Below are 113,193 nucleotides of genomic sequence, written 5' to 3' on the forward strand. Positions count from 1 at the left end.
GTCACACCATGAAACTCGACGGAAAAATCGCAGTGGTTACCGGCGCCTCAAAAGGCATCGGCGCAGGGATTGCCAAGGCACTGGGCGCAGCGGGGGCTACGGTGGTAGTCAACTATTCCACCAGCAAGGCCGACGCCGATGCGGTGGTTGCGCAGATCCAGGCCAAGGGCGGCAGCGCCATGAGCGTGCGGGCCGACATGAGCCAGGCAGTCGCCGTGACGCAGCTGTTCGACACGGTCAGAAGCGAATATGGCCGCTTGGACATCCTGGTCAATAATGCCGGTGTCGCGGTGTTCCAGATGATCGAGGACTTGACCGAAGAGGCGTTCCATCGCCAGTTCAACCTCAATGTGCTGGGTTATCTCCTGGCTGCTCGGGAAGCCGTCAAGTTGTTTGGCCAAGGGGGCAGCATCATTAATATCAGTTCGATTCTCAGCACCGATCCCTACCTGGCCTCCAGCGTCTACTCGGCGACCAAAGGCGCGGTGGATACGCTGACCTTCGCCTTGGCACGTGAACTGGGGCCGAAGGGGATCCGGGTCAATTCGATCCTGCCGGGGCATACAAACACGCCTGGCACCGACGGACATTTTGCCGGTGAGTTTGGTCAGCAGCTTATTGCGGGCACGCCGCTGGGGCGTTTTGGCGAGCCGGATGATATCGCGCCGGTTGCGGTGTTCCTGGCGTCCGACGACGCCCATTGGGTCACCGGCGAATCCATTCGCGCTTCGGGTGGGGTGCGTGGCGTGGGTTACTGATCAACGCAGGGCGGATCAGGCGGCCTGCGGCTGCATCCGCCATTCACCTTCCACATCCTTGACCAACCCACTGGCCAGGAACAGCGGTGCCACGCGCTTGTGCAGCTGCGGCTCGACAAACTCTTTCACCGTGTCCAGTGCCAGCGCGCCACTCAGCGGCAGCTCGGCCTTGGTGTAGGACAGCCAGGCCTTTTTCAGCATCAGCAGCACGTCGCTGCCGGCGGTGGAGGCGAAGCGGCGGTGGGTTTTTTTGCCGTCGAAATCGAAGGTGTGCTGGAACTCGTACCCGGCCTCGTTACCTTCGCTGGCAACGCAGCGGATGCAGGTGCAGGGGCCATCGCCGAAGGCGCTGCGCAGGTAGTTGTTGAAGTCCACCACGGGCTTGAGTGACAGGCGCTTGTCCACTTCGAACAGGTCGCCGGTCATTTTTTCGTCAGAGTTCAAGGTCGATTTCCTCGCAGCGGTTTTTTCAAGGGCGGCACCATACCAGCCGAAAGCGTCGGCGGGCAGTGTTTTTCGTATATCCATAGATCCCGATATTCTTTTTCGCCCCGTACGTGGGTCGCTACGCTCGCAACCCTTCTCAACATCGCGGCAGGCGTTCTCATGATAATAAAACGACCCACCCTGACGCTCCTGGCAGCAGCCAGTGCGCTCCTCAGCCTTGGTGCACACGCCGAAGGCAAAATCAGCATCGCCCAGCAGTTCGGCATTGGCTACTTGATCCTCGACGTGGTGCGCGACCAGAACCTGATCGAGAAACACGGCAAGGAGCAGGGCCTGGACATCAAGGTGGAGTGGAACAGCATTTCCGGCGCCACCGCGATGAACGAGTCGTTGCTGGCCGGCGCGCTGGACGTGGTCTCGGCGGGTGTACCGCCGATGCTGACGCTGTGGGACCGCACCAAGGGCAAGCAGAACGTCAAAGCTATCGCCTCACTGGGGTCGATGCCCAACTACCTGCTGACCAACAACCCGGACGTGAAGACCCTCAAGGACTTCAGCGAAAAAGACCGCATCGCCGTGCCGGCAGCGGGCGTGGGCTTCCAGTCGCGCACCTTGCAGATTGAAACCGCCAAGCAATTCGGTGATGCCAACTACAAGAAGTTCGACGACATCTCCATCAGCCTGGCGCACCCGGATGCGACTGCCGCGTTGATTGCCGGCGGCTCGGAGATCAACGCGCACTTTTCCAGCCCGCCGTTCCAGTACCAGGAATTGTTGAATCCCAAGGTGCACAAGGTGCTGAGTTCCTACGACATCCTCGGCGGCCCGGCCACGTTCAACGTGCTGTACACCACCGAGAAATTCCACGACGAAAATCCCAAGACCTACAAGGCGTTCTACGACGCGTTGGCCGAGGCGGAGACGATTATCAAGGCTGACAAACCGGCAGCGGCCCAGGCCTATATCCGTGTCGAACAGTCGAAGCTGCCGCTGGCGCTGGTGGAGAAGATTGTCCAGGATCCGGAAATCGACTTCACCATCGTGCCGCAGCGTACCTATATTTATGCGGAGAAATTGCAGGCGTTGGGGGTACTGAAGAACAAAGCAGGGAGTTGGAAGGATTACTTCTTCGAAGAGGCGCATGGCGCTGACGGGAGCTGACTTTATTCTGAATTGAAACGCACACAAAAATGTGGGAGCGGGCTTGCTCGCGAATGCGGTGGGTCAGTCAATACATGTGTTGGCTGACCCACCGCATTCGCGAGCAAGCCCGCTCCCACAGGGGATCCTGTTCTCATTTTGAGGTCTTTGTTGTCTGATGATCAGCGGAAGAACTCGCCCGGTGTGGCATCGAACTGCTGGCGGAAAGCGTTGATAAAAGCCGAAGTGGACTCGTAACCACAGGCCAATGCCACATCCGTCACCCGTTCACCTTGCTCCAGCGCGGGCAGGGCACTCAACAGTCGCAGGCGCTGGCGCCATGCGCGGAAGGTCAGGCCGGTGTCGCTCAGGAACAGCCGGCTGAGGGTTTTCTCGCTGACCGCCAGTTTCTGGCTCCATTGCCCCAAGGTGGTTTGCTGCTCGGGGTGCAGGTTCAGGCTGCGGTAAATCTGGCGCAAGCGGCTGTCAGCGGGCAGCGGCAACATCAGGTCGACCTGGGGCGCGGCGGCCAACTGGTCCAGCACCACCTGGGCCAGCCGCCCATCCGGGCCGTCCTCGGCATATTCCACCGGCAATTCACTGAAGCTGCGAATCAACTCCCGCAACAGGCTGCTCACCGCCAGCACTTGGCAGCGCTCGGCCGCCCAGCCGGTGACGCTGCAATCCAGGTACAAGCTCCGCATCTCGGTATGGGGCGAACTGAACACCCGGTGCGGCATGCCGGCCGGGATCCATACGGCCCGCTGAGGCGGCGCGACGAAGCGGCCGACACTGGTCTGGATCTCCAGCACCCCGGATATCGCGTAGGACAACTGCACCCACGGGTGGCTGTGGCGGCGGGTCAGTGCGCGGTTGGGCAGGGATTCGGTGCGGCCGTACACCGGCCTTGGCAGGCTGGAAAGCCCGGGCACGCTGCGGCGCACGGTTTTGTCATGTCCTTTAGGCGGCATTTACTGGCTCATTGGCGTTAGTCGGTAACAAGCCGTTACGTTAGAGTCGCGACGATGCTCTTGGCAACCCCCGGAAGATTGGCCTATGACCCGCCCACGCTTTTTACCTGACAACTTCACCCTGACCCTGGTGGCCACGGTGATCCTCGCGTCCCTGCTGCCTGCCAGCGGCCAGACCGCCGTGGCCTTTGGCTGGGTGACCAACCTGGCCATCGCGCTGCTGTTTTTTCTGCATGGCGCCAAGCTGTCGCGTCAGGCCATCGTTGCCGGTGCCGGGCATTGGCGCCTGCACTTGCTGGTGTTCAGCCTGACCTTCGTGCTGTTTCCGCTGCTGGGCCTGGCGCTCAAGCCGGTGTTGTCACCGCTGATCGGCAAAGACCTGTACATGGGCATGCTCTATCTGTGTGCATTGCCCGCCACCGTGCAGTCGGCGATTGCCTTTACTTCCCTGGCCCGGGGCAACATCCCGGCGGCGATCTGCAGTGCGGCGGCGTCGAGCCTGTTCGGCATCTTCCTGACGCCGTTGCTGGTGACCTTGCTGCTCAACGTGCATGGCGATGGCGGTTCAACCGTCGATGCGATCCTGAAAATCAGCGTGCAACTGCTGCTACCGTTCATCGCCGGGCAAATCGCCCGTCGCTGGATCGGCGAGTGGGTGGGGCGTAACAAGTCGTGGCTGAAATTCGTCGACCAGGGTTCGATTTTGCTGGTGGTCTACGGCGCGTTCAGCGAAGCGGTCAACGAAGGCATCTGGCACCAGATTCCGTTGTGGGAACTGGGCGGCCTGGTGGTGGCCTGCTGTGTGTTGCTGGCCCTGGTGCTGGTGGCGTCCACGGTGCTGGGCAAGGCGTTTGGTTTCAGCCAGGAAGACCGGATCACCATCCTGTTCTGCGGCTCGAAGAAAAGCCTGGCCACCGGTGTGCCGATGGCCCAGGTGCTGTTTGCCGGGGCGAGTATGGGCGTGTTGATTTTGCCGCTGATGCTGTTTCACCAGATCCAGTTGATGGTCTGCGCGGCGCTGGCCCAGCGGTATGCCAAGCGTCCGGAATCGATTCCCGAGCTGATGGGGCAAGTCGATCCCTGAATCGTCGTGTTACTATTTTTTGCGCGCGGCTCAAGGCCCGGCATCGGGCCGGCTTGATCTGCGCGCAAACGAGTACGACGACCTGTCAATGAGCATTTCCGCCGCAACACCTCAAGCCAACTGGCAACCGGTCTTCGCTCTCGCGTTGGCCGCTTTTGTGTTCAATACCACCGAATTTGTGCCGGTCGGCCTGCTGAGTGCCATCGGCGCGAGCTTCGACATGCCCATCGCCAGCGTCGGCCTGATGCTGACCATCTATGCCTGGATCGTGTCCCTGACCTCGCTGCCGGTGATGCTGCTGACCCGTAACGTCGAGCGGCGCAAGCTGTTGATCGTGCTGTTCGGCATGTTTATCGCCAGCCATATCCTGTCCAGCGTGGCCACCAGCTTTGGCATCCTGATGCTCAGCCGGGTCGGCATTGCGCTGTCCCATGCGTTGTTCTGGTCGATTACCGCCTCCCTCGCGGTGCGCCTGGCGCCGGAAGGCAAGCAAGTGCAAGCCCTCGGCTTGCTGGCTACCGGTACGTCGCTGGCGATGGTGCTGGGCATTCCGCTGGGCCGCCTGCTGGGCGAAGCCATGGGTTGGCGCACCACCTTCCTGGTGATCGGCGGGTTTGCCGCCGGGCTGGTGTTCTGGCTGGCGCGCACCTTGCCGCTGCTGCCGAGCCAGAACTCCGGCTCGTTGCGCAGCCTGCCGCTGCTGTTCAAGCGCCCGGCGCTGGTGGCGCTGTACGTGCTGACGGCGATGGTGGTGACGGCGCAGTTCACGGCCTACAGCTATGTTGAGCCGTTCGTTGAGGGCGTTGCCGGCATGAGTGGCAACACCGTGACCCTGATCCTGCTGGTGTTCGGCGGCGCGGGCATCATTGGTTCGTTGTTGTTCAGCCTGGTGCACCGCTTTAACCCGCATCGGTTCCTGATCACCGCCGTGACCATCCTCGCGCTGTGTCTGGCGTTGCTGCTGCCATTGAGTGGCGAGGTGTCGTACCTGGTGACCCTGAGTGTGTTCTGGGGCATGGCCATCATGGGCTTTGGCCTGGCGCTGCAATCGAAGGTACTGGTGCTGGCGCCGGATGCTACGGACGTGGCGATGGCGATGTTTTCCGGGATCTACAACATCGGCATCGGCGGCGGGGCGTTGATGGGCAGTTGGGTGGGCAGCCACTTTGGTTTCGCCTGGATTGGTGCGGCGGGCGGGTTGTTGGCGGCAGTGGCGTTGATTGGGTATTGCCTGGCGATTTATCGGTTTGGGCAGGGTGTGGCTCGCGGCCCTCTGTAGGCGCGACATTCTTAATGCAGTGGTTTTTTCTAGGGATTTAATATGAAAGCAGGGTTGCTGATCGCTGTTTTATTGATGCTGGGTGGTTGCGTCACCAATCAGTTGCACTTCGCTTCTTATACCTCTGACGCGGAGTTGGCCAGCATTAAGAACAGTGCTGTTCAGTCGGATATTGTCGGGGTTTCAGGCTACGAGCGTTGTGGGCCCTGCACTGAGCGAAGCAAGATTGTATGGCATGCCGCGAACCACGAAATCGTCAGCCTCTACGAGGGGATGGCCAATGTTCCTGTCGATGATTGGGTTGGCTTTACCAAGCGGGCTATAGGGTCTGATTCGGCATCGTCCATTAAAACCCGGGTCGAGATTGATCGGGTTTTCGTAAAAACCTGGAGTGATCCCGAATACTATGCAACTGATGTAGAACTTTCGGTCTATATCGGCGGTGTCAAATATGCCGGGCATTCACGAATCAAGATAAAAGGCGCAGGCCAGACGCTTATTCAGCGGGATAAAGTGGCTTTCAATTCAGCTACCCTCGATGCCGTCAGTGTGGGATTGAAGGCAGCTTATCTGGATGCATTTGCAAAGTTTAAAGTCGCAACTCACTGATTGGCGCCGCTTACTGCCTACTGTAGGAGCGAGCTTGCTCGCGAAGAACTTGAGTGCGCCGCTGGGTGTCAGACTACCCGCGTCATCGTTCACCACCATCGCGAGCAAGCTTGCTCCTACAGGAGGTATTTCCATGGCAGTTCGTTTGATTAAACCGGCGGTATTCGCAGTGCTCGCCGGGTTTTCCGTGTTGTGGCTCAGCCCTGCAAGCCTGGCGGCCAGTTTTGACTGTGACCGGGCGAAGGCGCCTGACGAGAAAACCATCTGTGCCACGCGCTCCCTCAATGATCAGGACGTGACCATGGAGCTGCTTTATGACCTCAACCGGCACTTCATGGCCATGGGCGGGCGCGGTTCGTTGATGGATGATCAGGCTGTGTGGCTCAAGCAGCGGCATACCTGCGGGGCGCAAGTCGGTTGCCTGAGCAAAGCGTATACGCAGCGGATTGCGATGTTGCGTAGCTTTATTGATGAGCGGGTGATGACGAAGGGGCCGTTCTGAATAACGGGCATAAACGTACAACGCCGGCTAAAGTCAGTTTTCTCAACAGAGTCTGAAAGCACATCAACACACCGCAGCAGGTTTGCCATGGACGAAAAACCAAACGCGTTACACATAGCGGAAATTCCCTACGAGACCGGTGAGGTTCGATTCAGGTATTCGCGTTACCTGTCCGAGGACGGCACGCAATGGATTCGGCATGGGCTTTTTCGCGCCTACCACCCAAACGGCAACCTGGCTTCCGAGGGGAATTACGTGGATGGCGCCGAACACGGTGACTGGCGGGACTACCACGACAATGGACGGGTAGCGGCGCAGGGCGTTTATGAGCGTGGCCAGGAAGTTGGGGTGTGGTCGTTCTGGGATGCAGATGGATCTCTGGAGGAGTCCTCATGACCACTGAGCTTGCGTCGTTTCTGCACGAAGAGATCCAGTCGCTATGCAGTGCAGGTGATCAATTGGCCGATGAAGGCCGCTATGAAGAGGCCATCGAGCAATACAACAAGGCCTGGATTTTGATCCCCGAACCGAAAAATAACTGGGAAGCCTCCACCTGGGTATTGGCTGCCATCGCTGATGCATGCTTTTTATCCGGATTCAACGGCTCAGCCCGGGATGCCTTGGATTATGCGATGACCTGTCCGGGCGGTCTCGGAAATCCATTTTTACATCTGCGCCTGGGGCAGGTTTTGCTGGATCAAGGCCACGATGACTTGGCCGCCGATGAATTGATGCGGGCATACATGGGCGCAGGGGCCGAGATCTTTGAGAGCGAGGACGGGCGCTATCTGCGCTTTCTTGGCACGCGGGCAAATCTCTAGACGCGAGGGCGGGTGTTGATGTCCACGTTGACAATGATCCGGCAGCAATGTTTGCTTTTGAATGGCGCGCGCGCCGTTGAGCCTGGGTTTCTTGATGAGGTGCAGAGCCACCTTGGCCTGGAGCTTGCGAATGATTTTCGTGAGGCTGCCGAGTTCTTCGATGGCTCTGGAATCTACGTTTTGCCCTTGCACGCAATAGGGTGGGCGCCTGCGCCGAATGTCCTGGACGAAACCAGACGTCTTCGAGAGCGTGCCGGGCTTGCGCGGCAGTTTTTGGTATTAGCCCAACCGCCGGCCAGTTTGATCGTGATGGATTGCTCGGGCGGAGGCGGTCGGGTGATTTGGTGTGATGACGTGGATGTGTGCCGCCTGGGTAGGGAGGCCTTGTTGACTGCACCGGATTCATGGCCGACGTACACCGCGTTTCTTGAATACCTGATCAGTGAAGAGCAGCAAGATCGTGTGGATCTGCCCGACGATAAAGCTTGATGCTACAAGCCTGGCTGAAGTCCGGCGCGAGGGTGACGCGGAGCGTCACGGTATGCATTCCCACGCAGAGCGTGGGAACGATCAAATGCTCAAAATTTGTTATGGGCTGTCCCAACCATAGTGAAAAATTGTTGGCTCACGACATTCTCCCTAATATCAGAATGCTTGATCCTACAGATCTTGTAATAATTTTAGATTGTAAGAAATTCCTATTTCGCCTGTACGATTCAAGTCCTTTTTCCACAACAGGACCTACATGAACACCCTCTCGGAGCCTCCCAGTCGTCTTTCCCCAAGACATGCACTGTCGCCGTTCCCGCTGATCGCCTGCCTCCGGGCCAAGCATCCCGTCTTCCGATTGCCTACCCTTACCCGGTCCCTCGACCGTGCGTTGCCGTGCCCGGCATTCTGAAAAACTTGAAGAGATACTGAAAAATGGAATGGTTAGCGGATCCAACGGCCTGGCTCGGCCTGTTGACTTTGATTGTGCTGGAGCTGGTGCTGGGCATCGACAACCTGGTGTTTATCGCGATCCTGGCGGACAAGCTGCCACCGGAGCAGCGTGACCGTGCGCGTCTGATCGGTTTGTCCCTGGCATTGCTGATGCGTCTGGGCTTGCTGGCAAGTATTTCGTGGTTGGTGACCCTGACCCAGCCGCTGTTCGAGGTGTTCGACAAGAGTTTCTCGGGCCGTGACTTGATCATGCTGTTTGGTGGTGTGTTCCTGTTGTTCAAGGCCACCATGGAATTGCATGAGCGGCTTGAGGGGCATGTGGCTCAGCGCACTGGCAACGTGGCTTATGCGATGTTCTGGCCGATCGTTGCGCAGATTGTGGTGCTGGATGCGGTGTTCTCCCTCGATGCGGTGATTACCGCCGTGGGCATGGTGGATGAGCTGGCGGTGATGATGATCGCGGTGATCATTTCCATCGGCCTGATGATCGTTGCCAGCAAGCCGCTGACCCGTTTCGTCAACGCCCACCCGACGGTGATCATGCTGTGTCTGGGCTTCCTGATGATGATCGGTTTTGCCCTGACCGCCGAAGGCCTGGGCTTCCACATTCCTAAAGGCTATCTGTACGCGGCCATTGGTTTCTCGATCCTGATCGAGGTGTTCAACCAGATCGCCCGGGCACGCCGCAAGAAGTCGGCACAGGGCACGCTGCCGGTGCGTGAGCGCACGGCCCATGCGGTGATGCGTTTGCTCGGCGGGCGTAACCTGGCGGTGGAGGAGGTGGGTGACGAGGTCGCCGACCTGCTGGATAACCCTGATGCCACCGACGGGCCGCTGTTCGACCGGCGTGAGCGGGTGATGATCAGTGGCGTGCTGCAACTGGCTGAACGCCCGATCCGCACACTGATGACGCCTCGGGCGAAGGTGGACTCTATAGATCTGTCGGACGATGCCGACACTATCCGCCTGAAACTGATGCACTCGTCTTACTCGCGGCTGCCCTTGATCCGCGACGGTAACGTCGACGAGCCATTGGGCTTTGTGCACAAGAAGGAGTTGCTCAAGGAATACCTGGCCGGTAACGAGCCGAACCTGGAGCACCTGGCGCGCCGGGCGGTCAACCTGCTGGAGAGTTTTTCGATTCTCAATGCCCTGGAGCAGATGCGTCAGGAATCCACTCACATTGCCTTCGTGATCAACGAATTTGGCGACTTTATCGGGGTGTTGAGCATGACCGACATCCTCGAGTCCATCGCCGGTGAGTTGCCGGACGCGAGTGAAGTCGAAGGGCCGGATATCGTTGAGGAGGAGGGTGGTTTCCGGGTCAATGGTGCCTTGAACCTTAACCTGATCCGCCAGCGCACCGGCTTCAAGGCGGTGGCGACGGAGGATTACCAGACGCTGGCCGGTATGGTGATGAGCCTGTTGGATCGCCTGCCGATGGTCGGCGATAGCCTGGAGCATGAAGGCTGGCGTCTGACCGTGGCGGCGGTGGAAGAGCGGCGGGTCACACAGGTATTGCTGGCGCCTGTTTAGCTGGATAGCATCGCCCCTCACTGAACCGTTAAGTAAGGGTTACCCGAATGACTTTGGACGTGCTTAAGATTTCTGCATTTTGTGACGGTAACCAGGGCGGTAACCCGGCAGGCGTATGGATTGGTGACAACCTGCCGGAGGCCGCAGAAATGCAGCGTATCGCCCACAAAGTCGGGTTTTCGGAAACCGTATTCGCCTGCCCGCAGGATGACGGCTGGCGGGTGCGGTATTTCGCGCCGGAGTCCGAAGTCGCGTTTTGCGGGCACGCCACCATCGCCCTCGGCGCGGCCTTGAGCCTGGCGCTGGGCGACGGTGAATTCCACCTGACCTTGAACAATGGCGATATTTCCGTCAGCGGTCGCAGCGAAGGCGACCTGATCGAAGCCGCGCTGCAATCCCCGCCAACCCGCAGCGCACCGGCCAACGATGCGCTGGTGGAGGCGGGCCTGACCTTGTTCGGTTACACCCGCAATGACCTGGACCCGAGCATTCCGCCGGCGATCATCCATGCCGGCATTTCTCACCTGGTGCTGGCCCTCGACAGCCGTGCCAAACTCAGCCAGATGCACTATGAACTGGAAGCCGGTCGCCGCTACATGACCGACGCCGGTTTGGGCACCGTGGTGCTGGCGTTTGCCGAAAGCCCGACACTGTTCCACACCCGCAACCCGTTTGCGGTAGGCGGCGTGTACGAAGACCCGGCTACAGGCTCCGCGACGGCCGCGTTTGCCGGCTATCTGCGGGACCTGGGCTGGCCGCACAACGGGTGCATCAACATCATTCAAGGCGAGGACATGGGCAGCCGTTCGCGATTGCAGGCGCAGATCACCGATGAGAAGGGTGCCTCGATTCGTGTTTCCGGCACGGCGCGGTTGATGTTGGAGGACTGATTCTGGTCTTGGCGAACGTCTCGCTCAGCGTCTTCTCGTCGAACCCCTTCAGCTTATTGATCATCTTGCCATTCTGAAAAACCAGGAGGGTGGGAGTGCCGGTTACCTCGGGGTGTCTCGGGGTTTGGGCTGTGTCGAGCACCAGGCTTTTCACGGTGCGAGCGTATTTCCTGGCAAAGCGTTCAAACAGTGGCCCGGCCTCCCCGCAGGCCGGGCAATGCTGCGAAACAAACAGCATGAACACCGTTTTGTGTGCCTTGAGCACCTGCTGGTAAGCCATGGCATCGGCAATCACCGCCGTTGCAATTCCCATGATGATCTCCTTGAGCGAAAGGCCTGGCCCACGCTAATCCCGGCGATCAAAACGGTCTACTGTCAAAACTAACAGGTACCCACCTCCATGTGGTCGAACCGGCCATTGTGGCGAGGGAGCTTGCTCCCGCTGGGCTGCGCAGCAGCCCCCAAGGCTTTCAACGCTCCGCCCGCTCCCGAGCCTTCTTCGCCAATCCCACGCACTGCTTGTAATCCCCGTTCTCCTTGGCATCCTTCGCCCGTCGATACCCATGATGGTTCTGCGTGGTGTAGTTCGTACTGAACGCCGCCTTGAGCTTGGCCAACTCGGCCTTGCATTCACGGCGGTCATCCTTGGCGAACACAGTGCTGGCAAACACCAGCGACAACAACATAAGAACAAGGCTGATCTTCATCTGAGCGCATTCCTTGGGGAGGGCCGATCATCTGCCAAGCCTAGCCCAGCCGCAGGATTCTTCCATCCAGCACCGCACCGCCTTCGTGCCCGGTAACGAACCGCACTCGCACCCAAATGTGGCCTGTCACCCCGCTGTGTAGCCAACGGTAGCAACCTGATTTCAACCGATGGCCCAACGCCTCATCGCCGATAAAAATCCATCCCTTTGATTTAAAAAGAAATTAATCCCGCAATATTTTTCTGTTACCGCGTATGGCACACTTTCTGCTGTCTATTCCGTTGTTACATACTAAGTTCCGGTATAGCGGAATACACAACCCCTGGAGTGCTTGTCATGCATCACCGACCTTCCGTGTTCAAAGCGTGTGTTTTTCTCTTCGCCGCATCGGCTTCCCTCGCAAGCGCAGTGCAAGCCGCGGACAGCAAGCTCGATACAGTGCTCAAGCGTGGGCACCTGATCGTGGGTACAGGCAGTACCAATGCGCCGTGGCACTTCCAGGGAGCGGATGGCAAGTTGCAAGGTTTTGATATCGACATCGGCCACATCGTGGCCAAGGGGTTGTTCAACGACCCGAGCAAAGTCGAATACGTGGTGCAGTCCTCCGACGCCCGGATTCCCAACCTGCTGACCGACAAGGTCGACATGAGCTGCCAGTTCATCACTGTCACCGCCAGCCGCGCGCAGCAAGTGGCTTTCACCCTGCCGTACTACCGCGAAGGCGTGGGCCTGCTGCTGCCGGCCAACAGCAAATACAAAGAGATCGAAGACCTGCAAGCCGCTGGCGACAGCGTTACCGTGGCCGTGCTGCAAAACGTCTACGCCGAAGAACTGGTGCACCAGGCCTTGCCTAAAGCCAAGGTCGACCAGTACGACAGCGTCGACCTGATGTACCAGGCCGTGAACTCCGGGCGTGCCGACACCGCCGCCACTGACCAGTCCTCGGTCAAGTACCTGATGGTGCAAAACCCGGGCCGCTACCGCAGCCCGAGCTACGCCTGGAGCCCGCAGACCTACGCGTGCGCCGTCAAGCGTGGCGACCAGGACTGGCTGAACTTCGTCAACACCGCGCTGCACGAAGCCATGACCGGGGTGGAGTTCCCGATGTACAAGGCCTCGTTCAAGCAATGGTTCGGTGTGGATCTGCCAGAGCCTGCGATCGGTTTCCCGGTTGAGTTCAAGTAATTCGTAAACACTGGGGGCGTCGCTGACGGCGCCCCAATCAGGTACTGCTGACCATGAACTATCAGTTGAACTTTGCCGCTGTGTGGCGCGACTTCCCCAGCTTGCTGGCGGGGCTCGGCCTCGGCCTTGAACTGGCACTGCTGTCCATCGCCATCGGTTGCGTGATCGGCCTGTTGATGGCGTTTGCCATGCTGTCCAAACACCGCGCGCTGCGCATCGTGGCCTCGGTGTATGTGACGGTGATCCGCAACACCCCGATCCTGGTGCTGATCCTGTTGATCTACTTCGCCTTGCCCAGCCTGGGGATCCGGCTGGACAAGATCCCCTCGTTCATCATCACCCTGTCGCTGTACGCCGGTGCCTACCTGACCGAAGTGTTCCGCGCAGGCTTGCTGAACATTCCCAAGGGGTTGCGTGAGGCGGGCCTGGCCATCGGACTGGGCGAATGGCGTATCCGCGCGTACATCACCGTGCCGGTGATGCTGCGCAACGTGCTGCCGGCGCTGTCGAACAACTTTATCTCGCTGTTCAAGGACACCTCCCTCGCGGCCGCAATCGCGGTGCCGGAGCTGACCTATTACGCCCGCAAGATCAACGTCGAAAGCTACCGGGTGATTGAAACCTGGATGGTCACGACCGCGCTCTACGTGGCTGCCTGTTACCTCATTGCCATGCTGCTCCGTTACCTGGAACAGCGTTTGGCGATTCGCCGCTAAGGAGCGCCCATGTACGAATCCCCCAGCTGGCTGCATGAGTTGTGGATCGCCCGGGAAACCCTCTGGGCGGGGTTCCAGACCAGCGTCTACTGCTCGGCCCTGGCCATTATCTTCGGCACCCTGATCGGCATCGTCGCCGGCTTGGTGCTGACCTACGGCAAATTCTGGATGCGTGCACCGTTTCGCCTGTACGTCGACCTGATCCGCGGTACGCCGGTGTTTGTGCTGGTGTTGGCATGCTTCTACATGCTGCCGGCGCTTGGCTGGCAGATCTCCGCGTTCCAGGCCGGTGCCGTGGGCTTGACGCTGTTCTGCGGCTCTCACGTGTCGGAAATCGTGCGCGGTGCATTGCAGGCCATTCCCAAAGGGCAACTGGAAGCGGGCAAGGCCATCGGCCTGACCTTCTACCAGTCTCTTGGCTATGTGCTGTTGCCCCAGGCGCTGCGGCAGATCCTGCCGACCTGGGTCAACTCGTCTACGGAAATCGTCAAGGCGTCCACCTTGCTGTCGGTGATCGGCGTGGCCGAATTGCTGCTCAGCACCCAACAGGTCATCGCCCGGACGTTCATGACCCTGGAGTTCTACCTGTTCGCAGGCTTTATGTTTTTTGTCATCAACTACGCCATCGAATTGTTGGGGCGTTACATTGAAAAGCGGGTGGCGTTGCCATGAACCAACTCTCAAAAGAAAGCCAGCCACTCCTGAACATTCGCGGCCTGCGTAAACAGTACGGCCCGGTGGAAGTACTCAAGGGCGTCGACCTGAGCATGCAGCGCGGCAACGTCGTGACGTTGATCGGCTCCAGCGGCTCGGGCAAGACCACGCTGCTGCGCTGCGTCAACCTGCTGGAAGAATTCCAGGGCGGCCAGATCACCCTCGACGGTGAATCCATCGGCTACAGCGAGGTCGGCGGCAAGCGCGTGCGCCACCCGGAGCGGGTGATCTCCCAGCACCGCGCGATGACCGGCATGGCGTTCCAGCAGTTCAACCTGTTCCCGCACCTGACCGCCTTGCAGAACGTCACCCTGGGCCTGCTCAAGGTCAAGAAGATGGGCAAGGACGAGGCGGTTGCACTGGCGGAAAAATGGCTGGATCGTGTTGGCCTGCTGGAGCGCCGCAATCACTTCCCGGGCCAACTCTCGGGCGGCCAGCAACAGCGCGTGGCGATTGCCCGGGCGATTGCGATGAACCCGAGCCTGATGCTGTTCGACGAAGTCACCTCGGCCCTCGACCCGGAGCTGGTGGGCGAAGTGCTCAGCGTGATCAAAGGTTTGGCGGAAGAGGGCATGACCATGTTGCTGGTCACCCACGAAATGCGCTTTGCCTATGAAGTCTCGGACAAAATCGTCTTCATGAACCAGGGCCGCATTGAAGAACAAGGGCCGCCGAAAGACATTTTCGAACGCCCGCAATCGCCGCGACTCGCGGAATTTCTCAAGAACATTCGTTTTTAAATCATCACTTCAGGAGATCCATTATGAGCATTACTCGTTACGGCACCGGCGCCACTGCAGGCGGCGGCCAGCCTCGTCCTTTCGCCCGCGCGGTGGAAGCGGATGGCTGGTTGTACGTGTCGGGCCAGGTGCCGGCGGTGGACGGTGAAATCATCACCGGCGGCATCGTCGAGCAGACGCACCAGACCATGCGCAACGTGGTGGCGATTCTCGAAGAAGCCGGCTACGCCCTGGAAGACGTGGTGCGCGTGGGTGTATGGCTGGAAGACCCACGGGACTTCTGGAGCTTCAACAAAGTGTTCGGCGAATACTTCAACCCGGAACATGCCCCGGCACGGGCCTGTGTGCAGGCGAATATGATGGTCGATTGCAAGGTTGAGATTGATTGCGTGGCCTACAAGAAAAAAGGCTAAATGCCCGTCTCTTGAGACCACAGGAGACCCAATGTGGGAGCGGGCTTGCTCGCGAAAGCGGTGGATCAGTTGTAGATGTATTCACTGACACACCGCTTTCGCGAGCAAGCCCGCTCCCACAGGGGATCTGTGTTGATAGCTACATCTTCAAACGGGACCGACGACTGCCATGACCGAAGACACCATCAAACGCCGCGCCAAAGGCCTCGACCGGGCGTTCGATATCCTCGACTTCCTCAAGGAAGTCGGCCAGCCCCTGCGCCCGAATGATATCGCCAGCGGCATCGGCAGCCCCAAATCCACGGTCTACGAACTGGTGGCCTCGCTGCTGGAACGGCGCATCCTTGAAACCGTTGGCAAGGACGGTCACGTCTACCTCGGCCGTCAGCTGTACTTCCTCGGCCAGGCCCACCTGCGCCATTTCGACCTGACCCGCGAAGCCGACCACGCCCTGCAGGAAATCGTCAGCCAGACCCACGAAACGGCACAGATGTGCCTGCTCAATGGGCGCAAATACACCGTGGCCCTGATGCGTGAAGGCGAGCGGCATTTCCGCATTTCCTCAGACATCGGCGAAAACGCGCCCATCCCCTGGACCGCCTCCGGCCGCCTGCTGCTGGGCCATCTGAGCGACCAGCAAATCATCGACCTGATCGACTATGACGACTTCATCCTCCCGGACGGTCAGCGCCTGCCTCTGGAAACCTTCCTCGGGCAAATCCGCCAGGCCACCCTCGACGGATTCTTCTCCTTCGACAGCGTCGCCGACACCTTTACCCACTGCTTTGCCGCCCCGGTTCGGGACGCTCAAGGCATCAGCATTGCGACCCTGTGCATCGTCGCCCCACGGGCCGATGCCCTCAAAAACTACAACGACTATCGCCGGGTACTGATCGAAAGCGCGAACAACCTGGCCCGTCGCATCAACGAATAGGAAATTGCTATGTCTGCCTTCAATGCCGTTGAAAAAGGCGCCGCCCCGGTCGGTGCGCATCTGGTGCGTGACGTCAGCCTGCCAGCCCTGGTGCTGCACCGCGATGCCCTGGAACACAACATCCGCTGGATGCAGGATTTCGTCAGCAACAGCGGCGCGCAGTTGGCGCCCCACGGCAAGACCAGCATGATGCCGGCGCTGTTCCAGCGGCAGATCGAGCAGGGCGCCTGGGGCATCACCCTGGCCAATGCCGTGCAGACCCGCGCCGCGTATGCCGGTGGGGTTCGCCGGGTATTGATGGCCAACCAACTGGTGGGCGCGCCGAACATGGCGCTGATTGCCGACCTGCTGGCCGACCCTGAATTCGACTTTCACTGCATGGTCGACCACCCGGACAACGTCGCCGACCTGGGCCTGTTCTTCGCCGCCCGTGGCCTGCGCCTGAACGTGATGATCGAATACGGCGTGGTCGGCGGCCGCTGCGGTTGCCGCACTGAACAGCAGGTGCTCGACCTGGCCAAGGCGATCAAGGCCCAGCCTGCGCTGGCCCTCACCGGCATCGAAGGCTACGAAGGGGTCATCCATGGCGAGCACGCCATCAGTGGCATCCGCGAATTCGCCGCCTCCCTGGTGCGCCTCGCCGTCGACCTGCAAAACAGCGGCGCCTTCGACCTGGCCAAGCCCATCATCACCGCCTCGGGGTCGGCCTGGTACGACCTGATCGCCGAATCCTTCGAAGCCCAGAACGCCGCCGGCCGCTTCCTCAGCGTATTGCGCCCGGGCAGCTACGTGGCCCACGACCATGGCATCTACAAAGAAGCGCAGTGCTGCGTACTCGACCGTCGCAGCGACCTCAACGAAGGCCTGCGCCCGGCGCTGGAAGTCTGGGCCCATGTGCAATCGCTGCCGGAGCCAGGCTTCGCGGTGATCGCCCTGGGCAAGCGCGACGTGGCCTACGACGCCGGCCTGCCCGTGCCGCTCAAACGCTATAAGGCAGGCGTGTTGCCGGCCGAGGGTGATGACGTGACCGCGTGCAAGGTCACTGCCGTGATGGACCAGCATGCGTTCATGGTGGTTGCGCCGGGGGTTGAGTTGCGCATTGGCGACATCATCTCCTTCGGCACATCCCACCCGTGCCTGACCTTCGACAAGTGGCAAGTGGGTAATTTGGTGGATGAGCAGTTGCAGGTGATCGAAAGCCTGAATACCTGCTTCTAACTGTAGGAGCGAGCTTGCTCGCGATGGTCGTGAACGATGACGCGGGGAACCTGATACCCAACGGCGCTTTCGGATTTTTCGCGAGCAAGTTCGCTCCTACAGGATGACGCCCTCCAGTACATCGAGAGACCCCAGGCATGAACACACAACCGCGCATCGCCCTCATCGGTGAATGCATGATCGAACTGCAACACCGCGCCGACGGCAGCCTGCAACAAAGCTTCGGCGGCGACACCCTGAACGCCGCCGTCTACCTGCGCCGCGAACTGGGTGAACCCAGCACCGTCGACTACGTCACCGCCCTGGGCGATGACAGCTTCAGCGACGCCATGTGCAAGCACTGGGCTGAAGAGGGGCTGGGCCTGGGTATGGTCCAGCGCCTGCCTGGTCGCCTGCCGGGGTTGTACTGCATCCAGACCGATGCCAACGGCGAGCGCAAATTCCTCTACTGGCGCAACGAAGCCGCCGTGCGCGACTGCTTCACCACACCGGCAGCCGAGCCGATTTTGGCGGCGCTGCCGGCGTACGATGTGGTGTATTTCAGCGGCATCACCCTGGCAGTACTGGGCGAAGTAGGCCGTGGGCGCTTGCTGGAAACCCTGATCGAAACCCGCCAGCGCGGCGGCAAGGTGGTGTTCGACAACAACTACCGGCCACGCCTGTGGGCCAGTGTGGACGTGGCGCGTGCGGCGTATCACCGGGTATTGGCCGAGGTGGACATTGCCTTGCTGACCGAAGATGACGAGCGCGCGTTGTTTGGCTATGAGGATAGCGAGCAAGTGTTTGCCGCCTACCCGGCGATTGCCGAGGTGGTGCTCAAGCGGGGCGCGGATGCGTGTTTGATTCGCTGTGACGGTGAGCGGTTCGAGGTGCCGGCGTTGGTGGTGGAGAAGGTGGTAGACACCACAGCGGCGGGGGATTCGTTCAGTGCGGCGTACCTGGCCAGTCGGCTCAAGGGCGGTTCGCCGCAGGAAGCAGCCTTGGCCGGGCATCGGCTGGCGAGCCGGGTGATTCAGGTGCCGGGTGCACTTATTCCCCGAGACTAACGCTGATCGTTCCCACGCTCCGCGTGGGAATGCCTCACCGGACGCTCTGCGTCCGCTCTTGGGACGCAGAGCGTCCCTGGCTGCATTCCCACGCGGAGCGTGGGAACGATCAGCCATCAGTCCCGGTAAAACACCTGCACCAGGTGATACCCAAACTTGCTCTTGATCGGCCCATGAACCACCTTCACCGGCTTCTTGAAGATCACCGCATCAATCACCCCCACCATCTGCCCCGGCCTTACTTCACCCAAATCACCGCCGCGCTTGGCAGACGGGCAGGTGGAGTACTTCTTGGCCAACACGTCAAACGCTTCGCCCTTGGCAATACGCTGCTTGAGCTGTTCGGCTTCTTCACTGGTTTTCACCAGAATGTGACGGGCTTGGGCTTTCATTGATCGGTCCTGATGTGAAACGGCGCGCGATTATGCCTGAAGTCAGGCCTCTGAGCTGATCATGCTGCGGATTTTGTTAGCCAGCAGGTCAATCGAAAACGGCTTGGCCACCATGTCCATGCCGGCCTCCAGGAACCCCTGGCGCTCGGCGGCTTTCTCGGCATAACCGGTCATGAACAGCACCTTGAGCGCCGGTCGATGTTGCCGGGCAATTTCTGCCAATTGCCTGCCGTTCATCCCCGGCAAGCCCACATCGGTCACCAGCAAATCCACGCGCAAGTCAGACTCCAGCAGCGGCAAGGCCGCCCGTGCATCCGCCGCCTGGTGTGCGGTATAGCCCAGTTCATCCAGCACATTCACCACCAGCATCCGCACCGCCGGGTCGTCCTCGACCACTACCACGGCTTCGCCTTCCAGTGCCACCGGGGCTTCGCCTTGGCTGGCGGGCGTGGTGCGCTCCAGGGCCGTGCCATGCAGACGCGGCAAATACAGGCGCACGCAAGTGCCCTGGCCCGGTTCGCTGTGAATGGTCACGTGGCCGCCGGATTGCTGGGCAAATCCATAAATCATCGACAAGCCCAGGCCGGTGCCCTGGCCAATGGGCTTGGTGGTGAAGAACGGGTCGAAGGCCTTGGCGAGGATCTTCGCGGTCATGCCGGCGCCGTTGTCGCTCACGCCAAGCATCACATAGTCGCCGGCCTTGACCGGCTCCAGGGTGGTGATGTCGGTGCCGTCGAGGTAGCTGTTGGCGGTCTCGATGCACAATTGCCCGCCGTCGGGCATCGCATCGCGGGCGTTGATCACCAGGTTGAGCAGGGCGTTTTCCAACTGGCTGGCGTCGGTGTTCACCGGCCACACGTCGGTGCCCAGTTGCACCTTGAGTTCGATGTGCGCGCCCTTGGTACGGCGGAACAGGTCCTCCAGGGACGCCACCAACTGATTCGGATCCACCGGCTTGGGGTCCAGGGATTGGCGGCGGGAGAACGCCAGCAGGCGGTGGGTCAGCGCAGCGGCACGATGGGCCGAGGACACGGCGGCGTCGGTGAAGCGGCCGATCTCGTCGCTGCGTCCGGCAGCGATGTAGCGTTGCATCAGGTCCAGGCTGCCGATGATCCCGGTGAGCATGTTGTTGAAGTCATGGGCGATGCCGCCGGTGAGCTGGCCGACCGCTTCCATCTTCTGGGCATGGCGCAGGGCGTCTTCGGCACGCTCGCGCTCGAACATCTCGTTTTGCAGGCGCTGGTTGGCTTCGGCCAGGGCCTGGGTGCGTTGATTGACGCGCTCTTCGAGGTTTTCGTTGAGGTGGCGCAGGGCTTCTTCGGTCAGTTTGCGCTCGGTCTCGTCGATCACAAAAATGTAGAAACCGTTGACTGAACCGTCAGCGCTGAAACGCGGCAGGTACTTCATCAGCGCGTGGCGGGGGCGGCCGTCATGGTGCGGCGTGACGGTGACAAAACTGCAGGCCTTGCCCTTGAGCGCCGCCTCGATCTTGTCGACGCGCCCGGCATAGATTTCGTCGCCCACCACTTCGCGGATGGTCTTGCCGTACAGCTCCTGCGGGGTCATGCCGTACCAATCCAGGTAGGCACTGTTGTTCAGGCGAAAACGCTGCTCGTGGTCGACATAGCCGATCAGCACCGGCATGGCGTTGATGATCAGTTGCAGCTCGGTCTGGCTTTGGCGCAGGGCCTGCTCAGTGTGCTTGCGTTCGGTCAGGTCGAGGGCGGCGCCGAGAAAACGTGCCGGTCGGCCATGGTGATCCTTGTAGCAACGGCCCCGGGCAAACACCCAGCGCACTTCGCCGTCGGCCTGCAGCAGGCGATATTCCTCGGCGTATTCGGTGCCGTGGGTGATGCAATGCTTGATGCTGCGGGCCACCATGCCACGGTCTTCGGGGTGCACACCTTGCAGGTAGTCGCTGATGGGCAGCAGGCCGGCATCGCAGGGGTCAACCCCATGCAGTTGGGCGAAATGTGCGTCGGCGATAAACCGGTCTTCGCCAATGTCCCAGTCCCAGGTGCCCACGGCGTCGGTGGCGGCCAGGGCCAGTTGCAGGCGCTGCTCGGTGTCGCGCTGAGCCCTGAGGCTGTTTTCGGTGCGCTGCTGGAGTTCCAGGGCGATGCGCCGGCGCTCGTTGGTTTCGATGGCGGTGATCAGGATCCCGGCGACCTCACCACGCTCGTCGCGGATCGGGCTGTAGGTCAGGTCGAGCCAGATCTCGGTGTCGCGGTGATTGCGTTGCAGCACGAAACGCTGCTCGGTGAACGTGCGCACCTGGCCCGCGAAGACGGCGCTGTAGATCGGATCGGTGAACGGCTTCAGCTCCGGCCAGATCAGGTCGGCAGGCTGGCCAAAGGCGCCAGGATGCTTGTTGCCGGCCAGCATCGCGAAGCCGTCATTGTAGATCTGGGTGAGTTCGGCGCCCCACAGCAACAGCATCGGCATGGGTGAATGGATCACGATGTCGACGGCTGTACGGAGGCTTTGCGGCCAATCAATGGCGTCACCGAGGGGGCTTCGTGCCCAGTCCAGCCGCGCAATCAGTGCTGCGGCCTCGCTGCCGGTGGGTGATACGTTCATGAAAATGCCCTGCGCGTAACGCTTGAAGAATGACAAAAGCCGATTATCCCGTGAGGAGTGATCGGCTTTCCACCCTCGAAAAATAGCATGCTTGAGGGTTTTGTCTTCAAATGAGTGCTTGAGGGCTAAAACGTTTCATCTTTCTGCCAGCTCCGGGCGATCACGAAATTGCTCCAGTGCCTCGGGGTTGGCCAGGGCGTCGGTGTTCTTCACCGCCTCGCCATGCACCACGTTGCGCACCGCCAGTTCGACGATCTTGCCGCTGATGGTGCGCGGGATGTCCGTCACCGCCAGAATCTTCGCCGGCACATGGCGCGGCGTGGTGTTGGCGCGGATCACCTGGCGGATCTGCTGCTCCAGGGCGTCATCCAGCTCCACGCCGTCGCTGAGCCGCACAAACAGCACCACCCGCACGTCATCCTGCCAGCGTTGGCCGATGGCCAGGCTTTCCAGCACCTGCGGCACCTTTTCCACTTGGCGATAAATCTCTGCGGTGCCGATGCGCACGCCGCCGGGGTTGAGCACGGCGTCCGAGCGGCCATGGATCAGCAAGCTGCCATTGGGCCGTTGTTCGGCGTAGTCGCCCTGGGCCCACACGCCGGGAAACTGGCCGAAATACGAGGCCCGCAGTTTTTCCTGGTGCGGGTCATTCCACAAGCCGATAGGCATCGCCGGGAAGTGCCGGGTGCACACCAGTTCGCCTTTTTCGCCTATCAGCGGGCGACCTTTGTCGTCCCAGACTTCGATGGCCATTGCCAGGCTCTTGCACTGCATCTCGCCACGGCGCACCGGCAGCACCGGGTTGCCGATCACAAAGCAGGAGACGATGTCGGTGCCGCCGGACATCGACGACAGGCACAGCTCCGGCTTGATCTCGCGGTACACGTAGTCGTAGCTCTGGGGCGACAGCGGCGAGCCGGTGGAGATCAAGCCCTTGAGGCTGCCCAGGTCGTGACTCAGGCGCGGTTGCAGCCCGGCCTTTTCCAGGGTGGCGAGGAACTTCGGGCTGGTGCCGAACACGCTGATTTTTTCCTGGTCGATCAGGTCCATCAGGCGCTCCGGCCCCGGGTGAAACGGTGAGCCGTCATACAGCACCGCCGTGGCGCCGATGGCCAGCACCGACACCAGCCAGTTCCACATCATCCAGCCGCAGGTGGTGTAGTAGAACAGGCAGTCATCCCGCGACAGGTCGGCGTGCAGGCCGTGTTCCTTGAGGTGGGTGAGCAATACGCCGCCGGTGCCGTGGATGATGCACTTGGGCACGCCGGTGGTGCCGCTGGAATAGAGGATGTACAGCGGATGATCGAAGGGCACGGCGACGAAATCGGGCTCACCGCCGGGGCTGTAGAAGTCGTTCCAGAGCGCGACGTTGGCCCGGGTCTGATACTCCTCGGGACGCGCCTGCGGGCGGGCATACGGCACGATGATCAGCTGTTGCAGGGACGGCAGCCGCTCGAGGATTTCATTGAGCTTGCTGCTTTGGTCGATGACCTTGCCGGCATACCGGTAACCGGCGCAGGTGATCAGTACCTTGGGTTCGATCTGGCCGAAGCGGTCGATCACGCCTTGGGTGCCGAAGTCGGGCGAGGAGCACGACCAGATCGCGCCGAGGCTGGTGGTGGCGAGCATGCCCACCAGGGTTTGCCAGGTATTGGGCATGCACGCGGCGACCCGGTCGCCCACGCCGACACCGGCGGCCCGCAGGCTGCGTTGAAGGCCGGCGACGTGGCGGGCCAGTTCGGTATAGGTCAGTTGTTCGCGCTGGCCGTCTTCGCTGATGGCGACCACCGCAGGATGATCGTCGCGGCGGCGCAGCAGGTGTTCGGCAAAGTTCAGGGTAGCGCCGGGAAACCACTGGGCGCTGGGCATCTCGGCGCCTTCGATCAGTACCGCGTTGGGTGGCGTGCGGAACTGCACCTCGAAGAACTCGACAATGGACTGCCAGAAGTCCGGGCGCTGGTCGATGCTCCACTGGTGCAGGGCCGGGTAGTCGCTGATCTGCAAGGCATGGCGATCATTGATGAAGCGCCGGAACTGGTCCATGCGGGTGGTGTGGATGCGTTCGGGGGAGGGTTGCCAGAGTATTTCGGACATAGGTGAGTCTCTCTCGTTCCCACGCTCTGCGTGGGAATGCCTCATTGGACGCTCTGCGTCCGCTCTTGGGACGCGGAGCGTCCCGGGCTGCATTCCCACGCGGAGCGTGGGAACGATCATCGTCGTTTACTGGGCCAGCCAGCCGCCGTCGATATTCCACGCCGCGCCCCGCACCTGGCTGCCGGCTTCGCTGCACAGGAACAGCACCAGTTCCCCCAATTGCGGCGGCGTCACGAACTCCAGGGACGGCTGCTTCTCCGCCAGCAAATCCTGCTGCGCCTGCTGTGGGTCAACCCCGCTGGCGATGCGATCATCAATCTGCTTCTGCACCAGCGGCGTCAACACCCAGCCCGGGCAGATGGCATTGCAGGTGACATTACTCTGGGCGGTTTCCAGCCCCACCACTTTGGTCAGCCCGATCACGCCATGCTTGGCCGCGACGTAAGCCGCCTTGCCCACCGAACCCACCAGCCCATGCACCGAGGCGATATTGACGATCCGCCCCCAGCCCTTGGCCTTCATGCCCGGCAGGCTCAACCGCGTGCTGTGGAACACCGACGACAGGTTGATCGCAATGATCGAATCCCAGCGCTCTACCGGAAACTCGTCCACCGACGCCACATGCTGAATCCCGGCGTTGTTCACCAGGATGTCGATGCCGCCAAACTCGCGCTCGGCGTAGGCAATCATCTCGGCGATCTGCGCCGGGTCGCTGACGTCCGCCGGGTGATGCCCGACCTTGCCGCCGAAGGCCTGCACCTGGGCGATCACCGCGCTGGCGTCGCCGAAGCCGTTGAGGATCAGGTTGGCGCCGGCCTTGGCCAGGCTCAGGGCGATGCCCAGGCCGATGCCGCTGGTGGAGCCGGTGACCAGGGCGGTCTTGCCGTTCAATGTCGTCATATCAACCTCACACAATGCCGGTAGCGTAGAAAGTACCAATCACCACGAACACCGCGAGGGTCTTGATGATCGTGATGCCGAAAATATCTTTATAGGCTTCGCGGTGGGTCAGCCCGGTGACCGCCAGCAACGTGATCACGGCGCCGTTGTGGGGCAGGGTGTCCATGCCGCCGCTGGCCATGGCCGCGACCCGGTGCAGTACTTCAAGAGGGATATTGGCCGCATGGGCTGCTGAAATAAAGCTCTCCGACATGGCCGCCAGCGCAATGCTCATGCCGCCCGAGGCGGAACCGGTGATACCGGCCAGCAGGGTCACGGTAATCGCCTCGTTGACCAGTGGGTTGGGAATGCCCTTGAGCCAGTCCGCCAGCACCAGGAAGCCCGGCAGCGAGGCGATCACCGCACCAAAACCGTATTCCGAAGCGGTGTTCATCGCCGCCAGCAATGCACCGCTGACCGCGCTCTTGCTGCCCTCGGCGAGCTTGCTGCGAATCGCCGAGAAGCCGAATACCAGCACCACGATAATCCCCACCAGCAACGCCGCCTGCACTGCCCAGATCGCCGTGAGCTTGGCGACTTCGGTCTGCACCGGCACGCTCATGCCCGGCAGGCTGAGGGTGTGGGTCTTGCCGTACCACAGCGGAATCCAGTGGGTGAACAGCAGGTTCATGATGCCCACCAGCAGCAGCGGCGACAGGGCGATCCACGGGTTGGGCAGCTTGATGTCTTCGGCGGTCTCCGGCTCGTTGCGCAGGTTGGTGCCATAGCCTTCACCGGCCCGCTGGGCCTTGTTGCGCTGGCGGGCCAGGTACAGCATGCCGACGCAGAACACGAAGATCGTGCCGATCAGCCCCAGCCACGGCGCAGCCCAGGCGGTGGTGTTGAAGAAGGTACTGGGGATGATGTTCTGGATCTGCGGCGTGCCGGGCAGGGCGTCCATGGTGAACGAGAACGCACCGAGGGCGATGGTCGCCGGCAGCAGGCGCTTGGGGATATTGCTCTGGCGGAACATCTCGGCGGCAAACGGGTACACCGCGAACACCACCACAAACAGCGACACGCCGCCGTAAGTCAGCAGGGCGCACACCAGCACGATCACCAGCATCGCCTGGCGGGTGCCGAGCAAGCGGATCGCGGCAGCGACGATGGAGCGCGAGAAACCGGAGATTTCAATCAGCTTGCCGAATACCGCGCCGAGCAGGAACACCGGGAAATACAGCTTGAGGAAGCCGACCATTTTCTCCATGAACACCCCGGTGAAGGCGGGGGCGACGGCGGAAGGGTCGGTGAGCAGCACAGCGCCGAGGGCGGCGATGGGGGCAAACAGGATGACGCTGTAGCCACGGTAGGCGGCCAGCATCAGCAGCGCCAGGGCTGCGAGGGCAATGATCACACTCATGGTGTGTCTCCATCTGATTGTTATTTTTGTGGGGTGAGGCGGTGGGGAAGGGCTATAGCGAGATGTGTGCCAAGTGTTTAACTTGTTGAAATATATGGAAAAGTTATTGATCTGTGAGTGCGTTCTCAAATTCTGTCCCGAATTTGAGACTGGTGGAGATCAAATGTGGGAGCGGGCTTGCTCGCGAATGCGGTATGTCAGTTCCGAATTTACTGGCTGGCACACCGCATTCGCGAGCAAGCCCGCTCCCACAATGGATTTTCTCTGTATTTGGAATTGTGTCTCTGTTTTGAGATTATGCGATGCCCAGCGCAACCATCTTCTTGTACAAGGTCGACCGGCCAAGCCCCAGCCGCTTCGCCGCCTCCACCACATTCCCTTCACACGCCTTCAACGCCGCCCCAATCACCTGCCGGTCAAACCGTTCCCTGGCCGCACTGAAACTCTCGCCCTCAACGGTCTCTACCGAGCGGTGCTCAACCGGACTGAACGTACCAATTGCCGCGCGAATTTCACGGGCATCCAGCACCAGGTCATCACTCAACAGCGCCGCCCGCTCCAGCACATTGCGCAGCTCGCGGATATTCCCTGGCCACGCATGCTGCGCCAATAGCGCCAGCGCTTCCCGGTCCAGTTCATGCTGGCTGCGCAACTCCTCCAGAATCGCTTCACTCAACGCCGGCAAATCATCCAGCCGCGCGCGCAACGGCGGTACCTGGATCGGCAGCACATTCAGGCGGTAATACAGATCCGCGCGGAACTCCCCGCGCTTGATCGCCGCTTCCAGGTCCATCGACGTGGCGGCAATCACCCGCACATCACTGTGGATCATCTCGTTGGAGCCCACCGGCTCGAACTCTTTCTCCTGCAACACCCGCAGCAGCTTGCTTTGCAGCGGCAGCGGCATGTCGCCGATCTCATCGAGAAACAGCGTGCCGCCCTGGGCAATCTGCAACTTGCCGGGGCGGCCCTTGCGGTCGGCACCGGTAAACGCGCCCGGTGCCGTGCCAAAGAATTCGGCTTCCAGCAAATCATGAGGAATCGCCGCGCTGTTGATACTCACAAAGGCTTTGTGCGCCCGAGGCGATGCACCGTGAATCGCCTGGGCCAGCAGTTCCTTGCCGGTCCCGGTTTCCCCCAGTAACAACACCGGCGAGTCCGCGCTGGCGCTGCGCCGCGCCCGGCGTTTGACTTCCAGGCTGGCCGCGCTGGTGCCGATAAAGTGCGCGAAGTTGTACTTGCTTTGCCGCGACCTCAGCAACGACCGCGTGGACGCCAGTTCCTGCTGCATGCTCAGGTAGCGCTCGATCAGCGGCGACAGGTTGCGCAATTCATCAAACAGCGCAAACCCGATTGCACCGATCACCTTGCCCGCGTCGTCATGGATCGGCAGGCGCATCACCACCAGCGGGCCTTTGGGCGTGTCCTGGATATCCAGCAGAATCGGCTGGTCGTTGCGCACCACCTGGCGTAACAGGCTGTTGGATATCACCTGCTCGCAGGGTTGACCGATGGCCTCGTCGGCGCTTTTCAGGCCGAAGCGCTTGGCGTAACGCTCGTTCATCCAGACGATGTTGGCGTCACCGTCGACAATCACCGTGCCTTCGCTGGACTGCTCGATGATCTCGAACAACGACTGGATCGCCAGGCCGCGAACGTATTGGTAATCCTTGAGGCTGCCGCTGGTGTTCATGGATGCGCCGCCGCGAGGAGTTCCTGGGTGTAGGGATGTTGAGGCGCGGCAAACACTTCGTCGCTCGGCCCGCGCTCCACCACCTTACCGTCCTTGATCACGATCATGTCGTGGGCCAGGGCCCGCACCACTGCCAGGTCGTGGCTGATAAACAGGTAAGTCAGGCCGTACTTTTCCTGCAGCTCAAGCAGCAGGGCGACCACTTGTTTCTGCACGGTACGGTCCAGCGCCGAGGTGGGTTCGTCCAGCAGAATCAACGCCGGTTTGAGCACCAGGGCACGGGCGATGGCGATGCGTTGGCGCTGGCCGCCGGAGAATTCATGGGGGTAGCGATGGCGGCTGGCCGGGTCCAGGCCGACGTCTTCCAGCACGCGGATCACTTGGGCTTCGCGGTCCTTGAGGCTGCACGGGGCATGCACTTCCAGGCCTTCGCTGATGATCTGCGCCACCGACATCCGCGGGCTGAGGCTGCCGAACGGATCCTGGAACACCACCTGCATCTGCTTGCGCCACGGCTGCATCTGCTTTTGCGTCAGGCCGTCAATGGCCTCGCCCTGGAAGCGAATCGCGCCGCTGGAATCCAGCAGCCGCAGAATCGCCTGGCCCAGGGTGGATTTGCCCGAGCCGGACTCGCCGACAATCCCGAGCGTCTTGCCGCGCTGCACCGTCAGGCTGATGCCGTCCACCGCTTGCAGGTACTGCTTGCGCCGGAACAATCCGCCGCCCAGCGGGAACTGCACGCTCAGGTTATCCACCTGCAACACCGTCTCCCGCGTCTCGTGATTCAAGACGATGCCTGCCGGTTCAGCATCCAGCAGCAGGCGGCTGTAAGGGTGCTTCGGCGCGCAGAACAGGGTTTCGCAATCCGCCTGCTCGACAATTTCCCCGGCCTTCATCACGCACACCCGCTGGGCAATGCTGCGCACCAGGTTGAGGTCGTGGCTGATCAGCAGCAGCGACATGCCCAGGCGTTGTTGCAGGGACTTGAGCAGCAGCAGGATCTTGCGCTGCACGGTCACATCCAGCGCGGTGGTGGGTTCGTCGGCGATCAACAGTTCCGGCTCGCAGGCCAGGGCCATGGCGATCATCACCCGCTGGCGCTGGCCGCCGGAGAGTTGATGGGGATAGGCCTTGAGGCGTTCCTGGGGCTTCTGGATGCCCACCAGTTCCAGCAATTCAAGGATCCGCGCCTGGGCTTGCTTGCCGCCCAGGCCCTTGTGCAACAGCAGGGTTTCGCCGATCTGTTTCTCGATGCTGTGCAGCGGATTCAGGGACGTCATCGGCTCCTGGAAGATCATCGCAATCCGGTTGCCCCGCAGTTTTTGCAGGGTGGCGGGCGAGGCGCCGAGCAGTTCCTGGCCGCGATAGCGTACCGAGCCGGTGGTTTCGGTGCCGGCTTCGGGCAGCAGTTGCAGGATCGAATGGGCGGTCACCGATTTGCCCGAACCGGACTCGCCCACCAACGCCAGGCACTCGCCGGGGCGCACGTCCAGGCACAGCTTGCGCACCACGGTCTGGCCGTTGAAGGCGACGCTCAGGTCGCGAATCTCGATCAGGTTTTCAGTCATCTCAACGGCCTTCATGAGCGTGGGTCGAAGGCGTCACGCAACGCCTCGCCGATAAACACCAGCAACGACAGAATCAGCGCCAGGGTGAAAAATGCAGTCAGCCCCAGCCATGGCGCTTGCAGGTTCTGCTTGCCCTGGGCGATCAGCTCGCCCAGTGACGCGCTGCCGGCGGGCATACCGAAGCCGAGGAAATCCAGGGCGCTCAAGGTAGAAATCGCCCCGGTCAAAATGAACGGCAAGTAGCTGAGGGTGGCGGTCATTGCGTTCGGCAGGATATGCCGGCGGATGATCTTGCCGTCACCCAAACCCAGCGCCCGCGCGGCCTTGACGTACTCCAGGTTGCGCCCTCGCAGGAACTCGGCGCGCACCACGTCCACCAGGGCCAGCCACGAAAACAGCGCCATGATCCCCAGCAACCACCAGAAATTCGGCTCGACAAACCCCGACAGGATGATCAGCAAGTACAGCACCGGCAGGCCGGACCACACTTCCAATATTCGTTGCCCGAGCAAGTCCACCCAACCACCGTAGTAACCCTGCAAGGCACCGGCGGCGATGCCGATGGCAGCGCTGATGGCGGTGAGGGCCAGGGCAAACAGGATGGATACTCGTGCGCCGAAGATCACCCGCGCCAGTACGTCGCGGGATTGGTCGTCGGTGCCCAGCCAGTTCACGCTCGATGGCGGGCTGGGGGCAGGACGGGTCAGTTCGTAGTTGGGGGTGTCGTCGCTGAACGGGATCGGCGGGAACAGCATCCAGCCGCCGTCCTTCTTGATCAGGTTCTGTACGTATTCACTGCGGTAATCCGCCTGGAAGGGCAGTTGCCCGCCGAACTCCTGCTCGGTGTAGCGCTTGAACACCGGGAAATACAGTTCGTCCTGGTAGCTGAGCACCAAGGGTTTGTCATTGGCGATCAACTCGCCGCCGAGGGTCAGGATAAACAGGCCGATAAACAGCCACAGCGACCACCAGCCGCGACGGTTTTTCTTGAAGCGTTCAAAGCGCCGACGGGCCACGGGAGAGAGCTTGAGCATCAGGCGTTCCTCGCGGCGAAGTCGATACGCGGGTCCACCAGGGTGTAGCAGAGGTCACCGATGAGTTTTATCAAGAGGCCAAACAGCGTGAAGATAAACAGCGAACCGAACACCACCGGATAGTCCCGTGAAACCGCCGCTTCGTAGCTCATGCGGCCCAGGCCATCGAGGGAGAAAATCACCTCGATCAGCAGCGAACCGGCAAAGAACACCGCGATAAACGCCTGGGGAATCCCCGAAATCACCAACAGCATGGCATTGCGGAACACATGCCCGTAAAGCACCCGGCGTTCACTCAAGCCTTTGGCTCGGGCGGTGACCACGTACTGGCGGGTGATTTCATTGAGGAACGAGTTTTTGGTGAGGATGGTCAAGGTGGCGAAACCGCCGATCACCAGGGCGCTGACCGGCAGTACCAGGTGCCAGAAGTAATCGGCGATCTTGCCGACGGTGCTCAACTGGTCGAAGTCTTCCGAGACCAGCCCGCGTACGGGGAACCAGTTCAACGAGGTGCCGCCGGCGAAGACCACGATCAGGAACATCGCAAACAGAAACGCCGGCATCGCATACCCAATCACGATCGCGGTGCTGCTCCACACATCAAAACTGCTGCCATGGCGCACCGCCTTGCGAATCCCCAGCGGGATTGACACCAGGTAGGTGATCAAGGTGGCCCACAGGCCGAGGGAAATGGTCACCGGCATCTTTTCGAGGATCAGGTCGGTCACGCTTTTGCCACGGAAGAAACTGTTGCCGAAATCCAGCTGGGCGTAGCTCTTGAGCATCAGCCACAGGCGTTCCGGCGCGGGCTTGTCGAAGCCGTATTGTTTTTCGATGTCCTTGATCAGTTCCGGGTCCAGGCCACGGCTGGCCCGTGAGCCGCTGCTGAGGCTTTCGGCAGACGAGCCGCCGACGCCACCGCCGCCGATGCCTTGCAGGTGGGCGATGGCCTGTTCCACCGGCCCGCCGGGCGCGGCCTGCACGATAACGAAGTTCACCAGCAGGATAATCACCAGGGTCGGAATGATCAGCAGCAGGCGCCGCACGATATAGGCAAACATCAGCGGGCTCCCGGGCGTTTGGTCAGTTCGGCTTTCATCTGTTCATTGGTCAGCGGCGTGGGGCTGATTTCCCACCAGGTTTCCAGGGCCTCATCGGTCTTGGCTTCCACGGCCGGGCGGCCGAAGCGGTTCCACCACGCGGCGGAGGTGCCCGGCGGGTAGTAGTTGGGAATCCACAGGTAATTCCATTGCAGCACGCGGTCCAGGGCGTGGGCGTAACTCAGCATTTGCGACTGGGTATTGGCCTTGACCAGGCCATTGATCAGGCTGTCCACGGCAGGGTCTTTCAGGACCATGTAGTTGTTGGCGCCGGTATCAAACGCGGCGGCGGAACCGAAGTAGTTGTACAGCTCCATCCCCGGCGAGGTGGTGACCGGGAAGCCGGTGACGATCATGTCGTAGTCCCGGGCCATCAAGCGGTTGACGTATTGCGAGGAGTCGATACGGCGGATATTGAGGGTGATGCCGATCTGCGCGAGGTTGCGTTTGTACGGCAACAGCAAGCGCTCAAGGCCGTTCTGGGCGTTGAGGAAGGTGAACTCCAGCGGCTCGCCTTCGGCATTTACCAGTTTGTCGCCGTCGGGTTTCCAGCCGGCCTGTTCCAGCAGGGCCAGGGCTTGCAGTTGCTTGTCGCGGATCATCCCGCTGCCGTCGGTGGTCGGCGCCTTGAAGACTTGGGTGAAGACTTCGTCGGGAATCTGCCCGCGCAAAGGTTCCAGAATCGCCAGCTCCTGGGCGTCCGGCAGTTGGGTCGCCGCCAGCGGGCTGTTGGAGAAGAAGCTTTGTTGGCGGATGTACATGTTGCGCATCATCTGCCGGTTGGCCCATTCGAAGTCCCACAACATGGCCAGGGCCTGGCGCACGCGGCGGTCCTTGAACATCGGCTTTTGCACGTTGAACACGTAGCCCTGGGCTGGTTGCGGCGCCTCTTTGGCCAGGTGCGCGCGTTGCAGGCGACCATCGTCCAGGGCCGGGCCGTTGTAGCCGATGGAGTAGCCGGTGGCAGAGAATTCGCGGTTGAAGTCATAGGCGCCGCCCCGCAGGACCTGGCGCGCCACTTCGGTGTCGCCGAAATATTCCAGGCTCAGGTGATCGAAGTTGTACAGGCCGCGGCTGATGGGCAGGTCCTTGCCCCACCAGTTCGGGTCACGCTTGAAGGTGATGGTGTTGCCGGCATCCACCTTGCTGATGGTGTAGGGGCCGCTGCCGAGGGGAATCTCGTAGCCGCCGCCGTCGGCGAAGTTGCGGGTTTTCCACCAATGTTCCGGGAATACCGGCAGGGTGGCGACATCCAGGGGCAGGGTGCGGTTTTCGTTGCTGGAGAAATCGAAGCGCACCTGGCGCGGGCCTTCGACTTCGACGTGTTTGACGTCAGCGAACAATGTGCGGTAGCGCAGGCTGCCCTGGGTCATCAGCAGGTCGAAGGTGTAGCGCACGTCTTCGGCGGTGATCGGCTGGCCATCGGCGAAACGCGCCTTGGGGTTCAGGTAAAAACGCAGGGACAGACCGTCGTCTGACCGCTCCATCTTTTCCGCCACCAGGCCGTAGACCGTGTAGGGCTCATCCAGGGAGCGCTGGGCCAGGGGCGAATACAGCCAACCGTCGACCTGGCTGACGCCGATGCCTTTGTCGCCATAAGGCAATACATGGTCGTAGCGCCCGATTTCGATCGCCGAACGCCGCAAGCTGCCGCCCTTGGGGGCATTGGGGTTGGCGTAATCGAAATGGGTGAACCCGGGCTGGTATTTGGCCGGTTCGCCGTACACGGTCAGTGCCGATTGCGGCGCGGCGATCACGGCGGTGCTGGCCAGCAATAGGGCCAGGGTGGAGCAAAACAGAGTAGAAAAAGCGACTCGCATTATCAGCCTTGGGCGCCGGGTGAAGAGGTAAATGGATTTGTACGCTATGCGCGTGCGCCTCGCCAGTCTTCACACTGTCACAGATGCACAACGGCCCACCAAAAGGCGGGCCGCTGTTTTAAACATAGGTGCGGACTGGATCAGTCCTGACGGCTGGTCACTTCCAGCAGGTGATAACCGAACTGGGTTTTCACTGGGCCTTGCACGGTGTTGACCGGGGCGCTGAAGACGACGGTGTCGAATTCTTTAACCATCTGGCCCGGGCCGAACGAACCCAAGTCGCCGCCTTGACGGCTGGACGGGCAGGACGAGTTGGCTTTGGCAACTTCGGCGAAATCAGCGCCGCCTTCGATCTGTGCTTTCAGTTCGTTGCACTTGTCTTCGGTGGCAACCAGGATGTGACGGGCGGTGGCTTTGGCCATGAGGGATAACTCCTTGGGTAAAAACGGTGAGCGTACCGGATTCAGGTGGTTATTTCCTGGCAAAGTTCCCCAAGAATGAACCGACGCTTCACGAGCGCCGCCCCCCGTAGCAGCTGTCGAGCGCCAGCGAGGCTGCGTCAGCCGCGCCACCGCTGTTGCGCCAGGCACGAGATCGGGTCGCTCCCGACGCAGCCTCGCTGGGGCTCGACAGCTGCTACGGGGTGGTGGTGGTGGTGGTGGGTCAGGTGTGGCGGGCCATTACGCCGCTGTGGGTCAGCCAATCGATAAACAGTGCAAACAGCTCCGCCTGGGAGTTGATTTCAAGCTTGGTATACAAATGCTTGCGGTGCATGCGCACGGTTTCTGGGGAGATGCCCAGCACTTGGGCGGTGGATTTCACCGAGTGCCCGCGCAATATCAGGTGGGCGATCTCCCGTTCGCGCACGGTCAATACACCGCTGCCAAAATGCATGAACGCCGCTTCTATCTGCTGATGCACCTGGGTCTGGGTGAAGGCCTCATCACTGATCACCTTGCACAGCCCGCCTGTGGTGCCGAAGCGTCGCAGCAGTTCACGCACGATGGGTTGGGCGGTTCGTTGCAGTGCCAGTTGTTCGTCGCTGAACTGGCCGGCACTCAGCCCCTGGAACATGCACAGGGAAATCTTGCTGTTGGGGCACAGGTCGACGATGTAATAGCTCTCCTGGGCGCCGCCGCTGCGCAGGTAGTAGGTCTTGTAGTACTCGCTGTTGAAGAAATCGTCCGGGGCGATTTGCGCCAGGTGGTAGAAACCTTCGGCCAGGCCCTTGTCTACCGCGAGGCAGAACGGGTCCAGCAGGTAGCCCCGGGAAAAGTAGCGGTTGATGATTTCTTCATAGTGCGGCCGGGGGATGCCTTGCTGGTAGAGCAAGTGCGGCGCCTGGCCCTGGCGCTCCAGGCTGATCATCATCGATTCGATAGGGGTCAGTGCACTGAGGGCGCAGGCCAGGTGTTCAAGGAATGACGCTTCGTCGACGCTGGCGAAGGCGTGGGCCAACGCACCATTCCAGGCGTCAAGCACCTGGAAGGACGGGGCAGGGCAGTGATCGGCATGCTGGTTCATGCCGGCCAGTCTACCCGCCGGCCAGGGCCCCGGCAAAAGCACCGAGGCGCCCAGGCTCATCGGCCCTGATACTCGCCGCTTTGGCGCAGCTCTTCGGCGGTGTCGAGGATGCACTGGCGCAGGATCTCCACCACTTGATCCACCTGGGCATGGGTGATGATCAGCGGCGGCGACATCACGTTCAGGTGGCCGATGGGCCGCACCAGTAAGCCTCTGGCCTGGGCCCGCAGGTGGATCTTCTCGCCGATGTTTACCGCGTCCGGTAGCAGCGCCTTGGTGTGTTTGTCGGCGACAAATTCGATGCAGGCCATCAAGCGCTGGCAGCGTACGTCGCCCACCAGCGGCAGGCTGGCCAGGGTTTGCAGGCGCTGTTCGAGGTACACGCCGACGTCTTCGACATGGGCCAGCAGGTTTTCCCGCTCGATGATCTCGATGTTCTTCAGTGCCGCCACGCAACTCACCGGATGACCGCTGTAGGTGAAACCATGGGTAAAGCAGCGGCCTTTGCCCGGCTCGCCGATCACTTGCCAGATGCGGTCCGAGAAAATACAGGCGCCCAACGGCAGGTAACCGGACGTCAGGCCTTTGGCGGTGGTGATGATGTCCGGCTGCATGTCGAACACCTCCTGGGAGGCGAAGAATTTTCCCAGCCGGCCGAAGGACGTCACCACTTCATCCGCCACATACAGCAGGTCGTAGCGTTGGCAGATTTCCCACATGCGCCGGTGATAACCCTTTGGAGGAATGATCACGCCGCCCGAGCCCATGATCGGTTCGGCAAAGAACGCGGCCACCTTGTCGGCGCCGATGGTCAGGATCTTGTCTTCGAACTCATCCACCAGGAAATCGAGGAACTGCGCCTCGCTCATGCCTTCTGGCGCCCGGTAGTAGTTGGGGCAGGAGATGTGGTGGAACAGGTCGCTCATGAAGTCGAATTCCGGCGCACGGTCGGCGGCCTTGTTGCCGATGGACATCGTCAGGAACGTCGAGCCGTGGTACGCACTGAAGCGCGAGATGATGTGTTTCTTCTCATGCTTGCCGCGACTGTTCTGATAGAACTGCACCAGACGATAGGCGGTATCGACGGCCGTGGAACCGCCGGTGGTCAGGAACACATGGTCGAGGTCGCCGGGGGCCAGGCTGGCGAGCTTGGCGCACAGTTCGATGGCGGTGACGTTGGCCATGTCGCAGAACGGGTTGGAGTAGGCCAACTGTCGCACCTGGTTGGCGATGGCGTCGGCCATTTCCTCGCGGCCCAGGCCGATATTCGTGCACCACATGCCGCCGACGGCATCCAGGTAACGGTTGCCGGCGGTGTCGTAGATGTAGGCGCCATCACCCGCCGCGATATTCAGTGAGCCTTGTTCACGGTGTTCGTCAAACATATGAAAACCGTGCATGTAATGGGCCTTGTCGGCGGCGTCCAGTTGCTCGTGATCGAACTGGGCGAAAAAAGCAGGATTTGGCAGGGTCATGGCATTTACCTTCAATGGCTGGGTTTCACTTGCCGGTCTTCACGGCGTTCCAGGTACGGGTGATCAGGCGCACGGCGGCTTGGGACTGGCTTTTCTGGGTGAACAAGCGCTGCATCGTCGCCGCGTCCGGGTAGATGGCCGGGTTGTCGCGTATGTCCGCATTTACAAAGGGCTTGGACGCCAGGTTGCTGTTGGCGTAGTGAATGGTGTTGCTGACGCCGGCGATAACCTCGGGTTGCAGGAGGAACTCGATGAACTTGTGGGCATTCGCCACGTGCGGGGCGTCGGCCGGGATATAGAAGTTATCGAACCAGATCAGCGAGCCTTCCTTGGGGATGAAGTAACCCAGGTTGACCTTGGCCCCGGCTTCCGCGGCCCGGGCCTGGGACGTGGCGTAGTCGCCGGACCAGGTCGCGGCCATGCACAGCTCGCCGTTGGCCAGGCCGTTGATAAAGCCGCTGGAGTCGAATTTGCGGATGTACGGCCGTACCGCCATCAGTACATCCTGGGCGGCCTTGAGGTCTTTGGGCGCCACGCTGTTGGGGTCCAGACCGAGGTAGGTCAGGGCCAGCGGGATCATGTCGGTGGGGGAGTCCATGAAGGTGATGCCACAGTCGGCGAAGCGCGAAACGATCTTGGGATCGAAGATCATCGCCAGGGAGCCGATAGGCGCATCCGGCATGCGTTCCTTGATCTTGTCGATGTTGTAGGTCACGCCGTTGCTGCCCCAGGTGTAGGGCGCCGAATAGCTCACGCCCGGATCATGGGTTTCCAGGCTTTTCAGCACCTGAGGGTCAAGGTTGTTCCAGTCGGGCAACAGCGTTTTGTTGAGGGGCTGGAAGGCCCTGGCCTTGATCAGCAGAGGCACCAGGGACGCGTTGAGCACCACCAGGTCATAACCCGAGCGCCCGGAGAGCAGCTTGCCCTGCACGGTTTCGTAGGAGTCGTAGGTGTCGTAGATCACCTTGATGCCGGTGGCTTTCTCGAAGTCGGCGAGGGTGTGTTCCCCGATGTAATCGGCCCAGTTGTAGATGCGCAAGGTGTTGCCCGGGTCGTCAGCGGCCTGGCTGACGGGCGTTGATGCAAGCAAGACAGCGCTGAACAGGGCGATAACAGCTTTATGCATGGCGGACCCACCTTGAAATTGTGCGTGTTGTCAGGCCGAGGGGCTGATTGCACTTTCAGGCAGGTGGCGGGTGGGGCGCCATACCCCGTTCGGGTAGGAGGCGGTCAGGGCAGTACGATGTAGTCGTTTCGCGTGACGACCGGGCGGTGAACGCCCTGTTCCAGGTGGATATAGCGTCCGTCTACCAGGTCGATGGGCAGGCAGTCGTCGATATCCAGCACGCCGTCGGTATGGGGTTGGGTCCAGTGGGTGAGCATCTGCCGTTTGCCTTGGGCCGCGGCTTCCCTGGCCGTGTGCGCAACCACCAGCAGGTAGTGGTGGGCTTCGCCAAAGATGTTCGATTCATAACCGCCCAGGTTGATGAAGTAAAGGCGCGGCGCACCGGCGTTAGGTGCCAGGTGGCTAAGGTGGACTTTCCAGCCGTCGACGCCGTCCACCGTCATCCAGGAATCGATATGCACACCTTTCTGGCTGCCAAACCAGCCCTCGCGCAGTTGCGGGTAGGCGGCTTCCAGGGTGTCGGCCACGGCGAATACCACATCATGCACTTCGATTTTCGCCCGGGGGTGCTTGCCCCCAAGCATGACCACAAACAGCATTGCGCGCCCTTTCTATGGCTGGGATGGAAAGGGCCACCATCCTTCGATTGAACCCTTTTGTCCAGTCGGTGCCACACTGTTAATTCGCGAATTCATCAGGAGGTTGTGATGCGCACCATTGATCTGGCCGGCGTTCCCGTCCCTGTCATCGGCCAGGGGACCTGGCGCATGGGCGAAAACCCCGGTCAACGCAGCGCCGAAGTGGCGGCGTTGCAACTGGGCATTGATGAGGGCATGACCCTGATCGATACCGCTGAAATGTATGGCGAAGGCGGCGCCGAAGAAGTCGTCGGCGAAGCGATTCGCGGCAAACGCGACCAGGTGTTCCTGGTCAGCAAGGTGTACCCGCACAATGCCAGCCGTAAAGGTGTTCCACAGGCATGTGAGGCCAGCCTCCAGCGCCTGGGCACCGACTACATCGACCTGTATCTGCTGCATTGGCGTGGGCAATACCCCCTTGAAGAAACCGTGGAAGCCTTCGAACGCTTGCGTGAGGCGGGCAAGATCGGTCGTTGGGGCGTGTCCAACTTTGATGTGGCCGACCTGCAGGAACTGGCGTCCCCGGTCTGTGCCACCAATCAGGTGCTCTACAACATTGAAGAGCGCGGTATCGAATTCGACCTGCTGCCGTGGTGGCAGCAACATAATTTGCCATTGATGGCCTACTGTCCCATCGCCCAGGGTGGCGAGCTGTTGGCCAGCCCGACCCTCAAGCAAATTGCCCGTCGACACGAAGTCACACCCGCCCAGGTTTCCCTGGCCTGGGTCTTGCGCCAGGACGGTGTGATCGCCATTCCCAAAGCCGTGACGCCCGAGCATGTGCGGCTCAATGCGGCGGCGGCAAAGCTGGTGCTGGATGAGCACGACCTGGACGCGATTGACCGGGTGTTTGGTGCGCCGAAGCGCAAGCATCCGCTGGCGATGGTCTAGCAGCCGACAGAAACGGCGCCGTCCATGGCTTTGCCGTTTCTCTTTCGGTGGGTGTTTAGCCGGCTACCGGGTTGCGCCAGTCATCATGGCCTGAGGTGCCGCATACCTTATGGGTCCAGAGGATTTTCCGGTATGCGAAATACACATCCTCCAGGTGTGTGAAGTGCGAATTGTTCGGGTCCTGGCAGTTGGGCATCCGTGACTGGATGTCCACCAGAATCGCGTCCTCCAGCTCGATGGTGAAGTAGTGCTCCTGGGTGCCGACTGAAGAGGTGCGGTACCACTCAAGGCGGCACTTGACCATTTCCCCAGAGGTCAATGCGTTGAACAGCAGTGGCGAAGACTTATCGAATACCTTGCTGATCATCAGGGGCTTGTGCACGCGCTGGCCGGTGGGCTGGCCGGATTGTGGGTCACGGGGAATGATCACCTGATGCTGGAACCCCTGCACCAGAATCTGGTTTTCGTGGCCCTCCTGATAGATGTTGCCGACCGAGTCCTGGGTGAATGTGCCTGCCGTAATCAAGCCTTGCTTGGTGCCGGTGATGGAGAGATACGCGGGTGTTGGCATAACTGGTTTCCTTGCCTGATAAATGAGGTCGCCCCAGTCGGCTGATTTGCCGGCTGGGTAATGCTCGATATCAAGAAGCGTGCCGGAAAGTTCAAGAGCTAATGAAATCGGGGAGTTAAGGTTTTATTGGTTTGTTTTTTAAGCGGTGATGCCGGTGTGGAACTGAAGTTATTTGTATTTGTTTGCGCAGAGGTGTGCAGTTAGTTGCAGGGTGCTGATAGGTAGCTTATCCGCAGGGTCTACATTAAACATAAGTGTGCGTGTTGTTCTGATTGTGCAAATTGTTGCGCATCGGCGAATTTTTTATTTTTGTAGGAAATTCCTTAACCGCCGTTTCGTGGCTTGAACAAAGCTTTTTGCATGGATAAGGTTCGTGCTCTTCCCGCCGGGGAGATGAACTTAAAACAGTGTTCTAACGTTTGCTTAAATTGCCGTTAGTTAGCTGAACATGTCCAGGAAGTAAAGTGCAGCCAATAATGGTTTATTCAGACAGGCTTTCCGATTATTACCTGAAACTTGCGCAGGCGCCCAACTCGACAGTGAGTTATGCGGGCGCCGATATGCGTTTCTCCACTGAATATGAGGCACTTGAAACCGAACTGGGCAAGGCACATTCCATGCACGGTAACAGCCAGCCTGACTGGCAATGGGTCGTGGAAAAAGGCGAGGCTCTGTTACGCCACCAGTCCAAGGACTTGCGGGTTGCTGTCTGGCTGACCTGGGCATTGCATCAGCGTGAGTCCTTTCCCGGATTGCTCGCAGGCCTCGGATTGCTGCGCTATCTCTGTGAGCATCATTGGGCGGTCGTGTACCCGGGCAAACTGCGTACCCGCAGTGCCGCATTTGGCTGGCTGGTCCCGCGCCTCGAGCAGGTGCTTGGGCAACATCTTCCGTTCAAGGAGCAGCGCTCCCTGTTCCACTGCATGCTCGAACACCTGACCCGGCTGGATGAACTATTGACCCAGTATTTCGGCGACGAGGCGCCATCGTTACTGCCGATTCGCAGGCGGCTCTCGGACGGGTTGCAGCAGGCCACCGTGAGTGACTCCCCGCCAAGCGGTATCGCAGGGGTAAGCGACCAGGCCAGGCCGGTGGCGACTCAACAGCTGGCCCCCGAGCCTGTGGTGGATAACGAAAAGGACGCCCATAAGCTGCTGCGTGCGCTGCAGGAGAATGCCCGGCCTTTGTCTGCCTGGTGGCAGCGCCAGAATGCCACTGATCTGCGCGCGCTGCGTCTGAACCGAACGTTGACCTGGCTGACGATCACCAGCCTCCCGGACTGTGACAACGAACAGGTCACGCCTTTGCGGGGCCCGGCGCCGGACAAGCTCAAGCGCTACCAGGAGCGCTTTGCCCAAGGGCAACACGCCGACCTGTTGTTGGAACTTGAGGCCAGCCTGGCCTGCGCACCTTTCTGGTTTGACGGCTTGTACAGGGTATGGGAGTGCCTGCAGACACTTCAGGCCGATTTGGCCATGACCGAGCTGGAAGTGCATTTCGCCTTGTTGCTCCAGCGTTTGCCTGGGCTCGTGCAGTTGCGCTTTCACGATGGAACGCCATTCGCTGACTCCGTTACCCGGGGCTGGATCAACACTCAGGTTGTCCGCCATTTGCAAAGTCCGGTGCCAGCCCGGTCGGTACTTGATGCCCAGGCTGCGCCTTGGGACAAAGCGTTGCACGACGTCGTGCCCGTGCTGCGCAAGGACGGATTCAAGGCGGCCGTTCAATCTCTCAAGCAAGGCATGCAGACCGCCACAGGTGAGCGTGCCCGATTTCATTGGCGGCTGGGCCTCGCCAGGTTGTCTGTGCTGGCGGGCAAGCATGACCTTGCCAAAGTCCAGCTTGACCACCTGGACCACGAGCTGCACCAGTCAGGCTTGCAGCGCTGGGAGCCTGAATTGGCGGTTGAGGTGCTGCAACTCCTGCATGGCTGTTGTGACGTGTTGCCGCAAAGCCCTTCTGTGCGTGAGCGCAAGGAAGATGTCCATCGCAGGCTGTGCCACTTCGATCTTGAAGCGGTACTTGAATAGGCTTTCGAGCCACATGAAAAAGGAGAAACACCATGGCGAAAGAAGGTTCGGTAGCCCCCAAGGAACGCATCAATATCACGTTCAAACCCGCCGTTGGCACTGCGCAGGAAGAGCTGGAGCTGCCGTTGAAACTGCTGGTACTTGGCGACTTCACCCAGCGTGAAGACCCGCGCCAACTCGAAGACCGCAAGCCCGTCGGGGTCGACAAGAACACCTTTGACGAGGTGTTGGCCAAGCAAGCCTTGAGCTTGACCTTGAGCGTCTCCAATCGGCTCCAGGACTCTGCCGAGCTTGATGAGCTGGCGATCCAGGTCAGGATCAATTCGATGAAGGACTTCAACCCTGCGCACCTGGTTGAGCAAATACCCGAGCTGAAAAAACTCATGGAGCTGCGTGATGCACTCGTGGCGCTCAAGGGCCCGCTGGGCAACACGCCAAGCTTTCGAAAGGCGATTGAAAATGCGCTGGCCGATGACGAGTCCCGCACCCGGGTATTGGCTGAATTGGGGCTGGGCAGCTCCGCCGCATGACTCCCTCAGTAAAAGGACACTGACACTATGACTACCAGCCAAAGCCCGTTGCATGCTCGCGCAATGGATGAATGCAGCATTCTCGACAACATCATTGCCCAGACCCGTCTCAGCGCCGACGACGAGGCCTATGGCATCGCAAAGCGCGGGGTCTCGGCATTTATCGAGGAACTGATCAAACCGCAGAACAGGGGCGAGCCGGTCAAGAAGCGCCTGGTTGACCGGATGATTGCGCAGATTGACGCAAGACTCAGCCAGCAAATGGATGAAATCCTCCACCATCCCGATTTCCAGTCATTGGAGTCATCATGGCGCGGCCTGCAGTTGCTGGTTGATCGAACCGATTTTCGTGAAAACATCAAGATCGAACTGCTGAGCGTCTCTCGCCAGGACCTGCTGGATGACTTCGAGGACTCGCCGGAGGTTACCCAGTCCGGGCTCTACAAGCATATTTACAGTGCCGAATACGGTCAGTTCGGCGGTCAGCCCGTCGGCGCAGTCATCGCCAATTATTTCCTTTCCCCCAGTGCGCCCGACGTCAGGTTGATGCAGTACGTTTCCAATGTGGCCTGCATGGCCCATGCACCCTTTATCGCGGCGGCTGGCCCAGGTTTCTTTGGCCTTGAGAGCTTCACCGGCCTACCTGACCTCAAGGACCTGAAAGACCACTTCGAAGGGCCGCAGTTTGCCAAATGGCAGAGCTTTCGCCAGAGCGAAGATGCCCGATACATCGGTCTCACCGTGCCGCGTTTTCTGCTGCGTACGCCTTACGATCCCATTGATTGTCCGGTCAAGACCTTCGCCTACCAGGAAAATGTAGCCAACAGCCACGAGCACTATCTGTGGGGCAACACGGCGTATGCCTTTGCCACCCGCTTGACGGACAGCTTCGCCCGGTTTCGCTGGTGCCCGAACATTATCGGCCCGCAAAGCGGTGGCGCGGTGGAGGACTTACCGCTGCATCACTTTCACAGCATGGGCGAGATCGAAACCAAGATTCCCACCGAGGTGCTGGTGTCCGACCGGCGGGAATACGAGCTGGCGCAAGAGGGCTTCATCGCCTTGACCATGCGCAAGGGCAGCGACAATGCAGCGTTCTTTTCCGCCAGCTCGGTGCAGAAACCCAAGTCCTTTGGCATCAGCGCCGAAGGCAAGGTCGCGGAGCTGAACTACCGTCTCGGCACTCAGTTGCCCTACATGATGATCGTCAATCGTCTGGCTCACTACCTCAAGGTGCTGCAGCGCGAACAGCTGGGATCGTCGAAGGAGCGCACCGACCTCGAACTGGAACTCAACAAGTGGATTCGCCAATACATTGCCGATCAGGATAACCCCAGCGCCGAAGTGCGTGGACGACGCCCGCTCCGTGCAGCACGCATCGTGGTCAGCGACGTCGACGGGGAGCCCGGCTGGTATCGCGTCAACCTGAGCGTTCGCCCGCACTTCAAGTACATGGGAGCGGACTTCACACTGTCTCTCGTCGGCAAGCTCGATAAAGAATGAGTCGCAGCCACGTGATTACACCAAACCGCAGCCTTTTCGAACGTCTGGATTCCGGCGTGGGACGCAGCCCGCAGGGCTGCATCGTGGAGTCCGTGGCGAACCATCTGGCGAAAATGCTCAGCACCCGTGTGGGCAGCGTACAGACGCTACCCGACTACGGGTTGCCTGATCTGAATGACATGCGGCTCAGTCTGCATGACGCGTTGAGCCAGGCCCGTTTCCTGATTGAGCGCTCCATCCAGGCCTATGAACCACGTCTGAAGGATGTATGTGTCAGGGCGATACCTCAGGACCGTGACCCGTTGGCCCTGGCGTTTTCCATCGAGGGTGCAATGGAGGTCGATGGCCAGACGCAAACGGTCGCCTTCTGCGCAAGCCTGGCTCCCGGGGTACAGGTTGAGGTCAAACCGGATGTCGTTTAACCGCTATTACCAGGGCGAGCTGAGTGCGTTGCGGCAGTTGGGACGGCGCTTCTGTGAGCGTAACCCGGCACTCGCACCGTTTCTTGGGGCCGCCGGCAATGACCCGGATGTGGAACGGTTGCTGGAGGGTTTTGCGTTCCTCACCGGGCGCTTGCGTCAGAAGCTCGATGACCAACTGCCGGAGTTGAGTCACTCGTTGATGCATTTGCTGTGGCCCAACTACATGCGACCGCTGCCGGCGTTCAGCATGCTGCAGTTTGACCCGCTCAAGCGATCCGGGCCTGCCATCAGGGTCGAGCGGGATACACCGGTGGAAAGCATTGCGATCAACGGTGAACGTTGCCGTTTTCGTACCTGTTACCCGACACCGGTTTTACCACTGCAACTGGTCGCCTTGGAGTACTCGGCACAGGGCGAGGATGCTTTGCTGTGCCTGCGTCTGGAAATGACGGCCGAGGGCAACTTCAGTGAGTTGGCGCTGGGCTGCCTGCGTCTGCATTTTGCGGGAGAGCAACCCGTCAGCCAGGCGCTCTACCTTGGCCTTTTGCGTCACTTGGACGGGTTCGAGTTACTGCCTTTGGGCGGGAATGGGCAGCCGGTTATCGGCGCTGACGGCTTGGCTGTCTCATTGCGTCTGTCCAGTAGCGAGATCAGTCCAGTGGGCTTTTCCGAGGAAGAGGCACTGATTCCTTATCCGTTGAATACCTTTCGCGGCTATCGCCATTTGCAGGAGTATTTCGCCTTTCCCGAAAAATACCTGTTTGTCGATGTGGGTGGTCTCGACGTGCTCAACGGGTTGCCCTTTGACCTGCTCAAGCAGGTACATGGCCTGGCGCTGCGCTTCAACATGCGTGGTCGCTGCCTTGAGCGACTGACCCCGACCCTGGACAACGTGAAGTTGTATTGCACGCCCATCGTCAATCTGTTCAAGCACGATAGCGTGCCAATACGCCTGGACGGCAGGCAGGACGAATACCTGCTGTTGCCGGGCGAATACACCCGGGGTAACTGCGGCATATTTTCCGTCGACAAAGTCACTGGATGGCGGCCGGGTGGCCTGGGTTACCAGGAATATGTTCCGTTCGAGTCGTTTGAACATGATCTTGGCAGCGGGTCGCCCAGTTATGGCGTTCGCCTGCGACCGTCACTGCAACATACCGGAATGGACACCTGGCTGAGCTTCGATCAACGCCAGGGGCATGATCAGGAAACCCTGTCGGTCGAGCTGACCTGCACCAACCACAACCTGCCACGCCTGCTGCAGGTGGGAGATATCAACCAGGCCTGCGAGCAGACGCCCGAGTTTCTTTCGTTTCGCAACCTCACAGCGGCAACACCCTGTTTTGCGCCCCCTCTGGACAGCGACTTCCTGTGGCGACTGATCAGCAATATGTCGCTCAACTATTTGTCATTGACCGATATCAACGCCTTGAGAGTGATCCTCGAAACCTACGACCTGCCGCGTTATCACGACCGCCAGGTGGAGAAGGTCAGCCGGAGAAGGCTGGGCGCACTCCAGTCGATCAGTCACCAGCCGGTGGACCGATTGCACCAAGGCCTACCATTTCGCGGCTTGCGGGTTGATCTCACCATCAATCCTGAAGGCTACCTGGGGGAGGGCGACGTGTTTGTCTTTGCTTCGGTGCTCAATGAGTTTTTCGCGCTTTACGCCAGCCTCAACTCGTACCACGAACTGCGAGTCATCAGCACACAAGGAGACGTGTATCTATGGCCACCCCGGATGGGCCAGCAGCCCCTGCTTTAACCGCGCTGTCCCGTGTGATTCGCGAGTACTCGGTGTTTCAGGCGGTCGCGCAGATCATCGAGCGTTTGCGCGAAGCGCACCCCTCCCTTGACGAGGAGGCGCTGCACGACCAGTTGGAGTACCAGGCCAATCCAGGCTTTGGGTTTCCCGGCAACGACATTGACCGGGTGGAGTTTTTTATCGAGCACGGCCAGTTGCGGGCACGTCTTCGTCTCAATGTGCTGGGGCTGTTTGGTACGGGATCACCGCTGCCGGCGTTCTATGGCGAGCAAGCCTTTGCCGAAGTGGCAGGCGGTAATTCAACGCGTGATTTCCTGGATGTTTTTCACCATCGCCTGCACCGGTTGATAGTGCCGATCTGGCGGAAATACCGTTATCAGGCGAGCTTTCAAGCGGGCGCCTGCGATCCATTTTCCGAGCAGATGTTCGCGTTGGTAGGCCTGGGTGGCAGCGCGATTCGCAGCAGCGCCCAACTGAACTGGAAGCGTCTGTTGCCCTACCTGGGACTGCTCAGTCTGCGTGCGCACTCCGCCGCACTGATCGAGACCGTGCTGCGTTATTACTTCAAGCACAGTCGGCTGGTCATCGAGCAATGGGTCAAGCGCACGGTGGTGATTGACCAGGAGCAGCGTAATGACCTGGGTCGCAGCTATAGCACGCTGGGTTCTGACCTGGTGCTGGGGGACCGAGTTTTCGACCGCAGCGGGATGTTCAGGGTCCATGTGCTGGCACTTGGCTGGGAGCGGTTTCATGATTTTTTGCCCACCGGAGCGGGTTATGAGCCGTTGTGCGCACTGGTGCGTTTCGCCGTCAGAGACCCCTTGGCGTACGACGTGCGATTGGTGTTGGAAGAGGGAGAGGTTCGGCCGTTGCACATTGGTGAGTGCAATGTCTGCCGCTTGGGCTGGACCAGTTGGCTGGGGCATGAGCGAGCCGACGGCGTGGTCACCTTGGCCAGTAAAACTCATTAGGGATTGATGAATATGATGAATGTGGACCTGCAACAACTTATCCAGGCATTGACCGCACCCACGCGGTGCGACTTGGAGCGCTGCGCCGAACGGTGTGTCACGCGCGGCGGCAGCGAGGTCTTGGTGGAGGACCTGCTGTTGACGTTCCTGGAGTATCCCGAGGGTGTACTGATGCGTGCGCTGCAGGATGCGGGTGTGGATGTCGGCGAACTGCATGCGGTGCTGCAACCCCGGACCGACCGGAGCGCCTCGCGTAATCCGGTGTTTTCACCCGCTTTGGTGCAATGGTTGCAACAGGCGTTACTGGTCGCCCATCTGGAGCTGGGGCGAAGCGAAGTGGAACACGGTGCCTTGTTGCTCGCCTTGTTGCGCAATCCGTTGCAGCACGCGGGCAGCCGTTATCAGGCGGTGTTGAGCAAGCTTGATGCACAGCGCGTGCTCGGGTTTCTCTTGAGCGAAAACCCTCGGACGCCTCCATCTGAAGGGGGCAGTTCATTACTGGAGCGCTTTACCCATGACCTGACTCGCCAGGCTCGTGACGGAAAACTCGACCCCGTACTCTGTCGCGATAACGAAATCCGGCAAATGATCGATACCCTTGCGCGGCGGCGCAAAAACAACCCGATTCTGGTGGGCGAGGCGGGAGTCGGAAAAACCGCGATAGTCGAGGGTCTGGCCCTGAAAATCGTGAGCGCGCAAGTGCCAGAGGTGCTCAGGGACGTACGTCTGCTGACCCTGGATATGGGCTTGCTGCAAGCCGGTGCCAGCATCAAGGGTGAGTTTGAACGGCGCCTGAAGGGCCTGATCGACGAGGTCAACGTCTCGCTGCAACCGATCATCCTGTTTATCGACGAGGCCCACACCCTGGTAGGCGCAGGCGGCCAGGCCGGCAGCTCCGATGCTGCGAACCTGCTCAAGCCGGCTCTTGCACGCGGTGAATTGCGTACCATCGCCGCCACGACCTGGTCGGAGTACAAGCAATACTTCGAGAAAGACTCTGCGTTGGCGCGGCGTTTCCAGCCGGTGCTGGTGCGCGAGCCGACAGTAGAGGAGGCGGTGACGATTTTACGTGGGTTGGCCCCGGTGTATGAGGCCAGTCACGGCGTCTACGTGCGCGATGATGCGGTGGTCGCCGCCGCACACCTGAGTGCTCGCTATCTGGCGGGCCGCCAGTTGCCTGACAAGGCCGTGGACGTATTGGACACCGCGTGTGCCCGGGTGCGCGTCAGTCTGGTCGCGGCTCCGGATGAACTGCAACGGTTGCGCGCCGAGCTGGCCGAGGGAATGCGTCAGCAGCTCGCTGTGCGCCGGGACGCCGACGCGGGGTTGGTCATCGATGAACCGGCATTGCAGCAACTCACACAGAGACTGGAAGAAGTAGAGGCCGCACAGTCAGAGCTTGAGCAACGCTGGACCCACCAACGCGACCTGGCGGAGAAGGTGATCTCGCTACGTCAGCAAAGGGTCGAAGCCCGTAACAGCGGCGAAAACATTGAAGCCCTTGAACGGCTGCTTGCCGAAAACCATCAAGCGTTGCAGGCGATACAACACGAACAGCGCCTGGCCAGCTTTGAAGTGTGCCCACGGTTGGTGGCGCAGGTGGTCAATGCCTGGACCGGTATTCCGCTGGAGCAACTGGCCCGTGAACACAGCGCGAAGGTCTTGACCTTTGCCGAGGATTTACGCCGCCGCATTCTCGGTCAGGAGTGCGCCGTGCAGGTTCTGGATCGCTGTCTGCGCGCCGTCGCGGCCGGTGTGAACCGGCCGAATGCTCCCTTAGGTGTATTCCTGTTGGTGGGCCCCAGCGGCGTTGGCAAGACAGAAACGGCCCACGCCCTGGCTGACTTGTTATACGGCGGTGAGCGGTTTGTCACCACGATCAATATGTCTGAGTACCAGGAGAAACATTCCCTGTCCCGATTGATCGGAGCACCGCCCGGCTACGTCGGCTATGGAGAGGGCGGCGTACTGACGGAGGCTGTGCGACAGAAGCCCTACTCGGTGGTGCTGCTCGACGAGGTCGAGAAGGCCGACCCGGATGTCTTGAACCTGTTTTACCAAGTGTTCGACAAAGGCATAGCCAATGACGGCGAAGGGCGTGAAATCGATTTTCGCAACACCCTGATCCTGATGACTTCCAATCTGGGCGGCCAACGTATCACTGAGCTGTGCGCCGACGGACAGCGACCGGATGTCGAGGTGCTGCACGCCGCTATTCGGCCGGTGCTGACTGCTCATTTCAAACCGGCATTGCTGGCCCGTATGCGCGTGGTCCCGTACTACCCGATAGCGGGCGTGGTGCTGCACCAACTGATCGAGAACAAACTTCAGCGCCTGGGGACGCGCCTGCTTCAGCGCAAGCTGGCCTTCAGTCACGCAGAGGAACTGGTCGAACACATGGCCGAGCGCTGTAGCCACGGTGAGAGTGGTGCGCGGTTTGTCGATCAATGGATCGAGGCAAATCTGCTGCCGCAGGTGGTGGATCAACTGCTGGACGCTATGGCCGTTGGCAAGTCTCTGCAGTGTGTCCATGTCAGCCTTGATTCCAACAGCACTCTCCTCTGCGAGTTCAGCTGATGGCGGACAATCTGTTTACTCAGTTGCCAAACCCGCTGGATTACGCCGATGCCTTGCTGGGATGGTTTACCCGATTAGGTATCGATAGCGACGAATCGACATTGGCCGAGGACTTTGCAGCAGGCGCCGCACAGTTGAGCGGGTGTGAACTGAGCCAGTTGTACCTGCTCGATCAAACCACCGGCCGCCTGGATCTGGTTGCCCAGTACCTGCCGGGTGTGTTGCCGCCCGGTGACGTCGCGAACCCGGGTGCGGACTTCAAGAACGAGCAACTGTTGCAATACGTTCTGGAACAGAGCCGTGTACTCAGCCTCACTGAGCTGCGTAGCAGCCTGTATGACACAGGGTTTCTGCCGGCAGTCGCATCACCCTGGCAATCACTGCTGTGCGTGCCGCTGCTTGGGCAGCATCAGCAGGTATGCGCAATGTTGTTGTGTGCCAGCCAGTACAGGACAGAACTGGCGGGCTACGGCACCTCACTGGGCCAATTGGGCCGTTTTGCCGTGAGTCAGTTGGCCATGTTGCGTCGAATGCGCCGGGCTCCAAGTGCGTTGAAAGTGGCTCGCAGCACCCCGGGTGCCAGCGCTTATGGCTTGATAGGAAACAGCACCGCGATGGACGAGACGTGCCGCCTGATCGGCAAGGTGGTGCATAGCCCCTACACCGTATTGCTCCGGGGCGAGACCGGCACGGGTAAAGAAGTGGTCGCACGGGCCATTCATGCTGCCGGGCCGCGCAGCAACAAGGCATTTGTGGTGCAAAACTGCGCTGCGTTTCCCGAAGGCTTGCTCGAAAGTGAACTGTTCGGTTACCGCAAAGGCGCGTTCACCGGGGCCGAAAGAGACTACGCCGGTCTGTTTGATACCGCCCATGGCGGCACGCTGCTGCTCGACGAAATCGGTGACATGCCGCTGTCACTGCAAGCCAAATTACTGCGGGTGCTACAGGAAGGCGAAATTCGCCCGCTGGGTGCCAATACGGCCCACAAGGTCGATGTACGGATCCTCGCGGCGACTCACCGGGACCTCACCAGCATGGTGGCCGAAGGCAGCTTCCGCGAAGATCTTTATTACCGGTTGGCGCAGTTTCCCATCGAGTTGCCGGCGCTACGCCAACGGGACGGTGATGTGTTGCAACTGGCACGGCATTTCGCCGACAAGGCCTGCGCAATGCTGGGGCGGGCGCCGGTGGGCTGGTCGAGTGCGGCGCTGGATCATCTGTCGAGCCATAGCTTCCCCGGCAATGTGCGCGAACTCAAATGCATGGTGGAGCGGGCGGTGCTGCTATGCGACGACGAAGTCATCCTGCCCCCGCACTTGTCGCTGTCGTCAAGCCTGACTGCACCGGCTGTTGACGCGACGCTACGCCAGCGCATGGAGCGGGTCGAACGGGTTGTGCTGATCGACTGCCTGCGCAAAAACCGTGGCAATCGAACACGCACGGCCCGTGAGCTGGGACTCGCGCGGCGAACGCTGCAGTACCGTCTTGCACGTCTGGACATTCCCTTTGGCGACGTCAAGGGGGAGTGCTGAATGGCGCGCCCCTCAAATTCCGGGAGATATCTGATGCCTGTTAGTCAGTGGCAAGCCCTGGTGCTTGTGTTGTTTGTGCTGAGTGGCTGTAACACCAACCATGTCTTTGACGACGGCGACTACCGCCCGCTGGGTGACCCGCGGTCCATCGGTCGTGGCCAGTGAGCGCGGGGGAGTTTCACATGCAACTCGTGTTTGAGGTATGCCCCGCAGGGCAAGGAGGGTCAGTGCCGGGCCTGTGCAAAACCTTTAAAGGTGTTGGCGGCGTCATAGGTCGTGGGGCCGGTTGTGACTGGACCCTCCCGGATGCCAGTCGCCAGGTTTCCAGTCGCCACGCCGTGGTCAGTTATCGCGACGGCCGGTATTTCCTGGCGGACATCAGCAGTAACGGAACCCGCCTGGCAGGCAGCGGCGATCGTCTGCGGGAGGGGCAGGAGTATCCGATAGAGGACGGTACGGTATTTCAGCTAGGGCCGTTGAATATTCGTGCGCGACTGGTCAGCCCGTCGACGGTGCCGGGTCCGGACGGATTACACACGCTGATTCCCGATGATGCATTTCTGGAGCTGGATCCGGTGCGCACACTGGCCAGCGAACTGCAGCTTCAGGACGCGTCGCAAGAGTTGGCCGCCCTGACCTTGGCCAACCACGAGGCATTGCAGTGGACGGACCACGCAGCGGCGGACAGGAATCATCTGACGGTTCCCGAACTTGTGGAGCCTGCCCCCAGGGTTGACCCGATTCCGCCACCGCCACTTCCAAGTCAAGGTTCAGCGCCATTTTGGTCAGCATTTGCGCAAGCTCTGGGTATCGACCTGGACACCCTCGATGAGCCGGGAAGAGAGGTTCTGGCGATCAAGGCGGCGGCGTTGCTCAGGCAAATGACGCAAGGGTTGCAACAGAGCCTGAGTACCCGCAACGAGCTCAAACACGAGTTGAAACTCCCACTGACCCAGATCTCGCTCCAGAGTCCCGATCCGCTTAAAGACAGCGCCGACGCCAGCACGGCCTTGGGATTGCTATTGGGGGCCGGGCAGCTGGGGCAGGTGTCTGCCGAGATGTTCGTCACACGCGCCTACCGCGACATGCAGGCCCACCAGGTGGCTTTGCTGGTGGCCTGCCGCGCGGCGGTACGCGGAACGTTGGCAGCCTTTGCACCGGGTCAGTTGCTCCTGTGTTTCGAACGTCAGGCGAAGCCTCCGTTGATTCCCCGGTGTGGCGGGCGCTGGCGTGCGTATCAGCGCCACTACCAGGCGCTGATCAAGGACGAGCACTTGAGCGAGGGCCTGCTGGGCAGCGACTTCAGCAAGGCCTACGAGGAGCAGATTCGTCTGATCTCAACCCTTCACCGTTATCCAGGATGATCTTCATGTCCCGAGTCACCGTTGCATTGTTGTGCGCTGTAATGGCGTTGCTTAGTGGTTGCTCTCTGTCGCCCTTTTCGAAGCTGACCAAGCTGGACCTGACACTGGCCGCCAGCGAGCGGGTCAACCCCGATCTCCATGGCCGCCCATCGCCGATCGTGGTGCACCTGATGGAGCTGCGGCACCCCGTGGCTTTCGAGAATGCGGACTTTTTCAGCCTTTACGGCCATGCAGAACACACCTTGCCCAAAGACCTGGTGAATCTCGAAGAGTTGGAGTTGCGACCGGGCGATCACTCCACGCTCAAGCTCAGCCTCGAGCCAGGCAGTCGCTATGTCGGTGTGCTGGCGGCCTACCGTGATTTACCTCACTCGCAATGGCGTTATGTGTTGCCGGTGACTGCGCAGCGATTGACGCGCGCCGAACTGGTCCTGGATCAGGCAGGGATTCGGTTGGTGAACCCGCAACCTGCCAAGGCGGGCGACTGACATGCGCAGCCAAAAAGTCATCTGGCAGGAAGGCATGTTGTTGCGCCCTCAGCATTTTCAGCAAAACGATCGTTACCACGACCAGCAACTCAAGCGCCGCACTCAGTTGTTGTGCCCCCACGGCTGGGGCTTCCTGGCACTGGAAATCGATGTGCAATACCTCAACATGGGCAAGGTGGTTGTCAGTCAGGCCAGCGGCATATTGCCGGATGGCAGCCTGTTCGAACTGGGCGGGGCCATGGAATCGCTGGTGCTGGAGGTTCCGGTGAATACCGGAAAGCAGGCGATTTACCTGGCCTTGCCGCTGGCCACAAGTCACTGCGTTGAGGCCCGTCGACCCGAGCAGGTCGATGTACTGGCGCGCTACAAGACCCTCTCGGTAGACGTCAGCGACTCCAACGCCGGGGAAGATTCCTGTCGTCAGATAAATTGCGGACAGCTGGATTTTCGCCTGCTGCTGGGAGAGCAAGTCAGCGACCAGCACTACGTGAAGCTCAAGATTGCCCAAGTGCTCAGTTGCACCGAGGAGGGTGTCAGCCTGGATGCCGATTTTAGCCCGACCTTCATTCACCTTCAGGGCTCCAGTTACCTGCTGTCATGCCTCAAGGAGGTGATCAGCCTGCTTGCTTGCCGGGGGGATGCCATTGCCGAGCGGATCCGCGCCAATGGCACCGCTGCCGGCGCGGAGGTCGGTGACTTCCTGATGCTGCAACTGATCAACCGCACCGAACTGGTCTTGCGTCACTACCTGGGCCTGAGTCAGGTCAGCCCTGAAGCGCTGTATCGAACATTGCTGTCGATCCTGGGTGAGCTCGCGACGTTTGCCAGCGACAGCAAGCGTGCGCACTTCGAGGGGCATTACCGGCACAGTGACCAGAGCGCCAGCTTTCGTGGGTTGATGGAGCCGATTCGCCGCCTGCTGTCGATGGTGCTTGAACAGCATGCCATTGAGCTGGCGCTGCAGCCTCGCCAGTACGGGGTATTGGTGTGCCCGGTAAGCGATCCCAACCTGTTGGGTTCCGCGACCTTCATTCTGGCCGCCAGCGCCCATTGTGACGCCGAGGAGCTGCGCCATCGGCTTCCAGCGCACCTCAAGATTGGGCCTGTGGAGCGGATTCGCGAGTTGGTCAACCTGCATCTGGCAGGCATCAAGGTCAAGCCGCTGCCGGTGGCTCCCCGGCAGATACCGTTTCATGCCGCAAAAACCTATTTCATGCTCGAACTCGGTGCCCGGGACATCGAGCAGTTGAAACAGTCGGGAGGTTTTGCCTTCCACGTCAGCGGCGAATTTGCCGAGCTGGAACTGAAATTCTGGGCCATCAGGAACTGAGACCATGGACAGGGAATACCCGCAGGATGAAAAAACCGTCCTGCTCGATCGACAGGGGCGTGGGCCGGCGCAGGGGCCGATAACCGACTTCGCATCGCCGCCGCGTTTCGAACAATTGGAAGACCGGATGATTTACGCCGCCCGCTTGCAGGGCGCGGAGCACTTCAACGTTGGCTTGAATACCCTGGTAGCACCTGCGTGGGCGTTGTTGTCCGAGGTGGTCCGGCTTAAGGGCAGCAGCGCTCAGGAAAGCCTGCGCGCGCTCAACGAACGGCTGTCAGCCGCGGTCACGCTGTTCGAGACGCGGGCCCGGCACGACGGAGCGCAGAGCAGTGAGGTGATGGCGGCGCGCTATGTGCTGTGCAGTGTGATCGACGAAGCCGTGGTCACCACCTCATGGGGCAGCCAGAGCGATTGGTCGAAGATGAGCCTGCTGAGCAGCTTTCACAACGAAACCTTCGGCGGCGAGAAGTTTTTCCAGCTGCTTGAGCGCATGTCGAGGGATCCCATCAAGCACCTGTCGATGCTGGAACTGATGTACCTGTGCCTGTCACTCGGGTTCGAAGGCAAGTACCGGGTGATGGAACGTGGGTTGTTGCAGCTTGAGCAGGTTCGGGACGCGCTGTATCGGCAGATCCGGCATGTGCGGGGCGATTCCCCTGCGGCGTGCACACCGCCGCCCAGGCCGGAGCAACGGCGCCAGAAACGGCTGAGGGTCGTGCCGGCCGCCTGGGTTGCGGTGTTTGTCGTCGCCAGCCTGTTGACCCTGTATGCGGGGTTTGCCTGGGTACTGGGCCAGCAGCGCGAGACCGTGCTGCAACCGTATCAATTCGTGGCGCCGGATATTACCCGGACGCCCCTCTAACGCAGGGAGCAACACATGAACGCATTCTTCAGGAGCGCGGGCACCGTGCTGGGCAGAGTTTGGGTTTGGAGCCTGTTACTGGTGCTCGCGGTCGCGATGGTCGTGTGGTTCTTCGGGCCATTATTGGCCGTCGATGACTATCGATTCTGGCAAGCAGCGGCGGCGCGCTTGCTGACGATCAGCGGCCTGTTTTTGGTGTGGGGGCTGGCGATGGTCTACGCCAATTGGCGCCGCATGGCCCGGCCAGTGTCCGTCGACGGTGCTGAGCCGCACCCACGCAAAGGGCTGGTTGAAAACGAGCAGCGGCACCTGCGCGGTCGATTCAAGGACGCTCTGCACACCCTGAAAAACTCCAGGATTTATGGCGAACGCAGCCCGCGTTGGCGCAATGCATTGCCGTGGTATCTGCTGATCGGCAAAGAGGACAGTGGCAAGTCCCGGATGTTGGCGGCCAGTGGATTGCAGTTGCTCAAGGATCAGGGCGAGCCGATGGCGAAGGCGAGCGGCAGCACACGCGACTGTGAATGGCATTTCGCCGAAGACGGGGTGTTACTCGACACGGCTGGTCGCTACGTCACCCAGCCAGACAGCCAGGTGGATGGCGCGGGCTGGTCAACACTGCTGGGCCTGCTCAAGGCACGGCGCCGAACCGGCCCACTCAATGGTGTGGTGGTGGCGCTGTCGATGGAGACGTTGCTCCATGGCAATGAGCGTGATCTGGAGAATGATGCGCGGGCCGTTCAGAGTCGGCTGCTCGAGATCCGGCAGACGTTGCATGTGGAGGTGCCGATCTATCTGGTGGTGACCCAGGCCGACCGGCTGCAGGGGTTTGCGGAGTTCTTCGACCGCCCGCTGGGAGAGGGCAGCGATGCGGTGCTTGGTGAATATGTCGCGCCCGGAAAAGACGGTATTGATGCTGGTCAGGTACGCCAGGCGTTTGAAGCGCTGCTTCAGCGCTTGAGCGGTGAACTGGTGCAGCGCCTGCATCAGGAGCGCAACAGCGACCTGCGCGGCCGGATGCTCGACTTTCCCCATCAGGCGGCCCGGATTGGCGAGCGTCTGAGCCTGTACATCGACGTTGCGTTCTGCGGCCCGCGCTATCAGCACAGCAACGGCTTTCGTGGTTTCTACTTGACGAGTGCGGACGGTGGCCCGCAGCCACTTGAACTTCGCCCGCACTTTATCCAGGGCTTGTTCAGTCGGGTGATTCTGGCACAGGCCGATCTGGCAGGCCTCGATGGCGAGGAGCAGCGTCGAATCCGCTGGCGCCAGGGTTTGCTTGCCTTGAGCGCGTTAGTGGTCGTCGGCGCGGCGGGCCTGCTTTGGACCCATAGCTACTCGTTCAATCACCAACGCCTGGAGCAACTTCAGGATCTGGCGCGACGGGCCGTGCCCGTACAGCCCGGATCGGACGCTACCCTGGCCCTTCTGCCGCTGCTCGATAGCCGCCTGGCGGCCACACGGGTTTTCCCTGTGCAAGGCGAAGCCAGACTGGTTGAACGAGCTGGTTTGTATCAAGGCACCATCAGCCGCCCGGTGCTGGAACAGGCCTATGAGCACGCCTTGGGTCAACTGCTGCTGTCCCAGGTCGGCGAGATGTTGCAAGAACAGGTTCGCAGTAGCCTGGAGGATCGCGAGCGGCTGTTGGACAACCTCCGGGCGTACCTGATGCTCAACCTGCGGGAGCGTCGAGACATCGGCTGGCTGCGCGAGCGGGTGGCGGGGCACTGGTCTGTGCGTTTTGCTGGTCAGCCCTCCGTGCAGCGTCGTTTGAATGAACACTTCGCGCGCTTGCTTGAACAGCCGTTCGTACACCCGCTCGACTCCGAATTGGTGGCCCACGCGCGCCACGTGTTGCGGGGCGAATCACTGGTCGATGTGGTGCACCGCGTGCTGCGTGAGCAGGCCCGCGGCCTTGAGCCGTTGCACCTTGCACACGGGCTGGTGTTTGACGGTGGCGACCAGCCCATTCCGGGTTTTTATACACGCAAGTACCTGCGGTATTTCGAGTCCCAGGGCGCGCGTCTGGTGAACACCATCGTCCAGGACAACTGGGTGTTGGGTGAGGGGGCCGATCTGAGTGCGATGGACTTGCGGCGGTTGATGATGGAGCTTGAGCAACGCTACTTCAGCGAGTATGCCGAGGCTTGGAGCGAGGCGATTGGACGGATTCGCCTGCGCGAGATTGACAATCCCAGGCAGGGCGCCGAGCAACTCGCCAGCCTCACGTCAGCCCAGTCTCCATTGGTGCAGCTGTTACAACAGGTTCGTGACAACACGCGCTTGCCATCGGTCAACGAGCGCCTGGATGAGTTGGCAGCCAAACTGCCAGTCCCTGGGACAGAGCTGTTGCAGGTTGCGCAGACTGCAGTCGTCGACGTCCGGGGCGGATTGGCCGACACATTGCCCGACATGGCACGGCGCGCCATGCAACGCCGCTTCGAGCCCTTGCACCAGTTGCTGGACAGCCACGAGAACCCAGGTACCGAGTTGACCCAGGCGCTGCAGGCACTCAATGACTTGCACCTGCAATTGGCGACCTTGAATCGCGAAGGTTCGCCCGAGCCGGTCGCCTTCGATATGGCAAAGCGTCGGACCCAGGGCCAGCAGGACGCACTGAGTCACCTGCGTAACGTTGCCGCCCGTTTGCCGTTGCCGCTGGCGGGTTGGTTCGAAAGCCTGGCCGACGAGCATTGGCGCCGCCTGCTCGACCAAGCCTATCGCCATGTGAACCAGCGTTATCAGAGTGAGGTATATGGTGTTTACGCCAAGGCGATCAAGCAACGTTATCCGTTCAATGCCCACGCCAGCAGCGACGTCTCCCTCGATGATTTTCAGGAGTTCTTCAAACCGGGAGGGATAATGGCGCGATTTTTTGACAGCTATCTAAAGCCTTTTGTCAGCGCCGATGCCGGTCGCTACAGGCTGCGCAGCCTGGATGGGCGCAGCTTGCCGATGTCCCGGGCGTTCCTCGACCAGCAGGCGAAGGCACAGGTGATCAGGCGCGGTTTTTTTGCGGATGAACCGGGTGGCTTGCAGGTTCGTTTCACCGTCGCGCCCTACAGTTTGGACCCTTCGGTAAGTCGCGCGGTCTTGCGTCTGGGCGGCCAGCAGATGGAGTACCGGCACGGGCCGATTGTCCCGATGGCGATGCAGTGGCCAGCCGAGGCTGAAAATGGTCGCAGCAGCCTGGTGCTGGAACGGGGCAGCGAGCGGGCGTTGGGGCTCGAAAAAAATACCGGGGCCTGGTCCCTGTTCCGCTTGTTTGACCTGATGCAGAGCGAGCCTTCCAGCGGGCAAGATGTCCTGATTCTCAAGGCTGACCTGGCAGGCTTGCGCGCCAACTACCTGCTGACCAGCCGGCGCGCGCCCAATCCGTTTCAGATCGCGCAGTGGCGTACCTTTCGCCTTCCGGAGCAACTGTGAACCGAGGTCAGGATCGCTGGCGCAGCGCCGGCCGTACGGACCGTGGCAAGCTCAGGTCGCGCAACGAGGATGCCTTTCTCGATTGTCCCCGGCGGGGTTGCTGGGCCGTGGCAGACGGGATGGGCGGGCATCAGGCAGGGGATGTCGCCAGCCAACTGGTGGTTGATAGCCTGGCGTTATTGCCAGGCCGGGGGAGCCTCGACGAACGGGTCGAGGCGACCCGCCGTTGCCTGCAATGGCTCAATCGGCGGTTGGGTGAAGAGTTGACGGTCAGCGCCCAGGGTGGTGATCGCACCATGGGGAGCACGGTCGTGGCGTTGCTGCTTCAGGGCGATCGCGCTGCCTGTGTCTGGGCGGGTGACAGTCGTTGTTATCTGTGGCGAGCGCAGACGTTGTACCAGCTGTCGCGAGATCATTCGCTGTTCGAGCAGTTGATTGACCAGCGGGTGAGCCTGGAGCGGGCCAGGGCGCACCCCGATGCGCGGGCGCTGACCCGTGCCATCGGCTCGCGGGAACCCTTGAGGCCGCAGGTATTGGAACTCGGGACGTTGTCAGGGGATGTCTTTCTGCTGTGCAGTGATGGCCTGTATCAGGCGCTCAGCCATGGCGAGTTGGGGCAGGCGCTGAGCCTGGGAAATCCTCAGCGGATTCTGGACCAACTGTTCGCAGGCGTATTGCGCGGTGCCGCCCGCGACAACCTGACCGCTGTGGTGGTGCAGTCATGAACGATAATCCTGGGCTTGAGGTTGCGCCCAGTCGCCCGTTGACCCACTTCGCTTTTGCCCGGGCGCAGGGCAATCCACAGCGCGACGGGATACCTGCATTGCTGGCCGGGCGGTACCTGATCGAACGAGTGCTGGGCGCTGGCGGCATGGGTGTGGTCTACCGCGCCCGGGATCTGCTGCACGAACAGTTTGGTGAGTCGCGCTCCAGTGTGGCCATCAAGGTGCTGGGTGAAGCCATTCGTGAGTGTGCAGACGCCCACGTGCTGCTCTACAGCGAGTTTGCCCTGACGCGCAGCCTGCGACATGCGCAGGTGGTGCGGGCGTTTTCGTTTGAAGTGGACGCTCCCTGTCAGATCGCTTTCTTCACCATGGAACTGCTTCAGGGCATGACCCTGGATCGGCTGCTGCTGGAGCGCCCCGGTGGCTTGCCGTGGCCAGAGTGGCAAGGCATCGCCGTGCAATTGCTCGATGCGTTGCGCCATAGCCATCAGCAGGGCGTGCTGCACGGTGACGTGAAGCCCGGCAATGTGATGGTAGGAGAGGGCGGGCTGCGCTTGTTTGATTTCGGTCTGGGTCAGGCTTGTGGACCGGACTCGGCGGGGCCGCCAGGCTTGAGTCGCAGTCGTTTCAACGCTTGGACGCCAGCATACGCCGCGCCGGAGTTGCTGGCCGGCGCAGCCCTGTCGGCCAGTGCCGATCTGTATGCAGTGGCCTGTGTCCTTTACGAATTGGCCCAAGGCCGGCGCCACTCCAGTGACAGACCGGTGCGCCCCAGGCAACTGCCTCGCCATTGCTGGCGAGCGTTACGCACGGCGTTGGCGGTCGACCCACAGCGCAGGGTGATCACCCCTGAAGAACTGCATGAAGCGCTCAGCGATCCCCGCCAGTGTGTTAGCCGCTGGTTCTATTGGGGCAAGTCATGCAACTGAGAATATTCCGCCCAGCTCAGGCCCGCCATCTGCGCCACTTCCTTGTGCACTTCAAGGCGCTGGGCCTCGAATTCCGCGGATGAATGCGCCGTCAGTTTCAGCGTCAGCTCCCACGCAAACAGGCCCTGTCGCTCGGCTTCTGCCTCGAAGGCTTCATGCAGGCGTTCGGCGCGGTACTGCTCCATGGTTTCCCCCTTGGCCTGGGCTGCCAGGGGGTTCAACGTATCCAGTTCTGCGGCCAGGGCCGGGTGTTCGTTCAGGAATCGGTCCAGGGCTAGCTGGTGGTTTTCGCCGGGTTGGGACAAAGGTTTACTCCACGGTAAGAGAGACGACTGGTCAGACCCGGCAGTGCGCAGGCCATGAGGGAACGTCGCTTTTTACGACAACAAGGGCGCCGAAGGATGGGCCAACCCGAGCCAATCGACAAGCATCAGGCCCCTACGCTGATTCTGAATAATTGCGCCAGTGGCAGCAAAAGTCTTTCGCTCCCGGTAGCAGGACGTGTAGCGTTAACCCGGCGATAAAGGCTACAGCCAGGTGTTATGTTGCGACCCTGGCATCAGGGACCGAGGGCGATGTACAGAGGGACAGGTGATGGGGCAAACGCTGTTCAAGCTTTTCTTCACCCAGCGGCTGGCGGCCTTGGCCAGCACCGAGTCGTTGCGGGCCATACGTGAGGGGTTGTTGTGGATCCTGCCATGCCTGCTGGTGTCGGCCGGGTTCCTGATCCTGTCTGAATGCGCTCGTGTGCTGGGTTTCGACCCTCAGGTGGTGGCCTTGCTCGCGGGGCTGCACAACCAGATCAGCTCGGTGATCCCGCTGCTGGTGGCCGCCTCCATCGGTTACATGCTTGCGATCCAGCACCGCCTGCCGCAGCTGCCGGTGGCGTTCCTGTGCCTGGCCCATGTGGTGATCGCCACGTTTGTGCTGCGGGATTTTCCCCGCGCTTCGGCGACCTTCGTTTTATTCATCGCCATCGCCTCACCGTTGATCAATGTGCCCGCCATCGCCTGGCTGCATCGGCGGCGCTGGACCCGGTTGATCAACGAAGACCTGGTGGGGCACAACCTCAAGGGCACCCTCAATATGGTGGTGCCGGGTGCGATCACCGCGCTCGGGCTGGTGCTCCTGCTGTCGTTGCTGTTGCAGATTCCGCAGGTGGCGCAGCTTCAGGGGCCGCAGGTGCTCGATGCACTGGAAACGCCCTATGGCAGCGGCCTGTTCGTGACCCTGATGAATTCGCTGCTGTGGTTTTTCGGGATCCATGGTGTTTACGCCATGCAGCCGTTATTTGATGTGCTGGATCAGGCGGTCGCGCTCAATAACGCGGCGCTGGCGGCGGGCCAACCGGTCAAATATCTACTGAACGGCGGCTTGCTGGGCAGCTTCGCGTTTATCGGCGGCTCGGGTGGTGCATTGTGCCTGTTGCTGGCGATCCTGCTGTTTTCCAAGAGCCGGTCCATGCGATTGGTGGCGATGGCCAGCCTGCCGCTGTCGTTGTTCAATGTCAGTGAGGTTTTGTTGTTTGGCTTGCCGATCATCCTTAACCCGCGCCTGTTCATTCCCTTTCTGGTGGTGCCGGCATTTAACGCGATGCTGGCGCTGATGGTGGTGCAGATTGGCTGGGTGTCGCCTGCGGTGGTGAGTGTGCCGTTTACCGCGCCGGTATTGCTAAACGCCTATTTGAGCACTCACGGCGACCTCGCGGCGGTGGTGCTGCAGGTGGTGTTGCTGGGGGTTGGCGTGCTGATTTATGCACCCTATGTGCGGGCGATCAATCGCCAGGCCACGGAAGGCGGCACGGTGTATTTGAAGTCGCTGGACATGACCTTTCGCGGCCTGGAAGAAAAGGGCCGCTTGCTGGAGCTGGACCCGGTAATGGCTTCCCACAAGGCCCAGGCGCGCCAGGTCAGCGAGTTGAGCCATATCCAGCAGATCAGCGACTATGAGTTTTACCTTGAATTCCAACCGCAGATTTCTACCCTGACCGGGCTATGCACCGGTTGCGAAGCGTTGATGCGCGCACGGGATGCCGAGGGCACGGTGCATTCGCCCTGGGAGTTCCTGCAATGGCTGGCCAATGCCAGGTTGATGCCCGATGTGGATGTGTGGGTGGCGTCCCAGGCGGTGCGCCAGTACCAGAAGTGGCTGAAGGTCGGTTTCAGGTTGCCGATGACAATCAATATCTCCAGCGCCACACTGACCACCCCGGCCTATGGTGACCGGCTGGTGGAGATCCTGGCCCAGGCCCATGGGCAGGTGTCGGTGGAGATCACCGAGGATGCGTTGGTGGGGGATATCAAGGGCACCCGGCAGATGATCGAGAAACTGCAGGCGATTGGCGCCAAGGTGTACATCGACGATTTCGGCACCGGGTTTTCGGCGCTGAGTTATCTGCATCAGTTTCCGGTGGATTTCATCAAGATCGATCGCAGTTTCGTGGTGGCCCAACATGATCCCAAGGGCGCCCAGGTGCTGACCGGTATGCTGAGGTTTTGTGAGGCGTTGAACCTCGGGGTGGTGGTCGAGGGCGTGGAGACCGCCGAGCAGCTGGCGTTTTTGCAGTCGGGCTCGGAGTTGATTATCCAGGGCTGGTATTTCAGCAAGGCGCTGCCGGGAGATGAACTGGAGCGGTTCGTGCGCGGGCGTTATGCCCAGATGCAACCTAACGCTCCAGAACCCCTCTGAAGGTTGCACTCAAGGCCCGTAATGTCTCACGGGAGCGGCCATCACTGATCCGGCTATGCAGTACGATTTCACTGACAGGCAACGCCGGTAATCCGTACTGTTCACTCACGTCCACAGCGCCCGCCGGAGCAACCCGCCGAGCCAGCGCCGCTACGCCCAAGCCGGCGCTGACGGCCGCACCGACGGCCATCACGCCGCCGCCGACGAACACTTCGGTCCAGTCAATCCGCGCCTCATTCAGCGCCCGCACCGCCAGGTGTCGCACGCCGCAGGGCGAGGCCATGGTTGCCATGCGCAACGGCGTGCCGGGCGTGTGTTGCCAGGTCGGCGCGGCGAACCAGCCAAAGCGCTCCACTACCAATACCTCACCGTCCTGGCGATCGCCTTCGTTGCGCACGATCACCGCGTCCAGTTCGTTGCGGTCAAACGCTGCGACCAGGTCCCGGGACGAGGCAATCCGCACCTCCAGAATCACCAATGGGTCATACGCTGCCAGGCGGCTGAGCCACAGTGGCAGGTCGGGCCCGGCCACATGGTCGCTGATGCCGATCACCAGCCTTCGTGGTGCCCCATTGCCCATGTCACCCAACGCCCGTTCGTGGGCATTGAGCAGCGCGCGGGCGGCGACAATGAACTGTTCACCCTGGGGCGACAGCCGCACATGCCGTGGCGTGCGCACCAGCAGACGGTAACCGAGGCGCTCTTCCAGGCGCTTGAGCTTGAGGCTGATGGCCGCCTGTGAGGTGTCCAGGGCCTGGGCTGCGCGGGTGAAACTGGCGAAGTCGGCCACCAGTACAAAGGCGTGCACGGTGTCGATATCCAGCGGCTTGAGTGCTTCGGTCATTTCAGTTCCTTATCACACCTATATCGGATGATATCTTGCTGAAATCATGGGCCCGACACAAGCTGGACACTCATCTGAACAGGAGCGCCATGATGTTTGCCAAACAGTATTCACACCGCTTGCCAGCTGATTACGACATGGGTGTCATCCGCGAGCGCGCCGCCCGGTTGGGGCCGCAGTGGGATCACACCGAGGGTTTGTTGTTCAAGGCGTTTATCGCTCAGGAACGGGGGCAGGGACCGGGGGTGGGTAACCTGTATTCGTCGGTTTATCTGTGGTCGGATCCTTTGCAGGCCGCAGACTTTCTACTCGGCGAGCGTTTTCAGAAGGTCCTCGACAGTTTTGGCCGGCCGCACATTGAGTCCTGGTTACCGCTGGATGTGCAGCGAGGTCCGGCGCAAAACGCCTTGAGCCTGTACCGGGAAGAGTGGGCGCTGGAGCCAAGTGCGGACCGTGGGCAAATCCTGGCAACCGAAAAAGCCCGCAATCAGCAGATTGCAGACACCAGCGATAACTTTGCGGTGTTTCTGGCGCTGGATGTACAGGCGTGGAAGCTGGTGCGGATTACCTTGTCGGGCAAGGCGCTGGATGTGAACCACCCGGGCAATGGCTACGAAGTGTTCTACCTGGCGCGGCCCGGAGTGTGAATGCCGGTCGCCGCCGATCTGACGGCGGCGACCGGCTTCCTGTGTGCGGATCGTTGTAAGATATTGAACTATCTTCGCCAGAGCGATTTGTCATGCAGGCCACCCGGTTGACCCTGATTTCCCACGCCAGCACCCGCGCCCAGAAACGCGCACGCTTTGCGCTGGATGAGTCGGTGGAGATGGACTGGCAGCAGACGGCGTTGTCCCAGGCGCAGCGTTTCAAGCGTGCGCCCCTTGTGTTGTGCGGCCCGGAGGCGCGAACCCGGCAGACAGCGACCCTGTTTGCCGCCGATGCTTCAGTTGAAACAGCCCTGCGCGATTGTGATTTCGGCCGCTGGAATGGGCTGGCGATCGATGAGGTTCAACAGGCCGAACCCGAAGCGCTCCAGGCCTGGTTGACCGACAGCGCCTCGGCACCCCACGGCGGCGAATCGGTGGTGCAGTTGTGTGAGCGGGTCGGGCAGTGGTTGCAGTCCCTCGAGCAAACGCCGGGGCATGTGCTGGCGGTGACTCACCCGTTCGTTATCCGCGCGGCGCTGCTGCACGTCATGCAATCCGCGCCCTCGATGTTCAACCTGATCGACGTGGAGCCGCTGTCATCCACTGAGCTGCGGTTCAACGGCCATTGGCGCCTGCGCCTGGAAACTCACGCCTGACGCCCCGAACATGGCAAAATCCGCTCCCCGCACCGAGAACACCCATGAAGACTTTCCCATGAAACGCATCCTGATCATCGGCATTGGCGCCGGTAACCCCGACTACATCACGATGCAGGCGGTCAAGGCGCTCAACCGCACCGACGTGTTTTTCCTGATGGACAAGGGCCAGAGCAAGGACAAGCTGATCGACCTGCGCCGGGAAATCTGCGAGACCTACATCACCGATCACGCTTACCGCTTTGTCGAGGCCGATTGCCCCGAGCGGGTGCGTGGCGATATCGATTACACCACCGCCGTAAAGGATCTGAACCGCGACAAGCAGCAGACCTTCGAGCGGATGATCAATGAAGAAATGGCCGACGGCGAAGTCGGTGCATTCCTGGCCTGGGGCGACCCGGCGCTGTACGACAGCACCATCCGTATCCTGCAGGCGATTCTGGCCAGCGGCAGCTGCGAGTTCGAGTTTGAAGTGATCCCCGGGATCACCAGCGTCCAGGCCTTGGCGGCCCAGCATAAAGTGCCGTTGAACCGGATTGGCCGCTCCATTGAAATCACCACCGGGCGCCGGTTGGCGGCGGGGCAGGCGAGTGATGCCGACACCCTGGTTGTCATGCTCGACGCCGAAGATTCCTATCGCACCGTGGCCGACCAGGACCTGGATATCTACTGGGGCGCCTACCTGGGCACACCGGACGAAATCCTGATCAGCGGCAAGGTGGCCGAGGTGGCCGAAGAGATTGAACGTGTGCGCAAGGCGGCGCGCCAGGCCAATGGCTGGATCATGGATACCTATTTATTGCGCAAACCCTGAAGGTTGATGCCCATGCTCAAACTGATCGCCCTGACAATGGCGCTGTTCGCCAGCGCTGCCCATGCCGAAGACGAATTGCACACGGACTTGCCCCTGCCTTACCTGGAACAGACTCAGAGCGACGCACGCAACGAGCCGCTGGTGATCTTCCTGCATGGTTATGGCAGTGACGAGGCCGACTTGTTCGGGCTCAAGGACCGCTTGCCGTCGACCTGGACCTACCTGTCTGCACGGGCACCGATGCCGGTGGAAGGCGGTGGTTATCGCTGGTTTCGCAAGAAGCCGGGCGATGGCGATTTTGATGGCGAGACCGCTGATTTGCAGAGCAGCGCCAAGCTGATCGAAGACTTCGTCGCAAAGGCCACCACCAAGTACCACACCCAAAGTGAGCGAGTGTTTCTGGTGGGGTTCAGCCAGGGCGCGATCATGTCGTACGAAGTCGGGTTAAGGCATCCCGAAACCTTGCGCGGGATCGCGGCGTTGAGCGGCAGCCTGCTGCCGGTACTCAAGGCTGAGCTCAAACCGGACGCGCAACTGGGCAAGCTGGCGATTTTCATCGGTCACGGGACGTTGGACCAGGCGTTGCCCTACTACTCGGCAACGCGGGCCAACGAGGTGTTGCAGGGGCTTGGCCTCACGCCGGAATTCCACGGTTACCCGGGGATGATTCATACCGTGGGTGAGGCGGAGTTGCTGGACTTGAAGCAGTGGCTGGAGAAGAGCCTGCGCTGAGTCCGTCGATGTGGACGAGGTCAAAATGTGGGAGCGGGCTTGCTCGCGAAAGCGGTGGGTCAGTTAATACATGTGTTGACTGAAACACCGCTTTCGCGAGCAAGCCCGCTCCCACATTGGATTTTCATTGTCAGGTAAATCGGGTTATTTACCGCCAATAATCTGTTTCACCAACAGTGCATGGCCTTTCTCGTCATCCGCCCGGGAAATGGCCTGCACCACCAATTGGTGGCTGCCGGAGCCCGTCAGGAAAGTGGAACTCAGCGTCTTGCCACCGCCCATGGTCGCGGTGCTGTCGACCTGGCGCAGGGCCAGGCCTTTGACGGTGAGTTTCTTCTCGGCGCCTTTCTTGAAGTCCGGCAGGGCCGCGCTTTGTTCCTTGACGAAGTCCGCCACGGCACCGTCGAGGAACTGCGGGTCGTTGTCCTTGATCAGGCCGGCGACACTCGGTTTCTCAACCACAAAAATCACGCTTTTGGTGGCCTGGTCGCTGTACATCGTGCCGCTGGCGCCCGCCGTGCCGTGTTCGGCATCACCGGCCGGCAGTGGGTCGGCCAGGTAGGACTTGGGCAGGTTGAAGCTGAACTTGCCGTCCAGGGTGGAAATGGTCTGGGTGGCGGTTTTCTGCGCCGCAGGCTTGCTGGCGGCGAGGACTTGGCTGGCGCCGAAGCCGGCGGCCAGCGCGAGGGCCAAGAGGGCTGCGGTCTTGCTGAGGGTGGCCATGAAGCTCTCCAGGGATGAACGAAATTGCGCCGTATTCTGTCAGAATTTTCGCAAGATCGTTCGTCTCCATCCTTACACCTTGTCGGACTCCTCCTCGAGCCGGTCCATCTCAAACAGCCGCGCCAATTCCGTCCGGGCTTCCTGGGCCGACTGCATCACCTTGGCCGCGTCGTCATACACCGCGTGCTGGGCGGCCAGCAGTTGCAGGTCGTGGTTTTTGAAACGGTTGATGCGCGCATCGGCCTGGGCTTGGGTCAAGCCAAGGCCCACCAGAGTGCGGCGGCTCATTTCCAGGCTGGAGTAAAACGTTTCGCGCACCGGTGATGCGTCGAGGTCCACCAGGCGATGCACGTGTTGGCGGTTACGGGCGCGGGCGATGATCTTCATGTGCGGGTAGAGGCTGCGCACCAGCTCGGCGGTCTTGATGTTGATTTCGGGATCGTCCATGGCGATCACGAAGAATTCAGCCTGGTCGACTTTCGCCGCGTGGAGGATTTCCGGGCGCTGCGGGTCGCCGTAGAACACCGGCATGCCGCCGAAACTGCGGGTCAGTTCGATGGTTTCCACCGAGGTGTCGAGGGCGATAAACGAGATGTTTTGCGCCCGCAGGATCCGCGCCACGATCTGCCCCATACGGCCCATCCCTGCGATCACCACTCGGGGGGCATCGCTTTCGATGGCGCGGTATTCCTCGGGCACTTCCACCGGCTTGACCTTGGGCTTGAACAGTTTCGGGCAGAGCAACAGCAGCAACGGCGTCACGGCCATCGATAAGGTGATGGTCAGCACCAGGATGTCGTAGAGGTGCGGTTCGAACAGGCCCTGGTCGCGGCCGATCTTGAACACCACGAAGGCAAATTCACCGCCGGCCGCCAGCACCACACCCAGGCGCAGCGCGCTTTCACGGTTCAGGTCACCGGCCAGTCGGCCCACGCAAAACAGCAGCGGCAATTTGATGGCGATCAGCAGCAGGGTCAGGCCCAGCACGATCACCGGCGCACTGAACAACAGGCTGATATTGGCGCCCATGCCCACGCTGATAAAAAACAGACCCAGCAGCAGGCCCTTGAACGGTTCGATCTGCGATTCCAGCTCATGCCGGTATTCGGAGTCTGCCAACAGCAACCCGGCGAGGAAGGCGCCGAGGGCCATGGACACACCCACCAGCTCCATCAGCCATGCCGTGCCGATCACTACCAGCAATGCGGTGGCCGTGGAGACTTCCCGCAGCCCGGTCTTGGCGACGATGCGAAACACCGGCCGCAGCAGATAGCGCCCACCGATGATCACCACGGCGATGCTGCCCAGTACTTCCAGGCCATGCTGCAGGCCTTGGGAGGTGGTGGCGGGGTGATCGCTGCCGGCGAGCAGCGGCACCATGGCGATCAGCGGGATGGCCGCGATGTCCTGGAACAACAGGATCGCAAAGGCCAGGCGCCCGTGGGGCTGGTTAAGCTCCTTGCGCTCGGCCAGGCTTTGCAGGCCGAACGCGGTGGAGGAGAGCGCCAGGCCAAGGCCCAGCACAATCGCGCTGTTCCATGACTGGCCAAACGCAAACAGCGCGACCACGCCGATCACCGTGCCTGTCAGCAACACCTGCGCCAGGCCGACGCCAAACACCGCCTTGCGCATCACCCACAGACGCTTCGGTGACAGCTCCAGGCCAATGATGAACAGCAGCAACACCACCCCCAGTTCGGAAAACTGGCTGACGCTTTGCGGGTTGCCCACCAGGCCCAGCACCGAGGGGCCGATGATCACGCCGGCCAGCAAATAACCCAAGACGGCGCCCAGCTGCAGGCGCTTGGCCAAGGGCACGGTCAGTACGGCGGCAAACAGGAATACAACCGCCGCTTGTAACAGGTTGCCTTCATGGGGCATTGGGGGACTCCAGGATCGTTTCGCTGAATCAACAGGTTTTACTGTAGGAGCGAGCTTGCTCGCGAAAATCGTTAACGATGACGCTGACTGGCTGAATACACGCGGAGCCTTAGCGCTTTTCGCGAGCAAGCTCGCTCCTACAGGGGTAACACAGGGCGTTATTAGAGCGCTTTTTTACATTATGAAATCTGAATTTTTGCGCGGCTCAGAGCGTTCAGCTCCGCGTTCATTGGATGTCGTCCAGGCCCTACGCGGCACTCGCTAAAGTATTAATACCATTTATTTCAATGAGTTTTACGCACGCGGCTAACGTTGTGACAAACAGGATCAGTTGTCGCCACGGTCAGGTATTTCGACGTCGATGCGTGTTTGGATCTGTATTTGGGGCTTCTACGCATTCATGGATGAAGGGCTTTGACCACAAGGAGTTTCACGTGGAAAGAAGACTTGCTGCTGCCGCTAAACCTCGTATTTCTCCTCTTAATCTTGCTATTCGCCTCGGTATTGCCGGCCTGGTTCTAGGCCTGGCGAGCCCGGTGGCGATGGCGGCTTGTACGCCGGCAAGCCCCGCAGCGGGTGCCACGGTCACCTGCAGTGGCGTGCCTTCGCTGCCGTTGTTCTTGAACACGTTCTCCAGTGCAGTGAATGACCTGACCGTCAACGTGGGCTCCGCTGCCCAACTGAACGCGACGCTGGCTGGCCAGGTGCTGAACCTGACGGGCAATAACATCACGTTGAACAACGCGGGCCTTATCGACCCGGCATTGCTCGGGCTTGTCACTGCCTTGAGCGGCGGTGTGGTGCTGGGTAACGCGGGGGCGAGTGTGGTGAACGTCACTAACGCCGCTACCGGGATCATCCGAGGTACTGCGGACGTGCTGGGTGTCAATCTCGCCAGTCTCAATGGTATGGCGCTTAACCTGCAAAACGGCGCCGGCGGCAGCACCAATATTGTGAACAATGGCACCATCGGTTCCACCGCATTGCTCAACCTGACGCTGTTTGCCGCGGATGCGCCAGTGGTCGCGATTCGCGGGGGCTCGCAAGTCAACGTGATCAACGCAGGCACAATCAACGGACGGATGGCCTTTGAAAGTTCCTCCACGGGTAATACCTTCGTCAACTCCGGTACGATTTCCGGCGGCGTCTCCATGGGGGCGGCCAGCAGCAACACATTTACCGCCGTGACCGGTTCGACCATCACCAATGGTGGCGGGGTTGGGCTCAGTCTCGGTGGCCTGATTGGCGTAAACCTGACGTTTGCGCCCACCGGGCAAGTTGATGGCGGGGCCGGGGGCAACAACTCGTTGATCCTGCAAAACACCATTGGTATGGGCGGTGGCACGAGCGGAGCTGGCACGGCGTCCAGCGCCAACTACGTGAACTTCAACAACCTGACGGTCAACAGCGGTACCTGGACCCTGCAAGGGCCACTCGTCAGCGGCGGCACCACCCTCAATGGCGGCATCGCGTCGTTCAACAACGGCCAGTCGTTCGGCACGGGTGTGCTGACCTCCAACGGCGGGACGATCCAGGCCAGCAACGCCGGGTTGACCCTCAATAACCTGATTACCCTGGGCAGTGGCGGCCTGGCCGTGCAGGGCGCCAACGGCACGACGCTGGGAGGGGTGCTCTCCGGTGCCGGCGGCTTGACCAAATCCGGCACCGGGCAGTTGAGCCTCAGTGGTGCCAATACCTTCACCGGCAATACCTCGCTCAATGGCGGTTCGGTGCAGGTCCTCAATAACCAGGCTTTCGGCACCGGAGCCGTGACGTTCGCGGGTGCGACGACGTTAAGTGCGCCGGGCACCATCAGCCTGGACAACCTCATCACCGTCAACAGTGGAATGACGACTACCGGAGCCGGGTCTTTGACCCTCACGGGCGTGGTCAGCGGGGCAGGTGGTATCAACAAGAGCGGCAGCGGCACCCTGGCCCTTAATGGCAACAACACCGCCTATACAGGCGCCACCAATCTGAACACCGGCACGCTGGTAGCCGGTAATAACAATGCGTTGGGTACCGGTGTACTGAACGTCAATGGCAGCGCCAATCTTGATACCAGCGCCAATGTGACCCTGAACAACGGCATGGTCCTCAACGCCAACCTGACCACGGTCGGCAGCAACGCGCTGACCCTTGGGGGCGTCATTTCGGGCGTGGGGGACATTACCAAAAATGGCGCCTCGACCCTCACGGTGACCGGCAACAACGTTCAGAGCGGAAATACCGCGCTCAACGCCGGCACGTTGCTGGTGGGCAACAACAATGCACTGGGCACCGGCATCCTGACCACGGCCGCAGGCACCATCCTCGATGCCACCACTGCGGTGACCCTGGCCAACGCAGTGAGCATGGCGGCTGATTTGACCATCGGCGGCACGCAGGCGCTGGGGCTGAGTGGTGTGGTCAGTGGCGCGGGCGGGCTGATCAAGAACGGTGTGGCAGCGTTGACCCTCGGTGGCGCCAATACCTACACCGGCAACACCACCCTTAACGCCGGTTCGCTGATCGTCGGCTCCAATACGGCGCTGGGGGCGGGCGGCATTTTGAACGCGGCGGACGGCACCACGCTGGACGCAAGCACCACCGTTGCCCTGACCAATGCCGCCAACATCACCGGTAACCTGAACATTGGCGGGACCGCTGGCCTGACCCTTGGTGGTGTGGTCGCCGGCAGCGGCGGGCTGACCAAAAATGGCGCGGCCAACCTGGTCCTCAACGGTGCCAACACCTTCCTCAACGGCGTAACGCTTAACGCGGGCACGCTCACCGCCGGTAATAACGCGGCCTTGGGGGCCGGTGACCTGACCGTCGCGGGCGCGGCCTCGCTGGACAGCAGCGCCAACGTGACGCTGGCCAACAACATCGCAGTGAACGCCGACCTCAGCGTGACGGGCAGCAACGCCCTGACCCTGGGTGGCGTGCTCAGCGGCAGCAACCAACTGATCAAAAACGGCGCAGCCAACCTGACCCTCAACGGCGCCAACACCTACCAGGGCGGCACGACGCTGAACGCCGGCAGCCTGACCCTTGGCAATGCCGCAGCACTGGGCACCGGCGCGTTGACCGTGGGCGGTGCCAGCACCCTCAACAGCACCGGCGCGCTGACCTTGGGCAATGCGATCAACCTCAATGCCAACCTCAGCGCCGGCGGGGCCAACCCGCTGACCCTCGGAGGCGTTATCGCCGGCGCGGGCGGCCTGATCAAGACTGGCGCCTCAAACCTGACCCTCAACGGCAGCAACACCTACACCGGCACCACCGCGCTGAATGCCGGGACCTTGATTGTCGGCGCCAATACCGCGCTGGGCACGGGCTCGCTGAACGCGTCCAACGGCACCACCCTGGACGCCAGCACCGCCGCCACTCTGGGCAATTCCGTCAACCTCGGTGGCAGTCTGACGCTCGGTGGCAGCAACGCGTTGACTCTCGGTGGCAACGTCAACGGCATCGGTGGCTTGATCAAGAACGGCGCGGCCGATCTGACCCTCAACGGCACCAATAACTACCTGGGCGGCACGACGCTCAACACCGGCAAGATTATCCTCGGTGCCAACAACGCCTTGGGCAGCGGCGCGTTGACTACCGCCGCCAACACCAGCCTGGACGCCAACACCGCCGTCAGCCTGAACAACCAGATCGGCATGACTGGCCCGCTGACGATTGGCGGTAACGCGGACCTGACCCTGGGCGGCGTGATCAGTGGCAACGGCAACCTGGTGAAAAACGGTGCGGCCAACCTGATTCTCAACGGCACCAACACGTTTATCGATGGCACTTCGCTGAATGCCGGTACCTTGACCGTCGGCAGTAATGCGGCCCTCGGCACCGGCAGCCTGGCGGTCAACGGCGCGGCGACGCTGGACAGCAATGCCCCGGTAGCACTGACCAACAGCATCGCCCTGAATGCCGACCTCACCGTCGGTGGCACTCAAGGCCTGACACTGGGGGGCCTTATCGGGGGCACCGGTCAGCTGATCAAGAACGGCGCGGCCAACCTGACCCTCAACGGCATCAACACCTACAGCGGTGGCAGCAGCATCAACGCCGGCACTCTGACGCTGGGCAATGGCGCGGCGCTGGGCAGCGGTAACCTGACCGTGGGTGGCGCCTCGACGCTGGACAACAGCGCGGCGCTGACCCTGGGCAATGGGATCACCCTCAACGCTGATTTGAACGTGGCCGGCAATAACGACCTGGCGCTTAGTGGCGTGATCAGCGGCGCTGGCGCGTTGAACAAAAATGGCCTGGCAGACCTGACGCTCAGCGGCACCAACACCTTTACCGGCGCCTTGAACATCCTGTCCGGCAGTGTCACCACCGCCAGCGCAGGTGCGCTGGGCAGCACCTCCGGCGCGAACGTCAGTGCCGGTGCGTCGCTGAACATGGGCAGCGATGCCAGCCTGGCGACCCTCGCCGGCAGCGGTGACGTGCAAGTCAGCGGGAGCAACACCCTGTCAGTGGGCGGCCTCAACGCCAGCAGCACCTTCGACGGTGGCCTGAGCGGCACCGGCATCCTGGCCAAGGTCGGCACCGGCACCCTCAACCTCACCGGCATCAATGGCCTCACCGGCGACACCAACGTCAACGGCGGCACCCTGAACCTCAGCGGCTCGCTGGGCAGTGCCAATGTCAACGTCAATACCGGCGCGACCTTCACCGGCACCGGCTCGGTACTGGGGGCGTTGAACGTCAACAACGGCGGCCACCTGGCCCTGAGCAGCGGCAATACGCTGTCGGCCGGTTCGCTGGTGATGGCCGGCAGCGGCAACCTGGACGTGGCGCTTGGCGCACCGTCTACCACCTCGTTGCTCAACGTCGGCGGCAACCTGACCCTCGATGGCAACCTGAACGTCACCGATGCCGGCGGGTTCGGCGTCGGGGTGTATCGCTTGATCAACTACACCGGCGCGCTGACCGACCTGGGCCTGGATGTCACCGGCGTGCCGGTGGGCTTCGGCCTCGGCGACCTGGTGGTGCAAACCTCGGTGGGCAATCAGGTGAACGTGCTGGTGGCGGCGCCGAACGCCAACATCCGCTTCTGGGACGGCAGCCAGACCATCGCCAACGGCGTGGTGGACGGCGGCACCGGCAACTGGACGGCTGGCGGCACCAACTGGACCTCGGTCAACGGTCTGGTCAACCAGCCATGGGCGGCTGACTTCGGCGTGTTCCAGGGTGCGGCGGGCACCGTGACGGTGGTAGGCGGGCAATCGTTCACCGGGCTGCAATTCGTCACCGATGGCTACAACCTGGTGAACGGCGCGGCGGGGCAATTGACGGCGGTGAACGGCACTGGCGGCAACACCGCGATCCGTGTCGATCCGGGGGCCACCGCGACCATCGGTGTGGGCATTGACGGCAGCGGCATCCTGGCCAAACTCGACAGTGGCACCCTCGTGCTTAATGGCGCCAACAGCTACACCGGTGGCACCGAGCTTCAGGGCGGGACATTGGTGGTGGGCAGCAACACGGCCCTTGGCAGCGGACAACTGAGCACGTCGTCCGGCACCACGCTGGACAGCAACACCGCCGTGACCCTGGGCAACGGGGTGAGCCTGCTCGGCAACCTGACGGTCGGCGGCAGCAATGCGCTGACCCTCAATGGCGTGATTGGCGGTGTCGGCGGCGTGATCAAAAACGGCGCGGCCAACCTGACCCTCGGCGGCAACAATGCCTTCCTCGGCCCGGTTGCCCTGAATGCCGGCGGGCTGATCCTGGCGTCGAATTCGGCACTGGGCAGCGCCACACTCAATGCCGCCAACGGCACCACGCTGGATGCGGCCACTGCAGTGAGCGTGAACAACGCGATCAACCTGGCCGGTAACCTCGGGATCGGCGGCACGGCCGACCTGACCCTCGGTGGCGCTCTCAACGGCGCCGGCAGCCTGACCAAAAACGGCGCGGCCAATCTGGTCCTGAATGGCGCCAATGGTTTCCTCGGTGGAGTCACCTTGAACGCCGGGACCCTGACGGCGGGGAACACTTCGGCGCTGGGCCTGGGTAACCTGACGGTGGCGGGGGCTTCGAACCTGGACAGCAACACGGCGTTGAGCCTGGCCAATAACATCGCCCTGAATGCCAACCTGGGCGTCACCGGCAGCAATGACCTGACCCTCGGCGGCGTGATCAACGGCGCAGGCGGCGTAAGTAAAAACGGCAGCGCCAACCTGACGCTCAATGGCACCAATACCTACACCGGCGGCACCACGCTGAATGCCGGCACCCTGACTCTCGGCGGTGCAGCGGCACTCGGCTCAGGCACCTTGACGGTGGCGGGGCCTTCAACACTGGACAACGGTTCGGCGCTGGTGCTGGCCAACAACGTTACGGTCAACGACAACCTGAGTCTGGCCGGCACCAACAACCTGACCCTGGGCGGCGTGCTGGATGGCGCCGGCACCCTGACCAAAAATGGCGCAGCCGACCTGACCCTCGGCGGCAGCAACACCTTCAGCGGCAACTTCAACGTACTCGGCGGTAGCCTGACCACCACCAGTGCCACGGCGCTCGGCAACAACGCCGGCTTGACCCTCGGCGCCGGTACCCAGCTCAACCTCGGCGCGTCCGCCAGCCTTGGCAGCCTGACCGGCAACGGCACAGCACTGATCGCAGGTGGCAGCATCCTTGGCCTGGGCGGCGGCAACCAGAGCGGTACCTTTGACGGGGTACTCGACGGTGCCGGGCAACTGAACAAACTTGGCACCGGCACCTTGAACCTCAGTGGCATCAACACCCTGGCCGGCGACACCAGCGTCAACGGTGGCACCCTGAACGTCAGCGGCTCCCTGGCCAGCGCCAACGTCACGGTCAACAGCGGTGCGACGCTCACGGGCACTGGCAGCCTTGGCGGCGCCGTCACCGTGGCCGATGGCGGGCACCTGGCAGGTTCGACCGGCAGTACCTTGTCGGTGGGCTCGCTGGTGTTGTCGGGCAACTCCAACCTGGATGTCGGGTTGGGTACTCCCGTCGTCGGCGGCGGTAATGCGCTGATCAATGTCGGCGGTAACCTGACCCTCGACGGTAACCTCAACGTCAGCGATATCGGCGGCTTTGGCAGTGGTGTGTATCGCATCATCAACTACACCGGCGGCTTGACCGACAACGGCCTGGTGATCGGCGCAGTACCCGGCAGCGTGACGCCGGGGGATCTGCAAGTGCAAACGGCAGTCGGCAACCAGGTCAACCTGCTGGTGACGGCACCCAACACCACGGTGCAGTTCTGGGATGGCGGCCAACTGGTGGGCGACGGCACCGTTCACGGTGGCAGCGGCACCTGGGGCACCGGTACCACCAACTGGACCAATGTCGACGGTACCTTCAATCAGGCCTGGGGCAATAGCTTCGCGGTGTTCCAGGGCACGGCGGGCGCAGTCACGGTCAACGGTACGCAAAGCGTCACCGGCCTGCAGTTCGCCACCGACGGCTACAGCCTGGTGGACGGCACGGCGGGCGCGTTGAACCTGGTCAATGGCGGCACCGGGAATGCGGCGATTCGTGTCGACCCTGACAACACTGCCACCATCGGCGTGGCCATCAACGGCGCCGGCACGTTGGGCAAATACGACACCGGCACCCTGGTGCTCAACGGCACCAACGGCTATACCGGCGGCACTGCTCTCAACGGCGGCAAGCTGGTGGTGGGCAATGACAGCGCACTCGGCACCGGCGTATTGACGACGGCCAATGGCACGGCGCTGGACAGCAACACGGCGGTCAACCTGGCTAACGCGTTGGTTGTGAACGGTGCCTTGAGTGTCGCCGGGTCCAACGCCTTGACCCTGGGCGGGGCGCTCAGCGGCAGCGGCAGCCTGGTCAAGAACGGTGCGGCCAGCCTGACCCTCAATGGCAACAACACCTACAGCGGCGGGACGCAGTTGGCGGCAGGCACGCTGATCCTCGGCAACAACAATGCCCTCGGCAGTGGTGCCTTGGGTGTTACCGGCAATTCAGTGCTCGACAGCACGGCGGCGTTGCAACTCAACAATGGGATCAACCTCGGTGCGCAACTGGGCCTCGCGGGCACCCAAGACACCACCCTCGGTGGCGTCATCAGTGGCACCGGCAGCCTGGTGAAAAACGGCAATGGTTCACTGCTGCTCACCGGTGCCAACACCTACAGCGGCGGCACCACCTTGAACGGCGGCATCACCTCGGGTGACACCAGCAGCCTGCAGGGCGCGATCACCAACAATGCGACCCTGACCTTCGAACAGACAGCCGATGGCACCTACACCGGCAACCTCACCGGCACCGGCGTGCTGAATAAAAACGGCACGGGTGACCTGCTGCTGACTGGCAACAACACTTTTACCGGCGATACCAACATCAACGCCGGCGGCCTGTTGGTCAATGGCACGTTGAACAGTGCCAATGTGCTGGTGGGCAGCGGCGCCTCCCTGGGCGGTTCGGGCCAGCTGGCGGGTACGGTCACCCTGGCGAACGGCTCGACCCTGACCGCAGGCGCCGGCGGCACCCCGTTGTCGATAGGCGGCCTCAACCTGTCCTCGGGGACCAACCTGGACTTCAGCCTCGGCGCGCCGGGCGCTTCTACCTCGGTGGTGAATGTGGCCGGCAACCTGACCCTGGACGGCACGCTGAACGTCACCGACGCCGGTGGCTTCGGCACCGGGGTGTACCAGCTGTTCCGCTACGGCGGCAGCCTGACTGACAATGGCCTGGCTTACGGCACGCTGCCTTCGGGCATCCTGCCGGGCGCACTGACCTTGCAAACCGCGCTGGCCAATCAGGTCAACCTGCTGGTGCAAACCACCCCGGGGCAAGTCCAGTTCTGGAACGGCGGCACCACCAACCCTGACGGCACGATCACCGGCGGCAGCGGGACGTGGGGCCCGGGCACCAACTGGACCGATCCGAACGGCACCCAGGGCCAGGCGTCGACCAACCAGTTCGCAGTGTTTGGTGGGCAGGGCGGGACCGTGACAGTGGAGGGTAATCAAGGCTTCACCGGCCTGCAGTTCCTCGATCCGGGCTACTCGCTGGTGGCGGGTGCAGGCGGTAGCCTGAGCCCGACCAATGCGCCGGACGGCAGCCTGGCCGCAGCACGGGTCAACGCTGGCGTAACCACGCAGATTGATGCGCCGCTGGTGGGCACGGGCGGTATCAACAAGCTGGATGCCGGCACCCTGGTGCTGACGGGTGCCAATACCTACACCGGCGGCACCACCGTCAGTGGCGGGACCTTGGCCGGTAACACCACCAGCCTGCGGGGCAATATCTTCAACAACGCACGGTTGCTGTTTACGCAACTGAACAGCGGGAAATTCAACGGAGTGCTGAGCGGTACCGGTGCGTTGGTCAAGCAGGGTGCAGGTACGCTGCTGCTGACCGGCAACCAGCCGTTCAGCGGCACCGTGGCGGTGGATCAGGGTGTGTTGCAAGTCGGCGACGCGGCCAATCCGAATGCAGTGTTCGGTGGGCAGGTCACCGTGGCCAACGGTGCCGGGCTGACGGGCAATGGCAGTGTCGGCTCGCTGGTCAACCACGGTGCGGTGACGCCCGACAGTGGCAAGCTGAGCGTCGCCGGCAACTTCACCAACGCCGCCGATGGCGCGCTGAACCTGGTCATCACCCCATCGGCCGCCGGCGCCCTGGCGGTAGGCGGCACGGCGGACCTCGCGGGTACGCTGAATGTGGTCAATCTGGCGCCGTATGCCGGGCCGACTACCTACACCTTGTTGACCGCCGACGGCGGGGTCACGGGTACGTTCGCTACCACCAACCTTGAGAACCTGGCGTTCCTCAATACCGCGCTCGACTACAGCCCGAATCAGGTCGCCCTGGCGGTCAGCCGCAATAACGTCAGCTACGCCAGCGTGGCGGCCACCGGCAATCAGCGGGCGGTAGCCGCAGCGCTGGGCAGTGGCGCAGCAGTGGGCGGTGAGGCCGTGCAAAACGCACTGCTCAACGGCAGCGTCGCCGAGGCTCGGGCCGCGTTCGACAACCTGTCGGGGGAAATCCACGCCAGTACCGCCAGCGCCTTGCTTGAAGACTCGCGTTACATCCGTGACGCGGTCAATGAGCGCCTGCGCCAACCCGGTTGCTACCGCCAGGACGATCCACGCAGCAGCCTGGCGCCGAGCGAAAATCAGTTGAGCAGCGCCGGTTGCCATGGCGAAATGGTCGGCTGGGCACGTGTGCTGGGCACTTGGGGGCATATGGGCGGCGACAGCAACACCGCCAGCCTGGACCGCAACCTCAGTGGCTTCCTGCTGGGTACCGACAAACAACTGGATGACGCCTGGCGCGCCGGTGTTGCCGCCGGCTACACCCGCAGCGACCTCGACGCCAAGCACCGCAACTCCAGCGCCGACGTCGACAGCTATCACCTGATGGCCTACACCGCGTACCAGCAGGAAGCATTCGCCGCACGGATGGGCGTGGCCTACAGCTGGCACGACATCGAGAGCAAGCGTGATGTGGCAGTGGGTGGTGTGGGTCAACGCCTGAAGGCTGACTACAAAGCCCGCAGCGCGCAAGTGTTCGGTGAAGTCGGCTACACCATTCAAACCGGCAGCGTCGCCCTGGAACCGTTCGCCGGCCTGGCCTACGTCAACTACGACAGCGACACCATCAAGGAGAAAGGCGGCTCGGCAGCCCTGCGCGGTGATGCCGATCAAGACGTCACCTTCTCCACCCTGGGCCTGCGTGCCGGCCAGACCATCACCCTGGGCAACGGCTCGAAAATCACCCCGCGGGGCAGCATCGGCTGGCGTCATACCTTTGGTGATACCAAGCCGGATGCCGACCTGAGCTTTATCAACGGCGGTGGAACTTCATTCAGCACCCAAGGTGTGCCGATTGCCAAGGACAGCGCCGTGCTGGAAGCCGGCATCGACTATCAGATCAGCCCCAACGGCAAGCTGGGCCTGGGTTACTCCGGCCAGGTCTCGCGCAACGACAAGGACCATGCGATGACCCTCAGTTTCTCCCTCGGTTTCTGATCAAGGCCGAGTCTCTTCAACCGCCCGTAAGGGCGGTTTTTTTATGGGCGGATAATCGTGCGGGAAAAACCTGCAAACATTTTTCCGGGGAAAACGGGAGGCTGTGCGCCCCTCAGGCTTCTACAGTTATGCACTTGAGTTTATATTCCATGGATGGCATATTTGCATGAGTTGGGACGTTGAATATACGGATGAGTTTGGCGGCTGGTGGGGCGAACTGGATACGAAGGAGCAGTCCTCGGTATCGGCCAGCGTGGATTTGCTGGGCTTTCTGGGGCCAGGCCTGGGGTTTCCCCACAGCAGTGATATCAAGGGGTCGCGGCATGGCAACCTGCGAGAACTGCGGATACAGCACGCGGGGCGACCTTATCGGGTGCTGTACGCATTTGATCCGCGCCGGTGTGCCTTATTGCTGATAGGCGGGGACAAAACAGGACGAGGCCGCTGGTATGACGAATTCGTCCCGCTGGCTGAGACCTTGTATGACGAACATTTGGAAACACTGCGTAAAGAGGGCCGTCACCATGGCTAAAAAATTCAGTGAGCTTCAGGCTCGCATGACACCGCAAGCTCGGGCCGATGCAGAGCGCATCCTCCAGCAGCACCTTAAAGAAATGCCTCTGCATGAACTGCGCAAGGCGCAACAGATGAGTCAGGACACGTTGGCCAAGGCGCTGAATATCAACCAGGCGGCAGTGTCCAAAATGGAGCGTCGCACCGACATGTATATCAGCACGCTGCGTAACTACATTCGCGCCATGGGAGGGGAGCTGGAGATTGTCGCCACGTTTCCTGATGGCCAGGTAAAGATCGAAAACTTTGCCAAGTGAGTCATTCTTTGCGTCAACGCCCGGCCCTGTGCCGGGGGTTTTGTTATCTGAATACCTGTCGCCATTGTGCAGCTTTATAGACAATACTTGGCATTCTCGCCCTATCGGCCATCACCATGAACCAACTCCTCGCCATGCGTGCCTTCGTCCGCGTCGTCGAAACCGGCTCCTTCAGTCGCGCCTCCGACCAGTTGGCGCTGCCGCGCTCCACCGTCAGCAAACTCATCACCGACCTGGAGAAGCACCTTGGCGTCAAGCTGATGCATCGCACCACCCGTGCGCTGGCGGCGACGCCGGAAGGGTTGGAGTACTACAACCATGCGCTGTGCCTGGTGGCAGAACTGGATGAACTGGACAATGCTCTGCGCGGGCAGAAGCTTAAGCCCAGTGGTCACCTGAAGGTGGATGCGCCGGCGTCCTTTGCCAATTGCCTGTTGATACCTGCGCTGGTGGATTTTCATCGCGAGTACCCCGACATCACCATCGCCCTGGGCATCAGCGACCGCGCCGTGAATATCGTGGGGGAGGGTGTGGATTGCGTGCTGCGGGTTGGCAAACTGGATGATATGGCCATGATCGGCCGCAAGGTTGCGGACCTGGAGTACGTCACTTGCGCCGCGCCCGGCTACCTTGAACGCATGGGCACGCCCACATCTCCTGAAGACCTCGAAAAGAATCACCTCAAGGCCGGCTATTTTTTTGCCGGATCGGGCAAGCCGGAACCGTTGATTTTCGAGCAAGGCACAACTCGATACGAGGTAGGCCAGTGCGCCTTTTCGACCAACGAAGGCAATGGCCTCAAGGAAATGCTGCTCGCTGGCCTGGGCGTCGGGCAGCATTTCAAGTCTATCGTTGACTACTACGTCGAGACTGGCCAACTCGTCCCGGTGTTGGCGGACTGGACTCGGCCCGCCACCCCGTTGCACATCATCTACCCACCCAATCGACATCAGAACGCCCGGCTGAAGGTGTTTATCGACTGGGTGATCGAGCGGTTCGGCGTCAGGCAATAATCGCCGTCACGCGGATTTCAATACGCATCGCTGGCAGTCCCAGGGCTTCCACCCCCAATTCGGTCCAGATCGGCGCGTGATTGGGCATGTAGTGGCGGTACCACTTGACCATCTGCTCGTTCACCTCGGGAGGAAAACCGCCCACGTGGTAGGAGTTGACGTGGATCACATGCTCCCAGCCGGCACCCGCTTCTGCCAGGGTGCGATCCAGGTTGTGAAAGGCCAGGGCGATCTCGTCAGTGAGGGATTCGGGAATCTGAAACTGGTCATCCCAGCCGCCCTGGCCCGAGGTTTCGACGCGGTTACCCACTTTTACCGCTTGGGCGTAATGCAGGGTTTCCCGTGCGATGTCGCCGTAACCGGGTGTGATGAAAAATTCGGGCTTGCTCATGGTGTTCCTCGTCTTCAATTGACTACCCGGTGACTGTAGTGGACTGAATCGGTGAACAAAATCCCTGGTTTATGTCATCACTGTCCATCGCTGTGCACAATCTACACCTAACAGTTAAAGACCGGTGCGTAGCGCTCTTCACGTTTTTTGAAGTGGATGGGTGCCATGGGGACTTTTTCACCGTTCACGAAGATATCGGGAAATGTCAGGGTGAAATCGTCCATATCGCCTTGCCCCAAAGCGGTACCCGGTTCCTCGCTGCTGTAACGCGACCGGGGATCAAAGCCGGTTTCAAGTGGTTTGATGCTGAGCTGATAGGTTTTGCCCGACGCCAGTTGCACGGTGACCAGTGGCGACGCGGCGCTGACCCACAACGGCGTGTCAGCTTCCCTCGCCGAGGGATAAAGCCGGCCGAACAGGCGCAATTCGGTGCTGGTTGAGCCGTCTTTCGCGGTCGGCGAGGCGACATACACTAATACGTGCACACCGTTGAGTTCGGCAGAGAGTGGAGCGAAGCTGATAGCCGCCTTTGGGCCCGGGCAGGTGCGATAGAGCACGGCGTTTTGACCAACGCTGGATTCGGGGTGCAAATAGGGGCCGGTGCTGCATCCGGCCAGAAGGGCCAGCAGAGCATAGAAAACGTAGCGTTTCAAAGGAACCACTCCATGGTGGATTGAGGGCGCTGGCTGCCCGGGCGGGCAGTTTTTCACATTTACCCCGGCAGTGCTTTGATACTATCGCTCTCCGTCGTCACCAGGAGTCACCGCCACATGCAACACCAGTGGGATGAAATGCACCGTACCCGCAAGCCCACGTTTGTGTTGTGTGGCGAGCCCCAGGGGGATGTGCTCAATCTCTATGTCCATGGCTATTCGGCATTCTTCAGCCAACAGCAACTGGGCAACTTCTCGCAGCAACTGGCAACCATCGAAGGCTCGACCAACCTGATGCTGTTCTGGCCGGCGGGGCACTTCCTGGAAAACCTGTTTGCACCGTTCAAGGATGTGATCGCTTCGATGCTCGGCGGTGGCGCCCTGGGTGCGGCGACCATCGGGGTGGGCAAGGCGATTGCCTATTTCCTCGACCACTACAAAAGCGTCGAGGCGCGGGTGGATGAGGTCGCCAAAAGTCTGCTGCCCGAGTTAGCCAATTACCTGCACGGCGAGTCGATCAAGGTGCGGCAAATCAACCTGATCGGCCATTCCCTGGGCGCGCGGCTTCTGGTCAAGAGCCTGCTGGCCAGCCCCGAAGTGGCGCGTGAATTACCGCTGAACAACCTGTTGCTGATGGGCGGCGCGATTTGTACCTCCAGCCCTTGGGACCTGGTGTCGGCGCCGCTCAAGGGACGGGTGATCAACTGCCATTCGAGCAAGGATTGGGCGCTGGCGCTCAAGCCCGACACCGAGCGTTGCATCGGCCGTTATGCCATCCCGCTGACGCCTGCGCTCAAGGCCAAGGTCGCCAATGTGCACCTGGCCACTTTCGACCATGCCGCTTACTGGCCTCAATTGAAAACGGTGGTGCAGTACACCGACCTGTTGCAGGAGCGCCGGGGCATGATCCGCGCCGATCAGCGCAGCCCTGAAGTGCGCTTTGCCGAAGAGGATGTCGACCTGTTCCCGCTGCTGGTGCAGGCGCGGCCGGAGGAGTTGAAGTTCTTCGCCGAGCTGATGGCGCAAAAGCGCAGTGCCTCGATCGACGCCACAGTGCGCGAGCCCTTGAAGCTGGCCATCGAGTTGCAGCGCATGGGCGGCGACACCTTTATGAACCTGGCCCGAGGGTATGGCGTGAGCTATCGCGAAATCGCCCAGGACGTCGCGCAGCGGGTCGGCATCAAGTTTGATGAACCGATCGAGAAAGTGGCCCTGGCGGATCTGGAACTGCAGATCGCCGAGCGGCTGATCGAGCAATACAAGGACAAACTCAGCCAGGCCGATCGCCAGGTGTTCGAGGCGGAACTGAAGGCTGCGGCGCAAAAGGAGCAGGGCTTTTTCAATCGTTTCGATGTCGGGCGTTCAGCCACCACCGCCCTGAGCGGCACTGCGTTGGCCGGGTTGACCGGGTTTATCCTGCGCCGGGGCGCGGCCACGGCCATTCCTGTGGTAGGGCAGGCGCTGGCGGCGGCGATGCTGCTGGTCTCCGGCGTGCGGGCGTTTTCCGGGCCGGCGTATTCCATCACCACCCTGGCGGTGCTGGTGATCGGGGTGATTCGCGAGCGTCTGGAGCGTGAGGCACTGAACCAGGAGATGGATCTGGTGGTCCAGGTGGTAGAGGCATTTGATCTGCCCCGGGAGACGGTGATGCGTACCGTCGCGTCTGACTGATAAGCTGCGTTCACGTCTTGTGTGAAAGCCTGGTACCCCGCGTGAAATTCAGCCTGCCAAAAATCGCTACTGCACCGTTCTGCCCGCCGGAAGTCGCCGGTTCCATCGTCGTTGATCCCCGTGCGTCGTTTTTCAAGCGCGTGCTGAAGTTCGCCGGCCCCGGCTTGCTGATCTCCATCGGCTACATGGACCCGGGCAACTGGGCCACCGCCATCGAGGCCGGTTCCCGCTACGGCTACAGCCTGTTGTTCGTGGTGCTGCTGGCCAGCCTGGCGGGGATGGCGGTGCAGTGCCTGTGCTCGCGGCTGGGCATCGCCACCGGCAAAGACCTCGCGCAGCTGAGCCGCGAGCGCTACAGCCGGCGTTCGTCGTTCGTGCAGTGGATCCTCGCGGAAATCTCGATCATCGCCACCGACCTCGCCGAAGTCCTCGGCTGCGCCCTGGCGTTTCACCTGTTGCTGGGGGTGTCGCTGACCACCGGGATTGTCATCACTGCCTTCGATACGTTGCTGATCCTGGCCCTGCAAAATCGCGGTTTCCGCCGTCTGGAAGCGATCATGCTGGCGTTGGTGGCGACCATCGGCGTGTGTTTCTTTATCGAGCTGGTGCTGATCAAGCCTTATTGGCCCGACGTGTTCCGTGGTTTCACCCCGTCGCTGTCGGCCATCAGTGATGCCGCACCCTTGTACCTGGCCATTGGCATATTGGGCGCCACGGTGATGCCCCATAACCTGTACTTGCACAGCTCCATCGTGCAAACCCGGTTATTCGGCAAGGACCTGGCCAGCCGCCAGGATGCGGTCAAGCTGGCGCGTATCGACACCATTGGCTCACTGGCGCTGGCGCTGCTGGTGAATGCCGCGATCCTGGTACTGGCTGCTGCGGCTTTCCACCAGACCGGCCACACCGACGTGGTGGAAATCCAGGACGCCTATCACCTGCTCGACCCGTTGGTGGGTGGTGCCTTCGCCAGTGTGCTGTTTGGTATTGCGCTGTTGGCTTCTGGCCAGAGCTCCACGTTCACCGGCACCATCGCCGGGCAGGTGATCATGGAAGGCTATCTCAACCTGCGCATTCCCTGCTGGCAGCGACGCCTGATTACCCGTGGCCTGGCGCTGATCCCGGCGTTCCTCGGTGTGTGGCTGATGGGCGACGATGCCATCGGCAAGCTGTTGATCCTCAGCCAGGTGGTATTGAGCCTGCAGTTGCCATTTGCGTTGTACCCGCTGATCCGCATGACGGGGGACAAGCGCCTGATGGGGCCGTTCGTGAACAGTGTGCCGACGCGGCTGTTGGCTTGGAGTTTGTTTGTGGTGATCAGCGGGGCGAATGCCTGGCTGATCGGGCAGTGGTTGTTTTGAGCGAAGTGATTTACGTCAAGACGGCCAATGATGTGTATTTCGCCACTATCGGGTCGGCGGTCACTAACTTCATCGGCTCAATGATAGCCGTCGCAATGATGAGCCGATCAAACGGGTCTCTGTGATGGTGTTCAAGGTCCTTGACCGCGATGGCGTGCTCCGAGGTTATGGGCAGTTCCACGTAGCCGCTTTCCAGGCAGTATTCGCGAATTTCGTCCAGGTTGACGTTGAGCTTCCCGAGCCCGACCTTTATCGCCAGCTCCCAGAATGTGGCGGCACTGACGTAAATTTCAGCCGCGTTCTCGATCAGCTTTCTGGCCTTCGCTGACAGTTTTGGATCATCGCTCAGGGCCCAAAGCAGGATGTGGGTATCCAGCAGTATTCTCATGGATGGTTTCCCTCAAACGCATCCAGCATGTCGTCTGGCAATGGCGCATCAAAGTCATCCGGCACCACCAGTTTGCCCTTCATTGCGCCGATTCGCCGGCCTGTCGGTTTCCCGACAGGAACAAGGCGAGCCATCGCGCGCCCATGCTTGGCTATGGTGATGATTTGGCCGGCGGCGGCATCATCGACCAGTTTTGATAAATTATTTTTTGCTTCACCCAACGGTACGGTAATCATTTGGTCTTCCCGAGGTTTTGGCCAAATATAGCCAAAATTTCGTAAGCAGGCAAAGATCAACCGACTGCTGGTGGAAGGTGATTTTTGCGGGGACGATTGTAGGTTTCCGAACGGGTAATGACTGGCATCCATGACGTCTCTCCTGAAGGAATTCGTCGAAGTCTGCCCGAATGCAAGAGGTTTTTGACCCATGTTTTGGAAAATCAGATCGGACTTACTTAAGGGGGGACTTTTCCCGACAGTGCGGGCCGAATAGTTTCCCACGGTTACTCAACGGTCCCAGTACGGCACGGCCCCAAAACACTCGACGAAGTAGTCAATCACCGTCCGCACCTTCAACGACAGCCGCCGACTGCCCGGCCACAGCGCCGCAATCTGTTGCGGTTCCAGGGTCGTCGCCACTTCATAGTCGGTCAGCACCGCCTGCAGCGTGCCGGCACGCAGCCCTTCGCCGATCAACCAGGATGGAAACACCACCAGCCCCAGGCCCTGCTCGGCGGCGTGGGTCAGGGTGTCGGCGTGGTTGCCGGTGATCGGGCCCTTGACGCTGTAGGACGTCCAGTCGTCCTGGTCGTGGCGGAAGAACCAGCGTTGTTGGCCGGTGACGCCCTTGTAGGCCAGGCACTGGTGGTTCACCAGTTCGTCCGGATGCCGGGGCGTGCCGAAACGCTCCAGGTAGCCAGGGCTGGCTGCAAGGCGGAAGCGCTGCGGGGCGAAGATTCGCGCCTGCATGCCGGAATCGCTCAGTACGCCAATGCGGAACAGCAGGTCGGTGCCGTCTTGCAGCGGGTCGACGTAGGTGTCGGTTTGCTGGATATCCAGTTGCAGCTTCGGGTAGCGCCGGCACAACTCCCCGAGCCACGGCGAGAGGTGGCGCTGGCCAAACACCATCGGCGCATTGATGCGCACCAGGCCGCTGGGTTCGCTTTCCTGTTCCTGCAATGCCTGGCCGGCGACTTCCAGTTGCTCCAGCATCAACCGCGCATGATGCCCAAGCAGGCGCCCGGCTTCGGTAGGGCTGACCGCACGGGTATGGCGGTACAGCAACTGTTGGCCAAGGGCCTGCTCCATCAACTGGATTTGCCGGGAAATGGAGGAGGGTGCCAGCCCTTCACGGCGTGCGACTTCGGAGAAACTGCCGTAGTCCAATACTGCGACAAACAGGCGAAGCGCCTTGAAACTCAGTTCGTTCAAGCCCTGCATCATGACTCCGTGCTGTGCGATTTGCGCAAAGGTGTTGTCGGCATGCTCCCATTTATCGCACAGCAGTGCCACCGGATAATGCGCGCCATTGTTCCTCTCTCTAACGCGCAGGTGATGTATGCAGGCTTCTTCAGTGGCGGGTGTGGCTCAGGCCAGGCCCAAGACGTTTCTTCGGTTGTTGCTGTTGCCGCTGGTGATTTTCGCCGGCATGGGTTTGTCGGTGGAGGCCGGCTTGCTGGGCCCGCTGGGTGTGCAGGTCGGCCACTTGTGGGCGACCTTGAGTATCTTCGGGGTCGGCTCGGCGATCCTGTTTTTGCTGTTGCTGTTCAGCGGCCCGCAAAAAGGCCCGGCGTTGACCGACCTGCCGCGCTGGCAGCTGATCGGCGGCTTTCTGGGGCCGATGTACGTGGTGGTGTTGACCCTGGCTACGCCACATATCGGCATCGCGATGACCATGATTGCAATCTTGTCGGGGCAGGTGGGCAAGAGCGTGTTGATCGACCACTTCGGCTGGTTCGGCACCGCCCGCAAGCGGGTCAACGTTGAGCGCTGGATTGCACTGGCGTTGATTGTGGTGGCACTTGTTCTGATTGCGCGAGGTTAAGTCAGATGAACCTGATTCTATTGTTGGTGTTGGTGGTGGCCGCCGGTGCGGTATTGAGTGTGCAGGCCGCCATCAACGGCCGCCTGGGGCAGGCGGTGGGCGTATTGCGCAGCAGTCTGCTGACCTTCGTGGTGGGTGCGGTCAGCACCGGGTTGCTGATTCTGTTCTTCGAGCCAGCCCATGCCGTCAGCCTGCTGGATGTGCCGAAGTGGCAGCTGACCGGGGCGTTGTTCGGGGTGGTGTACATGATGGTGATGGTTGGCGCGGTACCGATTGTCGGCACGGCGGTAGCGACGGTGGCGGTGATTGTCGGGCAGTTGGGCATGGGCATGTTGATCGACAACTTTGGCTGGCTCGGCAACCCGGCCATCGAACTGTCCGGCAGCCGGATCGTGGCGATGCTCTGCCTGGCGTTGGCCCTGGTTTTCATGTATCGCAGCAACGCTCGTCGGGCTGACTGACGGGCCTTTGAACCTTGAATCATTGCCGATAGTCACTGCTTGAGGTGCTGGCGTTCGCCACACCTGGACGACCATCAAAAGGAGTCTGACCATGCAAGAGAAAACATGCGCCTGCCCCCACTGTAAGTGCCAGTTGGGTACAACCGCGGTGATGAAGGATGGCAAGGGGTATTGCTGCCAAGGCTGCGCCGAGCATCATGCCCATGGTGAGCCTTGTGCTTCGGCGACCGGGTGCGAATGCGCCAAGTCCGCCCACGGCTAACGCGAACGACCTGTAGGAGCGAGCTTGCTCGCGAAAAACCTGAGAACGGCGCGGGGCACCAGATGCCCCGCGTTATCGTTAACGACCTTCGCGAGCAAGCTCGCTCCTACAGGTTTCAAGCGGTTTTCACGCGTTGGGGCGCGCATCCGAGCGGCGCCACTGCACGTTTTCGATGCCGAATTTCTCGGCCTGGGGCTGGCTCGTTTTCTTCACCTGCTCCCGGGCAAAGCGCCCGATGCGGCCTACACCGGCATCGCAGCTTGCCCAATGCCAGGCTTCGGCGTTGTCGAGTTTTTCCAGGCGGATGATGAACGACTTGGGCTGGCCATGCAGCGTGTAGTCGATCACGAAAAGTTTTGCGTTAGTCATGGATCCGTTAACCCTCCCTGTGTCTTTAAGTGACCCTCCTGACGCGGTAAAAATTCACTCGGATTATCCGCCGCAGGTCTTATCATGCCTCTCCAGCCCTGAATGATGTGCCCTCCATGGCCCTAGCCGCGCCGCCCGACCTCAGCAATCACGCCGTCCCCGTGCAACCCTTGGCGCGTACCTACCCACGCGGGTTGTACGTCGAGCCCCATCAGCACGATTGGGGCCAGTTGCTTTACGCCATGAGCGGCGTGATGTGGGTCGACACACCCCGGGAAGCGCTGGTGGTGCCGCCCCAGCGCGCGGTGTGGCTGCCGCCGGGTGTCGAGCACGGGATTCGTGTGGTGTCGGACTTGCAGATGCGCAACATCTACCTGCGCCCGGCGCTGGCGGTGACCCTGGACAGCCAGGTGCAAGTGATCGAGGTCGGCGGGCTGCTGCGCGAACTGATCGTGGCGCTGGTGGAGCAGGGCGATCAGGGGGACCAGGCCTACTACGAGGCCGTGGTCGGCCTGGCCCTGCTGGAACTGCAACGGGCCCGGCGCTCGCCGATCCGCATTGCCTTGCCTGTGGGCGCCGATCGGCGCCTGACGAGTGCCTGCCAGGCGGTGATGGCGTCGCCTTCCCTGGACATTCCCTTCGAACAGCACGCCGAAGCGGCCGGTGCCAGCGTACGTACCCTGGCCCGGCTGTTTCAGAACAGTCTGGGCATGGGCTTTGCCGAGTGGCGCCGCCAGGTGCAGTTGGCCACCGCCGTGGCCGAGTTGATCCAGGGCCAGCCGGTCAGCGCTATCGCCCGTTCCCTGGGGTATTCGCCGAGCAGTTTCAGCGACATGTTTCGCCGCGAACTGGGGATGGCGCCGTCGCAGTATCCCGTCTGAGGCTTGGCCGAAATTCTGAAGCAGTTGGCCGATGCTTCGGATTTGGCTTCCCTACACTGCCCGCATCAACCCTTGCTGCGGAGTGTTCCATGAATTACCTGATTTCCTTGGCCATCGGCCTGTTGGTCGGCGTGATTTACGGTGCCCTGGACTTTCGCTCGCCCGCGCCTCCCGCCATCGCCCTGGTCGGGCTGATGGGCATGTTGATGGGCGAGAAGCTCTGGCCCATGGGCCGGCAGATGGTCAGCGCCTGGCTCTCCTGAAACCCTTTTTAACCTCGATGGATATTGGCCATGAAAGCACTGCAATTTTCCGCCACTGGCGATCTCGCTGCCCTCGCTTACGTCGACGTCGCCACCCCGGTGCCGGCGGCCGGTGAAGTCCTGGTGCAGATCAAGGCCGCCGGGTTGAACCCCAGCGATGTGAAGAACGTGCTCGGGCGTTTTCCCTACACCACCTTGCCACGCATTCCCGGGCGGGACTTTGCCGGGGTGGTGGTGGAAGGTCCGCAGGAACTGGTCGGCCAGGAAGTCTGGGGCACCGGTCGCGACCTGGGTTTTTTCGCTGACGGTTCCCACGCCCAGTACCTCACCGTGTCGGCCAAGGGCGTGGCGCATAAGCCCAGCCATCTGAGCTTTGCCCAGGCCGCCAGTCTCGGCGTGCCGTACACCACGGCGTGGGATGCCCTTGAGCGCAGCGGTGTCGGCAAAGGCAGTCGCTTATTGGTGATTGGTGCCAATGGAGCGGTAGGCAGCGCGGCGTTGGCCCTGGCGAAGATTCGTGGGGCCCAGGTGCTCGGGGCCGTGCGTCGGCCGGAACAGGTCGAGGCCTTGCGCGAGCAGGGTTTCGAGGGGCTGTTACTGGGCCAGCCGGAAGCGCTGGGAGGGCAGGTTAATGCGCTGTTCGGTACGGGCGCCGATGTGATCTTTGACACCACCGGGTTCTGGTTGCCGGCAGCGGTGGCGGCACTCGCACCTTTTGGCCGTATCGCAATCATCGCCGCGCCGGTTGACGGGCACGTGCAACTGCCGGCACTGGCGTTGTACCGCAAGGGTGGTTCGGTGGTGGGGATCAATTCGTTGCTCTACAACTGCGAACAGTGCGCGGTGATGCTGGAGCAATTCGGGCGGTTCTTCGATGAGGATTTGCTGCCGCTGCCGACGGGTTTGCGGGAAGTGTCGCTGGCTGAAGGCGTGCAGTGCTTTGAGGAAGTGAACCAGGGCAGTGCAGACAAGATTATCTTCCTGCCCTGACCCGCTCATTGTGGGCGCGGGCTTGTGTGGGAGCGGGCTTGCTCGCGAATACGGTGTGTCAGCCAATACATTCGGCACTGATCCACCGCTTTCGCGAGCAAGCCCGCTCCCACATTTGATCTTTATTCAGGCTTCGGGAACGCCTTTTTCCCACGCCGACCAGTTCTTCAGAATCGCCTGTACCAGCGGATTGCCGGTGCGATACAGGTTCTCCAGCGCCGGCACGAAACCGCCCTGGTCTGCGTACTTCAACAGGTTGTCCACTTCACTGTAGCCCGGGTACGGCCGATCAAAGTCGGAACCGGCCCGCACCACCGCCAGGCGATTGATGTCCACCAACCCTTCACGACTGGCTCGCAGCAACGCCTCATAGGTGGAGTTGTCTTCCTGCTGGGTGGTGCAGTACACGCCTTTATTGTCCGTCAGCAACTTGGTCCAGACTTCGGCGCGCTCACTCAGGCGCGTCCCGGAGAACCAGGTATTGCCCGCCAGGGTGTCGCACTGGGTGACCTGCGGCGGCTGATTGGCCGGTGCGTAGGGATAGTGTTTGCGCCAGGCCGTGGACTCCTTGCTTTCACTGAGTTCGACTTTCTGCGACAGCGCAAACGCCTTGGCTTGCAACTTGGGATTGAGCTCGAACACCTCGGTCTTGTAGTCCAGTGGCGGCTTCTCGTTCGGCCCCTTGGTATTGATGCCGATGTAGCCGGTCGGCCAGTCCTTCGGCGCGTCCCGTGAATCCAGCTCCCACTGGGTACCGAATTCCACCAGGTAATGTGCCCACGCGGCGGTGCCGATGGTGCCGTGGTGCGGGTTGATCCCGGCAATCCCGGCGATCAGGAAGTAGCTCTGACGCAGGTCGAACTTGGGCGACAACGCCAGTGCCAGGGTCGAGGCGGCGGCGTTGGTCTGGCCCATGCCGGTCACCAGCAGGCACACGTCCTGGGTGTTGCAGCGGATCACCGGATACTCGGCCGACAAGCCCGGCACGCGCACTTCCTGCTTGAGTTCCAGACGGTCGATCCAGTTCTGCGCCTCGGGGGCGAACATGGTGATCAGCATCACCTTGGGCTTGATCGGGGCCGGTGCATCGGCCAGCACGACCTGCGGCAACAGCGCCCCGGCGGCCAGGCCGATGGCGATTGAAAGGCGGGTAAAGGTCTTCATCTACTGCTCCTTGTTCACACTCAGAATTGATAGCCCACGCCGGCGTAGTAACCCCAGCCGTTGGAGCGGGCGCGGAAATTACCGTCGCCAAAGTTCAGCTCGCTGCCGTCTTCCCAGTTGCCGCCGTTGTGGAAGTAGCGGCCGACCAGGGTGAAACGCAGGTGAGTGAACGAATACAACAGCACGTTTGTTGCAACCAGGGAGTTGGCGGTGCGCGCAGGGTTGTCTTTATGCAGGTCCGAGCCGAAATCGTAGTTGGTGAAGCCGATATAGGTCAGCGACGCACCATTGTCGAAGCTGCCAATGGGCACGATGTATTTCATCTGCGCCCGGTAGCCGTCCCACGAATACTCGTTGCTGGCGCCATAGTTTTCCCACTGGTAACGGCCATAGAAGTTGGCCGACAGGTTGACCCGCGAGTGGGTCTCGATGTCGGTGCCCAGGCCGCTGTACAAGGTGTTGGCGCGGTTGTCCTTGTTGCTGCCGTGGTCGTAGATCCAGTCAAACGCCACATACCACTCTTTAAACGGCCCGATAGCCAGACTGCGGCCCGCCAGGTAGTCAATGGAGATACGCGGTTCGTGCTCCATGAACACTGGGGAACCGTGGTCCCACGCGCCTTTGTCATTGCTGTTGCCGATGCCGAAGATCTTCGGGATGTCGACGTAGCCATACAGTTCGAACGGGCCCTTGCGGCCGAAGTATTCGTACTCCAGGTACACGTCATCGGCGGGTTTGGGGCCGAAGCTGATGTCTTTGCTGCCGATTACCGTCAGGTCCTGGTTGAACCAGTCCGACAGGTACACGCCTTTTTTGGAAGGGCTGGCTTCCGGGGCCAGGGTTTCGCCCTGTGCTGAGTCATCGGAGGGTTTTTCCTGCGCCAAAATGGGTGCGCTGAGTACTCCCGTAACGGCAGCCAGTAGCAGGGAAACAGCAAAAGGGGTGGCCGACGCGGGCCGTCTGGAAGTGGGTTGCATTGAAAATCCCTGTTCTTACGCGGTTGTGGCCCGATTCCTCGGGTTGAGGTGAACCTGGTGGCCAAGTTCGTTCCGCAAACGTTTGCACAGGTTGTACCAATTTGTGTCAATTGCATGAAGGAATTGAGAAAAGTGCGATTTAGTCGGCCTTTTGGTCAGAAACGTAACGGAATGGGTAAAGGCGTGTGTGGCATCCTGCAGGACCTCGCACTGGGAGTCGCCCGATGTTCGATCACTATTTGAAACGCTGGAACCTGACCCCCGAGGGTGACGCCATCATCACCCCCGGCAGCGACCTGCTGCCGGTGCGCTGGGACGGACAGCCGGCGATGCTCAAGATCGCCCGCGAGCCTGAGGAAAAGCTCGGCGGCGAGTTGATGACCTGGTGGGCCGGCGAGGGCGCTGCCCGAGTGTTTTTGCATGACGGCGTTGCCGTGGTGATGGAGCGCGCAACCGGCCCGGGTTCGCTGATGCACATGGCCCTCAATGGCCAGGATGATGAAGCCAGCCGCATTGCCTGCGCCACCGTGGCGTTGTTGCATGCGCCGCGCCCGTCGCCACCGGCGGGCTTGCACTCATTGGAGCTCTGGTTCCGCTCCCTGTGGCTCGCCGCTGAGGGTAAAGGCGGGCGGATACGCGAGTGTGCCGCCACGGCCCGCAGCCTACTGGCTTCACCTCAGGAACCGGTGGTGCTGCACGGTGATGTGCACCACGACAACATCCTCGACTTCGGCCCCCGGGGCTGGCTGGCGATTGATCCCAAGCGGGTGACCGGCGAGCGCGGCTATGACTACGCGAATTTGATCTGCAATCCGGATTTGCCCACTTGCACCGATCCGGCGCGATTTGCACGCCAGGTCGAGATCATCGCCGGGGCTGCGGGCCTGGAGCGCCAGCGCCTGTTGCAATGGGTGGTGGCGCACGCCGGTTTGTCGGCGGCGTGGTTTCTGGAGGATGACCAGCGACACCGCGCCGATAGGGAGCTGGAAGTGGCGCGTCTGGCTCAGTGCGCCTTGGTAAACGGCAGCGCCTGATCACCGTTGCGGTTGAACAGGTACATCGCGGTTTCCCTGCGATACTCGCTGGGCGTCTGGTTCATCTCGATGCGAAAGTGCCGGTTGAAGTTGGAGAGGTTGGCGTAGCCCACTTCAAAGCAGATATCGGCCACCGACATTTCGCTTTGCAGCAACAGGCGGCAGGCGCGCTGCACCCGGAACTTGCGCATCAGGTCGATAAAACCGTGGCCGGTGACGCGCTTGAAGAACCGCGAGAAGCCTGGCTCGCTCATGTCCAGCCGTTGGGCGATCACCGACAACCGCAGGTCGCCGGTCAATTCCGTCATCAGGTAGTCGAAAGCCTTGTGAATGCGCTCCGAGCTGCGGGCATCCAGGCTTGGCGTGTAGCAGGCGCTGGCCAGGCAATGGGCTTCCCCCGACGGCGCCTGCATCAAGGTGTGCAGCAATTGGATGAACAGAATCAGGCGCGCCAGCCCCTGTGCTGGGCCGATGGATTCCAGCAGTTGCGCGGCCTTCAGTGCCGTCTCGCCGGTGAACTCCAGGCCGCGCCGGGCACGGTCAAACAGGCCTTGCAGGTCGCCCAGCTCAGGCAGCGTGGTGCGCAGGGCCAGCAGCGCGGCACCGTCGAACTGCAACACCACATCGCGCCCCGTCAGGTATTCGCCCGGGGCCAGGTCGCCGATCCAGTCGTGGGGCAGGTCGGGGCCGATCAGCGCCACATGGCCGGCGCCAAATGCACCGATGTAGTCGCCCGCCACCAGCTTGCCGCTGCCGTGGCGGATCAGGTGGATTTCGAATTCGGGGTGATGGTTCCAGCGGGCGAGCTCGAACGGATAGTCATGTTCGTACCAGCGAAAGCCATGCTCGGGCTCGGCAAGAATCACTTCCAGCTCGGCGGGGCGCTGCTCGAAAAGGGCGGATCGGCTTGCAGGCATGGGCTTGGCCCTTCTGGGCTTTTTGGAATGGCACCAAAATACGCCCTTTGTCCAAGTAGCCGCTACCCCGGGTTTTGCCCGCCACTGATACTTTTTTGATCTTGGCGATGCGGTTAAAAAAGTATCAGCCGGGCATCCGCCAGTCGTTTGTCCGGCCTTGGGCAAGCTGCTGTAATCGGGCCGTCAACAACAAAAACAATAAGTGGAAACCGCCATGTTCAAGATTCCGAAAGCGCTGTTCCTGCTCTCCGGCCTCACACTCGCGATGGCCGCCCATGCTGCCGAAACCGTGACCATCGCCACGGTCAACAACAGTGACATGATCCGCATGCAACGCCTGTCCAAGGTGTTCGAACAGCAGCACCCCGAGGTGAAGCTCAACTGGGTGGTGCTCGAAGAAAATGTGCTGCGCCAACGCCTCACCACCGACATCGCGACCCAGGGCGGCCAATTCGACGTGCTGACCATCGGCACCTACGAAACCCCGCTGTGGGGCGCCAAACACTGGCTGGAGCCGATCACGCCACTGCCTGCCGATTACGACGTGGAAGACATCTTCCCCGCCGTGCGCCAGGGCCTGTCGGTGAACGACACCCTCTACGCCTTGCCGTTCTATGGCGAAAGCACCGTGACTTATTACCGCACCGACCTGTTCAAGCAGGCCGGTCTGACGATGCCGGAACATCCAACCTGGACCCAACTGGGCGAGTTCGCCGCCAAGCTACACCAGCCCGCCAAGGACCAATACGGCATGTGCCTGCGGGGCAAGGCCGGCTGGGGTGAAAACGTCGCGCTGCTGAGCACCATGGCCAACGCCTTTGGTGCGCGCTGGTTTGACGAGCAATGGAAACCCGAACTGACCAGCCCGGAATGGACTGCGGCGGCAAACTTCTACGTCAACACCCTGAAGAACTACGGCCCGCCGGGCGTCTCCAGCAACGGTTTCAACGAAACCCTGGCGCTGTTCAACAGCGGCAAATGCGCGATCTGGGTCGACGCCAGCGTCGCGGGCTCCTTCACCACCGACAAAACCCAAAGCAAGGTCGCCGACAGCGTGGGCTTTGCTGCCGCGCCGACCGAGGTCACCGACAAGGGCTCGTCGTGGCTGTACGCCTGGTCCCTGGCGATCCCGGCCACCTCCAAGCACAAGGACGCCGCCAAAGCCTTTATCACCTGGGCCACTTCCAAGGAATACATCCAGCTGGTGGCAGACAAGGAGGGCATCACCAACGTCCCGCCGGGCACGCGCCAGTCCACCTACAACGCGGCGTACCTGGCCGCGGCGCCTTTTGCCAAGGTGACCTTGCAGATGATGCAACACGCCGACCCGGCGCACCCGTCGGCCAAACCCGTGCCGTACGTGGGCATCCAATACGTGACGATTCCCGAATTCCAGGCCATCGGCACCTCGGTGGGCAAGCTGTTTTCGGCAGCGCTCACCGGCGGCATGACGGTCGACAAGGCACTGGCCGAGGCGCAGTCCACCACCGAGCGCGAAATGAAACGCGCCGGCTACCCGAAATAACCACCTCAGGGACACTGCATTCATGAAGCGACTGGAAGGTAAAAGCGCGCTGGTCACCGGCAGCGCCCGAGGCATTGGCCGGGCGTTTGCCCAGGCCTACATCAACGAAGGCGCCACCGTCGCCATCGCCGATATCAACCTGGAACGGGCCCGGGCTACCGCCACGGAGCTGGGCCCGAAGGCCTACGCGGTGGCCATGGACGTCACCGACCAGGCGTCCATCGACGCCGCGATTGCCGCCGTGGTGGCGCAGGCCGGCAAGCTCGACATCCTGATCAACAACGCCGCCTTGTTCGACCTAGCCCCCATCACCGACATCACCCGCGAAAGCTTCGACCGGCTGTTCTCGATCAACGTCGCCGGTACGCTGTTCACCTTGCAAGCGGCGGCCAAGCAGATGATCAAACAGGGCCATGGCGGCAAGATCATCAACATGGCCAGCCAGGCCGGGCGCCGGGGTGAAGCGCTGGTGGCGGTGTACTGCGCGACCAAGGCGGCGGTGATCAGCCTCACGCAGTCGGCGGGGCTGAATCTGATCAAGCAGGGGATCAATGTGAACGCCATCGCACCGGGCGTGGTGGACGGTGAGCATTGGGACGGGGTAGACGCGATGTTTGCCAAACACGAAGGGCTGCCGCTGGGCGAGAAGAAAAAGCGCGTGGGGGCCGAGGTGCCGTTTGGGCGGATGGGCACGGCGGAGGATTTGACCGGGATGGCGATTTTCCTCGCGTCCAAAGAGGCCGACTACGTGGTTGCCCAGACCTACAACGTCGACGGCGGCAACTGGATGAATTGAGCGGGACGCAGCTCCTCGAACCACCGCAGATCAAAAAAATGTGGGAGCGGGCTTGCTCGCGAATGCGGAGTGTCAGTCGCCGGATATGCTGACTGATACACCGCATTCGCGAGCAAGCCCGCTCCCACAGTTTGATCTTCATTGCTCTGGGAAGGGGGCTTGGTCTTATTCGGCAAAGCTGCGATCAAAGAAGTACACCGCCCCAGGCTTCAGGTTTTCCACTGTCGCCTGCGGCCGTCCGCCCTCGCCATGCTTCTTGCGCCCCGTCTCCCGCAAAAAGCCGGCCTCAGTCAACTTCAGCAACCGCTGGCGAATACTGGTCTTCAGCACCGGCCGCGCCAGCACCAGCGAAAAGATCGTCGTCGCCTCCGGTGCACTGAACTCATTGCCTAAAAACATCAACGGCAAGCTGCTGTACAGCGACTTGGAAAACAGCCTTTCCTGCACCGCCGCCACAATCCCGTTGTGATCGAACGGCAACTTGACCGCGCCAGCGGCCACCGCATCCAGCGAGAACCAGCGCTGATGCCCGGCCAGCGTCACATCGTCAGCCACAATCGCCAGGTAATAGGTCGACGACGACCAGCAGCGCGGATCGCGAAACGCATCACCCACCGTCCCCACTTGCTCATACCAGGCCAGCGCCAGGCCGACCTTGTCACTGGCCCGCAACCGTTCCACGGCATCCTGAAGGCTCAGATCTTGCACGCCGCCATTCACTACCACCCCCGGTAACGCCCAGTGCCCGGCGAAGGGCTCGGCTTCGCGCTGGTTGAGCAGGATCTTCAACTCCCCGGAGGCACGGCAATAGAACAGCACGCACAAGTCCACGGTGTGCAGGTAAGCGCTAAGGGTTGGGGCGTGGTCTGGCATGTCGGGTCCTGTGGGCAGCGGTGGGGCACAGTCTAACGGATCAAACGGCGATGTCGTGTACTCGATCCAGCATAGGTAAATAAATGTTTCTTGCTATGAAAGTACATGACGTGTACTTTTGTGTCCAGGCCACAGGAGAACACGACCATGACCGTCTCTAAAAACGCTATTGCCTCATTCGACGTCGACGCCCAGAAGAGCTTCACGCCACTGTGCCCCAATGAATTGCCGGTAGCGGGCGGTGACGAGATCGGCGCCGAGCTCAATTACATGGCCAGCCTCGCCGGGCGCCGTGTTGGCAGCAAGGATGCCCACACCCCACACGCACCCTGGGTCGTGCAGCAACACAGCGAGATGCTGCAACCCACCGGGCTGGTGCATGCCGACGTCACCTGGGTCGCCCACTGCGTACCGGGCACCGAGGGCTTCACCTTGCTGGACGAACTGCCCACGCCCTATGACTACGACTACTTCATCTGGAAAGGCGTCGAGCCCGACCTGCACCCCTACGGCGCCTGCTACCACGACCTCCACGACAAACTCTCCACCGGCGTCATCGAATACCTCTACTCCCAGGGCATCCGGCGCGTGATCGTCGGCGGCCTGGCGCTGGACTACTGCGTCAAGATCACCGCCTTGCAATTGCTGCAGGCGGGTTTCGAAGTGATCCTGCACCTGCCGGCGTGCCGTGGCATCAGCGAGGAGGGCGGCGTGCAGGCGGTCAACCATCTGCAACAAGTCGGTGTTGTGATTACCCGCAATCGGGAAGAACTGGCCGCGATGGCCGCGCGTTAAGGAGTACCTCATGGAAAGTGCATACGACTACGAAACCAGTGTGATCCAGGGCTTGCTGGACACCGACTACTACACCTTCACCATGATGCAGGCCGTGCTGCACCAGCACCCGAATGTCGATGTGGAATACCAGTTCATCGTCCGCTCCAAAGAGAAACTCGGGCACCTGATTCCCGAGCTGCGGGCCGAGCTGGAAAAACTCGCCGGCCTCAACATGCGCGAAGGCGAACTGCGCTTTCTGTTCAACCAGCGCCGTGAATACCTGACCCCGGATTTCGAGCGTTTCCTGGGCCTGTTCCGCTTCAACCTGCGCTATATCCACGTCAGCGAAGTCGACGGCCAACTGAACATCCGCGTGGTTGGCCCGATGCTGCACTGCATCATGTTCGAACAGCCGGTATTGGCCCTGGTCAGCGAACTGCGCAACCGCGACAAATACCCCGACGTGACCCTCGAAGACGTCACCCGCAAGCTCTACCAGAAGTTCGACTGGCTGGAGAAAAACCTCACCCGCGACGAGTTGGCGGACCTGCGCGTCTCGGACTTTTCCACCCGCCGCCGGTTGTCGTTCAAGGCTCAGCGCGAAGTGGTGGACATCATGCGCCGTGACTTTCCCGGCCAGTTCACCGGCACCAGCAACGCGCACCTGGCCTACGAATTCGACTTGCCGCTGATCGGCACCATGGCCCACCAATGGCTGATGGTGCACCAACAACTGGGCCGGCTGCGGGAAAGCCAGAATGCCGCGCTGGAAAACTGGGTGCGCGAATACCGTGGCCGGTTGGGCATCGCCCTCACTGACTGCATCAGCACCGACTTTTTCCTCAAGGATTTCGACCTGTACTTCGCCAAGCTGTACGACGGTTTGCGCCAGGACTCCGGTGATCCGATCGTGTGGGCCGACAAGGTCCTGGCCCGCTACAAGGCACTGGGCATCGACCCGATGACCAAGGACCTGATGTTCTCCGACGGCCTGAACTTCGAAAAATGCCTGCCGATCCTCCGGCACGTGCGGGGCAAGGCCAAATTCGGTTTCGGCATGGGCACCAGCCTGGCCTGCGATGTGGACGGCGTAGAACCGCTGAGCATCGTGATGAAACTGGTGCGGGTGCATGACGAGCCGGTGGTGAAATTCTCCGATGACCCGATCAAGAATGTCTGCGAAGACGCCTCGTTCCTGCAGTACGCGGCGCAGGTGTTCAACGTCAGCAACGTCAATCCACAATTGGGGGTGTGACATGGACACTCAGGCACGTATCGCACACGCACTGAATATCAACCGGCTGCTCGGCAAGGGGGGCGAGGGCGCTGAGCTGCAACGGCGCATCGACTTCATCAAGGGCACGTTGCGCCAGTCCGGCTGCCACGCGTTGGTGCTGGGCATCAGCGGCGGCGTCGACTCACTCACCGCCGGGCGCCTGTGCCAACTGGCGGCGGAGCAACTGCGCAATGAGGATTACGAGGCGCGCTTCATCGCGATGCGCCTGCCCTATAAAACCCAGGCGGACGAACGCGACGCCCAGGCCTCCCTGGACTTTATCGCGCCGGACCAGATCGAGACGCTGAACATTGCCGCCTGCGTCGACGGGCTGATGGGCAGCCTGTCTGCCGGGCAGGCCAGTGCTGAACGCATCGACTTTATCAAGGGCAACGTCAAGGCCCGGGCGCGGATGATGGCGCAGTACGCCGTAGCGAATTTGCACAATGGTCTGGTGGTGGGCACCGACCACGGCGCAGAGGCGTTGATGGGGTTTTTCACCAAGTTCGGTGACGGTGCCTGCGACCTGGCACCGCTGTCCGGGTTGACCAAGACCCAGGTGCGCCTGCTGGCCGGCGCCCTCGGCGGGCCACCGCACTTGGTGACGAAAGCGCCGACCGCCGACCTGGAAGAGCTGGCCCCGGGCAAGCTGGATGAGCTGGCCTATGGTTGCAGCTATGACGAGATCGACCGCTATCTGATGGGCGAGGCGGTGAGTGAGCGGGTGAGGACGATTGTCGAGAACGCTTACCTCAAGACGGCTCACAAGCGTGCGCTGCCGTTCGTTCCCGACTAGAGGCGGCGCAGGAAGGATTTGACGATTTTCTGGGTGGCCTGGGTGGTGTCCAGGTCATCCAGGCGACTGTAGGGATGCCACTGGCATTCCTTGATTTCACTCAGGGGCCGGGCTTCGTCGATATTCACCACCGACGCCTCGAACACATGGTGCAGCGTGTCGCTGGCCTTCAGTTCCTGCAATAACAGCAAACCGTCCACGTTCAGCCCGGTTTCCTCTTCCAGCTCCCGCGCGGCCGCGCCCACTGGCCGCTCGTCGCGCTCGACCTTGCCGCCGGGCAGTGCCCATTTCGATCGGGCTTTACGCACGAACAGGATGTGCCCGTCGTGCTCGCAAATCACCGTGGCCCTTATTTTCATCGTCTGTGCCCCCGCAGCTGGATGATTGTCATAAAAGTGTAATGCAATTGTCATGCTGAGTCTTTCTCCGGCAGGGTGGAGAGGGGGCCGGAAAACACCGATACTGCCCCATCGAAAAAACCTCACCTGAAGGAGATGCAGATGAACACCGTACGCTGGGGCATGATCGGCTGTGGCAGTGTCACTGAACTCAAGAGTGGACCCGCCTTCTACAAAGCGCCAGGTTCGGCGCTGGTGGCCGTGATGGGGCGACGCGAGGAAGCCGTGCGCGATTATGCGGCACGCCATGGCATTGCCCGGTTCTACACCGACGCCCAGGCGCTGATTGACGACCCGGAAGTGGACGCGGTCTATATCGCCACGCCGCCCGACAGCCACCTCGAATACAGCCTGATGGTGGCCGCCGCAGGCAAGCATTGTTGCGTCGAAAAGCCGATGTCGCTGAATGCCGAGCAAAGCGCGCTGATGCAACGCACCTTCGAACAGGCCGGACTGCACCTGTTTGTCTCCTATTACCGGCGTTCCCTGCCGCGCTTCCAGCAGGTGCGGGACTGGCTGCAGGACGGGCGCATCGGCGAGTTGCGCCATCTGACCTGGACCTTGTGCAAGCCGCCCTCTGAAGACGATGCCAGCAGTGCCAACTGGCGCACCGACCCGCTGATTGCCGGCGGCGGCTATTTTGCCGACCTGGCCAGCCACGGTTTTGACCTGTTCCAGTACCTGGTCGGGGATATCGTCGATGTGGCCGGGTTCACCGCGCGCCAGGCCGGGCGTTATGCCGCCGAAGATGCCGTCACCGCCTGCTGGACCTTCGCCTCGGGCGCGTTGGGCATGGGCTGCTGGAACTTTGTCGCCGACCGTCGCGAGGACTTGGTGGAGTTGATCGGCAGCAAGGGCCGCATCACGTTCTCGGTGTTCGATGAGGCGCCGTTGCGGCTTGAGGGCGAGACCAGCGAAGCGCTGGAGGTGCCCAATCATGCGCATATCCAGTGGCATCACGTGCTGGGAATGAACGCGCATATTCGCGGCGAGAGCAAACACCCGGCGCTGGCAATTGAGGCGTTGAAGACCGATCGGGTCATGGACCGGGTGCTACAACGTAACCCCAACCTGGCGGTCTAGCAGTGCTTCAATTTTCTGTTTTTAAGGAATGAACGGATGAAAATGAAAGCAGCCTGGCTTTTGCTTTGGCTGGCGTTGGCCAGTGTCGTGACGGCGGCGCCGCGAGCCCAGGGTCAGGCCGGGGAGTTTGATTTTTATGTGTTGTCGTTGTCCTGGTCGCCGACCTTCTGCCTGACGCACCCGGACGACCAGCAGTGTTCGGGCAAGGGTTACGGGTTTGTCCTGCATGGGCTGTGGCCGCAATACGCGAAGGGTGGCTGGCCGGCGTCCTGTGCGCCGCAGTCGCGGTTGTCGGATGCCGACTACGCCCGGGGCAAGACGCTGTTCCCGTCGCCCAAGCTGCTCAAGCACGAATGGGCCAAGCACGGCACCTGCAGCGGGCTTGAGGCATCAGCCTATCTGGACAAGACCGACGCAGCGCTGGGCGTGGTCAAGATCCCGCAGCAGCTGGAACCCTTCAATGTCCCCGGCGGCCTCGCTGCGCGGGACATTGAAGCGCTGTTTCGCGAGAGTAACCCGGCCATGGGCAACCACGGCCTTGCAGTGATCTGCAAGGGCGCAGTGTTGACCGAAGTGCGGGTGTGCCTGACCAAAGACCTGGCATTCGCCGGCTGCCCGCGCAGCGTCAAGAGCCAGTGCCGGGATGGCGACATTCGTATCCCGACCCAGCGTTAAGCCGACTCAGGCGGGCCCATAATTTTTATGGGTCTGCTCGATCTCTTCCACCAATTGGTCAATACCCGCCAGGCGCGCCCGGTTGTCGTGGTCCCAGGGATGAAACCCGGGCTTGAAGTATTGCAGCCAGGGCAACGCCATGCGCGGGAACACACCCTTGGGCCCGTAGAGAAACTTGAGCATCCGCCAGAAGCCCTTCAAATGCCCGCCTGAACGCCGGTCGGCAAACAGCAGGCGCAGGTGGAAATCAAGAATCGTCAGCCAGAACAGCGCCGTGGTGGCCAGCATGGTTGTGGTGCGCAGTAAATATCGCTTGGGCCCGGGCTTGATCACGCTGTTCCACACATCAAAGGCCACCGCCTTGTGCTCGGTTTCTTCCAGGGCATGCCAGTACCACATCTGCTGATAACCCTTGACCGAATCACCGAACCGCGACGGGTCGCTGAGGAGGATTTCCGCGAGCATCGCGGTGTAGTGCTCCAGGGCAATGGTCACCGCCAGGTTGAACGAGGCGGGCATGTATTTCTTTTGTGCGTCGAGGATCATCTTCAGTCGGCGATCCAGGGTATGCGCCGGCAGCCCGGCGGCTTGCAGCAGGTCGTTATAGGCCACGTGTTCGCGGCTGTGCATGGCTTCCTGGCCGATGAAACCCTGGATTTCCTTCTTCAGTTCCGGGTCTTGGATGCGCTGGCGATAGTGGCGCACGCTGTCCATGAAGAACAGTTCGCCCTGGGGAAACAGCAACGACAGCGCGTTGAAAAAGTGTGTGATGAACGGGCCTTGTTCATGCCAGTTCTTGATGCGTTCGGCCGGCAGGGCAAAACGGAGGTCGCGGCGAATCGGCAGCATGGTCGGTACTCCAGTTCAGAGACGGTGCTCTTCGTTGGTTTCAAGGACGGGCGAGGGCGCACTGCGTTGTTTCGGCGCCATGCGTTTGCTGGCGAACACCACCAGCGCTTGATAGGCGGACGGCAGGCAGCGGGCCAGCAGGTCCAGGAAGTAGGCGTCGCGGCCAATCAGCACGCGACGTTTGTTTTTGCGGACGCCGTTGAGGATCACTTTGGCAGCCTGGTCGGCGTCGGTGATGAACAGCTTTTCGAAGTCGGCCCGGGCCTGCTGTTCGCTGTGGATCAGGAAGCCGGTCATGTTGGCGTCGATCCGGCTGCTGCGGCAGATGTCGGTGCGGATCCCGCCGGGATGCACGCAGGTGGCCGAGACCCCGCTTTTCTGCAGGTCGAGTTCCTGGCGCAGGGCTTCGGTAAAGCCACGCACGGCGAACTTGGTGGCGTTGTAGCCGCTCATGCCCGGCTGGGCGAACAGGCCAAACACGCTGGAGGTGTTGATCACATGGCCGTCGCCGCTGGCCTTGAGGTAAGGCAGGAACGCCTTGGTGCCGTAGACCACGCCCCAGAAGTTGATCCCGACGATCCACTCCAGGTCGGTATAGTCCACGCCTTCCACGGTGCTGGACAGCGCGACGCCGGCGTTGTTGAAGATCATATTGATCTGGCCATGCTCCGCGGCGCAGCGGGCCGCCCAGTCCTCCACCGCCTGGCGATCGGAAACGTCCAGCACCTGCGAGGTCACCAGCACCGGCGCAAGCACCTGGGCCTTGATCAGTGCGACGGTCTGCTCCAGGCCCTGGCTGTTTTTATCCGCCAGCGCCAGGTGGCAGCCTTCACGCGCCAGCGCCAGGGCCAACGCGCGGCCCATGCCTGACGCCGCGCCAGTGATGGCCGCCACGCGGCCGTTGAATGACTTCATGACAGGCTCCCTTCTGCGGTGGTGTGAGGATTCGCGGCCGGGCGCGGGGTGGGCGGCACCGGCACCAGATTGGCAACGTAGTCCTTGAGGGCGAAATGCCGGGTGACCTGCTTGAAACGCCAGGTAGAGCCGGGCCACAGCGTGGTGTTCTTGCCGGTGCGCGGGTCCAGGTACCAGCTCTTGCAACCGCCGGTGGTCCAGATGGTGCCGTTGAGTCGGTCCTGCAGCCTGGCGTTGTAGGCGAGTTCGACCACGGGCTTGACGTCCACCGTGGCGATGCGATGGCGCTGCATTTGGCGCAAGGCATCGAGGATGTAAGTGACCTGGGCCTCGATCATCAAAATCATCGAGTTATGCCCCAGCCCGGTGTTGGGGCCGACGATCAGGAACAGGTTCGGATAGCCCGGCACTGTGGTACCCAGGTACGCGTGGGCACCGTCTTGCCAGGTGTCCATCAGGTCGATGCCGTGGCGGCCGATGATGCAGTTGCGAGGCAGGGGATCGGTGGCCTGGAAGCCGGTGCCGAAGATGATGCAATCGGCCGGGTGCTTGATGCCGTCGGCGGTGATCACCCCGTCGGCCTCGATGCGCAGCACGTTGTCGGTCACCACCTGCACATTGCTGCGCGACAGCGCCGGGTAGTAATCGTTGGAGATCAACACGCGCTTGCAGCCGATGGTGTAGTCCGGCGTCAGGGTCTTGCGCAGGGAAGGGCGGGCCACTTGTTTGTGCAGGTGGCGCACGGCGATTTTCTGCACCATTTTCATCAGGCGCGGGTGGAGGGCAAAGCCCACGACGCGGCCTTCCAGCGCCCAATAGTAAGCACCGCGCACCAGGCGCTGGGTGAAGGGCAGATGCTTGAAGGCCCAGCGTTCGACGCGTGAAATCGGCCGGTCGGGCTTGGGCATGATCCACGGCGGGGTGCGCTGGAACAGGTCCAGGTGGGCCACCTGCGGCGCAATCTGCGGCACGAACTGAATGGCACTGGCGCCGGTGCCGATCACCGCCACGCGTTTGCCCTTCAACGAATACTCGTGGTCCCACTGCTGGGAGTGGAAGCGCTTGCCCTTGAAGCTGTCCAGGCCGGGAATGTCCGGCAGCGCCGGGCGCGACAAGCCACCCATCCCGGATACCAGCACTCGCGCGCTGACCTGGCGGCCATTGCTGAAACTCAGGCTCCAACGCTGTTGCACCTCATCAAACACCGCCTGCTCCAGCCCCATGCCAAAGCGCAGGAACGGCGCCAGCTCGAAGCGTTGGGCGCACTGTTCCAGGTAGGCGCGAATCTCCGCCTGGGGCGCAAATTGCCGCGTCCAGTCTGGGTTGGGCGCAAAGGAAAATGAATAGATATGGGATTGCACGTCGCAGGCGCAGCCGGGGTAGTGGTTATCGCGCCAGGTGCCGCCAAGGGCATCGGCCTGCTCGGCGATAAAGAAGTCGTTGAACCCGGCTTCCTTGAGTTTGATCGCCATGCACAGCCCGGCAAATCCGGAACCGATGATGGCGATGTCGACGGTGTCATGGGCATTCATAGGCTGTCCCTCGTGGGCCGGTGGCGCCTTACGGGTTTCGACATCGGATGTGCTCCTTGTTTTTGTTTTGGCTTTTTAGATAGAACACCATTGCAAAGAAAAATTGAATTATTTATTTTAAAAAAGATTTTAAATAATCTACCTGAAAATTTCGTCTAGGCTACGACCCAGTTCCTCAAGTGCGACTTATCCGACGGACGAGAGCTTTTACGCACGCAGTCAGGTCCAGGGGTGGACGATGGCTGAGGTCTTGACCAATACCGGTCGGGCCGCCAGCAACACAGGGATGCAGAGGACCGAGCTATGGCTGTCGAGTGGGTTGTCGCTGCGGGTGTGTTTGTAGGGTTAAGCGTAGTGTTGTGGGGCTTCAGTGCCCGGATGACACGGCGTATAGAAGCCGCTGTTCCGATCAACGGGCGCTTTCTGGAGATCAATGGCGAGCGCTTTCATTATGTAGACGAGGGCAAGGGCCCGCCGCTGGTGATGATCCACGGGCTGATGGGCAGCAGTCGCAACCTGACGTATGCCTTGTCTGCCCGGTTGCGTGAGCACTTTCGGGTGATCACCCTGGATCGTCCGGGGTCGGGTTATTCCACCCGGCGTGCCGAAACGGCCGCCGACCTGCCGGGCCAGGCCCGGCAAGTCGCCAGCTTTATCAAGACCCTGGACCTGGATAAACCGCTGGTGCTGGGGCATTCCCTCGGCGGGGCAATTTCCCTGGCCCTGGCGCTGGACCATCCCCACGCGGTCTCCGGATTGATCCTGGTGGCGCCGCTCACCCATCCCCAGCGCCTGCTGCCGCTGGTGTTTATGTCGTTGGCGATACGCCCGGGATGGCTGCGACGCTACATGGCCCACACCCTGACCATGCCCATCGGCCTGCTGACCAAAGGCTCGGTGGTCAAGGGCGTGTTCGCCCCCGACCCCGCCCCGGAAGACTTCGCCACCCGCGGCGGGGGATTGCTGGGCATGCGGCCCGACAACTTCTATGCGGCCTCCACCGAGATCAACCTGGTCAACGATTTCCTGCCGGACATGGTCAAGCGCTACCCGCAACTGACCTTGCCCATCGGGCTGATCTATGGCGCGCAAGACAAGGTGCTGGACTTCCGCAAACACGGCCAGGCCCTGGCCAGCCTGGTGCCGGGCCTGAAACTGCAGCTAGTGGAAGGGCGCGGGCATATGTTGCCGATCACCGCTACAGAGCGTGTGGCGGCCGTCGTCGAGCAGGTGGCCAAGCGTGTCCGGCCACCGGAAAACGCCACGGTGTTGCATCCGTCGTTTGCCGTGGTGAGTAAATAATTATGCGACTGAACTCGCGGTTCGCCCCCCGTCAATGCTTGCCCTAGACACCTGACCAATCGGCTGAAAAAGAGACTGCCTGGTCACGCTCAAAAGGGTTCAAGAATTTAGTTGACGACCTAACGATTCCGCGCTATTTATTTAAAAAAATATTTCAATGTCTAATTTGAAATAATTTTTGAAATGCCTAAGAGCGAATAAAATAATGAAAAAAACGCCTTTTATCGCATGGTTGAATTCTCGGAGCAGTCATCGCTCCGTGTACCTGTCCAGTGTTGATTTTTGCTCCCTGCCCACCTGCCTCGCACGGAGGTTGCCATGAATCAGACCCTGGCTGCCCCGAACGTCTGGACCGACGCCAAGCGCCACCTGTGGTGGCTCGGCATCATGCCCCTGGCAACCCCGTTGCTCTCAGGCGCCCTCGCCATCACCACCGGTGTGCAACAACTGTGGTGGGTCGGCGTACTGGTGATCTTCGGCCTGATCCCATTGATCGACGGCCTGCTGGGTGAAGACGTCAGCAATCCGCCGGAATCCGCCGTCAGCAACCTCGAATCCCAAAGCTACTACCGCTGGATCGTCTACACCGGCGTGCTGTTTGTCATCGCCTCGGTGGTGATCACCGGTTGGCTGGCGGCAGGCGGGATCGACTGGATCATCAGCGGCGGTCTGCTGCAGGCTACCGCCAGCCTGGACCCATCGAGTTGGCTGGCCAAGACTGCCGCGTTCATCACCGCTCGCACCCAACTGCATGGTGAAATCAGTTGGTTCACCTACCTGGGCATGGCGATGTCCACCGGCGCCGCCACCGGCATCGCCATCAACACCGCCCACGAACTGGGGCACAAGCCGCGCCTGCTGGAAGTCTTCCTGGCCAAGATCACCCTGGCGCCGACCTTCTACGGGCACTTCTACACTGAACACAACCGTGGCCACCACGTACGTGTCGCCACTCCGGAAGATCCGGCCAGTTCGCGGTTGGGGGAGAGCTTCTGGGCTTTCCTGCCACGCTCGGTGTGGTTCAGCGCCCGCTCGGCATGGAACCTGGAACGTGAACGCCTGCGCAAACTCGGCCTGCCGGCCTGGCACTGGAAGAACGGTGTACTCAGCGCCTGGATGTACAGCGTGGTGTTGTGGGGCGCGATGATTGCGTGGCTGGGCGCGGCCGTGATTCCGTTCCTGATCATCCAGGGCATCTACGGTTTCTCGCTGCTGGAAGTGGTGAACTACGTCGAACACTACGGCCTGAAACGCCAGAAGTTGCCCAACGGTCGTTATGAGCGCTGCTCGCCCCGGCACTCGTGGAACAGCAATCGGATTGTGACCAATATCTTTCTGTTCCAACTACAGCGGCACTCCGACCATCACGCCAATCCAACCAGAAGTTATCAATCTCTGCGTCACTTTGATGAGTCGCCGCAACTGCCATACGGTTATGCCAGCATGATTGTCTGGGCTTATGTGCCGTACTTGTGGCGACGACGCATGGACCACCGAGTTCTTAATCATTATGCCGGGGATATTACCCTGACCAATCTTCAACCTTCACAACGTTTGAAGTACATGGAGAAGTACAGCAACACTACCAAACCCTTCTAACGTAAAGCCGTCAGTCGTAGGACGTACTCGGGATCTGTGTATCGCGCAGGTTTTCATCGCCCAGTCTTTACCGGTTTCGAGTACGGCTTAGTTGCAAGACAGTTGTTTGACCCGAACAAAAATAAAATTAAGGGAAGGACGTACACCATGCAAAACCCTGCCAAGTTCACCACGCATATTATATTGGCCGCCCTGGGCCTGATCGTTTACCACCAGGCCCAGGCCGCCCGTATCGAACCCGCCGGCAGCGCGTTTACTGCCCAGGGGCCCATCAGCTTTTCCAAGGGCGCGCTGATCAGCGCGGATTGCACCATCAAGGTCGCCGGCAAAGTGGCAGCGGATGGCTCGTCGGTGAATGTCGACAAAGTTGAATTCGACGGCGGGCTCAAGTGCAGCCGGGTGGAAGCGATCAACTTGCCGTGGGTATTGGTGGCTAAAGATACCAAGAGCGGCTCGATGTCGAAGATCGCCGTCGATGTGCACGCCTTTGGTTTGGGCGGCAAATGCGGGCCTTCTACTGCCGATGGCACGTGGGATAACGCCACGGGCAAGTTAGAGGCTGCCAACGTGCCGATCGGCGAAGACTGCACGATTAAAACGGTGTCGATCAAGATGCCGCCGACTTTCAAAGTTGTTGAGTAACGTTTAAGTGTTGCAGCGGTAATTGAATTGAAATTTGGCTGGAAAGGGAAGTTCTGCAGATTCACCGTGACCTCTCGATCATGGCCATTACCCCTGGCGAATTGACTCGCCATAACATGTGAGGAAAAACAATGAAAAGCTTGAAAACCCTCGTTTGTGTAGGTTCGTTTGCGTTGTGCTTCGGCGCAGCTTCGATGGCCAATGCGGCCTATACCATTGCTCCGGCGGGTTCGCCCTTCGCAACGACCGGCAGCATTACGGTGAAGTCGCCGGCGTCGCTGCAGCAGCCCGTAACGTGCAACATTGCTTTTTCCGGCCAAGTGGCGGCTGACGGTTCCTACGCTCAGATCAACAGTGCCACCGTCAATGGCAGCAACCCTCTGTGCGGTGTTCCAAAACTGCTGAACCTGCCATGGAAACTGCAAGTGACTGCCGGTGCCAACCCAAGCTACACCGGTACCGTGGCGGTGAACTTCTCGGTTGTCTCTAACTGTGCGTCGGCTGCCGTGCCAATCGCCGTGACCTGGAACAACGGCTCCAACCTCCTGAGTATTGCAACACAACAGGCCGTCGGTTCTTGCACCATCACCGCGCTGACTGCAACGCCGAACCCAGCATTCGTCATTTCGCCATAAGTACCGCTCCGCGCAAAACGTGATGATCACACGTTGAAATAAACAGGTGCCTCGTCAGAGGCACCTGTCGAGGTAAGCCCGATCGGGGTTAACGCCCGTGATGGAAAAAATAATAAGGAGTGGAGCATGAATAATAAGAAACAACAGGCTCAAGCGTTTCTCGGCCTGGCATTGTTGGGCGGGCTCATGGCCGCGGCAGGGTCGGTCCAGGCCGGCGGCTTCGCGACTCCGACCTATGGTGCCCAAGGCTGGGGTCGTGCCTTCGGGGGTGGCTCGCTGTTTCAGAACGATCCATCTGCGGCGTTCAACAACCCGGCGGCCATGGCCTTTATCGATCGTAACGTCGCCGAGCTCACCGTCAACTATGCGCGGATCAACATCAAATACAAAGGCACCGAAAAGGACTACGCCGGCAATGCGCCGCAGCTGGTAGACCCGGATACGCTGGCCGGCACGCCCAATGACAACAAAGGCGGGCAGGGCGGCTTCACCGCTTGGGTACCGACCGGATTTGCGGTGATGCCGATTGGCGATCGCTTCGCCTTTGGTCTGAGCCAGGTCGTTCCCATGGGGGCACGTACGACATGGGATTCCGACTGGATTGGACGAGATTTTGCCGTCGACACGCGCATTGAAACCGTTGGTCTGACGGGCGCACTGTCGTTCAAGGTGAATGATCAGTTTTCCATTGGCGGCGGTGCAATTGTTCAGCACACCAAAGGCTTCGTCAGCCAGAACATAGACCTGTATTCCGCGGCGGCCGTGTCTCCGATCGGACTTCAGTTTCCTTCCGGCGTAGGCCACTCGCTGATTCGCGTCAAGGTGGACAATACCTCCGTCGGCTGGTTTGGCGGCCTGGCCTGGAAGCCTACAGACAAAGATACCTTGGGCCTTGCCTACCACGCCAAGATCAAGAACAAGCTGGAGGGCAAATACAATATCTACGCTGACCCCTTGAGCCAGTCGCTGATCGAGGGCGGTCTCCCAGGCCTTGCCTACCCGGGTCTGGACCTGAAGCTCAACGGTGCCAACGCCAGCACACAACTTGATGTCCCGGCCAACGCCACCATCGACTGGGTCCACCAGTTCAGTGATCGTTTCAGCCTGGGTGCCAGTGTCATGTGGACCCAATGGTCGTCATTCAAGGCGCTGACCTTGAAGTCTGACGGCAACCAGATTGTGTCGATTCCTTATAACTACAAGGACGCCTGGATGGTCTCCCTCGGCGGTGACTATAAACTCACCAACGATCTCACTGTGCGCGCCGGTGTAGCCACGGACCAGACGCCGACCCGTAACTCCACCCGTGACCCACGCATCCCCGATGGTGACCGGATCTTCACCTCCCTGGGCTTTGGCTACAAAGTTCGTGCAATTCCGGGGTTGGGTATCGACGGTTCCTACTCCCACCAATTCGTGGAAAAAGCCAAGCTGCAAACCCACAACCAGGATCGTCTGGGGGCAGCCACCCTGGATGGCAAGGCGGACGCCTATGGGGACGTAGTCAGTATGGCGATCTCCTACGAGTTCTGATCCACCGTTGTGGCGTGTGTCGGTGTCAGCCTGCAGTCAGCGCATCTTTCTGCAAATCTCACACTGATATTGCATCGACGGGTCGCCCACGCGACCCGTTCCGATCCCTTTTCCATTGACCTGACCGGCTGATCCATTCAGCCGCTGCTTTTTTGCCCAAGCATTAAATAAAAATTTCAAAACAAAATTTGAATTTATCTTTTCAAGTTTGTAGTGTGGCTTTACGTCACAGGTCATTCCGATCTGCTTGAGCGTTGGCCGTACCCTGAATTGAGTAGAGGTATCCCCATGGTTATCTGGTTATTGGCGGGACTCGCAGCAGCGATTGCCCTGGCGTATCGACAAGCCGCTGCCACCCTCTGGCTGGGTGCCGGCCTGGTCTGGCTGGCGGTCGGTTACCTGTTCAACGTGGTCGCCGGTTTCGGCGCCAGTGTGGTGGCGGTGCTGGTGCTA

At 61.1% G+C, this 113,193-nt stretch carries 104 protein-coding genes and 2 pseudogenes (1 of these 106 cut by a window edge); 67 read left to right on the plus strand and 39 right to left on the minus strand.

Features of this window, described 5'->3' with window-relative positions:
- Positions 1-8 precede the first annotated feature (8 nt).
- Positions 9-758 carry an SDR family NAD(P)-dependent oxidoreductase gene (locus NVB75_RS32315; protein WP_258345035.1) on the plus strand — a complete coding sequence of 250 codons (750 nt, stop codon included), beginning with the start codon at positions 9-11 and terminating at the stop codon, positions 756-758.
- Between the two features lie 15 nt (positions 759-773).
- On the opposite strand, the gene NVB75_RS32320 is transcribed toward NVB75_RS32315, so the two are convergent.
- Positions 774-1,202, minus strand: coding sequence for a hypothetical protein (locus tag NVB75_RS32320; protein ID WP_258345043.1), 429 nt, complete (start codon positions 1,200-1,202; stop codon positions 774-776).
- 162 nt (positions 1,203-1,364) lie between these two features.
- On the opposite strand from NVB75_RS32320, the gene NVB75_RS32325 reads away from it, so the two are divergent.
- Complete coding sequence (locus NVB75_RS32325) at positions 1,365-2,366, plus strand: ABC transporter substrate-binding protein (protein ID WP_258345044.1); 1,002 nt, start codon at positions 1,365-1,367, stop codon at positions 2,364-2,366.
- Positions 2,367-2,527: 161 nt separating this feature from the next.
- On the opposite strand, the gene NVB75_RS32330 is transcribed toward NVB75_RS32325, so the two are convergent.
- Positions 2,528-3,316: a helix-turn-helix domain-containing protein gene (locus tag NVB75_RS32330; protein WP_258345045.1), complete on the minus strand. Its 789-nt coding sequence runs from the start codon at positions 3,314-3,316 to the stop codon at positions 2,528-2,530.
- A gap of 85 nt (positions 3,317-3,401) precedes the next feature.
- On the opposite strand from NVB75_RS32330, the gene NVB75_RS32335 reads away from it, so the two are divergent.
- The 3 genes from NVB75_RS32335 to NVB75_RS32345 all read left to right on the plus strand — a co-directional run bounded on the left by NVB75_RS32335 (position 3,402) and on the right by NVB75_RS32345 (position 6,288).
- A complete protein-coding gene (locus NVB75_RS32335) occupies positions 3,402-4,400 on the plus strand; it encodes a bile acid:sodium symporter family protein (protein WP_087694198.1) in 999 nt (332 codons plus the stop codon).
- A gap of 88 nt (positions 4,401-4,488) precedes the next feature.
- On the plus strand, positions 4,489-5,679 hold the full coding sequence (locus NVB75_RS32340; protein WP_258345048.1) for a sugar transporter: 1,191 nt from the start codon (positions 4,489-4,491) through the stop codon (positions 5,677-5,679).
- 42 nt (positions 5,680-5,721) lie between these two features.
- On the plus strand, positions 5,722-6,288 hold the full coding sequence (locus NVB75_RS32345) for a hypothetical protein (RefSeq protein WP_258345050.1): 567 nt from the start codon (positions 5,722-5,724) through the stop codon (positions 6,286-6,288).
- Positions 6,289-6,306: 18 nt separating this feature from the next.
- Here NVB75_RS32345 and NVB75_RS32350 read toward each other — a convergent pair.
- Positions 6,307-6,423, minus strand: a pseudogene (locus NVB75_RS32350) (outer membrane lipoprotein carrier protein LolA); the annotation flags it as partial.
- On the opposite strand from NVB75_RS32350, the gene NVB75_RS32355 reads away from it, so the two are divergent.
- The 6 genes from NVB75_RS32355 (at position 6,422) to NVB75_RS32380 (ending at position 10,979) form a co-directional block, all read left to right on the plus strand.
- Entirely contained in the window at positions 6,422-6,790 is a 369-nt protein-coding gene (locus NVB75_RS32355; RefSeq protein WP_258345051.1) for a lysozyme inhibitor LprI family protein, read from the plus strand. The pseudogene NVB75_RS32350 and the gene NVB75_RS32355 sit on opposite strands and share 2 nt — an antisense overlap.
- A 192-nt stretch (positions 6,791-6,982) precedes the next feature.
- Positions 6,983-7,186 carry a toxin-antitoxin system YwqK family antitoxin gene (locus NVB75_RS32360; RefSeq protein ID WP_371103598.1) on the plus strand — a complete coding sequence of 68 codons (204 nt, stop codon included), beginning with the start codon at positions 6,983-6,985 and terminating at the stop codon, positions 7,184-7,186.
- Positions 7,183-7,611, plus strand: a complete 429-nt coding sequence (locus NVB75_RS32365) for a tetratricopeptide repeat protein (RefSeq protein WP_258345054.1) — start codon at positions 7,183-7,185, stop codon at positions 7,609-7,611. Before NVB75_RS32360 ends, NVB75_RS32365 begins: the two co-directional genes overlap by 4 nt.
- Positions 7,612-7,629: 18 nt before the next feature.
- The gene (locus tag NVB75_RS32370; protein WP_258345056.1) at positions 7,630-8,100 is read left to right on the plus strand and encodes a hypothetical protein; all 471 of its coding nucleotides are present in this window, start codon (positions 7,630-7,632) and stop codon (positions 8,098-8,100) included.
- A 435-nt stretch (positions 8,101-8,535) separates the two neighbouring features.
- Positions 8,536-10,089, plus strand: coding sequence for a TerC family protein (locus NVB75_RS32375; RefSeq protein WP_258345057.1), 1,554 nt, complete (start codon positions 8,536-8,538; stop codon positions 10,087-10,089).
- Positions 10,090-10,136: 47 nt separating this feature from the next.
- Positions 10,137-10,979, plus strand: a complete 843-nt coding sequence (locus tag NVB75_RS32380; RefSeq protein ID WP_258345058.1) for a PhzF family phenazine biosynthesis protein — start codon at positions 10,137-10,139, stop codon at positions 10,977-10,979.
- Here the strand turns inward: NVB75_RS32380 and NVB75_RS32385 are convergent.
- Complete coding sequence (locus NVB75_RS32385; protein ID WP_258345061.1) at positions 10,915-11,292, minus strand: co-chaperone YbbN; 378 nt, start codon at positions 11,290-11,292, stop codon at positions 10,915-10,917. The genes NVB75_RS32380 and NVB75_RS32385 overlap by 65 nt on opposite strands.
- A 157-nt stretch (positions 11,293-11,449) precedes the next feature.
- Positions 11,450-11,686 (minus strand): hypothetical protein, encoded by a 237-nt coding sequence (locus NVB75_RS32390; protein ID WP_258345062.1) that lies wholly within the window; start codon positions 11,684-11,686, stop codon positions 11,450-11,452.
- A 336-nt stretch (positions 11,687-12,022) separates the two neighbouring features.
- Here NVB75_RS32390 and NVB75_RS32395 point away from each other — a divergent pair, with 336 nt between their 5' ends.
- The 8 genes from NVB75_RS32395 (at position 12,023) to NVB75_RS32430 (ending at position 18,652) form a co-directional block, all read left to right on the plus strand.
- Positions 12,023-12,871: a transporter substrate-binding domain-containing protein gene (locus NVB75_RS32395; RefSeq protein WP_218263553.1), complete on the plus strand. Its 849-nt coding sequence runs from the start codon at positions 12,023-12,025 to the stop codon at positions 12,869-12,871.
- 53 nt (positions 12,872-12,924) lie between these two features.
- Positions 12,925-13,587, plus strand: coding sequence for an amino acid ABC transporter permease (locus NVB75_RS32400; RefSeq protein ID WP_003207993.1), 663 nt, complete (start codon positions 12,925-12,927; stop codon positions 13,585-13,587).
- A 9-nt stretch (positions 13,588-13,596) separates the two neighbouring features.
- Positions 13,597-14,259: an amino acid ABC transporter permease gene (locus NVB75_RS32405; protein ID WP_088425241.1), complete on the plus strand. Its 663-nt coding sequence runs from the start codon at positions 13,597-13,599 to the stop codon at positions 14,257-14,259.
- Positions 14,256-15,041 carry an amino acid ABC transporter ATP-binding protein gene (locus NVB75_RS32410; RefSeq protein WP_003207998.1) on the plus strand — a complete coding sequence of 262 codons (786 nt, stop codon included), beginning with the start codon at positions 14,256-14,258 and terminating at the stop codon, positions 15,039-15,041. The genes NVB75_RS32405 and NVB75_RS32410 overlap by 4 nt, the downstream gene beginning before the upstream one ends.
- Positions 15,042-15,064: 23 nt before the next feature.
- Positions 15,065-15,454 (plus strand): RidA family protein, encoded by a 390-nt coding sequence (locus NVB75_RS32415; protein ID WP_003208000.1) that lies wholly within the window; start codon positions 15,065-15,067, stop codon positions 15,452-15,454.
- Positions 15,455-15,623: 169 nt separating this feature from the next.
- Positions 15,624-16,388, plus strand: a complete 765-nt coding sequence (locus tag NVB75_RS32420; RefSeq protein WP_258345065.1) for an IclR family transcriptional regulator — start codon at positions 15,624-15,626, stop codon at positions 16,386-16,388.
- Between the two features lie 9 nt (positions 16,389-16,397).
- Positions 16,398-17,606 (plus strand): amino acid deaminase, encoded by a 1,209-nt coding sequence (locus NVB75_RS32425; RefSeq protein WP_258345066.1) that lies wholly within the window; start codon positions 16,398-16,400, stop codon positions 17,604-17,606.
- 137 nt (positions 17,607-17,743) lie between these two features.
- Complete coding sequence (locus NVB75_RS32430; protein WP_258345067.1) at positions 17,744-18,652, plus strand: sugar kinase; 909 nt, start codon at positions 17,744-17,746, stop codon at positions 18,650-18,652.
- Positions 18,653-18,768: 116 nt separating this feature from the next.
- Here the strand turns inward: NVB75_RS32430 and NVB75_RS32435 are convergent, their stop codons facing one another.
- The 15 genes from NVB75_RS32435 to NVB75_RS32505 form a co-directional block, all read right to left on the minus strand.
- Entirely contained in the window at positions 18,769-19,044 is a 276-nt protein-coding gene (locus tag NVB75_RS32435; RefSeq protein WP_010173346.1) for a peptidylprolyl isomerase, read from the minus strand.
- A 42-nt stretch (positions 19,045-19,086) separates the two neighbouring features.
- Positions 19,087-21,624 carry a PAS domain-containing protein gene (locus NVB75_RS32440; protein WP_258345068.1) on the minus strand — a complete coding sequence of 846 codons (2,538 nt, stop codon included), beginning with the start codon at positions 21,622-21,624 and terminating at the stop codon, positions 19,087-19,089.
- Between the two features lie 135 nt (positions 21,625-21,759).
- Positions 21,760-23,718 (minus strand): acetoacetate--CoA ligase, encoded by a 1,959-nt coding sequence (locus NVB75_RS32445; RefSeq protein ID WP_258345069.1) that lies wholly within the window; start codon positions 23,716-23,718, stop codon positions 21,760-21,762.
- 126 nt (positions 23,719-23,844) lie between these two features.
- Positions 23,845-24,618, minus strand: a complete 774-nt coding sequence (locus NVB75_RS32450; RefSeq protein ID WP_258345070.1) for a 3-hydroxybutyrate dehydrogenase — start codon at positions 24,616-24,618, stop codon at positions 23,845-23,847.
- 7 nt (positions 24,619-24,625) lie between these two features.
- Positions 24,626-26,017, minus strand: a complete 1,392-nt coding sequence (locus tag NVB75_RS32455) for a GntP family permease (protein ID WP_093208848.1) — start codon at positions 26,015-26,017, stop codon at positions 24,626-24,628.
- A gap of 295 nt (positions 26,018-26,312) precedes the next feature.
- Positions 26,313-27,710 carry a sigma-54-dependent Fis family transcriptional regulator gene (locus NVB75_RS32460; RefSeq protein ID WP_177026347.1) on the minus strand — a complete coding sequence of 466 codons (1,398 nt, stop codon included), beginning with the start codon at positions 27,708-27,710 and terminating at the stop codon, positions 26,313-26,315.
- On the minus strand, positions 27,707-29,278 hold the full coding sequence (locus NVB75_RS32465) for an ABC transporter ATP-binding protein (RefSeq protein WP_258345074.1): 1,572 nt from the start codon (positions 29,276-29,278) through the stop codon (positions 27,707-27,709). The genes NVB75_RS32460 and NVB75_RS32465 overlap by 4 nt, the downstream gene beginning before the upstream one ends.
- An 11-nt stretch (positions 29,279-29,289) precedes the next feature.
- Positions 29,290-30,312, minus strand: coding sequence for an ABC transporter permease (locus NVB75_RS32470; protein ID WP_258345076.1), 1,023 nt, complete (start codon positions 30,310-30,312; stop codon positions 29,290-29,292).
- The gene (locus tag NVB75_RS32475) at positions 30,312-31,373 is read right to left on the minus strand and encodes a microcin C ABC transporter permease YejB (protein ID WP_258345080.1); all 1,062 of its coding nucleotides are present in this window, start codon (positions 31,371-31,373) and stop codon (positions 30,312-30,314) included. The genes NVB75_RS32470 and NVB75_RS32475 overlap by 1 nt, the downstream gene beginning before the upstream one ends.
- Positions 31,373-33,232, minus strand: coding sequence for an extracellular solute-binding protein (locus NVB75_RS32480; protein ID WP_258345081.1), 1,860 nt, complete (start codon positions 33,230-33,232; stop codon positions 31,373-31,375). Before NVB75_RS32480 ends, NVB75_RS32475 begins: the two co-directional genes overlap by 1 nt.
- A 140-nt stretch (positions 33,233-33,372) precedes the next feature.
- Positions 33,373-33,654 carry a peptidylprolyl isomerase gene (locus NVB75_RS32485; RefSeq protein WP_003208024.1) on the minus strand — a complete coding sequence of 94 codons (282 nt, stop codon included), beginning with the start codon at positions 33,652-33,654 and terminating at the stop codon, positions 33,373-33,375.
- Between the two features lie 241 nt (positions 33,655-33,895).
- A complete protein-coding gene (locus NVB75_RS32490; RefSeq protein ID WP_258345083.1) occupies positions 33,896-34,756 on the minus strand; it encodes a response regulator transcription factor in 861 nt (286 codons plus the stop codon).
- A gap of 56 nt (positions 34,757-34,812) precedes the next feature.
- Positions 34,813-36,231, minus strand: coding sequence for an aminotransferase (locus tag NVB75_RS32495; protein WP_258345085.1), 1,419 nt, complete (start codon positions 36,229-36,231; stop codon positions 34,813-34,815).
- 25 nt (positions 36,232-36,256) lie between these two features.
- Positions 36,257-37,357 carry a polyamine ABC transporter substrate-binding protein gene (locus NVB75_RS32500; RefSeq protein ID WP_258345087.1) on the minus strand — a complete coding sequence of 367 codons (1,101 nt, stop codon included), beginning with the start codon at positions 37,355-37,357 and terminating at the stop codon, positions 36,257-36,259.
- A 104-nt stretch (positions 37,358-37,461) separates the two neighbouring features.
- Positions 37,462-37,956 (minus strand): DUF1543 domain-containing protein, encoded by a 495-nt coding sequence (locus NVB75_RS32505; protein WP_258345089.1) that lies wholly within the window; start codon positions 37,954-37,956, stop codon positions 37,462-37,464.
- Between the two features lie 108 nt (positions 37,957-38,064).
- On the opposite strand from NVB75_RS32505, the gene NVB75_RS32510 reads away from it, so the two are divergent.
- Positions 38,065-38,886, plus strand: a complete 822-nt coding sequence (locus NVB75_RS32510) for an aldo/keto reductase (protein WP_258345090.1) — start codon at positions 38,065-38,067, stop codon at positions 38,884-38,886.
- 55 nt (positions 38,887-38,941) lie between these two features.
- Here NVB75_RS32510 and NVB75_RS32515 read toward each other — a convergent pair whose 3' ends face one another.
- Positions 38,942-39,457 carry an Hcp family type VI secretion system effector gene (locus tag NVB75_RS32515; RefSeq protein ID WP_063029245.1) on the minus strand — a complete coding sequence of 172 codons (516 nt, stop codon included), beginning with the start codon at positions 39,455-39,457 and terminating at the stop codon, positions 38,942-38,944.
- A 476-nt stretch (positions 39,458-39,933) separates the two neighbouring features.
- Between NVB75_RS32515 and tssA the strand changes: the two genes are divergently transcribed.
- From tssA to NVB75_RS32595, 16 genes and pseudogenes are all read left to right on the plus strand, one after another.
- Positions 39,934-41,487: a type VI secretion system protein TssA gene (tssA, locus tag NVB75_RS32520; RefSeq protein WP_258345094.1), complete on the plus strand. Its 1,554-nt coding sequence runs from the start codon at positions 39,934-39,936 to the stop codon at positions 41,485-41,487.
- A gap of 32 nt (positions 41,488-41,519) precedes the next feature.
- Positions 41,520-42,048, plus strand: a pseudogene (gene tssB, locus NVB75_RS32525) (type VI secretion system contractile sheath small subunit).
- Positions 42,045-43,520: a type VI secretion system contractile sheath large subunit gene (tssC, locus tag NVB75_RS32530; protein WP_258345096.1), complete on the plus strand. Its 1,476-nt coding sequence runs from the start codon at positions 42,045-42,047 to the stop codon at positions 43,518-43,520. Before tssB ends, tssC begins: the two are co-directional and overlap by 4 nt.
- Positions 43,517-43,942, plus strand: a complete 426-nt coding sequence (tssE, locus tag NVB75_RS32535) for a type VI secretion system baseplate subunit TssE (protein WP_258345097.1) — start codon at positions 43,517-43,519, stop codon at positions 43,940-43,942. The genes tssC and tssE overlap by 4 nt, the downstream gene beginning before the upstream one ends.
- A complete protein-coding gene (gene tssF / locus NVB75_RS32540; protein WP_258345098.1) occupies positions 43,932-45,707 on the plus strand; it encodes a type VI secretion system baseplate subunit TssF in 1,776 nt (591 codons plus the stop codon). The genes tssE and tssF overlap by 11 nt, the downstream gene beginning before the upstream one ends.
- Positions 45,671-46,678 (plus strand): type VI secretion system baseplate subunit TssG, encoded by a 1,008-nt coding sequence (gene tssG, locus NVB75_RS32545; protein WP_258345100.1) that lies wholly within the window; start codon positions 45,671-45,673, stop codon positions 46,676-46,678. Before tssF ends, tssG begins: the two co-directional genes overlap by 37 nt.
- A gap of 12 nt (positions 46,679-46,690) precedes the next feature.
- Entirely contained in the window at positions 46,691-49,255 is a 2,565-nt protein-coding gene (tssH, locus tag NVB75_RS32550; RefSeq protein WP_258348821.1) for a type VI secretion system ATPase TssH, read from the plus strand.
- Positions 49,255-50,787: a sigma-54-dependent Fis family transcriptional regulator gene (locus tag NVB75_RS32555; protein ID WP_258345102.1), complete on the plus strand. Its 1,533-nt coding sequence runs from the start codon at positions 49,255-49,257 to the stop codon at positions 50,785-50,787. The genes tssH and NVB75_RS32555 overlap by 1 nt, the downstream gene beginning before the upstream one ends.
- Positions 50,788-50,820: 33 nt before the next feature.
- Positions 50,821-50,952, plus strand: a complete 132-nt coding sequence (locus tag NVB75_RS32560; RefSeq protein WP_258345104.1) for a type VI secretion protein TagU — start codon at positions 50,821-50,823, stop codon at positions 50,950-50,952.
- 17 nt (positions 50,953-50,969) lie between these two features.
- Positions 50,970-52,151, plus strand: coding sequence for a type VI secretion system-associated FHA domain protein TagH (tagH, locus tag NVB75_RS32565; RefSeq protein ID WP_258345106.1), 1,182 nt, complete (start codon positions 50,970-50,972; stop codon positions 52,149-52,151).
- Positions 52,152-52,156: 5 nt separating this feature from the next.
- Positions 52,157-52,639 (plus strand): type VI secretion system lipoprotein TssJ, encoded by a 483-nt coding sequence (tssJ, locus tag NVB75_RS32570; RefSeq protein ID WP_258345108.1) that lies wholly within the window; start codon positions 52,157-52,159, stop codon positions 52,637-52,639.
- A 1-nt stretch (position 52,640) separates the two neighbouring features.
- On the plus strand, positions 52,641-53,969 hold the full coding sequence (tssK, locus tag NVB75_RS32575; RefSeq protein ID WP_258345109.1) for a type VI secretion system baseplate subunit TssK: 1,329 nt from the start codon (positions 52,641-52,643) through the stop codon (positions 53,967-53,969).
- Positions 53,970-53,973: 4 nt separating this feature from the next.
- Positions 53,974-54,834 carry a type IVB secretion system protein IcmH/DotU gene (gene icmH, locus NVB75_RS32580; protein ID WP_258345110.1) on the plus strand — a complete coding sequence of 287 codons (861 nt, stop codon included), beginning with the start codon at positions 53,974-53,976 and terminating at the stop codon, positions 54,832-54,834.
- Between the two features lie 15 nt (positions 54,835-54,849).
- On the plus strand, positions 54,850-58,260 hold the full coding sequence (gene tssM / locus NVB75_RS32585; RefSeq protein WP_258345111.1) for a type VI secretion system membrane subunit TssM: 3,411 nt from the start codon (positions 54,850-54,852) through the stop codon (positions 58,258-58,260).
- On the plus strand, positions 58,257-58,985 hold the full coding sequence (locus NVB75_RS32590; protein ID WP_258345112.1) for a PP2C family serine/threonine-protein phosphatase: 729 nt from the start codon (positions 58,257-58,259) through the stop codon (positions 58,983-58,985). The genes tssM and NVB75_RS32590 overlap by 4 nt, the downstream gene beginning before the upstream one ends.
- The gene (locus tag NVB75_RS32595; protein WP_258345113.1) at positions 58,982-59,914 is read left to right on the plus strand and encodes a serine/threonine-protein kinase; all 933 of its coding nucleotides are present in this window, start codon (positions 58,982-58,984) and stop codon (positions 59,912-59,914) included. Before NVB75_RS32590 ends, NVB75_RS32595 begins: the two co-directional genes overlap by 4 nt.
- Here NVB75_RS32595 and NVB75_RS32600 read toward each other — a convergent pair.
- Positions 59,890-60,219 (minus strand): DUF6388 family protein, encoded by a 330-nt coding sequence (locus NVB75_RS32600; RefSeq protein WP_258345114.1) that lies wholly within the window; start codon positions 60,217-60,219, stop codon positions 59,890-59,892. The genes NVB75_RS32595 and NVB75_RS32600 overlap by 25 nt on opposite strands.
- 289 nt (positions 60,220-60,508) lie before the next feature.
- Here NVB75_RS32600 and NVB75_RS32605 point away from each other — a divergent pair, with 289 nt between their 5' ends.
- A complete protein-coding gene (locus NVB75_RS32605) occupies positions 60,509-62,602 on the plus strand; it encodes an EAL domain-containing protein (protein ID WP_258345115.1) in 2,094 nt (697 codons plus the stop codon).
- On the opposite strand, the gene NVB75_RS32610 is transcribed toward NVB75_RS32605, so the two are convergent.
- Complete coding sequence (locus NVB75_RS32610) at positions 62,580-63,446, minus strand: LysR family transcriptional regulator (protein WP_258345116.1); 867 nt, start codon at positions 63,444-63,446, stop codon at positions 62,580-62,582. The genes NVB75_RS32605 and NVB75_RS32610 overlap by 23 nt on opposite strands.
- Positions 63,447-63,538: 92 nt before the next feature.
- Between NVB75_RS32610 and NVB75_RS32615 the strand changes: the two genes are divergently transcribed.
- The 4 genes from NVB75_RS32615 to NVB75_RS32630 all read left to right on the plus strand — a co-directional run bounded on the left by NVB75_RS32615 (position 63,539) and on the right by NVB75_RS32630 (position 66,295).
- Positions 63,539-64,093: a DUF4865 family protein gene (locus NVB75_RS32615; RefSeq protein ID WP_258348822.1), complete on the plus strand. Its 555-nt coding sequence runs from the start codon at positions 63,539-63,541 to the stop codon at positions 64,091-64,093.
- Between the two features lie 92 nt (positions 64,094-64,185).
- A complete protein-coding gene (locus tag NVB75_RS32620) occupies positions 64,186-64,749 on the plus strand; it encodes a histidine phosphatase family protein (RefSeq protein ID WP_258345118.1) in 564 nt (187 codons plus the stop codon).
- A 58-nt stretch (positions 64,750-64,807) separates the two neighbouring features.
- A complete protein-coding gene (cobF, locus tag NVB75_RS32625) occupies positions 64,808-65,563 on the plus strand; it encodes a precorrin-6A synthase (deacetylating) (protein WP_003208076.1) in 756 nt (251 codons plus the stop codon).
- A gap of 12 nt (positions 65,564-65,575) precedes the next feature.
- Positions 65,576-66,295 (plus strand): alpha/beta hydrolase, encoded by a 720-nt coding sequence (locus NVB75_RS32630; RefSeq protein ID WP_258345120.1) that lies wholly within the window; start codon positions 65,576-65,578, stop codon positions 66,293-66,295.
- A gap of 144 nt (positions 66,296-66,439) precedes the next feature.
- On the opposite strand, the gene NVB75_RS32635 is transcribed toward NVB75_RS32630, so the two are convergent.
- Both NVB75_RS32635 and NVB75_RS32640 read right to left on the minus strand, forming a co-directional pair.
- The gene (locus NVB75_RS32635) at positions 66,440-67,018 is read right to left on the minus strand and encodes a hypothetical protein (protein WP_177069037.1); all 579 of its coding nucleotides are present in this window, start codon (positions 67,016-67,018) and stop codon (positions 66,440-66,442) included.
- Between the two features lie 72 nt (positions 67,019-67,090).
- Positions 67,091-68,899, minus strand: coding sequence for a monovalent cation:proton antiporter-2 (CPA2) family protein (locus NVB75_RS32640; protein WP_076016283.1), 1,809 nt, complete (start codon positions 68,897-68,899; stop codon positions 67,091-67,093).
- A gap of 404 nt (positions 68,900-69,303) precedes the next feature.
- On the opposite strand from NVB75_RS32640, the gene NVB75_RS32645 reads away from it, so the two are divergent.
- The 4 genes from NVB75_RS32645 (at position 69,304) to NVB75_RS32660 (ending at position 81,709) form a co-directional block, all read left to right on the plus strand.
- A complete protein-coding gene (locus NVB75_RS32645) occupies positions 69,304-79,866 on the plus strand; it encodes an autotransporter-associated beta strand repeat-containing protein (protein WP_375378902.1) in 10,563 nt (3,520 codons plus the stop codon).
- A 166-nt stretch (positions 79,867-80,032) separates the two neighbouring features.
- Positions 80,033-80,398, plus strand: a complete 366-nt coding sequence (locus tag NVB75_RS32650) for a type II toxin-antitoxin system RelE/ParE family toxin (RefSeq protein WP_258345122.1) — start codon at positions 80,033-80,035, stop codon at positions 80,396-80,398.
- Positions 80,391-80,696 (plus strand): helix-turn-helix domain-containing protein, encoded by a 306-nt coding sequence (locus tag NVB75_RS32655; RefSeq protein ID WP_258345124.1) that lies wholly within the window; start codon positions 80,391-80,393, stop codon positions 80,694-80,696. The genes NVB75_RS32650 and NVB75_RS32655 overlap by 8 nt, the downstream gene beginning before the upstream one ends.
- Before the next feature lie 116 nt (positions 80,697-80,812).
- Positions 80,813-81,709: a LysR family transcriptional regulator gene (locus tag NVB75_RS32660; RefSeq protein ID WP_258345126.1), complete on the plus strand. Its 897-nt coding sequence runs from the start codon at positions 80,813-80,815 to the stop codon at positions 81,707-81,709.
- Here NVB75_RS32660 and NVB75_RS32665 read toward each other — a convergent pair.
- On the minus strand, positions 81,699-82,100 hold the full coding sequence (locus NVB75_RS32665) for a RidA family protein (RefSeq protein WP_076016281.1): 402 nt from the start codon (positions 82,098-82,100) through the stop codon (positions 81,699-81,701). The genes NVB75_RS32660 and NVB75_RS32665 overlap by 11 nt on opposite strands.
- A 107-nt stretch (positions 82,101-82,207) precedes the next feature.
- Positions 82,208-82,753 (minus strand): hypothetical protein, encoded by a 546-nt coding sequence (locus tag NVB75_RS32670; protein ID WP_258345128.1) that lies wholly within the window; start codon positions 82,751-82,753, stop codon positions 82,208-82,210.
- 117 nt (positions 82,754-82,870) lie between these two features.
- Here NVB75_RS32670 and NVB75_RS32675 point away from each other — a divergent pair, with 117 nt between their 5' ends.
- Both NVB75_RS32675 and NVB75_RS32680 read left to right on the plus strand, forming a co-directional pair.
- Positions 82,871-84,424 (plus strand): DUF726 domain-containing protein, encoded by a 1,554-nt coding sequence (locus tag NVB75_RS32675; protein WP_258345130.1) that lies wholly within the window; start codon positions 82,871-82,873, stop codon positions 84,422-84,424.
- Between the two features lie 41 nt (positions 84,425-84,465).
- A complete protein-coding gene (locus NVB75_RS32680; protein ID WP_258345133.1) occupies positions 84,466-85,785 on the plus strand; it encodes an Nramp family divalent metal transporter in 1,320 nt (439 codons plus the stop codon).
- Positions 85,786-85,795: 10 nt separating this feature from the next.
- On the opposite strand, the gene NVB75_RS32685 is transcribed toward NVB75_RS32680, so the two are convergent.
- From NVB75_RS32685 to NVB75_RS32695, 3 genes are all read right to left on the minus strand, one after another.
- The gene (locus tag NVB75_RS32685; RefSeq protein WP_017479860.1) at positions 85,796-86,173 is read right to left on the minus strand and encodes a type II toxin-antitoxin system VapC family toxin; all 378 of its coding nucleotides are present in this window, start codon (positions 86,171-86,173) and stop codon (positions 85,796-85,798) included.
- Positions 86,170-86,541, minus strand: coding sequence for a type II toxin-antitoxin system Phd/YefM family antitoxin (locus NVB75_RS32690; RefSeq protein WP_231988837.1), 372 nt, complete (start codon positions 86,539-86,541; stop codon positions 86,170-86,172). Before NVB75_RS32690 ends, NVB75_RS32685 begins: the two co-directional genes overlap by 4 nt.
- A gap of 138 nt (positions 86,542-86,679) precedes the next feature.
- Positions 86,680-87,612, minus strand: a complete 933-nt coding sequence (locus NVB75_RS32695; RefSeq protein ID WP_258348825.1) for a LysR family transcriptional regulator — start codon at positions 87,610-87,612, stop codon at positions 86,680-86,682.
- Between the two features lie 118 nt (positions 87,613-87,730).
- On the opposite strand from NVB75_RS32695, the gene NVB75_RS32700 reads away from it, so the two are divergent.
- From NVB75_RS32700 to NVB75_RS32710, 3 genes are all read left to right on the plus strand, one after another.
- On the plus strand, positions 87,731-88,216 hold the full coding sequence (locus NVB75_RS32700; protein ID WP_076016275.1) for a DMT family transporter: 486 nt from the start codon (positions 87,731-87,733) through the stop codon (positions 88,214-88,216).
- A 5-nt stretch (positions 88,217-88,221) separates the two neighbouring features.
- Complete coding sequence (locus NVB75_RS32705) at positions 88,222-88,677, plus strand: DMT family transporter (protein ID WP_017479864.1); 456 nt, start codon at positions 88,222-88,224, stop codon at positions 88,675-88,677.
- A gap of 91 nt (positions 88,678-88,768) precedes the next feature.
- Positions 88,769-88,939, plus strand: coding sequence for a metallothionein (locus tag NVB75_RS32710; protein ID WP_258345138.1), 171 nt, complete (start codon positions 88,769-88,771; stop codon positions 88,937-88,939).
- 126 nt (positions 88,940-89,065) lie between these two features.
- Here the strand turns inward: NVB75_RS32710 and NVB75_RS32715 are convergent, their stop codons facing one another.
- Complete coding sequence (locus tag NVB75_RS32715; protein ID WP_258345139.1) at positions 89,066-89,308, minus strand: DUF6555 family protein; 243 nt, start codon at positions 89,306-89,308, stop codon at positions 89,066-89,068.
- A 116-nt stretch (positions 89,309-89,424) separates the two neighbouring features.
- Here NVB75_RS32715 and NVB75_RS32720 point away from each other — a divergent pair, with 116 nt between their 5' ends.
- From NVB75_RS32720 to NVB75_RS32730, 3 genes are all read left to right on the plus strand, one after another.
- A complete protein-coding gene (locus NVB75_RS32720; RefSeq protein WP_258345140.1) occupies positions 89,425-90,189 on the plus strand; it encodes a helix-turn-helix domain-containing protein in 765 nt (254 codons plus the stop codon).
- Between the two features lie 89 nt (positions 90,190-90,278).
- Positions 90,279-90,452 (plus strand): DUF1427 family protein, encoded by a 174-nt coding sequence (locus NVB75_RS32725; RefSeq protein WP_167663876.1) that lies wholly within the window; start codon positions 90,279-90,281, stop codon positions 90,450-90,452.
- A gap of 30 nt (positions 90,453-90,482) precedes the next feature.
- Positions 90,483-91,442: a zinc-binding alcohol dehydrogenase family protein gene (locus NVB75_RS32730; protein ID WP_258345141.1), complete on the plus strand. Its 960-nt coding sequence runs from the start codon at positions 90,483-90,485 to the stop codon at positions 91,440-91,442.
- A 126-nt stretch (positions 91,443-91,568) separates the two neighbouring features.
- Here the strand turns inward: NVB75_RS32730 and NVB75_RS32735 are convergent, their stop codons facing one another.
- Positions 91,569-92,606: a purine nucleoside permease gene (locus NVB75_RS32735; protein ID WP_177028320.1), complete on the minus strand. Its 1,038-nt coding sequence runs from the start codon at positions 92,604-92,606 to the stop codon at positions 91,569-91,571.
- A 20-nt stretch (positions 92,607-92,626) separates the two neighbouring features.
- Positions 92,627-93,583, minus strand: coding sequence for a nucleoside-specific channel-forming protein Tsx (locus NVB75_RS32740; RefSeq protein ID WP_177070949.1), 957 nt, complete (start codon positions 93,581-93,583; stop codon positions 92,627-92,629).
- 224 nt (positions 93,584-93,807) lie between these two features.
- On the opposite strand from NVB75_RS32740, the gene NVB75_RS32745 reads away from it, so the two are divergent.
- On the plus strand, positions 93,808-94,617 hold the full coding sequence (locus NVB75_RS32745) for an aminoglycoside phosphotransferase family protein (protein WP_258345143.1): 810 nt from the start codon (positions 93,808-93,810) through the stop codon (positions 94,615-94,617).
- Here the strand turns inward: NVB75_RS32745 and NVB75_RS32750 are convergent.
- Positions 94,587-95,534: an AraC family transcriptional regulator gene (locus tag NVB75_RS32750; protein WP_258345144.1), complete on the minus strand. Its 948-nt coding sequence runs from the start codon at positions 95,532-95,534 to the stop codon at positions 94,587-94,589. The two genes, NVB75_RS32745 and NVB75_RS32750, sit on opposite strands and share 31 nt — an antisense overlap.
- 214 nt (positions 95,535-95,748) lie before the next feature.
- Between NVB75_RS32750 and NVB75_RS32755 the strand changes: the two genes are divergently transcribed.
- Positions 95,749-97,059 carry a sugar ABC transporter substrate-binding protein gene (locus NVB75_RS32755; RefSeq protein WP_258345145.1) on the plus strand — a complete coding sequence of 437 codons (1,311 nt, stop codon included), beginning with the start codon at positions 95,749-95,751 and terminating at the stop codon, positions 97,057-97,059.
- A gap of 22 nt (positions 97,060-97,081) precedes the next feature.
- A complete protein-coding gene (locus NVB75_RS32760; RefSeq protein WP_258345146.1) occupies positions 97,082-97,855 on the plus strand; it encodes an L-iditol 2-dehydrogenase in 774 nt (257 codons plus the stop codon).
- 165 nt (positions 97,856-98,020) lie between these two features.
- On the opposite strand, the gene NVB75_RS32765 is transcribed toward NVB75_RS32760, so the two are convergent.
- The gene (locus NVB75_RS32765; protein ID WP_258345147.1) at positions 98,021-98,728 is read right to left on the minus strand and encodes an NUDIX hydrolase; all 708 of its coding nucleotides are present in this window, start codon (positions 98,726-98,728) and stop codon (positions 98,021-98,023) included.
- Between the two features lie 147 nt (positions 98,729-98,875).
- Between NVB75_RS32765 and NVB75_RS32770 the strand changes: the two genes are divergently transcribed.
- Genes NVB75_RS32770 through nadE form a run of 3 tightly spaced genes read left to right on the plus strand, consistent with a single transcriptional unit; the run spans position 98,876 to position 101,577 of the window.
- A complete protein-coding gene (locus NVB75_RS32770) occupies positions 98,876-99,523 on the plus strand; it encodes a nicotinamidase (RefSeq protein ID WP_258345148.1) in 648 nt (215 codons plus the stop codon).
- 10 nt (positions 99,524-99,533) lie between these two features.
- Positions 99,534-100,760 carry a nicotinate phosphoribosyltransferase gene (gene pncB, locus NVB75_RS32775; RefSeq protein WP_258345149.1) on the plus strand — a complete coding sequence of 409 codons (1,227 nt, stop codon included), beginning with the start codon at positions 99,534-99,536 and terminating at the stop codon, positions 100,758-100,760.
- 1 nt (position 100,761) lies between these two features.
- Positions 100,762-101,577, plus strand: a complete 816-nt coding sequence (nadE, locus tag NVB75_RS32780; RefSeq protein ID WP_258345151.1) for an ammonia-dependent NAD(+) synthetase — start codon at positions 100,762-100,764, stop codon at positions 101,575-101,577.
- Here nadE and NVB75_RS32785 read toward each other — a convergent pair.
- Entirely contained in the window at positions 101,574-101,936 is a 363-nt protein-coding gene (locus NVB75_RS32785) for an NUDIX hydrolase (RefSeq protein ID WP_258348827.1), read from the minus strand. The two genes, nadE and NVB75_RS32785, sit on opposite strands and share 4 nt — an antisense overlap.
- A 141-nt stretch (positions 101,937-102,077) precedes the next feature.
- Here NVB75_RS32785 and NVB75_RS32790 point away from each other — a divergent pair, with 141 nt between their 5' ends.
- Positions 102,078-103,058, plus strand: a complete 981-nt coding sequence (locus tag NVB75_RS32790) for a Gfo/Idh/MocA family protein (RefSeq protein ID WP_258345153.1) — start codon at positions 102,078-102,080, stop codon at positions 103,056-103,058.
- Between the two features lie 36 nt (positions 103,059-103,094).
- Complete coding sequence (locus NVB75_RS32795) at positions 103,095-103,733, plus strand: ribonuclease (RefSeq protein ID WP_375378904.1); 639 nt, start codon at positions 103,095-103,097, stop codon at positions 103,731-103,733.
- 6 nt (positions 103,734-103,739) lie between these two features.
- On the opposite strand, the gene NVB75_RS32800 is transcribed toward NVB75_RS32795, so the two are convergent.
- The 3 genes from NVB75_RS32800 to NVB75_RS32810 are packed head-to-tail and all read right to left on the minus strand — an operon-like array spanning position 103,740 to position 107,029.
- Positions 103,740-104,582 (minus strand): metal-dependent hydrolase, encoded by an 843-nt coding sequence (locus NVB75_RS32800; protein ID WP_258345155.1) that lies wholly within the window; start codon positions 104,580-104,582, stop codon positions 103,740-103,742.
- Between the two features lie 15 nt (positions 104,583-104,597).
- Positions 104,598-105,497 carry an SDR family oxidoreductase gene (locus tag NVB75_RS32805; protein ID WP_258345156.1) on the minus strand — a complete coding sequence of 300 codons (900 nt, stop codon included), beginning with the start codon at positions 105,495-105,497 and terminating at the stop codon, positions 104,598-104,600.
- A complete protein-coding gene (locus tag NVB75_RS32810; RefSeq protein WP_258345157.1) occupies positions 105,494-107,029 on the minus strand; it encodes an NAD(P)/FAD-dependent oxidoreductase in 1,536 nt (511 codons plus the stop codon). Before NVB75_RS32810 ends, NVB75_RS32805 begins: the two co-directional genes overlap by 4 nt.
- 303 nt (positions 107,030-107,332) lie before the next feature.
- Here NVB75_RS32810 and NVB75_RS32815 point away from each other — a divergent pair, with 303 nt between their 5' ends.
- The 6 genes from NVB75_RS32815 to NVB75_RS32840 all read left to right on the plus strand — a co-directional run.
- Entirely contained in the window at positions 107,333-108,331 is a 999-nt protein-coding gene (locus tag NVB75_RS32815) for an alpha/beta fold hydrolase (RefSeq protein ID WP_258345158.1), read from the plus strand.
- A 318-nt stretch (positions 108,332-108,649) separates the two neighbouring features.
- The gene (locus NVB75_RS32820) at positions 108,650-109,930 is read left to right on the plus strand and encodes an alkane 1-monooxygenase (protein ID WP_258345159.1); all 1,281 of its coding nucleotides are present in this window, start codon (positions 108,650-108,652) and stop codon (positions 109,928-109,930) included.
- A 147-nt stretch (positions 109,931-110,077) separates the two neighbouring features.
- Entirely contained in the window at positions 110,078-110,572 is a 495-nt protein-coding gene (gene praA, locus NVB75_RS32825; protein ID WP_258345160.1) for an alkane oxidation protein activator PraA, read from the plus strand.
- Between the two features lie 131 nt (positions 110,573-110,703).
- Positions 110,704-111,207, plus strand: a complete 504-nt coding sequence (praB, locus tag NVB75_RS32830; protein WP_258345161.1) for an alkane oxidation protein activator PraB — start codon at positions 110,704-110,706, stop codon at positions 111,205-111,207.
- 126 nt (positions 111,208-111,333) lie between these two features.
- Positions 111,334-112,740 (plus strand): outer membrane protein transport protein, encoded by a 1,407-nt coding sequence (locus tag NVB75_RS32835; RefSeq protein ID WP_017479888.1) that lies wholly within the window; start codon positions 111,334-111,336, stop codon positions 112,738-112,740.
- 288 nt (positions 112,741-113,028) lie between these two features.
- Positions 113,029-113,193: the 5' portion of an acyl-CoA dehydrogenase gene (locus NVB75_RS32840; RefSeq protein WP_258345162.1), read on the plus strand. It continues 2,373 nt past the right edge of the window; only the first 165 of its 2,538 coding nucleotides appear in the window; the start codon lies at positions 113,029-113,031; the stop codon falls past the right edge of the window.

Origin of the sequence: Pseudomonas sp. CBS (assembly GCF_024734645.1) — a bacterium.
Classification (GTDB): Bacteria; Pseudomonadota; Gammaproteobacteria; order Pseudomonadales; family Pseudomonadaceae; genus Aquipseudomonas.

What these genes read in the sequence shown, in the direction of transcription:
- NVB75_RS32315 (WP_258345035.1), top strand. Translation starts at nt 9, where the DNA reads ATGAAACTCGACGGAAAAATCGCAGTGGTTACCGGCGCCTCAAAAGGC.
- NVB75_RS32325 (WP_258345044.1), top strand. Translation starts at nt 1,365, where the DNA reads ATGATAATAAAACGACCCACCCTGACGCTCCTGGCAGCAGCCAGTGCG.
- NVB75_RS32330 (WP_258345045.1), bottom strand. Translation starts at nt 3,316, where the DNA reads ATGCCGCCTAAAGGACATGACAAAACCGTGCGCCGCAGCGTGCCCGGG.
- NVB75_RS32335 (WP_087694198.1), top strand. Translation starts at nt 3,402, where the DNA reads ATGACCCGCCCACGCTTTTTACCTGACAACTTCACCCTGACCCTGGTG.
- NVB75_RS32340 (WP_258345048.1), top strand. Translation starts at nt 4,489, where the DNA reads ATGAGCATTTCCGCCGCAACACCTCAAGCCAACTGGCAACCGGTCTTC.
- NVB75_RS32345 (WP_258345050.1), top strand. Translation starts at nt 5,722, where the DNA reads ATGAAAGCAGGGTTGCTGATCGCTGTTTTATTGATGCTGGGTGGTTGC.
- NVB75_RS32355 (WP_258345051.1), top strand. Translation starts at nt 6,422, where the DNA reads ATGGCAGTTCGTTTGATTAAACCGGCGGTATTCGCAGTGCTCGCCGGG.
- NVB75_RS32365 (WP_258345054.1), top strand. Translation starts at nt 7,183, where the DNA reads ATGACCACTGAGCTTGCGTCGTTTCTGCACGAAGAGATCCAGTCGCTA.
- NVB75_RS32370 (WP_258345056.1), top strand. Translation starts at nt 7,630, where the DNA reads ATGTCCACGTTGACAATGATCCGGCAGCAATGTTTGCTTTTGAATGGC.
- NVB75_RS32375 (WP_258345057.1), top strand. Translation starts at nt 8,536, where the DNA reads ATGGAATGGTTAGCGGATCCAACGGCCTGGCTCGGCCTGTTGACTTTG.
- NVB75_RS32380 (WP_258345058.1), top strand. Translation starts at nt 10,137, where the DNA reads ATGACTTTGGACGTGCTTAAGATTTCTGCATTTTGTGACGGTAACCAG.
- NVB75_RS32385 (WP_258345061.1), bottom strand. Translation starts at nt 11,292, where the DNA reads ATGGGAATTGCAACGGCGGTGATTGCCGATGCCATGGCTTACCAGCAG.
- NVB75_RS32390 (WP_258345062.1), bottom strand. Translation starts at nt 11,686, where the DNA reads ATGAAGATCAGCCTTGTTCTTATGTTGTTGTCGCTGGTGTTTGCCAGC.
- NVB75_RS32395 (WP_218263553.1), top strand. Translation starts at nt 12,023, where the DNA reads ATGCATCACCGACCTTCCGTGTTCAAAGCGTGTGTTTTTCTCTTCGCC.
- NVB75_RS32400 (WP_003207993.1), top strand. Translation starts at nt 12,925, where the DNA reads ATGAACTATCAGTTGAACTTTGCCGCTGTGTGGCGCGACTTCCCCAGC.
- NVB75_RS32405 (WP_088425241.1), top strand. Translation starts at nt 13,597, where the DNA reads ATGTACGAATCCCCCAGCTGGCTGCATGAGTTGTGGATCGCCCGGGAA.
- NVB75_RS32410 (WP_003207998.1), top strand. Translation starts at nt 14,256, where the DNA reads ATGAACCAACTCTCAAAAGAAAGCCAGCCACTCCTGAACATTCGCGGC.
- NVB75_RS32415 (WP_003208000.1), top strand. Translation starts at nt 15,065, where the DNA reads ATGAGCATTACTCGTTACGGCACCGGCGCCACTGCAGGCGGCGGCCAG.
- NVB75_RS32420 (WP_258345065.1), top strand. Translation starts at nt 15,624, where the DNA reads ATGACCGAAGACACCATCAAACGCCGCGCCAAAGGCCTCGACCGGGCG.
- NVB75_RS32425 (WP_258345066.1), top strand. Translation starts at nt 16,398, where the DNA reads ATGTCTGCCTTCAATGCCGTTGAAAAAGGCGCCGCCCCGGTCGGTGCG.
- NVB75_RS32430 (WP_258345067.1), top strand. Translation starts at nt 17,744, where the DNA reads ATGAACACACAACCGCGCATCGCCCTCATCGGTGAATGCATGATCGAA.
- NVB75_RS32435 (WP_010173346.1), bottom strand. Translation starts at nt 19,044, where the DNA reads ATGAAAGCCCAAGCCCGTCACATTCTGGTGAAAACCAGTGAAGAAGCC.
- NVB75_RS32440 (WP_258345068.1), bottom strand. Translation starts at nt 21,624, where the DNA reads ATGAACGTATCACCCACCGGCAGCGAGGCCGCAGCACTGATTGCGCGG.
- NVB75_RS32445 (WP_258345069.1), bottom strand. Translation starts at nt 23,718, where the DNA reads ATGTCCGAAATACTCTGGCAACCCTCCCCCGAACGCATCCACACCACC.
- NVB75_RS32450 (WP_258345070.1), bottom strand. Translation starts at nt 24,618, where the DNA reads ATGACGACATTGAACGGCAAGACCGCCCTGGTCACCGGCTCCACCAGC.
- NVB75_RS32455 (WP_093208848.1), bottom strand. Translation starts at nt 26,017, where the DNA reads ATGAGTGTGATCATTGCCCTCGCAGCCCTGGCGCTGCTGATGCTGGCC.
- NVB75_RS32460 (WP_177026347.1), bottom strand. Translation starts at nt 27,710, where the DNA reads ATGAACACCAGCGGCAGCCTCAAGGATTACCAATACGTTCGCGGCCTG.
- NVB75_RS32465 (WP_258345074.1), bottom strand. Translation starts at nt 29,278, where the DNA reads ATGACTGAAAACCTGATCGAGATTCGCGACCTGAGCGTCGCCTTCAAC.
- NVB75_RS32470 (WP_258345076.1), bottom strand. Translation starts at nt 30,312, where the DNA reads ATGCTCAAGCTCTCTCCCGTGGCCCGTCGGCGCTTTGAACGCTTCAAG.
- NVB75_RS32475 (WP_258345080.1), bottom strand. Translation starts at nt 31,373, where the DNA reads ATGTTTGCCTATATCGTGCGGCGCCTGCTGCTGATCATTCCGACCCTG.
- NVB75_RS32480 (WP_258345081.1), bottom strand. Translation starts at nt 33,232, where the DNA reads ATGCGAGTCGCTTTTTCTACTCTGTTTTGCTCCACCCTGGCCCTATTG.
- NVB75_RS32485 (WP_003208024.1), bottom strand. Translation starts at nt 33,654, where the DNA reads ATGGCCAAAGCCACCGCCCGTCACATCCTGGTTGCCACCGAAGACAAG.
- NVB75_RS32490 (WP_258345083.1), bottom strand. Translation starts at nt 34,756, where the DNA reads ATGAACCAGCATGCCGATCACTGCCCTGCCCCGTCCTTCCAGGTGCTT.
- NVB75_RS32495 (WP_258345085.1), bottom strand. Translation starts at nt 36,231, where the DNA reads ATGACCCTGCCAAATCCTGCTTTTTTCGCCCAGTTCGATCACGAGCAA.
- NVB75_RS32500 (WP_258345087.1), bottom strand. Translation starts at nt 37,357, where the DNA reads ATGCATAAAGCTGTTATCGCCCTGTTCAGCGCTGTCTTGCTTGCATCA.
- NVB75_RS32505 (WP_258345089.1), bottom strand. Translation starts at nt 37,956, where the DNA reads ATGCTGTTTGTGGTCATGCTTGGGGGCAAGCACCCCCGGGCGAAAATC.
- NVB75_RS32510 (WP_258345090.1), top strand. Translation starts at nt 38,065, where the DNA reads ATGCGCACCATTGATCTGGCCGGCGTTCCCGTCCCTGTCATCGGCCAG.
- NVB75_RS32515 (WP_063029245.1), bottom strand. Translation starts at nt 39,457, where the DNA reads ATGCCAACACCCGCGTATCTCTCCATCACCGGCACCAAGCAAGGCTTG.
- tssA (WP_258345094.1), top strand. Translation starts at nt 39,934, where the DNA reads ATGGTTTATTCAGACAGGCTTTCCGATTATTACCTGAAACTTGCGCAG.
- tssC (WP_258345096.1), top strand. Translation starts at nt 42,045, where the DNA reads ATGACTACCAGCCAAAGCCCGTTGCATGCTCGCGCAATGGATGAATGC.
- tssE (WP_258345097.1), top strand. Translation starts at nt 43,517, where the DNA reads ATGAGTCGCAGCCACGTGATTACACCAAACCGCAGCCTTTTCGAACGT.
- tssF (WP_258345098.1), top strand. Translation starts at nt 43,932, where the DNA reads ATGTCGTTTAACCGCTATTACCAGGGCGAGCTGAGTGCGTTGCGGCAG.
- tssG (WP_258345100.1), top strand. Translation starts at nt 45,671, where the DNA reads ATGGCCACCCCGGATGGGCCAGCAGCCCCTGCTTTAACCGCGCTGTCC.
- tssH (WP_258348821.1), top strand. Translation starts at nt 46,691, where the DNA reads ATGATGAATGTGGACCTGCAACAACTTATCCAGGCATTGACCGCACCC.
- NVB75_RS32555 (WP_258345102.1), top strand. Translation starts at nt 49,255, where the DNA reads ATGGCGGACAATCTGTTTACTCAGTTGCCAAACCCGCTGGATTACGCC.
- NVB75_RS32560 (WP_258345104.1), top strand. Translation starts at nt 50,821, where the DNA reads ATGCCTGTTAGTCAGTGGCAAGCCCTGGTGCTTGTGTTGTTTGTGCTG.
- tagH (WP_258345106.1), top strand. Translation starts at nt 50,970, where the DNA reads ATGCAACTCGTGTTTGAGGTATGCCCCGCAGGGCAAGGAGGGTCAGTG.
- tssJ (WP_258345108.1), top strand. Translation starts at nt 52,157, where the DNA reads ATGTCCCGAGTCACCGTTGCATTGTTGTGCGCTGTAATGGCGTTGCTT.
- tssK (WP_258345109.1), top strand. Translation starts at nt 52,641, where the DNA reads ATGCGCAGCCAAAAAGTCATCTGGCAGGAAGGCATGTTGTTGCGCCCT.
- icmH (WP_258345110.1), top strand. Translation starts at nt 53,974, where the DNA reads ATGGACAGGGAATACCCGCAGGATGAAAAAACCGTCCTGCTCGATCGA.
- tssM (WP_258345111.1), top strand. Translation starts at nt 54,850, where the DNA reads ATGAACGCATTCTTCAGGAGCGCGGGCACCGTGCTGGGCAGAGTTTGG.
- NVB75_RS32595 (WP_258345113.1), top strand. Translation starts at nt 58,982, where the DNA reads ATGAACGATAATCCTGGGCTTGAGGTTGCGCCCAGTCGCCCGTTGACC.
- NVB75_RS32605 (WP_258345115.1), top strand. Translation starts at nt 60,509, where the DNA reads ATGGGGCAAACGCTGTTCAAGCTTTTCTTCACCCAGCGGCTGGCGGCC.
- NVB75_RS32610 (WP_258345116.1), bottom strand. Translation starts at nt 63,446, where the DNA reads ATGACCGAAGCACTCAAGCCGCTGGATATCGACACCGTGCACGCCTTT.
- NVB75_RS32615 (WP_258348822.1), top strand. Translation starts at nt 63,539, where the DNA reads ATGTTTGCCAAACAGTATTCACACCGCTTGCCAGCTGATTACGACATG.
- NVB75_RS32620 (WP_258345118.1), top strand. Translation starts at nt 64,186, where the DNA reads ATGCAGGCCACCCGGTTGACCCTGATTTCCCACGCCAGCACCCGCGCC.
- cobF (WP_003208076.1), top strand. Translation starts at nt 64,808, where the DNA reads ATGAAACGCATCCTGATCATCGGCATTGGCGCCGGTAACCCCGACTAC.
- NVB75_RS32630 (WP_258345120.1), top strand. Translation starts at nt 65,576, where the DNA reads ATGCTCAAACTGATCGCCCTGACAATGGCGCTGTTCGCCAGCGCTGCC.
- NVB75_RS32635 (WP_177069037.1), bottom strand. Translation starts at nt 67,018, where the DNA reads ATGGCCACCCTCAGCAAGACCGCAGCCCTCTTGGCCCTCGCGCTGGCC.
- NVB75_RS32640 (WP_076016283.1), bottom strand. Translation starts at nt 68,899, where the DNA reads ATGCCCCATGAAGGCAACCTGTTACAAGCGGCGGTTGTATTCCTGTTT.
- NVB75_RS32645 (WP_375378902.1), top strand. Translation starts at nt 69,304, where the DNA reads ATGAAGGGCTTTGACCACAAGGAGTTTCACGTGGAAAGAAGACTTGCT.
- NVB75_RS32650 (WP_258345122.1), top strand. Translation starts at nt 80,033, where the DNA reads ATGAGTTGGGACGTTGAATATACGGATGAGTTTGGCGGCTGGTGGGGC.
- NVB75_RS32655 (WP_258345124.1), top strand. Translation starts at nt 80,391, where the DNA reads ATGGCTAAAAAATTCAGTGAGCTTCAGGCTCGCATGACACCGCAAGCT.
- NVB75_RS32660 (WP_258345126.1), top strand. Translation starts at nt 80,813, where the DNA reads ATGAACCAACTCCTCGCCATGCGTGCCTTCGTCCGCGTCGTCGAAACC.
- NVB75_RS32665 (WP_076016281.1), bottom strand. Translation starts at nt 82,100, where the DNA reads ATGAGCAAGCCCGAATTTTTCATCACACCCGGTTACGGCGACATCGCA.
- NVB75_RS32675 (WP_258345130.1), top strand. Translation starts at nt 82,871, where the DNA reads ATGCAACACCAGTGGGATGAAATGCACCGTACCCGCAAGCCCACGTTT.
- NVB75_RS32685 (WP_017479860.1), bottom strand. Translation starts at nt 86,173, where the DNA reads ATGAGAATACTGCTGGATACCCACATCCTGCTTTGGGCCCTGAGCGAT.
- NVB75_RS32690 (WP_231988837.1), bottom strand. Translation starts at nt 86,541, where the DNA reads ATGGATGCCAGTCATTACCCGTTCGGAAACCTACAATCGTCCCCGCAA.
- NVB75_RS32695 (WP_258348825.1), bottom strand. Translation starts at nt 87,612, where the DNA reads ATGCAGGGCTTGAACGAACTGAGTTTCAAGGCGCTTCGCCTGTTTGTC.
- NVB75_RS32700 (WP_076016275.1), top strand. Translation starts at nt 87,731, where the DNA reads ATGCAGGCTTCTTCAGTGGCGGGTGTGGCTCAGGCCAGGCCCAAGACG.
- NVB75_RS32705 (WP_017479864.1), top strand. Translation starts at nt 88,222, where the DNA reads ATGAACCTGATTCTATTGTTGGTGTTGGTGGTGGCCGCCGGTGCGGTA.
- NVB75_RS32710 (WP_258345138.1), top strand. Translation starts at nt 88,769, where the DNA reads ATGCAAGAGAAAACATGCGCCTGCCCCCACTGTAAGTGCCAGTTGGGT.
- NVB75_RS32715 (WP_258345139.1), bottom strand. Translation starts at nt 89,308, where the DNA reads ATGACTAACGCAAAACTTTTCGTGATCGACTACACGCTGCATGGCCAG.
- NVB75_RS32720 (WP_258345140.1), top strand. Translation starts at nt 89,425, where the DNA reads ATGGCCCTAGCCGCGCCGCCCGACCTCAGCAATCACGCCGTCCCCGTG.
- NVB75_RS32725 (WP_167663876.1), top strand. Translation starts at nt 90,279, where the DNA reads ATGAATTACCTGATTTCCTTGGCCATCGGCCTGTTGGTCGGCGTGATT.
- NVB75_RS32730 (WP_258345141.1), top strand. Translation starts at nt 90,483, where the DNA reads ATGAAAGCACTGCAATTTTCCGCCACTGGCGATCTCGCTGCCCTCGCT.
- NVB75_RS32735 (WP_177028320.1), bottom strand. Translation starts at nt 92,606, where the DNA reads ATGAAGACCTTTACCCGCCTTTCAATCGCCATCGGCCTGGCCGCCGGG.
- NVB75_RS32740 (WP_177070949.1), bottom strand. Translation starts at nt 93,583, where the DNA reads ATGCAACCCACTTCCAGACGGCCCGCGTCGGCCACCCCTTTTGCTGTT.
- NVB75_RS32745 (WP_258345143.1), top strand. Translation starts at nt 93,808, where the DNA reads ATGTTCGATCACTATTTGAAACGCTGGAACCTGACCCCCGAGGGTGAC.
- NVB75_RS32750 (WP_258345144.1), bottom strand. Translation starts at nt 95,534, where the DNA reads ATGCCTGCAAGCCGATCCGCCCTTTTCGAGCAGCGCCCCGCCGAGCTG.
- NVB75_RS32755 (WP_258345145.1), top strand. Translation starts at nt 95,749, where the DNA reads ATGTTCAAGATTCCGAAAGCGCTGTTCCTGCTCTCCGGCCTCACACTC.
- NVB75_RS32760 (WP_258345146.1), top strand. Translation starts at nt 97,082, where the DNA reads ATGAAGCGACTGGAAGGTAAAAGCGCGCTGGTCACCGGCAGCGCCCGA.
- NVB75_RS32765 (WP_258345147.1), bottom strand. Translation starts at nt 98,728, where the DNA reads ATGCCAGACCACGCCCCAACCCTTAGCGCTTACCTGCACACCGTGGAC.
- NVB75_RS32770 (WP_258345148.1), top strand. Translation starts at nt 98,876, where the DNA reads ATGACCGTCTCTAAAAACGCTATTGCCTCATTCGACGTCGACGCCCAG.
- pncB (WP_258345149.1), top strand. Translation starts at nt 99,534, where the DNA reads ATGGAAAGTGCATACGACTACGAAACCAGTGTGATCCAGGGCTTGCTG.
- nadE (WP_258345151.1), top strand. Translation starts at nt 100,762, where the DNA reads ATGGACACTCAGGCACGTATCGCACACGCACTGAATATCAACCGGCTG.
- NVB75_RS32785 (WP_258348827.1), bottom strand. Translation starts at nt 101,936, where the DNA reads ATGAAAATAAGGGCCACGGTGATTTGCGAGCACGACGGGCACATCCTG.
- NVB75_RS32790 (WP_258345153.1), top strand. Translation starts at nt 102,078, where the DNA reads ATGAACACCGTACGCTGGGGCATGATCGGCTGTGGCAGTGTCACTGAA.
- NVB75_RS32795 (WP_375378904.1), top strand. Translation starts at nt 103,095, where the DNA reads ATGAAAATGAAAGCAGCCTGGCTTTTGCTTTGGCTGGCGTTGGCCAGT.
- NVB75_RS32800 (WP_258345155.1), bottom strand. Translation starts at nt 104,582, where the DNA reads ATGCTGCCGATTCGCCGCGACCTCCGTTTTGCCCTGCCGGCCGAACGC.
- NVB75_RS32805 (WP_258345156.1), bottom strand. Translation starts at nt 105,497, where the DNA reads ATGAAGTCATTCAACGGCCGCGTGGCGGCCATCACTGGCGCGGCGTCA.
- NVB75_RS32810 (WP_258345157.1), bottom strand. Translation starts at nt 107,029, where the DNA reads ATGAATGCCCATGACACCGTCGACATCGCCATCATCGGTTCCGGATTT.
- NVB75_RS32815 (WP_258345158.1), top strand. Translation starts at nt 107,333, where the DNA reads ATGGCTGTCGAGTGGGTTGTCGCTGCGGGTGTGTTTGTAGGGTTAAGC.
- NVB75_RS32820 (WP_258345159.1), top strand. Translation starts at nt 108,650, where the DNA reads ATGAATCAGACCCTGGCTGCCCCGAACGTCTGGACCGACGCCAAGCGC.
- praA (WP_258345160.1), top strand. Translation starts at nt 110,078, where the DNA reads ATGCAAAACCCTGCCAAGTTCACCACGCATATTATATTGGCCGCCCTG.
- praB (WP_258345161.1), top strand. Translation starts at nt 110,704, where the DNA reads ATGAAAAGCTTGAAAACCCTCGTTTGTGTAGGTTCGTTTGCGTTGTGC.
- NVB75_RS32835 (WP_017479888.1), top strand. Translation starts at nt 111,334, where the DNA reads ATGAATAATAAGAAACAACAGGCTCAAGCGTTTCTCGGCCTGGCATTG.